This window comes from Streptomyces sp. JLYT201 (assembly GCF_059448825.1).
Map to the genome: position 1 here is coordinate 5245083 of NZ_CM182551.1, position 111399 is coordinate 5356481.

A 111399-nucleotide genomic window follows, 5' to 3' on the forward strand; every position below is an offset into this window, starting at 1 on the left:
CCCGACCTTCGCCGGGGTGCCGAGGCCCTCGGCGGCCGCGCCGCCCCCGGCCGCTCCGGCGCCGCCCGAGCCGCTGCCCGCGGCCGCGCCCGCGGCACCCGCCGCGCCCGCGCCCGCGACGCCGCCCCCGATGAGGGCGGCCACCTTGCCGTATCCGGCGGCACCGAACCAGCCGATGACGGCCACCGGCACGACGGCGGGGATGCCGCTGGCGACTTCCTTGATCTGGCCCGCGGCGAGACGGCAGTTGGCGCACTCCTCCAGGTGCTTGCGCAGGCCCCGCTCGGCGCGGGTGCGCAGGCCGCCGCGGGCGTAGGCGCCGAGCCGGTCGGCGTAGCGCGCGCACTCCTCGCTCTCGGTGAGCGTGGCGCTCACATGGGCCTGGAGATAGGCCTGCTTCAGGCCTTCGCGGGCGCGGCTCGCGAGCACGCGCGTGCCGTTGGCGTCCAGGCCGAAGAGCGTGGCGACGTCGCTCGGCGACTCGTCCTCGACCTCCGTGTGCCACAGCACGGCCTGCCAGCGCTCGGGCAGGCTGCGGAAGGCCTGCATGGCGAGCGACTGCTCGGCCTCGTGCATGGCCCGCACGTCGGCGCCCAGGTCCAACGTTTCGTCGTCGGACACCTCGGAGCCCCGGGCCGCCTGGGCGGCGAAGACCGCGAAGTCGTCGACGAGCTGCTCCCGCTTCGCCGACTTCGTCCACCCGGCGGCGACGCGCCGCACCGTGGTCAGCAGATAGGCGCGCACCGCGTGCTCGGGCCCCGAGCCGGACCGCACGGCCTGGAGCATCCGCGCGAACACCTCGGCGGTGAGGTCGTCCGCGGTGTGCGCGTCCCGGCAGCAGGTGCGGGCATAGCGGCGCACCGCGTCGGCGTGCCTGCGGTACAGCTCCTCGTACGCGGAGTCCTCGCCCGCCCGCATCCGGGCGATCAGATCGGCGTCGGGGGGTGGCGAAACGTCACCGCCACGAGCGCCGGGCGCGGCCTCCGCGGCGGACGAGCCGCTGCCGCGCTGGGGCGGCACGCTCGGGTCGGGTCCGGGCACACCGGAGTTGGCGGCGGCGCCGGACGCGGAGCCGCTCGTGCCCCCGCCGCCACCGCTGCCGCCGGGGCCGCCCTGGTTCGGCACCTGCCGGGAGGGCAGCCCGCCCGACTCGCCACCGGTGGAGCTGGGCTCGTCCCGTCCGTCAACACTCATCGCGGAAAGCCCCCGCATGCACACTCAGACCCGGACACCGGGAAAGAGTGCCACACGGTCGCGCCCCGTCGAATAGGGACGACGAGCAACCACCCGTCCGGGGCGAGTTACCGCAACCGAGCGCTACCGTTCACCCATTCGGGGAATGCTCAACTCCTGTGCCTGTCCGTGGAGTTGAGCATTCCGAGGCCGTGGAGGCCCGAACGGGTGTTTACGAAGGCCGCGACCGCAGCCCCTCAAGGAGGATGTCGAGGAGTCGGGACGAGGCCGCGGCCTGCTGCGCCGCGTCCGGCAGCGAAGGTGCCGCCGTCGCTATCACGAGCAGCACGTCGGACACGGTCACGTCCGCGCGCAGCTCACCCGCCGCCCGCGCCCGCTCCACGAGCCGCCCGACCACGTCGAGCAGCGCCGCGGCACCCGCGTCGTCGCTCTCCCTGGCCGGAGCGGACCGCTGCTCCACCAGTCGCAGCTCCGGCGAGAGCGCCGGAGGCACCTGGCGCTGCTGCGGCACCCGGACCTCGGCGGCGTCCGCCACCCTGGTCCCGTCCACCGCGTCCGCGCCGTCGGCCCCCTCGCCCTCGTCCACGCTCACGCGCAGCACCTGGGGCGGAAGGAGCCGTCCCGCGCCCGAGGCCACGGACGTCCGCAGGAAGCGCGAGAGCGCCGACCACGGTTCGTCCTCCTGCCCGAGTGCCGCGCGGGCCTGCTCGGTCAGCCGGGAGGTCTCCTCCTCGGCTATCCGTCGCACCAGTACGTCCTTGCTCGGGAAGCGGCGGTAGACCGTGCCGACTCCGACGCGGGCCCGCCGTGCCACGTCCTCCATCGGCGCGCCGTACCCCAGCTCGCCGAAGACTTCGCGCGCCGCGCGCAGGACGTGCTCGAGATTCCGCTGCGCGTCCACGCGCAGCGGCGTCGTACGCGCTACGTCCCCCACTTCCCGTCCGTTTCCGCCCGAGGCGACGGCGGGTGCCGACGCTGTCGCGGAAGTCCAGTGAGAGTCCTGAATGTGCATATGTGTTCCCCCGGTAATGACGTCTCCCCCCGGAGACACTCCCCGCCATGTGATGACCGGCGTGTGAGGAGCGAGCTGCGCACGAACCCGGCAAACCGGACTCGACGAGCGCATCCCCCGACACCCCGACGTCACACGAACATAGTTGAGCCAGAGTCAATTCAGAAGGGGTGGGTTCCGCACGGGGTGCCCCCCGATCGGAGTACGCACCGTTTCCCACCCGATTGCACCCTGCGCCACCACCCTGCCACCACCCTCTGACCTGCGCACATTCCACCCGTTCCGCCAAGCGGAGCGGCTGCTGCCAACCTAGGCTTCCAGTCATACAAATTGCTGAGCCTGTGGACAAACGCGAAGTGCGGGTGCGTCATGGGATGGTGACGGAACCTGTGCGCATTCTCGTTGTCGGCGGTGGCTACGTCGGGATGTACACCGCGCTGCACCTCCAGCGGAAACTCAAGCAGGAGCTGCGGCGGGGCGAGACGGAGATCGTCGTGATCTCGCCCGATCCGTATATGACGTACCAGCCGTTCCTGCCCGAAGCCGCGGCCGGCTCGATCTCCCCGCGCCACGTCGTCGTCCCGCTGCGCCGCGTCCTCGACCGGTGCCGCGTGGTCGTCGGCGAGGTCACCTCGGTCGACCACGCCAAGCGCACCGCGTCCTTCACGACGCTCGCCACCCGCGAGGAGGGCACGGGCCCCCTCGCCCTCACGTACGACGAGCTCGTACTCGCCCCCGGCTCCATCTCGCGCACCCTGCCCGTGCCCGGCCTCGCCGACTACGGCATCGGCTTCAAGACCGTCGAAGAGGCCATCGGACTGCGCAACCACGTCATTGAGCAGATGGACATCGCCTCCTCGACGCGCGACCCCGCCGTCCGCGACGCCGCCCTGACGTTCGTCTTCGTGGGCGGCGGCTACGCGGGCGTGGAGGCGCTCGGCGAGCTGGAGGACATGGCCCGCTACGCCGCGCGGTACTACCACAACGTCAAGGCCGAGGACATGAAGTGGATCCTCGTCGAGGCCTCCGGGCGCATCCTGCCCGAGGTCGGCGAGGAGATGGGCAAGTACACGGTCCGCGAGCTGCGCCGGCGCAACATCGACGTACGCCTGGAGACCCGGCTCGACTCCTGCGAGGACCGCGTCGCCGTCCTCAGCGACGGCGCCCGCTTCCCCACCCGTACGGTCGTGTGGACCGCGGGCGTCAAGCCGCATCCGCTGCTCGCCGCCACGGACCTGCCGCTGACCGAACGCGGCCGCCTGAAGTGCACCGCCGAGCTGTCCGTCGACGGCGCCCCGCACGCGTGGGGCGCGGGCGACGCGGCCGCCGTCCCCGACGTCACCGCCGAGCAGCCGGGCACCGAGTGCGCGCCCAACGCCCAGCACGCCGTGCGCCAGGCCAAGGTCCTCGGCGACAACATCGCCGCCGCACTGCGCCAACAGGCCCTCCAGGAGTACCGGCACAAGTACGTGGGGTCCGTGGCCTCCCTGGGACTGCACAAGGGCGTCGCCCACGTCTACGGACGCAAGCTGAAGGGCTACCCTGCCTGGTTCATGCACCGCGTCTACCACCTCAGCCGGGTGCCCACCGTCAACCGCAAGTCCCGCGTGCTCGCCGAATGGACGCTGTCCGGCCTGTTCAAACGCGAGATCGTCTCCCTGGGCTCACTGGAACACCCGCGCGCGGAATTCGAACTCGCGGCCGGGGGAGAGCGCCCGAAGGAGTCCTGATGACCTCCGGCCGGAACTGCCCGAGCAGCACCGGCGTCTGACGGATGTCAGTCCGGTCGGCCAGACTGGACGTGTGACCATGAGCGGGCCCGCAAGAGGGCATCCGAGACGCGAGGGCCCGCTCCACGCCATGCTGTGTCTTCCCGGGAGGCGGCGCCGCACGCCGCACCGCCACCGGCCGAACGCCCGGCCGTACACCCCCGCCCGATCCAGAAGCGACACCACGAGGCCTACCGCAGTGAACTTCACGCGCTGGAGCGCCCGGCTCCCCGGAACACAGCGCCGCGCCGCGGCGCGCACCGAGACCGGCGGCTCCCCGGCACAGCGAGGCGAGAGCTCCGTCCCCGCGGCCCGCGCCGAGCGCGTCGCGGAGCACCCCACCGAAGGCGTCGACGCCCCCGACGGCGTCGACGGGCTACCCGCCCGCGAGGTCCTCGACAGCATCCCGGCCCTCGTGGCCCTCGTGCACGGCCCCGACCACCGCATCGCGTACGTCAACGACGCGTACGCCACGGCGTTCGGCCCCCGCCCCACCGGCGTCCCCGCGCGCGAGGCGCTGCCCGAGCTGGAGGAGGTCGGGCTCCTGCCGCTCCTGGACCAGGTGCTGCGCAGCTCCAAGCCGCGCACGGTCAAGTCCCGCAAGGTGCCCGGAGGCCGTTCGTACACGTTCACGTGCACCCCCGTGTCGCTGCCCCTGGGCGGGCCCGCCACGGACGCCCAGGACGGCGGGGTGCTGGTCTTCGCCGCCGACGTCACCGACCACGCCGACGCCGCCGAGCGCCTGCGCGCCAGCGAGCGCAGCCAGCGCGAGACCGCCGTGACGCTGCAACGCTCGCTGCTGCCCCAGGAGTTGGAGCAGCCGGACGACCTGCGCATCGCCGCCACGTACCAGCCCGGCGGCACCGAGGCCGCGGTCGGCGGCGACTGGTACGACGTGATCACGCTCGGCGGTGGCCGCACCGCCCTGGTGATCGGCGACGTCATGGGGCGCGGCGTCCGCGCGGCGGCCGTCATGGGCCAGCTCCGCACGGCCGTGCGCGCCTACGCCCGCCTGGACCTGCCGCCGCACGAGGTCCTGCAGCTCCTCGACGGCCTCGCCGCGGAGATCGACGCCAGCCAGATCGCCACGTGCGTGTACGCCGTCCACGATCCGAACGAGGGCAGCCTGTCGTACGCGTCGGCGGGCCACCTGCCGATCCTCGTCCGCGACGAGAACGGCACGATCCACCGCGCGGACGAGCCCACGGGCCCGCCGCTCGGCACCGGCGGCTGGCTGCACGCCTCCGGCTCCGTGCCGCTCGGCCCCGGCTCCACCGCCGTGCTGTACACGGACGGACTCGTGGAGCGCCGCAGCGAGGACATCGACGAGGGCGTGGCGTCCCTGGAGCGGGCCCTGGGCGGCGCCACCGGTACGCCCCAGGTGGTCTGCGACCGCCTGATCCGGGCCCTGGGGGTCACCGCCGACCACGACGACGACGTGGCGGTCCTCGTCCTCCAGCAGCCCGCCCGCACCGGAGCCGACGCGGAGCTGTTCCGCAACGCGGCCCTGGAGCTGCTCGGCGGCGTGGAGGCGGCCCCACGCGCGCGTGCCTTCGCCACCGGCGTCCTCGCCAGCTGGCGGTTCCCGCCGGAGCTGCTCGACCTGGGCGTCCTGGCCACCAGCGAGCTCGTCGCGAACTCCCTTCAGCACGGCACCCCGCCGATGCGCCTGCGGCTGCGCCGCACCGACCGCCGGTTGATCATCGAGGTCACCGACGGCGACGACCACCTGCCCAGGCGCCGTCGCGCCGAGCCCGCGGACGAGGCGGGCCGGGGCATCGCGATCGTCGCCACGATCGCTTCGAACTGGGGCTCGCGCCGGACGCCCGGCGGCGGCAAGGCCGTGTGGTGCGAGTTCGCGCTGCCGCGCGCGTAGTCCCTGATACGACGACGCGCGCGGGGGCGATGCCCACGCGCGCGTAGCTGACGATGTGCCCGACCGGCCCCTTAGGAGTGGGCGGTCACGGCCTCCGGGGCGCTCTGGGCGACGACCCGGCTCTTCTGGGCGTACGGGTGGTTCTGCGCCGGCGTGAGGCGCTTGCCGAGCCGCAGCGCGAGCACCGTGATGCCCAGCGAGAAGAGCAGGAACGTCACGACGTACGGAGCGTGCAGCGTGGCGCCCATGGGCCCGCCCACGGCCGGGCCGACCGCCAGGGCCAGCTGCTTCACGAGGGCGAAGGCCGAGTTGTACCGGCCGACCATCGACTCCGGCGCCAGATCGGCGACCAGCGGCGCCACGGTCGGCGCGAGCATGGTCTCGCCGATCCCGAAGAGCGCGTACGTCGAGATGAAGGCGGCGGTGGCCATGGCCTGGCTGCCGTGGCCGAGGCCCGCGTAGCCGGCGGCGATCCACGCCACGGCCCAGATGAGGCCCACGGCCGCGATCACCTGCGAGCGCCTGCGGCGCTCGACGAACCGCAGGACGGCGAACTGGGCGACCACGATCGCGCCGGTGTTGGCGGCGAGCGCGATGCCGAGCGTCGACGGCGAGATCCCGGCGGCCTCCACGCCGTACGCGGACAGACCGGACTCGAACTGGCCGTAGCAGGCGAAGAACAGCACGAAGCCCAGGACGCACAGCTGGAGCATCACGGGGTTGCGGAAGACGTCCTTCATGCTGCCCCGGGCCTGCGGCGCGGCGTCCGCGATCCGGGGCGAGCGCGGCATGCGCGTGGTCAGCATGACGCCGACGAGCACCAGGAAGATGACGGTCTCGATGGCGAAGAGCAGCGTGAAGTCGCTGGGCCGCTCGTGCTTGACCAGCTGGCCGCCGATGAGGCCGCCGACGCCGAGGCCCAAATTCTGCAGGAAGAACTGAGTGGCGAACGCGCGCGTGCGGGTGTCCGGCGTGGAGCACTCGACGATCATCGTCGCGAGCGCGGGCTGCATGACGGCCTGGCCCGCGCCCAGCGCGCCCGCCGAGAGCAGTACGAGGGGGGCGTCGGCCGCCAGGCCCAGGCTCAGGGCGCCGACGGCGGCGGTGAGCAGGGCGGCGATGAGGACGGGCAGCGGCCCGCGCCGGTCGATGGCCCGGCCGGAGAACGGCAGCACGATGAGCGCGGCCACCGCGAAGGCGGCGAGCACGAGGCCCGCCGTCACGGCGCCGAGGTCCCGGACCTGCGCCACGTACACGTACAGGAAGGGGACGGTAAAGCCGAGGCCGAACGCGCTCAGTGCGTTGCCCACGTGGATCCGGCGCATCGCGGCGCCCATCGCCATGGTCACTTTCACCTGCCTTAGGAGTGAAGACTTCAAAGCTAAAGTTAGGAGCTAAACAATACACACTGAAGGACTTCGATGCCAACCACGCCCGTGCCATACTGCGCCCATGGGTGACACCCCCGGCCCCACAGAGCCGACACTCGAAGAGCAGATCGCCGCCTACCAGCGCGAGTTCCAGGACCTCGACCCCCAGGTCGAGAAGATCGTCTCGGCCCTCGGCCGCCTCAACCGGCGGATGAACGTCGCCTACGGCCGCCAGACCGCGACCCTCGGCATCAGCAACGCCGAGTGGGAGGTCCTCAAGGCACTCGTCCTCTCCGGCGCCCCCTATCGGATGGGCCCCGGCGAGCTGGCCAAGCGCCTCGGCCTCACGCCCGCCGCCATGACCCACCGCATCGACCGCATGGTGAGCGAGGGCCTGGTCACCCGGGAGCGCGACGAGTCCAACCGCGTACGGGTGATCGTGGAGCTCACCGGCGAGGGCCGGGAGAAGTGGCTGGAGGCGATGCGCCTCGCCACGGTCTTCGAGGAGGACCTCCTCCAGGACCTGTCCGCGGCCGAGCGGGGCGTCCTGGGCGAGGTGCTCACGCGCCTGCTGCGCCGGGTGGAGCACGCCCAGCCGGACGCGGGCGGGCGTCTCAACGACCTCGACTGATGTTCACGGAGCCGGGGGTTGACAGTCCCCCGCCCGGTCCGTAAGGTACTTCGAGTTGTCGCGGGGCCGTAACGGTTCTGCGACAGCGCATCTCGCCGCTGACGCGGCACCCAAACACCAGCACGACCTCCCCACGGGACTGATTTCGGCATGTCCGAATTCAATTCCAGGGTGCGATTATGAATCGCCGGGAGAATCCGCTAAAGTTTGGGACGTCGGAACGGCCCAACGGCCGGGAAGACAGCCCAAGTTGACTGGGAATCGGGCCCGAAGGGATCTGATAGAGTCGACACCGCCGGAAGGCCGAGAGGCCGGAAAGCACCGAGGAAATCGGAACGGACCGGGAAGCCGGAAAGATCTGATAGAGTCGGAAACACGAAATACCGAAGGGAAGCGCCCGGAGGAAAGCCCGAGAGGGTGAGTACAAAGGAAGCGTCCGTTCCTTGAGAACTCAACAGCGTGCCAAAAGTCAACGCCAGATATGTTGATACCCCGTCTGCCGGACATCAGTTCCGGCGGCGAGGTTCCTTTGAAAAAGTCCTCCCGCCGATGTGTGGGAGGCGCACAGCGAGGACGCTGTGAACGACCGGGATTATTCCTCCTGGTTGTTCCGCTCTCGTGGTGTTGCACCCGATTACGGGTACACATTCACGGAGAGTTTGATCCTGGCTCAGGACGAACGCTGGCGGCGTGCTTAACACATGCAAGTCGAACGATGAAGCCCTTCGGGGTGGATTAGTGGCGAACGGGTGAGTAACACGTGGGCAATCTGCCCTGCACTCTGGGACAAGCCCTGGAAACGGGGTCTAATACCGGATATGACACGGGATCGCATGATCTTCGTGTGGAAAGCTCCGGCGGTGCAGGATGAGCCCGCGGCCTATCAGCTAGTTGGTGAGGTAACGGCTCACCAAGGCGACGACGGGTAGCCGGCCTGAGAGGGCGACCGGCCACACTGGGACTGAGACACGGCCCAGACTCCTACGGGAGGCAGCAGTGGGGAATATTGCACAATGGGCGAAAGCCTGATGCAGCGACGCCGCGTGAGGGATGACGGCCTTCGGGTTGTAAACCTCTTTCAGCAGGGAAGAAGCGAAAGTGACGGTACCTGCAGAAGAAGCGCCGGCTAACTACGTGCCAGCAGCCGCGGTAATACGTAGGGCGCGAGCGTTGTCCGGAATTATTGGGCGTAAAGAGCTCGTAGGCGGCTTGTCACGTCGGTTGTGAAAGCCCGGGGCTTAACCCCGGGTCTGCAGTCGATACGGGCAGGCTAGAGTTCGGTAGGGGAGATCGGAATTCCTGGTGTAGCGGTGAAATGCGCAGATATCAGGAGGAACACCGGTGGCGAAGGCGGATCTCTGGGCCGATACTGACGCTGAGGAGCGAAAGCGTGGGGAGCGAACAGGATTAGATACCCTGGTAGTCCACGCCGTAAACGGTGGGCACTAGGTGTGGGCGACATTCCACGTCGTCCGTGCCGCAGCTAACGCATTAAGTGCCCCGCCTGGGGAGTACGGCCGCAAGGCTAAAACTCAAAGGAATTGACGGGGGCCCGCACAAGCGGCGGAGCATGTGGCTTAATTCGACGCAACGCGAAGAACCTTACCAAGGCTTGACATACACCGGAAACGGCCAGAGATGGTCGCCCCCTTGTGGTCGGTGTACAGGTGGTGCATGGCTGTCGTCAGCTCGTGTCGTGAGATGTTGGGTTAAGTCCCGCAACGAGCGCAACCCTTGTCCCGTGTTGCCAGCAGGCCCTTGTGGTGCTGGGGACTCACGGGAGACCGCCGGGGTCAACTCGGAGGAAGGTGGGGACGACGTCAAGTCATCATGCCCCTTATGTCTTGGGCTGCACACGTGCTACAATGGCCGGTACAATGAGCTGCGATACCGCGAGGTGGAGCGAATCTCAAAAAGCCGGTCTCAGTTCGGATTGGGGTCTGCAACTCGACCCCATGAAGTCGGAGTCGCTAGTAATCGCAGATCAGCATTGCTGCGGTGAATACGTTCCCGGGCCTTGTACACACCGCCCGTCACGTCACGAAAGTCGGTAACACCCGAAGCCGGTGGCCCAACCCCTTGTGGGAGGGAGCTGTCGAAGGTGGGACTGGCGATTGGGACGAAGTCGTAACAAGGTAGCCGTACCGGAAGGTGCGGCTGGATCACCTCCTTTCTAAGGAGCACTTCTTGGCTGCCAGCTCTGCTGACAGTCCAGAGGCCAGTACATCAGCGAATGTCTGATGCTGGTTGCTCATGGGTGGAACGTTGACTACTCGGCACACTTGACCTGCTTCTCTTCCCAGTACTGCTTCGGCGTGGAACGGAACGAGGAGGGGCGAGGGTGTCGGGCACGCTGTTGGGTATCTGAGGGTGCGGGCTTTGTTCCTGACCTCAGTGCCGACCCCAGTGCACTCACTGGTTCTCCAGTGGGGTGATGGGTGGTTGGTCGTTGTTTGAGAACTGCACAGTGAACGCGAGCATCTGTGGCCAAGTTTTTAAGGGCGCACGGTGGATGCCTTGGCACCAGGAACCGATGAAGGACGTGGGAGGCCACGATAGTCCCCGGGGAGTCGTCAACCAGGCTTTGATCCGGGGGTTTCCGAATGGGGAAACCCGGCAGTCGTCATGGGCTGTCACCCACCGCTGAATATATAGGCGGTGTGGAGGGAACGCGGGGAAGTGAAACATCTCAGTACCCGCAGGAAGAGAAAACAACCGTGATTCCGGGAGTAGTGGCGAGCGAAACTGGATGAGGCCAAACCTCAAGCGTGTGAGACCCGGCAGGGGTTGCGCTTGGGGGGTTGTGGGATCTCTCTTTCACAGTCTGCCGGCTGTGAGACGAGTCAGAAACCGTTGATGTAGGCGAAGGACATGCGAAAGGTCCGGCGTAGAGGGTAAGACCCCCGTAGTCGAAACGTCAGCGGCTCGTTTGAGAGACACCCAAGTAGCACGGGGCCCGAGAAATCCCGTGTGAATCTGGCGGGACCACCCGTTAAGCCTAAATATTCCCTGGTGACCGATAGCGGATAGTACCGTGAGGGAATGGTGAAAAGTACCGCGGGAGCGGAGTGAAATAGTACCTGAAACCGTGTGCCTACAAGCCGTGGGAGCGTCGGAACAAGGCTTGCCTTGTTCTCGTGACTGCGTGCCTTTTGAAGAATGAGCCTGCGAGTTTGCGGTGTGTTGCGAGGTTAACCCGTGTGGGGAAGCCGTAGCGAAAGCGAGTCCGAATAGGGCGATTGAGTAGCGCGCCCAAGACCCGAAGCGGAGTGATCTAGCCATGGGCAGGCTGAAGCGGAGGTAAGACTTCGTGGAGGGCCGAACCCACCAGGGTTGAAAACCTGGGGGATGACCTGTGGTTAGGGGTGAAAGGCCAATCAAACTCCGTGATAGCTGGTTCTCCCCGAAATGCATTTAGGTGCAGCGTCGTGTGTTTCTTGCCGGAGGTAGAGCACTGGATAGGCGATGGGCCCTACCGGGTTACTGACCTTAGCCAAACTCCGAATGCCGGTAAGTGAGAGCGCGGCAGTGAGACTGTGGGGGATAAGCTCCATGGTCGAGAGGGAAACAGCCCAGAGCATCGACTAAGGCCCCTAAGCGTACGCTAAGTGGGAAAGGATGTGGAGTCGCAGAGACAACCAGGAGGTTGGCTTAGAAGCAGCCACCCTTGAAAGAGTGCGTAATAGCTCACTGGTCTAGTGATTCCGCGCCGACAATGTAGCGGGGCTCAAGCGTACCGCCGAAGTCGTGTCATTCCAGCATGAGGGCCAACGCCCGCTGGGATGGGTAGGGGAGCGTCGTGTGCCGGGTGAAGCTGCGCCGGAAGGCAGTGGTGGACGGTTCACGAGTGAGAATGCAGGCATGAGTAGCGATACATACGTGAGAAACGTGTGCGCCGATTGACTAAGGGTTCCTGGGTCAAGCTGATCTGCCCAGGGTAAGTCGGGACCTAAGGCGAGGCCGACAGGCGTAGTCGATGGATAACCGGTTGATATTCCGGTACCCGCTTTGAAACGCCCAATATCGAGCCCATTAATGCTAAGGCCGTGAAGCCGCCCTGGAGCCTTCGGGCAAAGGGGAGTGGTGGAGCCGCCGGTCCAAGGTGGTAGTAGGTAAGCGATGGGGTGACGCAGGAAGGTAGTCCAGCCCGGGCGGTGGTTGTCCCGGGGTAAGGGTGTAGGACGTCAGGTAGGCAAATCCGCCTGACATTGAGTCTGAGACCTGATGCCGAGCCGATTGTGGTGAAGTGGATGATCCTATGCTGTCGAGAAAAGCCTCTAGCGAGTTTCATGGCGGCCCGTACCCTAAACCGACTCAGGTGGTCAGGTAGAGAATACCGAGGCGTTCGGGTGAACTATGGTTAAGGAACTCGGCAAAATGCCCCCGTAACTTCGGGAGAAGGGGGGCCACACCCGGTGACGGCACTTGCTGCCAGAGCTGGGGGTGGCCGCAGAGACCAGCGAGAAGCGACTGTTTACTAAAAACACAGGTCCGTGCGAAGCCGTAAGGCGATGTATACGGACTGACGCCTGCCCGGTGCTGGAACGTTAAGGGGACCGGTTAGTCACTCTTCGGGGTGGCGAAGCTGAGAACTTAAGCGCCAGTAAACGGCGGTGGTAACTATAACCATCCTAAGGTAGCGAAATTCCTTGTCGGGTAAGTTCCGACCTGCACGAATGGCGTAACGACTTCTCGACTGTCTCAACCATAGGCCCGGTGAAATTGCACTACGAGTAAAGATGCTCGTTTCGCGCAGCAGGACGGAAAGACCCCGGGACCTTTACTACAGTTTGATATTGGTGTTCGGTTCGGCTTGTGTAGGATAGGTGGGAGACTGTGAACCCGGTACGCCAGTATCGGGGGAGTCGCCGTTGAAATACCACTCTGGTCGTGCTGGATGTCTAACCTGGGTCCGTGATCCGGATCAGGGACAGTGTCTGATGGGTAGTTTAACTGGGGCGGTTGCCTCCCAAAGGGTAACGGAGGCGCCCAAAGGTTCCCTCAGCCTGGTTGGTAATCAGGTGTTGAGTGTAAGTGCACAAGGGAGCTTGACTGTGAGACTGACGGGTCGAGCAGGGACGAAAGTCGGGACTAGTGATCCGGCGGTGGCTTGTGGAAGCGCCGTCGCTCAACGGATAAAAGGTACCCCGGGGATAACAGGCTGATCTTCCCCAAGAGTCCATATCGACGGGATGGTTTGGCACCTCGATGTCGGCTCGTCGCATCCTGGGGCTGGAGTCGGTCCCAAGGGTTGGGCTGTTCGCCCATTAAAGCGGTACGCGAGCTGGGTTTAGAACGTCGTGAGACAGTTCGGTCCCTATCCGCTGTGCGCGTAGGAATATTGAGAAGGGCTGTCCCTAGTACGAGAGGACCGGGACGGACGAACCTCTGGTGTGCCAGTTGTTCTGCCAAGGGCATGGCTGGTTGGCTACGTTCGGGAGGGATAACCGCTGAAAGCATCTAAGCGGGAAGCCTGCTTCGAGATGAGTATTCCCACCCACTTGATGGGGTAAGGCTCCCAGTAGACGACTGGGTTGATAGGCCAGATATGGAAGCCTGGTAACGGGTGGAGTTGACTGGTACTAATAGGCCGAGGGCTTGTCCTCAGTTGCTCGCGTTCACTGTGTTGGTTCTGAAACCACGAACAACCCCATGCCCGTAGGGTGTGGTGCGGTAGTTCACAGTTTCATAGTGTTTCGGTGGTCATAGCGTGAGGGAAACGCCCGGTTACATTCCGAACCCGGAAGCTAAGCCTTACAGCGCCGATGGTACTGCAGGGGGGACCCTGTGGGAGAGTAGGACGCCGCCGAACAAATTGTGAAGGAGACCCCCGTGCCATTCGGCACGGGGGTTTTCTGCGTTCAGGGGCCGGGCTTTATCCGGCTACCTTTCAGGTCGGGCGGACCAGTCAGACCGGGCGGCCCGGTCAGGCCGGGCGGACCAATTTCGTGTCGTACGCCAGAATCACTGCCTGCACCCGGTCCCGTGCGCCCGTCTTCGCGAGGATGCGGCCCACATGCGTCTTCACCGTCGATTCGGCCAGATGCAGCCGCGCGGCGATCTCCGTGTTCGTCCAGCCCTGGCCGATGACCGTGAGGATCTGGAGTTCGCGGTCGGTCAGCGAGGTCAGGAGCGGATGCCCGGCCGGGTCGGCCGGGCCCGTGGAGGCCCCGCCGCTCGGCAGCTGGTCCACGAACGCGTCGAGGAGGCGCCGGGTCAGCCTCGGGGCGACCACCGCGTCACCCGTGGCCACCGCGCGGATGCCGGACAGGAGCTCCTCCGGCAGCGCGTCCTTGATGAGGAAGCCCGAGGCCCCCGCGCGCAGCCCCGCGTACGCGTACTCGTCCAGGTCGAACGTCGTGAGGATGAGGACGCGGGACTCCGAGCCGGACGCGACGATGCGGCGGGTGGCCTCGATGCCGTCCATGTCGGGCATGCGGACGTCCATCAGGATGACGTCCGGGCGGATCCCCGCGGCCATGCGGACCGCGTCGGCGCCGCTGCCGCCCTCACCCGCCACCGTCATGTCGTCCTGGCTCTCCAGAAGCATGCGGAAGCCGAAGCGTTGCAGGGGCTGATCGTCGACTATGAGGACGCTGGTCACTGAGCGGATTCCTTCGGGGAAGCGACAAGAGCGGAAACAACGGAGACGGAAGCGGAGCCAGAGGCGGAGACAGGGGCGGAGCCGGCGGACGACGCGGCGGCGCCGGCCGTCGTGCGCGGCAGATGGAGGCGGACCTCCCAGCCGGTGGCGGGGCGGGCGCGCGGGCCGGCCTCAAGCGTGCCCGCGTACAGGGCCGTTCGCTCCCGCATGCCGGTGAGACCGCGGCCGTCGGGGGCCGCCGGTGTGCGGGCCGCGGCGCCCGTGTCCGTGACGGTGACCGTCACCCCGTCGTCGGCGTACGCGATCCGGACGGCCGCCGTCACGCCCGGGCCGCCATGCTTGAGGGTGTTCGTCAGGGCCTCCTGCACCACGCGGTACACCGTGAGTTCCTGGCCCTGCGGCAGGGCGTCGGGGCGGCCGTGGACCGTGGTGTGCACGGGCAGGCCCGCGGACCGCACGCCGTCGATGAGCCGCGTCAGATCGGCGAGCGCGGGCTGCGGGGCCAGGGCCGCGGCCTCCGGGGCGTCGTCGCGCAGGACGTCCAGGAGGCGCCGCAGCTCGGCGAGGGCCTGACGGCTGGTGGAGCCGATGGCGTCGAGGGCCTGCGCGGCGTGCTCGGGGGACTTCGCGGCCGCGTACTTGCCGCCGTCGGCGAGGCCCGTGATCACGGACAGGTTGTGGCCGATGATGTCGTGCATCTCGCGGGCGATGCGGGTGCGTTCGGCGGCCGCGGCGAGCTGGGCCTGCTGGTCGCGTTCGACCTCGAGGCGGCGGGCGCGCTCGACGAGGGCCTGGGTGTGGTCCTGGCGCGAGCGGACGGCGATGCCGAGGAGCGCGACGATCGCGTACGCCCACACCTGCGGCACGATCTGCTGGTCCCAACTGCCCCTCGGATAGCGGACGGTCCCCACGAGCAGCGGCACCAGCATCAGCACGCCCGCCCACCCCAGCGTCCGCAGGGGCAGCCGCAGCGCGACGCCGAACAGGACGATGAGCTGGACGAGGGCGGCCTGGAGCATCGCACCGGTCCCCGCGCTGACCGCGCCGAACGCCACCATCACGACGAGGGTCCCCATCGGGTGGCGGCGCCGCCACAGCAGCGGCAGCGTCAGACCCAGGCTCATCACGAGGACGAGCGGGCCGGGGACGTCCTCGTTGGGCGCGACGTTGCGCCAGCCGCCACCGGCGAAGTCGATGACGCCGGCCGTCACGAAGAAGCCGGTGACCAGGAGGTCCCAGAGCAGCGGGCGGCGCTCGTCGACGGCGCGCACCCGCTGGACCAGGCGCTGGACGTACTGGGTGAGGGGGTGCGGGTCGTGGGCCACGAGCTCATCCTCGTACAGGAGTTCCGTGCGCGGGGGCGGTGCGGGTCAGACGTCGCGGCGCTTGAGGAGGTACGAGGCCGCGGTCAGGGCCGCGAGGGCCCACAGGACGAGGGTGCACAGGGCGGGGCCGGGGGCGATCGTGTCGTCCACGCGGGCGAGGGAGCCGAGGGAGGAGGCGGCCTGGGCGGGGAAGAAGCGCACGACGTCGTCCACGCCGCCGAACGGCAGCGTCCCGACGATCTCCGGCAGGACGAGCACGGAGCCGACGAACGCGCCGATGCCGCCGGGCACCGAGCGCAGCAGCGCCCCGAGCCCCAGGGCGATCAGGCTGAGCAGGGTGACGCCCGCCGCGTTGCCCGCGAGGGCGCCGAGGACGCCGGAGTCGGTGAGCGCCAGCTTCTTGTCGGTGTCCGCGAGCCAGATCTGGGCGGTGAGGAAGGTGATGACGTTGGTGACGAAGGACAGGGCGAACGCCACCGCCGTGAAGACCGCGGCCTTCGACCACAGGACCGGCCGACGGCGCGGGACGGCGGTCAGGGAGGCGCGGATCATGCCCGTCGAGTACTCGCCCGCGGTGACCAGGATGCCGAGGACGGCGAGGCAGATCTGGGAGAGCTGGGTGCCGAAGAGGGTGAAGACGATGGTGTCGACGTCGGAGTCGTCGCCGTCGTACGTGCTGCCCATGGTGATGCCGACCGCGAGGACCAGGGCGCTCGCCGCGAGCACGGTGATCCAGGTGGTGCGCAGCGTCCACAGCTTGTGCCACTCGGAGCGCAGGACGCGGGCCGGGGTGACCCGGTAGGAGGGGGCGGGGGTGGTCGTGGTCATGCCGCGACTCCTTCCAGGGGTGCGGCGTCCGGGGTCACGTACTCGACGGAGTCGTGGGTCAGGTCCATGAAGGCCTGCTCCAGGGAGGCGGTGTGGGGGGTGAGTTCGAAGAGGGGGATGGCGTGGGCGGCTGCGGTGCGGCCGATGTGTTCGGCGTCGGTGCCGCGGACCTCAAGGGTGCCGGGGGCGTCGGGGGCGCCGGTGGCGTCGCCGTCGATGGTGACGCCGGGGCCCGCGAGGAGCGCGGCGAGGCGGGCCGCCGCGGGGGAGACGACCTTCACGGAGCCGGTGCCGGACTCGCGGACGAACTTCTCGACGGTCGTGTCCGCGAGCAGCCGGCCCCGGCCGATGATGATCAGGTGGTCGGCGGTCACGGCCATCTCGCTCATCAGGTGCGAGGAGACGAGGACCGTGCGGCCCTCGGCGGCCTGTGCCTTGAGGAGGTTGCGGATCCACAGGACGCCGTCGGGGTCGAGGCCGTTGACCGGCTCGTCCAGGACGAGCGTCGAGGGGTCGCCGAGGAGCGCCGCCGCGATGCCGAGGCGCTGGCCCATGCCGAGGGAGAAGCCCTTCACGCGGCGGCCGGCGACGTCGGTGAGGCCGGTGGTGGCGAGGACGTGCTCGACGCGGGAGCGGGGGATGCCGTGGGTGTGGGCGAGGGCCATCAGATGGTGGTACGCGGAGCGGCCGGGGTGCAGGGAGCGGGCCTCAAGGAGCGCGCCGACCTCGGTCAGGGGCGCGCTGTGGGTGGCGTAGGCGCGGCCGCCGACGGTGCAGCGGCCGCTCGTCGGGGCGTCGAGGCCGAGGAGCATCCGCATGGTGGTGGACTTGCCCGCGCCGTTCGGGCCGAGGAAGCCGGTGACGGTGCCGGGGTGGACCTCGAAGCTGAGGTCGTCGACGGCGGTCTTGGCGCGGGCGCCGCGGCCGTAGCGTTTGGTGAGTCCCTGTGCGCGAATCATGGGTCGATGGTCGCGGCGGGGCGGGCCGCGGCGCGTCGGACCGGGGTCCTGAGCTCGGGCGGGGCGTAGTACCGGGGTACGACGGCGGGCGGAAAACCGGGCGGCCCCGGGCCGGGGTGTTGCCTAGGATCGGGACATGGAGCACCTCATACGCCCCGTGCGCGGCGACGAATGGCGACAGGTCCGGGCGCTGCGGCTGCTTGCCCTGCGGGATCCGGCGGCCCCGGTCGCCTTCCTGGAGACGTACGAGAAGGCCGTCGCCCAGCCGGACGCGTACTGGCAGGACCGGACGACGAACGCGGCGCCGGGCGGGCCTCTCCGGCAGTTCATCGCGGAGGGCCCGGACGGCGGCTGGGCGGGCTCGGTGACCGTGCTCGTCGAGGAGCCGGGCGCGCAGAGCGTGCTCGGGGGCGGTGTCGAGGTGCGCCAGGCGCATCTGGTGGGGGTGTACGTGCGGCCCGAGCACCGGGGCACGGGCCTGACCGAGGCGCTGTTCGAGGCGGCGGTGGAGTGGGCGCGGGCGGCGGACGGGGCCGGGGTCGAGCGGATCCGGCTCTTCGTGCACGAGGACAACGAGCGGGCCGAGGCGTTCTACCGGCGGTTCGGCTTCGTGCGCAGCGGCCGGTCGGCGTCGGTGCCGGGGGATCCGTCGGCGCTCGAGTACGAGATGGTGCTGGCCCCGGCCCCCGGGCGCTAGCCGATCAGTTCGTCGTGGGGCCAGCGGGCGCGGCCCTGTTCGCGGGAGCGGAGCAGGGCGAGCGTCGGCATGCCCTGGTCGGCGCCGGCGGCGAGGAGCTCCGGCAGCTGGGGGAGCGGGGCGACGGCCGCGACGTCGTCGAGTACGAGGGTCAGGGGCGGGTCGAGCCGTCCGGCGGGTGAGCGGTCGGCGAGGCGGCGGCCGCGCTCGACCATGCTGGAGGCGAGCGCCGTGAGCAGCGGCATCGCGCCCGGGTTCGCCTTGGGGTCCTCGATCGCCTCGCCGACCACGAAGAGGGTGCCGCCCTCGTCGACGAGGGACTCCAGGCTGAGGGAGTCCGCGCGGTTCGGTGTGCAGGACTCCCGTACGTTCAGCGTGAACAGGCAGGACAGGGCGCGGGACGTCAGCTCCTGGGCCATGTCGCGGCGCTCCGCGTACGCGGTGAGCGCGGACTCCAGCTCGCCCGCGGCGCCCGGGGCGGCCTTGGGGTGGGTGCGCAGGACACGGACCGCGTCCTGGACCTGGGTGCCCTGGGCCCAGCGGTGGACGTGCTTCACGGAGCGGCCGTCCACGGCGGCGGCGTGCAGGAAGCTGCGCAGCAGGAGCTCGGCGGTGTCCGCCACGGCCGTGTCCAGCTTGGCGGTGGGTCTTATGGGGGCGAGCAGGGCGCGGGCGCGGTGCGTCGCCGTGGCCTTGTCCTCGCAGCCGGTGGTGGGGGACCAGTGGAGGCGGGCCGGGGTGTCGCAGAGGTGCGCGGGGTCGTAGACGAGGACGGGGCCCAGTTTGGCGCGGGCGTCCTTCGTCTCCTCCCACAGGGTGGGGTCGGAGGTGATGACCAGGGTCGCGGACTCGGCGTCCGCGATGGCCTCCGCGGCGAGGGGGCGGCGGGTTTCGGGGGTGCCGAGGACCAGGGGGGTGCGGGGGGTGGGGACGGTGGGGGGTCGCTTGGCCAGGGCGGCGGCCGGTGCGGGCCATGGCGCGGGCTCTGCTTCGAGCGGTTGCTCCGGGGCGCCGGTGCGCGGCTCTGCGTCACGGTTGCTCGGCGCTGGGGGTTGTGCCCACCCGTCCCGCCCTGCGGGACGATTGCCCACAGCGGGGGCGGGATCGAGGGTGGTCTCGGGGGGATCGGTTCTCGGGGGCTTCGGTGGGGCGGGGGCTTCCGCGTGGCGGGCTGCTCTGCGGACCGCGCGGAAGCGGGTCAGCGTGCCCATCACGAAGATCGTGAGGACGATGAGGACCATCACCTGGCCGATGAGGAAGCCCCAGAAGAGTCCGTAGCCGGAGAGCTGGTCGCGGGGCGTTCCCGGCCAGGCGCCCGCGACGTCGTGGGGTTCCTGGACGAGGTGGCGTACGGCGGGCGGCGTGTTGTTGAACGTGACGTGGTCGGGCCACTCGCCGTGGGCCCACCAGCCGGCGATGCCGGTCGCCGACCACATGAGGAAGACCATGCCGACCACGAAGGCCAGGACGCCCACGAGCAGGGCGTCCGGGACGCCGCGCTCGCGGCCGGGCGGTTCCTGGCGGCGGTCCCGGTAGCGGTCCTGCGCCATGTCACGCCACCGTCGACCGGGAGGACCCGGCGGGGCCCTCGCCCATCTGCTGTTCCATGTACGCCGCCCTTTCCTCCGCCTCCCGTTCGGCCGCCGCGAGGACGTCGTCGGTCGCGAGCAGGTCGCTCGCGGACTCCGTCATGGCGCGGTCGGTGAAGACCAGGGGGCGCTCCGTCTCCGTGATCAGGTGTTTGACCACCTGGACATTGCCGTTGACGTCCCAGACCGCGATGCCGGGCGTCAGGGTGGGGATGATCTCAACCGCCCACCGGGGCAGGCCGATGACGCGGCCCGTGGCGCGCGCCTCGTCCGCCTTCTGGGCGTAGACCGTGCGGGTGGACGCCATCTTCAGGATGGCGGCGGCCTCCTTCGCGGCCGCGCCGTCGACGACGTCCGAGAGGTGGTGGACGACCGCGACGAAGGACAGGCCGAGGCGGCGGCCGAACTTCAGCAGGCGCTGGAACAGCTGGGCCACGAAGGGCGAGTTGATGATGTGCCAGGCCTCCTCGACGAGGAAGATGCGCTTCTTCCGGTCGGGGCGGATCCAGGTGTGCTCCAGCCACACGCCGACGATCGCCATGAGGATGGGCATGGCGATGGAGTTGCGGTCGATGTGGGAGAGGTCGAAGACGATGAGCGGCGCGTCGAGGTCGATGCCGACGGTCGTGGGGCCGTCGAACATGCCGCGCAGGTCGCCGTCCACCAGGCGGTCGAGGACCAGGGCCACGTCCAGGCCCCAGGCCCGGACGTCGTCTATGGCCACGTTCATGGCCTCGGCGGACTCCGGTTCGGGGTGGCGCAGCTGCTCGACGATGTCGGTGAGGACGGGCTGGCGGTCGAGGATGGTCTCGTTGACGTAGGCGTGGGCGACCTTGAGCGCGAAGCCGGAGCGCTCGTCGAGGCCGTGGCCCATGGCCACCTCGATGATGGTCCGCAGCAGCGCGAGCTGGCCGGTCGTGGTGATCGCCGGGTCGAGCGGGTTGAGGCGGATGCCCATGTCGAGGGCGGCCGTCGGGTCGAGCCGGATGGGGGTTATCCCCAGCTCCTGGGCGATGAGGTTCCACTCGCCGACGCCGTCCTCGCCCTGGGCGTCCAGGACGACGACCTGGCGGTCCTTGAAGCGGAGCTGGCGCAGGACGTACGTCTTCTCCAGGGCGGACTTGCCGTTGCCGGACTCGCCGAGGACCAGCCAGTGGGGGGCCGGGAGCTGCTGGCCGTACAGCTGGAACGGGTCGTAGATGTAGCCCTTGCCGGAGTACACCTCGCGCCCGATGATCACGCCGGAGTCGCCGAGGCCGGGTGCGGCCGTCGGCAGATAGACCGCCTGGGCCTGGCCCGTCGACGTGCGCACCGGGAGGCGGGTGGTCTCGACCTTCCCGAACAGGAACGATGTGAACGCGTCCGTGAGGACGGTCAGCGGATCCCGCATCGCACCTTCACACCCCTACCGTTGTGGTTCATCGCCGGATGCCGGTCGCGAACGGCAGCGTGTTCACGAAGGCCCGGTGGTGCTCGCGGTCGCACCACTCCAGTTTCAGATACGACTTTCCGGCCGACGCCCTTATCGTCCGCTTGTCGCGGGCGAGGGCTTCGGGGGAGCGCGACGAGACGGTGATGTAGCCGACGAGGTTGACGCCCGCGGCGCCGCTCGCCAGGTCCTCGCCGCGCTGGTCGAGGCGGGAGTGCGAGGCGATGTCGCGGGGGTCGACGGTGCGGTTCATCTTGGCCTGGCGGCTGGCCTCGGCCTCGTCGTTGGTCTTCTCCGTGAGCATGCGCTCGATGGCGACCTCGGTGGGCTCCAGGTCCATGGTGACGGCGACGGTGCGGATCACGTCCGGGGTGTGGACGAGCAGCGGCGCGAGGAAGTTGACGCCGACGGGCGTCATCGGCCACTCCTTGACCCAGGCCGTGGCGTGGCACCAGGGGGCGCGGGTGGACGACTCGCGGGTCTTGGCCTGGAGGTAGGTGGGCTCCATCGCGTCCAGCTCGGCGGGCCAGGCATTACGTTTCGTCATCGCCTGGATGTGGTCGATGGGGTGGTCCGGGTCGTACATGGAGTGGACGAGCGAGGCGAGGCGGCCCTGGCCGAGCGGCTGGCGCACGCGGATGTCGGCCTCCTGGAGCCGCGAGCAGATGTCGGTGAGTTCGCGGGCCATGACGACGGCGAGACCGGCGTCGCGGTCGAGCTTCCTGCCGCCGTGCGGGCGGGCGGCGCGGGCCATGGCCTGTGCCTCGGCGGCCAGGTCGCGGGAGTAGTGCATGCAGGCGACGAGGTAGGCGCGGTGCTGCTCGCTGCTGGTGGACACCATCGACTGGAGCTCGTCGTAGCTGTGCTGGAGCCAGGGCAGCGCGCGGTCGTCGCCGCGCGCGGCGACGTCCTTGGCGTGCGCGTCGGGGTCGGCGGGCAGCGTGCGGGCCAGCATCTGCAGGCGCGTCACGAAGCCGTCGCCGTTGGCGACGTGCTTGAGCAGGGTGCCGAACCGGTCGACGAGGGCCTCCTGGTCCTCGCTGTCGCGCAGGCCGACGCCGGGGCCCTCGATCTCGATGGCGGCGGTGACGGTGCGCCGGTCGGCGTGCAGCAGGACGGCGATCTCGTCGGGTCCGAAGGGCGCGGCGAGCCAGCTGATGCGGCCGATGCCGGGCGGCGGGCCGATCTCCACCTCGCGCCCGTCGAGGCGGATGCCCGCCTCGGCGGCCGAGGACCGGTAGGTGGTGCCGCGCCGCAGCGACCGCTTGTAGCTCCGGTTGATCTCGAACCACTTGTAGAACGTGCGTCCCTTGTACGGGATGTACACCGCTGCGATGGCGATCAGCGGGAAGCCCATGAGCAGCACGATGCGCAGGGCCAGGAACGGGATGAGGATGCCGCACATCATGCCGAGGAACGCGCCGGCGATGATCAGCGCGATCTCGCCGGTCTCGCGGTTGCGGCCGATGATGGCGTTCGGCCGGGCCCGGCCGATCAGATAGGTGCGGCGGGGCGTGACCGGTGGGGACACATGGGACTGGGTCGTCAACGCCCTTCACCTCCAGTGCTGTTCGTACCGCGGTTGCCCGCGTGCGGGGTGCTCGACGGGCTCGTGCGGGGTGGGGGTGCGGCGGAGGGGACAGTTCCGCCGCCGTTCTGGGCGGGGCCCGCCTGGCGGTGGGCGTGCGAGGACAGGCCGCTGCCGACGGCGTTGGCCGCGGCGGTCTGGGGCGGGGTGTCGCCACCGCCGCCCTGGCCGCCGCCCGCCTTGCCGCCGGGGCGTGCGCTGTGGGTGCGGATGCCCTGGGCGACCCAGGCGGCGGGCGAGTTGAGGGCGGTGGCGGCGCGGTTCTCGGCGCCGCGCATCAGGCGGTTGTTGCGGGTGGCCATGATGTCGTCGCCGAAGCCGGGGATGAACCGGTAGATGGAGGCGCTGGCGAAGATGGCGAGGAGGATCACCGAGAGGCCGGAGACGACGGCGGACAGCGAGTCGGGGCCGTCCTCGCCCTGGAGCGCCCCGGCGACGCCGAGCACGATCACGATGATGGGCTTCACCAGGATGATCGCGACCATCAGACCGGCCCAGCGGCGGATGCGGCCCCAGGTGTTCTTGTCGACGAGGCCCGAGTACACGACGGTGCCGAGCAGCGCGCCGACGTAGAGCATCGCGGCGCGGATCACCAGCTCCAGACAGAGGATGCCGGCGGCGGCGATCGACACGGCGGACACGACGATCAGCATGATCGGGCCGCCGCCGATGTCGGTGCCCTTGTCGAGGGCCTGCGAGAACGTGCCGAAGAACCGGTCGGTGTCGCCGCCCACCGACTTGGCGAGCACCTCGGAGACGCCGTCCGTCGCGGAGACGACGGTGGACAGGATCAGCGGGGTGAACGCGGACGCGAGCACCGTCAGCCAGAGGAAGCCGATCGCCTCCGAGAGCGCGGTGAGCAGCGGTACGCCGCGCACGGCCCGCTTGGTGACCGCGAGCAGCCACACGATCAGCGTCAGGATCGTCGACGCGGCGAACACCACGGCGTACTGCTGGAGGAACTTCTCGTTGGTGAAGTCCACGGCGGCGGTGTCGTTCACGTACTCGGTGAGCTTGTTGACGATCCAGGAGGCGGCGTCGCCGAAGCCGCGGGCGAGCGAGCTGAGCGGGTCGAGCTCGGAGAGCGCCCCGTTGTCGGGCGTCTTGCGCCCGCCTCCGCCGCCTCCGCCGCCTTCGCCTCGTTCGCAGTACTTCTTGGCCGGTCCGCGGATGAGCTCACAGGGGTCGTCGTCGGGCGCGGCGGAAGCACGCGCGGCGAGCAGCAGGAACGCGGTCTGCACCGCTGCGACGGCGGCGGTGAGCGTGACGGCACGACGTCGGGTCTTACCGGGCATAGGTGAACCCTCCGTACTCCTCCACGGCCTTGGCCATGTCGTCCGCGGTGGAAGCGCGCTGATCGCGTCCGACCGGGACGGGACCGTCCTTCTGCTTGAAGTCGGCGACCTTCCAGTCGCCGCCGGTCCAGCGCATGTCGTACGTGTTGGTGAACCAGCTCTCGGTCACGGGGTTCTTGGTGCTCTCACCGGCGAGGCCGAAGAGCGAGGAGTACCAGATCTCGACCGTCGCGGCGTTCCCCGCGAACTTGGTGACCTTGGTGCCGACGGGGATGATGCGGGAGACGAACGTCGTGCCCTTCGGGGCGCTGCCGTCGTTCTCCAGACCGATGCTGTTGAGGAATCCCTTGCCCGTGTACACCTTGTCCAGGGCGGGTCGTCGCTCGGCGGCGGCCTGCGGGGTGTAGACGGCGTCGACGATCCGGTGGCGCTCTGCCTGGTCGAACATGCCGGTGGAGCCGAGTGCCACGGCATAGTTCGCCGTGGCGCTCTGCGCGCCCTGTTCCGTCTTGGCGTAGCCCGTCGGGATGCTCCCGTTCTTGCCGGTCACCGGCTTTTCGCCGGTGGGGGCCGTGGGGGAGGTCTTGGCGTCCTTGTCGTGGGCGCCGCCGCCGTCGCCGTCGGACGACGAGTCGTCGCGGTTCGCGAAGGCGATGGCGGCGATGAGGAGGACGACCACGCCGATGACGGTGACGAGGCTGCGGGAGGAGGAGCGGCCGCCGGGGCGGCCGGATCTGCGGGCGCCGCCGTAGCCGTCCTCGCGCTCCGGGAGCCGTGTGCGCGTCTCGCCGGTACCGCCGAAGAGGTCATCGTCATCGCTCATGCCGCGTACGCCCCCTCAACCTCATCCTTGACCACCACGTCCGCCTGGTGCACCGGATATGACGGTAGCCGTGCTGGTTCCCGCGCGGGCGCGGTGTGGTGACTCGACATCAGGGAGTTGCAACCTCAGCCGGTGGGCACGACGGACGGGGGAGAGAAGGGGGACGGGGGAAGAGGGTGCGCGGGGCGGGGGTCAGACCGCCATGCCGTACACGATGGTGAAAAGCGTGCCGAGCGAGCCGATGATGAAGACACCGGTCAGGCCCGCGATGATCAGGCCCTTGCCCTGCTCCGCGCTGAACGTGTCGCGCAGCGCCGTCGCGCCGATGCGCTGTTTCGCCGCGCCCCAGATCGCGATGCCGAGGCACAGCAGGATCGCCACGGCCATCACGACCTCGATCATCACGCGTGCTTCGTTGCCCAAGCTCCCGAAGGGACCCCAGTCGGGGGCGATCCCACCGATGATGGTGGTGATGTCGCCCTTCTCGGCTGCCATAAGCATGTGTAACTCACCGCCCCTAGTGGGTTGTTCCTGTGCCTCTGCCCACCTCTGCCTACCGCAGTGCAGAGGACGGAGCTCATTCTCGCCGACAATCCGCCCGGCGTGTGCAGCCTTGGCGTCATTCGTTGGCCGACTTCAAACGTATGGTCACTCTATGTATCACGAGGGGTGACGCCGGGCAACGAAGGTCCGGCGTGGCCACTGACGTCACCTCAGAACGAGGCCGGGCCACGCCCTCGGACCGTCCGTCAGGTGAGAGGGCGAGAAGGGCGGTGCGGGGGTCACGTCCGGGGGGAGAGGCCTCCGATTCCGCCGAGGCCGCCGCTGACGACGTAGGTGCAGTCGGTGTAGCGGTAGCCGCCCTGGACCGTGGTGCCGTCGCTGTGGTCGCGGACCAGGCCGGTGCCGCCGGTGCCGCGCTTGTAGAGGAAGTGGTACTCGCCGGGCGGCAGGCGCAGGGTCTTCTGCGGATAGCTCCGGCTCGCCTTGCAGGCCTTGCTCTTGCCCTCGGCCCTGCTGGCGTACGGGGTGCAGCCCGCGCAGGCGCCGAGCTTGACGGTGCCGGTGGCCGGGCCGGTGAAGAGGACCTCGACGGCGCTCGCCCCGTCGTTCTTGACGACGAACTCCTGGCCCGAGCCGGGGCCGCGCTGGGCGGGCAGCTTGCGGCCGGCCTGCGGGCGCTCGGCGGCGACTTCGGCGGCGATGGCGATGGTGCGGGCGCGCTCGCGCTTGCCGCTGGCCCTGTACGTGTCGGCGTAGTCGCGCATCCGCTTGGCGGCCTCGGTGAACTGGCCGTCCTTGAACTCGTCCACGCCGCAGGCGTACTCGCCGGACTGGACGGCGCGCTCGGCCCGGGTGGTCAGCGAGCCGCCCTTGCCGCCGGGCAGGGAGGCGGCGACGGCGCGGACGCGGGTCAGCTTCTCGGTGGCGGAGCAGGGGTCGGGGCCCTTGAGCTCGGCGGTGCGGTCGTCGATGGCGGCGCCGAGGGCGGGGACGACCTTCCGGGCGGCGTCGGAGTCGGGGAAGGTCGTCAGGAGCTCCTGGAGGTGCGTGCCGTCGCCCCGGTCGACGGCCGCGGACCCGCACTCGTACAGGGAGGTCGCGAGCCGGTCGTCGGGCCAGGTGGCGAGGCGGCCCAGGCGGTTCTCGCCGATGCGGCCGGGCAGGGTGCGCAGATAGGTGAGGGGCGCGATGGCCTGGCAGTACCGGCCGTCGGCGTAGGGCCGGGCGACGGCCTTGTAGTACGCGTCGAGGCGGTCGGGCACGCGGTCGGCGGCGCGGGAGCCGCCGTGGTCGCGGAGGAGGTCGCGGTAGGTGTCCAGGGCGGAGCGGTAGGCGCGCTCGGAGCCGGCGAAGTCCTGTCCGTCCTGGTCCGCGACGAGCCGGTCGGCGTCGTCGAGCCGCTCCAGGAGCATGTCCTCGACGGCCTCGTCCCGGGCGGCCTCGTAGGCGAAGGCGCTCGCGGCGGGCACGGCGAGCAGGACGACGCCGAGCGCGGCGGCGAGCGGGGCGCGCAGCCGCCAGGCGAGGGCGGTGCGGCGGGCGCGGCGGGCCGCGTCGGCGGCGGCGAGCGCGAGGAGGGCGAGGTAGCCGACGAGCAGGCCGCCGGGGACGCCGTCCACGTCGGCGGGCAGGGCGACCAGGAGCAGCCCGGCGGTCGCCGCCCAGCACAGGACGGCCGGCAGCCAGGCCCGGATGGCGACGTAGCCGAGGCCGAGGCCGGTGAGGTTGAGCAGGGCGGCGGCGACGGGGCGCAGGGGCTCGGGCGGCGCGGGTGGGGGAGCGGGCGCGGCGGCCGGGGGCTCCAGGAGCTCCGGCGGACCGTAGGCGGACGGCGCGGGGCCGCCGGGGGGCGGGCCGTACGCGGGGGTGCCGTAGCCGCCGGGGGCGCCGTACGCGGGTGCCTGGGGCGGTGGGCCGTACGCGGGCCCGGGCGGCGGGGCGGGCGTGCCGAGGGGCGGTGCGGTGGGCGGGGGCCCGGCGGGCGGCGGCGGGCCGAAGCCTTCCGGGGTGCTGCCGCCGGGGGGAGGCGTGCCTGCGGGGCCGGGCCCGGCCTGGGGCGCCTCGGGCGTGCTTGCGGGGCGGGGCCCGGCTTCGGGCGCGGGCGCGTGCGGGGCGGGTCTCCCGTCGGGCGCCGGTCTGCCTTCCGGCGTGGGCGGGCCTTCGGGCGTGTGCGGGCCTCCGGGCGTCGGCGGGCCTTCGGGCGCGGGCCTGCCCTGAGCGGCCGGTCCGTACGCGGGCGCGGGCGCCTGGGGCGCAGGCCCCCCGCCAGGCACCGGCCTGTCCTCGGGCATGGCCTTGTCCTGGGGCATGGCCTTGTCCTCGGGTGTGGCCCTGTCCGGGGGTGCAGCCCTGTCCGTGGATGCGGCTCTGTCCGTGGGCGCGGGCCCACCGCGCCCCGCCGATCCGCCCTCAGGCGCGGCCCCTGCCCCTCCGGGCGCGGCCCCGGCTTCCGGCCTCGGCCCGTCTCCGGGGCGGTCCTCAGGCCCGGCCCCGGGGGCCTCGGCCCCAGCCCCTCCGGGCGCGGTCCCCGCCGCACGCCGGCCCTCGGGCGTGGGTGTGCCCCCCGTCGGCGGCCTGTCCTCCGGGACCGGCCTGTCTCTGGGGTCGTTGGCTTCCATCGTCGGCTCCCCCCAGCCGTAGAACGCGGTGCGCAGCGCGCCGGGCGCCTCCCCTGCGCCCAACCCCCCTACAGTCCGCCAAAGTTGGCGCTCCGTCAATCGTCCGTCACGGTCAGCGTTCGCAGGAAGCAGACCCGGTCGAGGCCGGGGCCGTCGTAGTCCTTGTGCACGGGGACGCCGCCCGGGCCCACGCCGTCGCCGTCCTGGAGGCGGAAGCCGAGGGCGCGGTGGAAGGCGATGGAGCGCGTGTTCGTCGGGGAGGTCACCGACCGCACCCGGGTGCGCCCCGCGGCGGCGGCGCCCCGGAAGAAGGTCTCGTACAGCTCGCGGCCCACGCCCTGTCCGCGCAGCGCCGGGTCGACGCCCACGAAGTGGATGTACGCCTCGTCGGGGTGGTCGGCGGGGTGGAAGCCGACCAGGAAGGCCCGCACGCCGTCGGCGTCCTCCCGGACGAGGCTCGTACGGGCGAAGAACTGGAGGAACAACTTCGGAAGCAGCAGGGACAGTTCCCGCATCTCGGCGGGGCTGCGGTCGGTCCACCAGGTGCGGACGGCCGCGACGATCGCTGCGTGGTCGCCGGGCTCGGCCGGGCGCAGCCGCGCCGGCAGGGGGTCGTGCGGGTGTGCCGTCATGTCAGTGCCCTTCCACGAAGTGGTCGAATTCGCCCGCGCGCACGCCCAGGACGAAGGCCTCCCACTTCGCGCGGGTCGTCGTGACGACCCGGTCCGGGGCGCCGGTCTCGCGCAGGTGCACCGCGTCGTCGGGGCCGAAGGCGTACTCGATCCAGGGGCCGGGGCCCCGGTCGTCCTCGGGGGCGGCGCGGATCCACTCCAGGTCGGCGGACGGGTCCGGACGGGCGTCGGTCACGGGGCGCGGCCTCCTTCGGGACGGGCGTGCGGATCCGAGTATCCGCCGTGGAACGGAAGATGATCCACCCGGGGCGGGGGTCCCGCATCTACACTGACCCCGGCGGACTCCCGGTGGGCGAGGGGTGGTTGACGGTGCGTAAGACATGGCTGCTCGCGTCCGTCGCGTTCAGTGGCTCGATGGGGTTCATCGGGCTGCTCGTCGTCGGGACCTTCGTCGCCGCGGGCTCGGTCGCCGGGGGCGGCGGGGCGCGGGGCAGCGTCGGTCTCGCCAAGGGCGCGGTGCCCACCACGTACCAGCCGCTCGTGCAGAAGTGGGGCAATCTGTGCAAGGCCATCAACCCGGCCCTGCTCGCCGCCCAGCTGTACCAGGAGAGCGGGTTCAACCCGAGCGCGAAGAGCCCGGCCAGGGCGCAGGGCATAGCGCAGTTCATCCCGGGGACCTGGGCCACGCACGGCATCGACGGCGACGGCGACGGGGACCGGGACGTGTGGGACCCGAAGGACGCCATCCCGTCGGCCGCGTCGTACGACTGCAAGCTCGCCAAGTACGTGAAGGACGCGCCCGGCGACCCGACGAGGAACATGCTCGCCGCGTACAACGCGGGCGCGTACGCCGTGATCAAGTACGGCGGCGTGCCGCCGTACCGCGAGACGCAGAACTACGTCAAGATCATCACGACCCTGGAGAAGAGTTTCGCCAGGCCCGTGGGGCGGGTGAATCCGTCGCGGCAGGCGGCCGGGGCCATCTACTACGCGCAGAAGAAGCTCGGCACCCTGTATCTGTGGGGCGGCAACGGAACCGCCGACCAGGGCGGCCGGTTCGACTGCTCGGGGCTCACGCTCGCCGCGTACCGCAGCGTCGGCATCCCGCTGCCGCGCGTCGCCAACGACCAGTACAACGCCGGGCCGCACCCCAAGCGGGACGAGCTGCTCCCCGGGGACCTGGTGTTCTTCTCCGACGACCTGAGCAACTCGCGGGCCATCCGGCACGTCGGTATCTATGTGGGCGGCGGCTACATGATCGACGCGCCGCGGCCCGGCGCGAAGATCCGCTTCGATCCCGTGGACACTCCTGACTACTTCGGAGCCACCCGAGTGACCGAAGATGGCGCAAAAGCAGTGCCCAGTGAGTCGCCCGAGGAGCGGGAAGAGAAGCCCGAGAAGGACCGGGAAAAGGCCGGTGAGCCGAGCGCCCCGCCCTCCCGCAGGCCCTCCGAAGAGCCCTCGGAAGAGAGTTCAACGGCGCCCTCCGTGCCGTCGGACGCACCGCAGCCGGAGGGCACGGACGTCTGACCGGCGGCCGGAGCGGAGGCGTGCGCCGGGCGCACGCGCCGCCCGAGCTGGCTGGAACGTTCCGCTGAAACACCCCCCTGAGCTGCGGCGATGAGTCTCTCTTCGATAACGTCTGAGTGATCATTCGGTGGAGAGTGGAACGTAGATAAGGGGACTGTGCGTTCCCTTGACTGGTACAGCACGCACTGGCCACGGGGGTTGATGGAGGGCGCGTCAGGCGGCGCGCCCGTGAGACAGAGGACAAGGGGCCGCAGCATCATGGCTGGACTCGACACATCCGGGTCGAACCCCGACGTCAGCCTGCTCTACGACATCAACGGCCTGGCGAAGGACTCCCCGGGCTTCGTCGCCCGCACCATGGAGTTCATCGGCGAGTACGGGCTGCTCGTCGCCCTGGTGCTGCTCGTCCTCTGGTGCTGGTGGGGCGCCCGCAAGCGCGGCACGCTCGACGACGCGGCCGGCTCCGTCGCCGCCGTCGTCTGGGCCCCGCTCGCCGCCGCCATCGCCGTCCTCGTGAACGTGCCGATACGGAACTTCGTGGAGCGCCCGCGCCCCTTCAGGGACCACCAGGGCCTGGAAGTCCTGGTCGACGGCAAGAACGACTACTCGTTCGTGAGCGACCACGCGACGCTCGCCATGGCCATCGGCGTCGGCCTCTTCGTCGCCCACCGCAAGTTCGGCATCGCCGGGATCGCCCTGGCCGCCCTGGAGGGCTTCTGCCGCGTCTTCATGGGCGTGCACTACCCCACCGACGTGATCGGCGGCTTCGCCCTCGGCACGGCCGTGACGCTGCTGCTCTCGCCCCTTGCGATGGCACTGCTCACGCCCGTCACCAAGGCGATCGGGCGCTCCGGGAGGGCCGCCCGTCTGGTGTGGGCCCCGCACCGCGGCGCCCGGCCGGTCGCCACCCTGCCGGAGCAGGAGGCCGCGGGATCCGACGAGAAGGGCCTCGCCGCGTAGAGGCGCCGGGCGCCACGAGCCGGGCGCGCCCCGCCCGCCCCCCGCGGCGGCGCAGCAGCCACACGCCGGTGCCGCCCGAGAGCGCGCCCGCCACGGCCATGCGTATCCGGGTACGTGTCATGCCCCCAGGGCAGCCGTCCCGCGTCGGCCGGGCCACCCGGGGGCGGCCCGGGCGGGGCCGAACGGGTGCAGGCCGGGGCCGTCGGAGTGGCCCGGTGCGGGCCCCGCGAGGGCCTACAGCGGCTGCGGGGCCCTACAGGGCCTGCGGGAAGCTGAAGAAGCGCGTCGGGTCGTAGGCCTTCTTGACCTTCTTCAGGCGGGGCGCCGCCTGACCGTAGTACGCCTCGCGCCAGTTGGTGAGGGTCGCGTCCGTGTAGTTCTGGTACGCCGCGCCCGAGGCGTGGCGCCGCATCGCGCCGTGGGCCCCCTTGAGCCAGCCCTGGGCGCCGGTGCCGGAGGTGCCCGCGCGCCAGGAGGCGATGTACTGGGCGAGCATCCGGGAGCGGCGGTGCACGAACGCCGTGGCCGTCGGGTCCACGCGGTTGATGGCGCCGCCGAGCGCGGTCAGGGCGATGCTGCCCGCGGTGCCGCGCTCGCCGCGCACGTGCTCGATCTGGCCGAGCAGCGCGCGGATCCCGGCGGCGGAGAGCGAGCGGTCGAAGAAGTCCGAGCGGGCCGCGTACGTCTCCCGGCCGAGCGCGCCCGTCGGGGTGCGGCCCGGAGTGGTGCCCGGCAGATGGCACTGGGCGTCCGTCGCGAACGACGAGCAGCCCGCGTACACCTCCATGGCCTCCTCGTAGCCGCGGCGCTTCAGGGAGACGCTGCGGGCCGGGGCGCCCACCTTGTCGGCGAGGCGGTCGACGGCGTTCTGCAGTCCGCCGTACGTGCCGAGCGAGAAGGCCGCGACGGAGACGGTGGGGGTCCCGCCGGGCACGGCCGCGAGGTGCAGCGACGACCAGATCTCGTCCGGCTGCGAGGGCCCCCACTCCTGCCAGGCCTTCACCACGGCGGCGGCCTTCGCCCACGGCCAGGTGAGGTACGCGGAGACCGCCTGCGGGGCCGGGTGGGTGCGGAACGTCAGCTCGGTGACGACGCCGAACTGGCCGTTGCCCGCGCCGCGCAGCGCCCAGAACAGGTCCTTGTGCTCGGACTTGTCGGCCCTGATGAGCTTCCCCGCGGCGGTGACGAGGGTCGCGGAGGTGAGGCTGTCACAGGTCAGGCCGTAGGCGCGGGAGACGACGCCGTGGCCGCCGCCGAGGGTCAGACCGCTGATGCCGACCGTCGGGCAGGAGCCCGCGGGGATGGTGACGCCCTTCGCGGCGAGGGCGCGGTAGACGTCGATGAGCTTCGCGCCGCCGCCGATGGTGGCGGTGGAGCCCGAGACGCGGGTGCGGTTGAGGCGCGACACGTCGAGGATCAGCCGGCCGGTGCCGGAGGACCAGCCCGCGTACGAATGGCCGCCGTTGCGGACCGCCACGGGGACGTCGTGGGCGCGGGCGTAGGCCAGGGTGGTGCGGATGTCGTCGGGGTGCGCGACGTACGCGACGGCGGTCGGCTTCAGGTGGTCGAAGCGGGTGTTGTACAGCTGACGGGCCGTCGCCCAGTGGGCCTCGTCCGGACGGACCAGGGAGCCGTCCAGGTCACGGGCGAGCGCGGTGAGGTTGGCGGCCGCGGACGCGGCGGCCGTCCTGATCGGCGTGGTGGCCGTGGAAGCCGTCGCGGACCCCGCCGTGCCGCTCGCCGAGGCGCTGCCGCTCGCCCCGCCCGTGCCGCCGCTCCCGCCGCTGCAGGCGGCCGTCCCGGCCGCCGCGACGGCGGCGGCCGCCGCCCCTATGAACGTACGCCGTGCCAGCCGTTCCATGAGCCCTCCCGTTGCTTTCCCGCACAACGAGACGACAGCGGGGGCCGGGGGGTTCCGGTGAAACGGCGGTACGGGACCGGGCGTTCAGAGCGTCTCGCTGTGGGCGGCGGCGTCGGCACGGGCCTTGCTGCGGGCACGACGCGCGGGGCCCCGCCAGCCACAGCTGCACCGGGCGGCGCAGAAGCGTCCGTTCTCGACGGTGGTCGTACGGTGCGGCGGTTCGGGGGAATGCGACTCGGGCACGGCCCCTACGGTACGCCGGAAGAGTGAACGCGCTCGCGCGTGACAACACCCCGTACCGGTCGTTATGGGGAACACAGGGGGCTCGACCCGGTGGCCGTCGCACGGCGACCGCCGACGCGCGGAAAGGCTTGGGGGTCGGCAGGGCGATGGGGCAGCAGCACAGGCACACGGGCACGGCGGCCGTCGCGGCCGCGGTGGGTCTCATGACGCTCGCCACGGGCTGTTCGGGCGGCGGTGCCGCGGCCAGCGACGACCCCGCCAAGGAGGTGCGGGACGCCGCCGACGCGCTGGTGCGCGCGGGCAGCTCCCGGGCGCGTACGTCCATGGAGATGGCCAGCGGCGGCACCCGGGTGACCGTGCGGGGCCAGGGGACGTACGACTACCGGCGGCGACAGGGGCGGTTCGACGTCGTGCTGCCGCAGGACCCGGCGGACCGCGGCCGGCGCAGGCCGCCCGTCACGGAGCTGATGACGGGCGGGGACCTCTACATGAAGAACCGCGGCGCCGGGGTGCCCGCCGGCAAGTGGGTGCGCGTCGACACGGCCTCCCTGTCCGACGGCAACCTCGTCACGGGCGGCGCCACCGATCCGCTCGTCGCCGCGGAACTGCTGCGCGGGGCGCGCCAGGTGACGTACGTGCGCGCGACGCGCGTCGACGGCGTCGCGGTGCGGCACTACCGGGGCGTGGCCGAGCTGGCGGGCGCGGTGGCCGGGGCGTCCGCGCCGTATCGGGAGGCGCTGCGGGCGGCGGTGGCGAAAGGGTTCAGCAAGGGCGGTGTTCCGTTCGACGCCTACCTCGACGAGCAGGGGCGGCTGCGCAAGCTGCGCCACCGGTTCCAGGTGGCCAACGCGGAGGTCGCCTCGACGGTGTCGCTGTACGGGTTCGGGGCGCCGGTGCGGGTGCGGCTGCCGCCGGAGAAGGACATCTACGCCGGGAAGATCGCCGAGCGGTAGCAGCCGGGCGCGCGCCCCGGCGGGGTGCCGGGCGGTGGCCGCATATCGATGGCCGATAGTCGCAATATGGTCCGTCCGTGCCATGCGCGGTACGTAGGCCGCTCCCTACTCTAGGAAGCCGGTACCGGCACAACCGTGGTCAGGAAGGGGTGGTGAACGTGGCTCTGGTGCGCGGCACGGCGGTTCAGGACCACGTTGCCCTCGCCGAGATCGAGCTGTGCGGCGAACTGATCATCGCGGCCTCCGCCGCACATGGTGAGCGGCTCAGTGCGGACCGGATCGACGAGGTGCTTCGAGTCTCCGACGCCCAGCAGGACGACGGGCCGTACCCGGCCCCGGGGACGTAGCTCCCCCGCTCGCACGCGCGGGGGCCCCGGGCGGGCGCTCAGGCAGGCCTCCGGGGCCCCCGCGCCGGAGGGGGAGCGTGGCCCCGGCCGGGGCCACTGTCCGGCGCGCCGCACGGCGTCAGGTGCGGAGCATGCGGGCGATCGCCTTCGTGGCCTCCTCGACCTTCGCGTCGATCTCGTCGCCGCCCTTGACGGCCGCGTCCGCGACGCAGTGCCGCAGGTGCTCCTCAAGGAGCTGCAGGGCGAAGGACTGGAGGGCCTTCGTGCCGGCCGAGACCTGGGTGAGTATGTCGATGCAGTAGACGTCCTCCTCGACCATGCGCTGCAGGCCGCGGATCTGCCCCTCGATGCGGCGCAGCCGCTTGAGGTGCTCGTCCTTCTGCTTGTGGTACCCGTGCGTCTGGTGCCCCGCGTGGTCCGCCGTCTGCGCGGAGCCGGAGGGCGCGTCGGTGGTCGTGGCCGCCGCGGCCGCCTCTGTGGTCGTCATCGCGTCCTCCTGTGCATACCCCTACTGGGTATAGGGTACTTGATTTCTCGGGTGGTGTGCTGATCACTGTGCCTGATGGGCGACACTGGGGTATGGCCGGTTAGCCGTGGCCAGATGATGCGCCTAGCATCAGCCTGACCGCATCCAAAGCACCCCGAGGACCCCACGTGCGATTTCGTCTGACCCCCAGGGAGACGAGCTTCTACGACATGTTCGCCGCATCCGCGGACAACATCGTCACGGGCTCGAAGCTCCTGATGGAACTGCTCGGGGCCGACGCCTCGGCCCGAGCCGAGATCGCAGAGCGTATGCGGGCCGCGGAACACGCGGGGGACGACGCGACGCATGCGATCTTCCACCAGCTGAACTCCTCGTTCATCACGCCGTTCGACCGCGAGGACATCTACTCCCTCGCGTCCTCGCTCGACGACATCATGGACTTCATGGAGGAGGCCGTCGACCTGGTCGTCCTGTACCAGGTCGAGGAGCTCCCCAAGGGCGTCGAGCAGCAGATCGAGGTCCTCGCCCGGGCCGCCGAGCTGACGGCCGAGGCCATGCCGCACCTGCGCACCATGGACAACCTCACCGAATACTGGATCGAGGTCAACCGCCTGGAGAACCAGGCCGACCAGATCCACCGCAAGCTGCTCGCCCACCTCTTCAACGGCAAGTACGACGCCATCGAGGTGCTGAAGCTCAAGCAGATCGTGGACGTCCTCGAAGAGGCCGCCGACGCGTTCGAGCACGTGGCGAACACTGTGGAGACCATCGCGGTCAAGGAGTCCTGAGTACCTTCATGGACACCTTCGCTCTGATCGTGACCATCGGCGTCGCGCTCGGCTTCACGTACACGAACGGCTTTCACGACTCCGCGAACGCCATCGCCACCTCCGTCTCCACCCGTGCCCTGACACCTCGCGCGGCGCTCGCCATGGCCGCGGTGATGAACCTGGCCGGTGCCTTCCTGGGCAGCGGGATCGCCAAGACGGTCAGCGAGGGCCTGATCGAGACGCCGCACGGCACCAAGGGGATGTGGATCCTCTTCGCCGGTCTGGTCGGCGCGATCGTGTGGAACCTCGTCACCTGGTACTTCGGTCTCCCCTCGTCCTCCTCGCACGCGCTCTTCGGCGGTCTCGTGGGGGCCGCGCTCGCCGGGGGCATCGGGGTCATCTGGTCCGGCGTCGTCGAGAAGATCGTCATCCCGATGTTCCTGTCGCCGATCGTCGGTCTCGTGGCGGGCTACCTCGTCATGTGCGCGATCATGTGGATGTTCCGCAAGGCCAATCCGCACAAGGCCAAGCGGGGCTTCCGGATCGCCCAGACCGTGTCGGCCGCCGGCATGGCGCTCGGGCACGGCCTTCAGGACGCGCAGAAGACCATGGGCATCGTGGTGATGGCGCTCGTCATCGCCGACGTCGAGAACCCGGGCGACCCGATCCCGGTCTGGGTGAAGATCTCCTGCGCGGTGATGCTGTCCCTCGGCACGTACGCCGGTGGCTGGCGGATCATGCGGACGCTCGGGCGGAAGATCATCGAGCTGGACCCGCCGCAGGGCTTCGCCGCGGAGACCACGGGCGCGGGGATCATGTTCACCACCGCCTTCATGTTCCACGCGCCGATCTCCACGACGCATGTGATCACCTCGGCGATCATGGGTGTGGGCGCCACGAAGCGCGTCAACGCCGTGCGCTGGGGCGTCGCCAAGAACATCATCCTCGGCTGGTTCATCACGATGCCCGCCGCCGCGATCGTCGCCGCCGTCAGCTTCTGGATCGTGAACCTGGCGTTCCTGTAGTTCCGTCCGTTCGTCCTCGCCGTGCCGCACGAGCACGCGGGCCCGCCCCCGGGAGCCAGGGGCGGGCCCTTTTGCGTTCCCCGCGGTGGCACCGCCATGCAGCACCGCGGGGAGTCGGGGCGGCCTAGCCGAAGCGGCCGGAGATGTAGTCCTCGGTGGCCTGGACGGACGGGTTGGAGAAGATCCGCTCGGTGTCGTCGATCTCGACGAGCTTGCCGGGCTGGCCGACCGCCGCGAGGTTGAAGAACGCCGTGCGGTCCGAGACACGGGCCGCCTGCTGCATGTTGTGCGTCACGATGACGATCGTGAAGCGCTCCTTCAGCTCGCCGATCAGGTCCTCGATGGCGAGGGTGGAGATCGGGTCGAGGGCCGAGCAGGGCTCGTCCATGAGCAGGACCTGCGGCTCCACCGCGATCGCCCGGGCGATGCACAGGCGCTGCTGCTGACCGCCGGAGAGGCCGGAGCCGGGCTTGTTCAGGCGGTCCTTGACCTCGTTCCAGAGGTTGGCGCCCTTGAGGGACTTCTCGACGACGTCGTTCAGCTCGGACTTCTTGTACGAGCCGTTGAGCTTCAGGCCCGCCGCCACGTTGTCGTAGATCGACATCGTGGGGAACGGGTTCGGGCGCTGGAAGACCATGCCGATGGTGCGGCGGACGTTCACGGGGTCGACGCCCGAGCCGTACAGGTCGTCGCCGTCCAGGAGGACCTTGCCCTCCACGCGGCCGCCGGGCGTGACCTCGTGCATGCGGTTCAGGGTGCGCAGGAACGTGGACTTGCCGCAGCCGGAGGGGCCGATGAAGGCCGTCACCGAGCGGGGCTCGACGGTCATGGAGATGTCTTCGATCGCCTTGTGCGAGCCGTAGAAGGCGTTGAGGCCCGAGACGTCGATTCGCTTGGCCATGGGGATCACTGCTTTCGAGAGGGGCACTGCGGGTGGTCGCTTATGGCCGCGTCAGCGACCGGTCTTCGGGGCCTTCCAGCGGGCGATGCCGCGGGCCACGAGATTGAGGATCATGATGAAGGCGATCAGGGCGAGGGCCGCCGCCCAGGCACGGTCGTAACCGGCGTTCGTGCCGGACGCGTACTGCTGGTAGATGTACAGCGGCAGCGAGCCCTGGGGGCCGTCGAACGGGTTCGTGTTGATGAAGGGGTTCGTCCACACGAGCAGCAGCACGGGGGCGGTCTCGCCCGCGATGCGGGCCACCGCCAGCATGACGCCGGTCGTGATGCCGCCGATCGCGGTCGGCAGGACCACCTTCAGGATGGTGCGCCACTTCGGTACGCCGAGGGCGAGCGACGCCTCGCGCAGCTCGTTCGGGACGAGCTTCAGCATCTCCTCGGTGGAGCGCACGACCACCGGCATCATCAGGATCGACAGCGCCATGGCGCCGGCCCAGCCGGAGAAGTCGAAGCCCAGGATCAGGATCCAGAAGCTGAGGACGAACAGGCCCGCGACGATGGACGGGATGCCCGTCATCACGTCGACGAAGAAGGTGACGGCCTTGGCGAGCTTGCCCCGCCCGTACTCGACGAGGTAGATCGCGGTGAGCAGACCGATCGGCACGGCGATCAGGCAGGCGAGCCCGACCTGCTCCAGGGTGCCGATGAGGGCGTGGTAGATGCCGCCCCCGGCCTCGTCGTCGGCGACGACGCCCATCGAGTGGGTCAGGAAGTACCCGTTGAGGACCTCGGTGCCGCGCTGGACGGTCTCGTAGATGAGCGAGGCCAGCGGCACGACGGCCAGCAGGAACATGACCCACACCACCGAGGTGGCGAGGCGGTCCTTGGCCTGGCGGGTGCCTTCCACCCGGGCCGCGAGGGCGTAGGAGACGCCGACGAACAGCAGCGCCGCGATCAGGCCCCACTGGATGCGGGAGCTCAGGTCCGCCGCGAGGCCGACGGCGCCGGCCACGGCGAGCGAGCCGGCCGCGACGACGAAGGGCGTCCAGCGGGGCAGGCGCGCGGACTTCAGGCCGGCGGGGGCGGGCGTGACGGTCGTGGTGCTCATGCGTTGGCCCCCGAGTACTCCTTGCGGCGGGCGATGATCAGCCGGGCCGCGCCGTTGACAAGGAGAGTGATGACGAAGAGGACGAGACCGGAGGCGATGAGGGCGTCGCGGCCGTACTCGCTGGCCTCGCTGAACTTGCTGGCGATGTTCTGCGCGAACGTGCCGCCGCCGTAGTCGAGTACGGACGCCTGGATCACGAAGGTCGGGGAGAGCACGGTGGCCACGGCGATCGTCTCGCCGAGCGCGCGGCCGAGGCCCAGCATCGAGGCGGAGATGATGCCGGAGCGGCCGAAGGGGAGCACCGACATGCGGATGACCTCCCAGCGCGTGGCGCCGAGGGCGAGCGCGGCCTCCTCGTGCATCTTCGGGACCTGGAGGAAGACCTCGCGGCTCACGTTGGTGATGATCGGCAGGATCATGATCGCGAGCAGGATGCCGACGGTCATGAGGGAGCGCGGGGCGCCGCCCTCGTACTCGAAGATGCCGGTCCAGCCGAAGTAGTCGTCGAGCCAGCTGTAGAGGCCGGTGAGGTTCGGGGCGACCACGAGGGCGCCCCACAGGCCGTACACGATCGACGGCACGGCGGCCAGCAGGTCGATCACGAAGGCGATGGGGGCGGCCAGCTTGCGCGGCGCGTAGTGCGAGATGAACAGCGCGATGCCGATGGCCACGGGCACGGCGATGACGAGAGCGATGATCGAGCTCACGATGGTGCCGAAGACCAGGACGGCGATGCCGAAGTAGGGCTTGCCGTCGTGCAGGGAGCCTGCGGGGTCCCACTCGAAGGTGGTGAGGAAGTTGCCCTCGTTGTCCGCGAGCGCGATGGACGCGCGGTAGGCGAGGAAGGCCGCGACGGCGGCCATGATCAGCAGCAGCGTGATCCCGGAGCCCCGCGAGAGCGCGAGGAAGATCCGGTCACCGGGGCGGGTGGCGCCGCGTGCGGCGCGCTTCTGCTCGGCGGTCGTCGGCTTGGCGTCCTCGACGTGCGAGGGCGGGGGAGGTGTGTCGGTGGGTATGTCCATGGGGTTCTCCGGTCTGCGGAGCCGGCCGTGCGGCGGGCGCGGGCGGCTCCAGGCGGCGGTGCACCGGACGGCGCGGCCCGCCGGTCAGGCGGGCCGCGCGCAGGTTCAGCTCAGGCCCTTGACGGTCTCGCGGACCTTGGTGATGATCTCGGCCGGCATCGGCGCGTAGGACTCGTCCTTGAGCACGGACTGGCCGTCCTCGCTGGCGATGTAGTTCAGGAAGGACTTCGTGGTGGCGAGGGTGTCCTTGTTGTTGTTCTTCTCGCAGACGATCTCGTACGTGACCAGGATGATCGGGTACGCGCCCTCGGCCGTGGGCTTGTAGTTCAGCTCCATGGCGAGGTCCTTGCCCTTGCCGACGACCTTGGCCTCGGAGATGGCCTTGGAGGCGTTGTCGACGGTGGCCTTGACCGGCTCCTTGGCGTCCGTCTTGATGTCGACGGTCTTGATGCCTTCCTTGGCGTACGACAGCTCCATGTAGGAGATGGCGCCCTCGGTCTGCTTCACCTGCTGGGCGACGCCGGAGGAGCCGCTCGCGGACTGGCCGCCCTTGGCCGCCCAGATCTTCGCGGGCTCGTGCGGCCAGGCGGAGGGCGCGGCGCCCTTCAGGTACTTGGTGAAGTTGTCCGTGGTGCCGGACTCGTCGGAGCGGTGGAAGGCCTGGATCTTGGTGCTGGGGAGCTTGGCGTCGGGGTTGAGCTTCTTGATCGCCTTGTCGTCCCAGGTCTTGATCTTGTCGTTGAAGATGTCGGCGACGGTCTTGGCGTCCAGGGTCAGGCTGTCGACGCCCGGGACGTTGTAGCCGATCGCGATCGGGCCGCCGACCAGCGGCAGGTCGATGGCCTGGCTGTCCTTGCAGACCTTCTTCGACTTGGCGATCTCCTCCGGCTTCAGGGCCGAGTCGGAGCCCGCGAAGGCGGTCTGACCCTGGAGGAAGGAGGTGATGCCGGCGCCGGAGCCGTCGGGCTTGTACTGCAGCTGCACGTCCTTGCAGGCCGCGCGGTACTGCTTGACCCAGGCGTCGATCGCGCCCTTCTGCGCGGACGAGCCGGAGGCCATGAGCTGGCCCTTGGCGCCCTCGCAGTCGATGTTGCTGTTGGCGGTGGTCTTCTTGCCGCCGTTGCTGCTGCCGTCGTCGTCCGAGCCGCACGCCGTGAGGGCCAGGGCGCCGGAGACGGCGAGAGCACCGAGGGTGAGGGCCCGCCGGTTCATGCGCTGAAGCTTCACTTTCGGGAGTTCCTTCCGGGAGCCGCCGGCCGTGGGGCTGGCCTGTCGTGGCGGCGTGCGAAGTGGTTCGGGTGGCCATGGTGGCCGGTGGTTCGAGCGCGCGGAGCGGAGGCGGTCTGACGATCTCGCCGCGCTTCGCGTAAGGCCGAAATTAGGCAGAACAGGTGAAGCCGCCGATGGCCGTAAGTGAACGAGCGGTGAACCTACGCGGACTTTGTGGTGAGGTCACGGGCTGATTACATCGACAGGCGCGTGAAAGATTTGTCAGGCGCGCATGTGTCGGCGCACGCGGGGTAGTGCACGCTCCCGCTGAGGGCGGAGCCGCAGGTGGCGGCGGGGTCAGGGAGCCCCGGGGGTGTGCGGGGCCGCAAGGAAGGCGTCGAGGAGCTCGCGGTCGCGGAGCTGGGTGAGACGGGCGCGGGCCTCGTGCGGCGCCAGCCAGCGGATGCGGTCGACCTCGCGGCCGGGCCGGAAATGGCCGTCAGCGGCCTCGGCGGACCAGTAGTCGACGCACTTGGGGCGGCCGCCCACGGTGTAGTGGGCCGAGGGCAGCGGCGGGCCGGGCACGCAGCGGTGGCCCGTCTCCTCCTCGACCTCGCGCAGGGCACAGGCGAGCGGGGTCTCGCCGGGCTTGAGCTTGCCCTTCGGATGGGACCAGTCGTCGTACTTGGGCCGGTGGACCAGGCAGATCTCCAGGCCCTCCGGGACGGTGCGGCGGCGCCACAGGACGCAGCCCGCCGCCCTGATCGGCTCCGGCGTCGGCAGTGCTGTCACGGGGCGCCCTCCCTCAGGTCGTCACGGTGCCGTGACCGCCTCCCGCAGCCACGCCTGCTGGAACGCGAACCTCGCCGCCTCCACCTCGTGGCGCTGGTCGGCGTGCAGGACGCCGAGCGCGTACGCCGTGGCCGGGGCGATGCGGGGGGTGCGCGCCGCCGAGGCCGCCGCGGCGGCGGCCTCGGCCGCCTCGCGGTGGCGGTTCAGGGCCGCGCCCGCCGCCGCGAGCCGGGCGTCCGGCGGGGCGGCGCCGAGGAGGACCTCCTGGGCGTAGCGGTGCAGCCGCAGCAGGGAGCGGACCTTCAGCCAGGGTGCGTCCTGGGCCTCCGGGGCCGTGTCCGCGGCCAGGCCGTGGACGAGGGCCTCGGCGTTGTACGGGTGGCCCGCGCGGAGCAGCGGCAGCGCGGCGACCGCCTCCATGAGGTGGGCCTCGGCCAGGGCGGCCAGGGGTTTCAGATCCGTGTCCGGGGCCGGGCGCAGGGGCACGTCGCTGGCCATGACGGCGACGCTGTCGGCGACCGCGTGGAAGCGGGACGAGCCGAAGGCCTGGAGCGCGGCGGAGTGGGCCCGGGTGCGGGCCAGGGTCAGCTGCCGCTCCAGGAGGGCGGCGGCCTTGGCGGCGCCCACGGCGAGCTGGCCCGCGGGCTTCCTGGTGCCCTGTCTGGCCCGCGCCTCGCCGGTGCGGGGCGCGGGGGGCTGGGCCCACCCTTCCCCGGGCTCCCGGCTTCGCTCGGGCAGGGGGTCCCCCACGCGTCCGGCGGGCACGGCCGGGGCCGGGGTCGACAGGCGGTGGAGCGCGCCCAGGAGCCGGTCCAGGCGTGCCGCGTAGGCGTGCTCGCGCGCCAGCGTGCCCGAGAGCCAGGCCAGCTCCGGCCGGAGCCCCTCCGTCCACTCCTGGTCCAGGAGGGGCCGGAACGTGTGCAGCGTGGCGCCCACGCGGCGCGCGGCGCCCCGTAGCGAGCGGGCCGCGGCGAGCGACTCCTCGGCCCCCTGCGCGTCCGTGGAGGACTCGCGGTGCAGCCGCAGCGAGCGGAGGAACTCGGTCGCCTGGTCCTGCAGGTAGACCGACAGGGCCTCGCCCGCCGTCATCTCATGGTGTTGCTGTGCCACGCCGGCGCCTCCGGGCGTCTATGAGCATCTCCTGTACGTTCCGCAGGGGCTGGCCTTCCGGGTCCGTGGCGTGCCGCGTCCAGTTGCCGTCCGCCCCCAGGTGCCACGAGGCCGTGGTGTCCGACATGCCGGTCTCGAGGAGCCGGTTGAGGGTGGCCCGGTGGGCCGGGGCCATGACCCTCACCATCGCCTCGATGCGGCGGTCGAGATTGCGGTGCATCATGTCGGCGCTGCCGAACCACACCTCCGGTTCGCCGCCGTTGCCGAAGGCGAAGACCCGGGAGTGCTCCAGGAAGCGACCGAGCACGGAGCGCACGCGTATGTTCTCGGACAGCCCCGCGACGCCCGGCCGCACCGCACAGATGCCCCGCACCCACACGTCGACGGTGACGCCCGCCTGCGAGGCGCGGTACAGCGCGTCGATGACGGCCTCGTCGACGATCGAGTTGACCTTGATGCGGACGTAGGCGGGGCGGCCCGCGCGGTGGTGCTGGACCTCCCGGTTGATGCGGGTGATCAGGCCGTCGCGCAGCGAGCGCGGGGCCACGAGCAGGCGGCGGTAGGTCTCGCGGCGCGAGTAGCCCGAGAGCCGGTTGAACAGGTCCGAGAGGTCCGCGCCGACTTCCTGGTTGGCCGTGAGCAGGCCCAGGTCCTCGTACAGGCGGGCGGTCTTGGGGTGGTAGTTGCCGGTGCCCACGTGCGAGTAGCGCACCAGCTGGTCGCCCTCCTGGCGGACGACGAGCGACAGCTTGCAGTGGGTCTTCAGGCCGACCAGGCCGTAGACGACGTGGCAGCCCGCCTCCTCCAGCTTGCGGGCCCACTTGATGTTGGCCTGCTCGTCGAAGCGGGCCTTGATCTCGACCAGGACGAGGACCTGCTTGCCGGACTCGGCGGCGTCGATGAGCGCGTCCACTATCGGCGAGTCGCCGGAGGTGCGGTACAGGGTCTGCTTGATGGCGAGCACGTTCTCGTCGGCGGCGGCCTGTTCCAGGAAGGCCTGCACGGACGTGGAGAACGAGTCGTAGGGGTGGTGCAGGAGCACGTCGTGGCCGCCGCGCAGCGCGGCGAAGATGTCGGGCGCGGACGCCGACTCGACCTCGGCGAGGTCCCGGTGGGTGCCCGCGACGAACTTGGGGTACTTCAGCTCGGGCCGGTCCAGGCCCGCGATGGCGAACAGGCCGGTGAGGTCGAGCGGGCCCGGCAGCGGGTACACCTCGGCCTCGCTGATCTTCAGCTCGCGCACGAGCAGGTCGAGGACGTCCTTGTCGATGGACTCCTCGACCTCCAGGCGCACCGGCGGCCCGAAGCGGCGCCGCATGAGTTCCTTCTCCAGGGCCTGGAGCAGGTTCTCCGCGTCGTCCTCTTCCACCTCCAGGTCCTCGTTCCGGGTGAGCCGGAACATGTGGTGCTCCCGGATGTTCATCCCCGGGAACAGCTCCTGGAGGTGCTTGGGCGCGGCGATGACGTCCTCGATGGGGACGTAGCGCTGCGGCGAGGCCTCCAGGAAGCGGGACAGGAGCGGCGGGACCTTGACGCGGGCGAAGTGCTCGTGGCCGCTGACCGGGTTCTCGATCACCACGGCGAGGTTCAGGGACAGGCCCGAGATGTACGGGAAGGGGTGCGCGGGGTCCACGGCCAGGGGAGTGAGCACCGGGAAGATGCGCTGCATGAACAGCGTGTAGAGCCGGGACTGCTCCTTGTCGGTGAGCTCGTGCCAGCGCACCACGTGGATGCCCTCGTCGGCGAGGGCGGGGGCGACCTCTTCCTGGTAGCAGGCGGCGTGCCGGGCCATGAGCTCGCGGGAGCGGTTCCAGATGAGCTCCAGGACCTCGCGGGGCTGGAGGCCGGAGGCCGAGCGGGTGGCGACGCCGGTCGCGATGCGGCGCTTGAGGCCCGCGACCCGCACCATGAAGAACTCGTCCAGGTTCGAGGCGAAGATCGCCAGGAAGTTCGCCCGTTCCAGGAGCGGCGTTGTGGGGTCCTCGGCGAGCTCCAGGACGCGTTCGTTGAAGGCGAGCCAGCTGCGCTCCCGGTCCAGGAAGCGGCCCTGCGGCAGCGCGGCGCCGCCGTGGCCCGCCTGGGCGTCCTCGTCGTACGCGTCGAGGTCGGCGTCGAGGTCCGGATCGAGGTCGGAGACGGCGGCCGCGACCGTGTGCGGCCGGTGCGCGGCGAGGGCGCCGACGGAGGGCTGGGCGTGCCGGACGCCGTCGGCGTCGGGGCTCGTGACTTCGGTCTGCGCGGTGGGCTCGCTCATGGTCTTATTCTTCCGCGCGACACCCCCGGTGGGCGCGCCGGAGAGCGCGGGCGCGGGACGGACCCGGCCGTTGTGGCGCGCGCGGTCCTGCGCCGGTTCGGGCGCGGTGGGGGGCTGCATTGCCTGAGCGTCGCAAGCCTGTCTGAATCATTGGTTACGCCGACATGACGCCTGGGAGTGCGCATGGGGACTCCCAGGCGTCCACGCGGCGCCCGCGGCCAGGGGTTCGCTGCCGCGCTGTCCGCCAAGTGACGCCGAACGCCGCGGTGTTGCGCGCGCGGCCGGGCTACGACTCCGTGCGGTACATCAGGTCCGTCTCGTGGGTGCTGAAGCCGAGGCGCTCGTAGACGTTCACCGCCGCCTTGTTGTCGGCGTCCACGTACAGCATCGCCGTGGGCAGGCCGGCGGCGGCCAGGTGGCGCAGGCCGATCGCGGTGAGGGCCTTGCCGAGGCCGCCGCCCTGGGCGCCCGGCCGCACCCCGAGGACGTAGACCTCGCCGAGCCGCTCCGCCGCGTGGGTCTTCGTCCAGTGGAAGCCGATCAGTTCGGCACCGGCGTCGGCACCGGCACCGGCGTCCGTGACGCGCTCGGCGAGGAAGAACCCGGCCGGGTCGAACCACGGCTCCGCCTTGCGGTCGTCGAGGTCCCGCTGCGTCAGGGAGCCCTGCTCCGGGTGGTGCGCGAAGGCCTCCGCGTTCACCGCGAGCCATGCCGCGTCGTCCGTACCGGGGACGAAGGTCCGCACGCGCACGCCCTCGGGCAGCGTCGGCTCGGCGAGGTCGAGGCCGTCGAGGGACCGCCGCATCTGGCGCAGCTCGCGGAACAGGGTCAGGCCGAGCACCTGCGCGAGGTGCCGGGCGGCGGAGTGCCCGCCGTGCGCCCACACCCGCAGCCGCCTGCCGGACTCCGCGAGCAGCGCGGTGCCCAGCGCCCGCCCGTGCCCGTGGCCGCGCCGCGCCGGGTGCACCACCAGCTCGGCGGCCGGGGCCTCCACCGGGTCGGTGTCCTCCAGCTGCGCGTAGCCCACGAGTTCGCCGTCGACCGTCAGGAGCAGATGGCGCACGCCCTCCCGGGCGCCCCCGCGCAGCTGGAGCCGCCCCTGCTCGGACACGGCCTGCTGTCCGTCGGTGCGCGCGGCGTCCGCGAGGAGCGCGAGCACGGCGGTGGCCTGATCGTCCGTGAGCACGTCGTACGTGTCGATCCGGCGGAGGGTGGCGGGGGTCCTTGCGGGCGTCTCGTCTGTCATGGATCCGAGGGTAAGTCGAAGGGCGGCGGCGGCACGACAGCGCCCGGGCGACGGTGAATGGCTATCAGGCTGTAACCACCGGGACTCTGTTGCGCTACGCGCGTTGACCATAGGCTTCCGCACGGCCCCAGTCGTCCACACACCCCAGGGGAACACGTGTCAGCCACATCCCAGCCACGCAGGCAAAGGCGCCGAGCCGCCCGGGTGCTCGCCCTCACGGCGGGCCTCGCCACCGTCGGCGCGCTCGCCGCCGCGCTGCCCGCCGCCGCGGGCCAGGAGCAGGGTCAGGACCGGATGGCGGCCGCGGGTCACCACGGCCAGAAGCGCACGGTCGATGTGCAGCTGCTCTCCTTCAACGACTTCCACGGCAACCTCCAGGCGCCCGCGGGCTCCTCGGGCCAGGTCACCGAGAAGCAGCCGGACGGCACGGAGAAGAAGATCGACGCGGGCGGCGCCGAGTATCTGGCGACCTCCCTGCGCACGGCCCGCGAGGGCCACCCGTACTCGATCACCGCGGCGGCCGGTGACCTCATAGGCGCGAGCCCGCTGCTCTCCGGGCTCTTCCACGACGAGCCCAGCGTCGAGGCCCTGAACAAGATGGACCTCGACGTCTCCAGCGTCGGCAACCACGAGTTCGACGAGGGCGCCGAGGAACTGTCCCGCATCCAGAACGGCGGCTGTCACCCCAAGGACGGCTGCTACGAGAAGGACGAGCGCGGCAGGGCCAAGAAGTTCAAGGGCGCCGACTTCCCCTACCTCACGGCGAACGTGACGAAGGAGAAGACCGGCAAGTCCCTCCTCAAGCCCTACTTCGTGTGGAAGCACAAGGGCGTGAAGATCGGCTTCATCGGTCTGACCCTGGAGGGCACCCCCGACATCGTCTCGGCCGACGGCATCAAGGGCCTGAAGTTCCACGACGAGGTCGAGACGATCAACAAGTACGCGAAGGTCCTCGACAAGCAGGGCGTGAAGTCGATCGTCACGCTCATCCACGAGGGCGGCTCCCCGGCCAGCCAGGCCTACAACTACGACTGCGACTCGCCGGGCGCGGGCGACGGCATCTCAGGACCGATCGCCGCGATCGCCAAGAACGCCTCGCCCAAGGTCGACGCGTTCGTCACCGGCCACACGCACCAGGCGTACGTCTGCACCATCCCCGACCCGGCGGGCAAGCCGCGCATGGTCACGTCGGCGTCCTCGTACGGCAAGCTCTACACCGACACCACGCTGACGTACGACCGCAAGACCAAGGACATCGTGCGCACCGGCGTGAAGTCCGCCAACCACGTCGTCAGCCGCACCCAGCCCAAGGCCGCCGACATGACGCGCCTGATCGACCGCTGGAACGAGCTGGCCGCGCCCATCGCCAACAAGCCCGTCGGCTACATCTCCGGCGACATCCCCGGCCGCGGCGCCGGGACGCCCGAGTCGCCGCTCGGCGACCTCATCGCCGACGCCCAGCTCGCACACGCCAAGTCCCTGGACCCGAAGGCCGCCGTGGCCCTGATGAACCCGGGCGGCATCCGCTCCGACCTCGTCCACAAGGCGAGCGGCAGCGAGGGCGACGGCGTGGTGACGTACGGCGAGGCGTTCACCGTGCAGCCCTTCGCCAACACCGTGAACCTCGTCGACCTCACCGGCGCGCAGCTCCTGACCGCCCTGCGCCAGCAGGTCAGCGGCCCGAACGAGGCCTCGCCGAAGATCCTCCAGATCTCCGAGGGGCTCACGTACACGCTGGACATGACGAAGAGGGGCGCGGACCGGATCGTCGCCGACTCCGTGAAGCTGAACGGGCAGCCGCTGGACGCGAGCGCCACCTACCGCGTCGCCCTGAACTCCTTCCTCGCGGGCGGCGGCGACGGCTTCGCCGAGCTGGGCAAGGGCACGAAGCCGCTGGTCGGCGCGGACGACCTGAAGGCGCTCAACGACTACTTCGCCGCGAACTCCTCGGCGGCCAAGCCGATCGCGCCGCCGAAGGCGGACCGGATCACGGTCGTGAAGTAGCGCCCGCGCGATAGCGGTTGTGAAGTAGCTCTCCGGAGCGAAGCTTGGGGTGGGGTGTGAACGTATGGTGAGATCGAGCGATGCGTTCCCCCCACCGCATGGTCACAACAACCGATAGCAATTCCCCCCAAACCCCCATATCCGAGGCCGCGTCCCGGCCGAATCCCTACGAAGAGCTGGCCGAACTCGCGCCGAATCCGCTGGACGACTTCCTCGCGGAAGACAGCGGACCCGCCGAGGACGAGCCCTGGTCGCCCCCCAACCACCGGCGCGGCAGCCGTCGCCGTCGCAACCGGTTCGCCGGGCTTCCGTTCCTCGCCAAGACCCTCGTCGCGCTCGCCGTCGGCGCCGCCTTCCTCGTCCTCGCCGACCGCTGGGCGCTCCTGTACGCCGAACACGAGGCCGCCGACAAGCTGAAGGACCAGCTGAACCTCAGCGCGGCGCCCGAGGTCGACATCGAGGGCTTCCCCTTCCTCACCCAGGTCCTTGACCAGCGCCTCGACCAGGTCGAGGTCACCGTCCCCGACGTCGCCGCCGACCGCGTCTCGCTCGCGAAGGTCTCCGCGACCGCGACGGACGTGACCCTCAAGGGCGACGGGCCCACCTCCCTCACCGGTGCCCTCATCGACAAGATGCACGGCGAGGTGCTGCTCTCCTTCGACGACATGAACCGTGAACTCGGCGCCTCGCAAGTCACGTTCACCGGGCACGGCCGCGACCAGGTCCTCGCGCGCGGCACCCTGCCCGTCGCCGGGCACGACGTGAAGGTGCGCGCCGACGCCCACATCGAGCGCGTCGGCCGGCGGGGCGTGGCCACGGACATCGACCGGATGCGGCTCGACATCGGCGACCTGGCGACGTACCGGCCCGGTGCGCGGCCCTCCGAAGGGCTGCATCTGAGCCGGAAGTCCGCGGCCCGGGTGGCCAGTGAGTCGGGCCGGGCCAAGGCGCTCCTCGCGGTGCCCACGATCGCCCACCGCCTCGGGCTGCCCGACGCGGTGGTGCGCGAGGCGCTGCGCAGCGACGCGAAGCTCAACGACCTCACCGGGTCGCCGCGGTTCGTCGACGACGTGATGCGCCTGAACCTCCTGGACGTGGCCATGGAGCACCCCGAGCTGCTCCGGCGGCTCGGCCTCGACCCCGCCCTCCTCAAGGGCCTCGACGGCCTCACCCGGCCCGTCCTCGTCGACCGTCTGTCGCTCGCCTTCCAGCTGCCGGAGCTGCCGGGGCAGGGGGCGGTGGGGCTGCGCGACGTGACGGTGCGCCGGGACGGGATCCGGGCGGAGGTGGAGGGCTACGGCATCGGCTTCGGCTAGCCGAGGTGCGACGGCCGTCCGGCGGCGCTTCAGCCGAGGCGCAGGACCGGGCCCGGGAAGGCCGCCCGGAGCCTTCGGTCGTGGCTGACCACGATCACCGTGCCCGCGTACGCCGCGAGGGCCGCCTCCAGCTCCTCCACCAGGGCCGGGGCCAGGTGGTTCGTCGGCTCGTCGAGCAGCAGCAGGTCGTACGGCTCGCTGACCAGGCGGGCCAGTTCGAGCCGCCGCCGCTGCCCGGTGGACAGGTCGCGCACGGGCCGGGTCAGGTCCCGCTCCGCGAAGAGGCCGAGCGCGAGCAGCTCGTCCGCGCGGCCGGCGCCGAACGCGTCGAGCACCGAGCGGGTCTCGCCGGGCCGGGCCGACGGCTCCTCGGCCTGGCGCAGCAGCCCGGCCCGCGCGGGCCTGCGCACCGTGGCGCCCGGTTCGGGCTCGAGCTCGCCCGCGAGCACGCGCAGGAGCGTGGACTTGCCCGCGCCGTTGGGTCCGGTGACCAGCAGACGCCCGCCCGCGGGCACGTGCAGGGAGTCGAGCGCGAGCCGCCCCGGCACGCGCACGTCGGCGAGCTCGACGGCACGGTCCGCGGCCCCGGCGATGGCCGCGGTGAACCGCAGGGGCTCGGCCGGGCGGGGCGCGGGGTGCGCGGCGAGCCGCGCGAGGCGCTCGCGCGCGTCGCGGATGCGGCTCATCGCGCCGTGCGCCCGCGACCGGGCGCGGAAGGCCCCCGCGCCGCTGAACGCCGCCGGTGCCTTGCGCGGAATCGCGTCGAGCCGCCCGATGTGGGAGTCGGCGAGGCGCGACTGGCGGTCCACCTCGGCGCGCCACTGGTCGTACTCCCGCTGCTTCCGGGCCCGTTCGGCGGCCTTGGCGGTCAGATGGCCCGCGTAGCCGTTGCCGTAGCGGCGCACGGAACGTGTCTCATGGTCGACCTCCAGGATGGTGTCGGTGACGCGGTCGAGGAACGTCCGGTCGTGGGTGACGGCGACGAGCGTGCCCCGGTGGGCGCGCAGCCGCTCCTCCAGCCAGGCCACGGCCTCGTCGTCGAGGTCGTTGGTGGGCTCGTCGAGCAGCAGCAGCTCGGGCGCGGCGGCGAGCGTGGCGGCCAGGGCGAGACGGGAGCGCTGCCCGCCGGAGAGCGTGCCGAGCCGCCGCGCGCGGTCCAGGGCGGTGTGCTCGCCCAGGTGCCGCAGGGCGACGTCGACGCGCCGGTCCGCGCCGTGGCCGCCGCGGGCCTCGAACTCCTCGACGAGCGCGGCGTACTCCTCGTACGAGGACGGTGCGCGCTCGTCGAGCCGGGCCCCGGCGGCCTCGATGCGCCGCTCCAGGGCGCGGAGTTCGGCCAGGGCGAGGTCGACGGCGTCGCCGACGCGGGCCGAGCCCGGCAGGTCGAGGGTCTGCGTGAGGTGCCCGACGCCGCCCGGTGCGAGAACGGTCACCGTGCCGTTGTCCGGCTGCTCCACCTGGGCGAGCAGCCGCAGGAGGGTGGACTTGCCGGAGCCGTTGTCCCCGATGACCCCGGCCTTCTCGCCCGGCCGGACGCTGAACGAGACGCGGTCGAGCACCACGTGGTCCGGATAGCGCTTGGTGACGTCGGTGAGCGTGAGCTGCGAGGCGGCGGTGCGGGCTGCGGGTGCTGCGGGTGCAGGGAGCAAATGAGGCTTCTTCCGTGGACGACAGAATCGATGAGCCGAGCAGAAGAGACGATACGTCCCGTCTCGACAACGACCTCACCGTAGCGCCCGCGCGCCGATATGGCAAGACGCTACGTCTCGTCAGCTGTCCGTGCGGGCGTCAGGCGCGGCAGGCGGCGGCATGGGCGCGCCGGGGAGCGTGATGGTCGCCACCGTGCCCGTGGTGGGCGCCGGGCCCAGGGTCACCTCGCCGCCCGACTGGCGGACCGTGCGGGCCACGATGGACAGGCCGAGGCCGGAGCCGGGCAGGCTGCGGGCGGTGGGGGAGCGCCAGAAGCGGTCGAAGACATAGGGCAGTTCGTCCGGCGGAATGCCGGGGCCGTGGTCCCGCACGGTCAGGACGCCCTGCTTCAGGGCGACCTCGATGGCCGTGCCCGCGGGGCCGAACTTCACCGCGTTGTCCAGGACGTTCACGATGGCCCGCTCCAGGGCGGGCGGCTCCGCGCGGACGTACCACGGCGTGAGGTCCGCCTCGAAGGTCAGCTCCGGGCCGCGCAGCCGGGCCCGCCGCAACGCCGTGTCCACGACCTCGTGCAGGGCGACGACCTGCACCTTGCTCTCGCCCGCCGCGTCCGGGCGCGACAGCTCCTGGAGGTCGCCGATGAGCGAGGCGAGCTCCGTCATCTGCGCCGTGACCGACGCGAGCAGCGCCTTGCGGTCGTCGGGCGGGATGGCGCGGCCGGTCTCCTCGCTGCGGGCCAGGAGCTCGATGTTCGTACGCAGCGACGTGAGCGGCGTGCGCAGCTCGTGCCCCGCGTCGGCGATCAGCTGCTGCTGGAGGTCGCGGGACGAGGCCAGGGCCGACGTCATCGCGTTGAACGACCGGGAGAGCCGGGCGATCTCGTCGTCGCTCGCCCCGTCCGTCGGGATGCGCAGACCCAGGTCCTCGGTACGGGCCACGTGCTCCACGGCGGCCGTCAGCTCGTCCACCGGGCGCAGACCGGTACGCGCGACCCACAGGCCCGCGGCACCCGCCCCGACGACACCCACGCCCGCCACCAGGGACAGCACCAGGACGAGGTTGCTCAGGGTGTCCTGGACCTCGTCGAGGGGGCGGGCGATGGAGACCGCGAGGGGCTGCCCGGGCATCGGGTACGTGTAGACCCGGTACTTCTTGCCGTCCGAGGTGGTGGCGTCGTGGAACGCCTCGTCGCGCTCGCGCAGCGCGACCTCGGTGTCCGACTTCTTGAGCTCCAGCGTGATGCTCGGCCGCCCCACGACGATGCACGCGTTGCCGTCCTGGTCGACCACCTGGATGACCTGCTGGTACAGGTCCGGCGAGTCGGGCCGCCCGATGGTCGCGCGCCCGCACCGTCCGCTGGAGTCGATCAGGTTGCGCACCTGGTCGTCGAGAGTGGCGGTGCGGCGCTCGCTCAGCGCGTCGTCCAGCGAGCTGACCAGCACGTTGCGCACCACGAACCAGCACGCCACCGCGGCCGCGGCGACCGCGAGCGCCACCGCCGCCGTCACGAGCAGCGCGAGCCGCGAGCGCAGCGGCAGCGCCTTCAGCCGGCTCGGCAGGCCCCTCACTCGCGGCCGCCGGTCCCCGCGGCGTCCGCGCGCAGTACGTACCCCACGCCCCGCACCGTGTGCACCAGGCGCGGCTCGCCGCCGCTCTCGGTCTTGCGGCGCAGGTACATGACGTACACGTCGAGGGAGTTGGACGACGGCTCGAAGTCGAAGCCCCACACCGCCTTCAGGATCTGCTCCCGGGTGAGCACCTGGCGCGGGTGCGCGAGGAACATCTCCAGGAGCGTGAACTCCGTGCGGGTCAGCTCCACGGTGCGCGTGCCGCGCGTCACCTCGCGCGTGGCGAGGTCCATCCGCAGATCGGCGAAGGCGAGCACGTCGCTCTCCGTCGCCTGCCCGGCGGCCGCCGCGTACGAGCTGCGCCGCAGCAGGGCGCGGATGCGGGCGAAGAGCTCGTCCAGCTCGAAGGGCTTGACCAGGTAGTCGTCCGCACCGGCGTCCAGGCCCGAGACGCGGTCGCCGACCGTGTCGCGGGCGGTGAGCATCAGGATCGGCGTCGTGGAGCCGGTGGCGCGGAGCCTGCGGGCGGCCGTCAGGCCGTCCATGCGGGGCATCTGGATGTCGAGCACGACGAGGTCGGGGCGGTACGCGGCCGCCTTCTCCAGGGCGTCCGCGCCGTCCACGGCGACCTCGGTGCCGTAGCCCTCGAAGGCGAGGCTGCGTTGGAGCGCCTCGCGTACGGCGGGCTCGTCGTCCACGATCAGGATCCGCTGCGGGTCGCCTTCGGCGGGGCTCATGGGTGTTCGTCTTCCTCGGGGTGTACGGGGCGGTCGGGGCCGGTATCAGCGTCGCACGGCCCTCGCGGGTGGCGCCCCACTGTGTCCATGAGCGCGCTCCGCGCGCGGGCGCCCCTTCCCGTTTCCTGGGGGCTCCGCAAGCGGCACCGTCCAGCCCGTCCGGCGTTTGAGGACGAGGCGCGAAGCGCCGACAAGGGCAGGGGCCCGGGGGCGGCAGCCCCCGGATCGGGAAGGGGCGGGCCTGGGGCGCCCCGCGAGGGCTCAGCCGTCCGCCCCGGACCTCAGCTTCGCCAGGTCCGCCTTCACCGTGTTGACGGGAATGGCGAAGCCGAGCCCGACGCTGCCGGAGTCACCGGAGCCACCGGCCCCACCGCCCCCGGAACTCGGCGCGTACATCGCGGAGTTGATCCCGACGATGTTCCCGTTCATGTCGATGAGGGCACCCCCGGAGTTCCCGGGGTTGAGCGAGGCATCGGTCTGCAGCGCCTTGTACGTCGTCTTCGACGACCCCGTGTCGCCGTTGAACTCCTGGCCGCCGAACTCGAAGGGCCAGCCCCCGCCGGGTCCCTGCTGCTCCTGGCCGCCGCCCTTGCCGGGGTCCGCGGACACGGTCACGTCCCGGTCGAGCGCGGAGATGATGCCGCTGGTGACGGTCCCGGTCAGCCCCTCGGGCGAGCCGATCGCGACGACCTCGTCGCCGACCTGCACCTTGTCGGAGTCGCCGAGGCTCGCGGCCTTCAGGCCGGAGGCGCCCTCCAGCTTGATGAGCGCGAGGTCCTTCTTGCTGTCGGTGCCCACGGTCTTGGCCCGGTACGTCTTGCCGTCGCTGGTCCGCACGGTGATCGAGGTGGCGCCGGAGATGACGTGGTTGTTGGTGATGATCTCGCCGTCGGAGGTGATGATCACGCCGGAGCCGGTGGACTTGCCCGCGTTGCCGCTGGCGTTGATCTCGACGGTGCTCGGCGTCACGGCGGCGGCGACGCCGGAGACGGTGCCCTTGCTGCCCGCGGAGACGCTCGTGCCGTTGATGTTCTTCGTGCCGGTCCCGCCGTCGTCGCCGGTGAGGGTCTGGACGGCGTAGGCGGTGCCGCCGCCGACGGCCGCGGCGGCGAGGGCGACCGCGGCGAGCAGGGCGGCGGGTCCCTTGGCGCGGCGCCGGTGCGCGGCGGCGGGCGGCCCGGCGGGCTCCGGCTCGTAGGCGGGCGGGGGCGGGTACGCGCCCTGTGTACCGCCGTAGTGCCCAGGGGAGGACTGCTCCTTGTGGTACTCGCCGCTGTGGCGGAAGCTCTCGGTCATGTACCTGAGCATCACGGCCGTAGATGAGAGCCCGCTGAGCACGCCCTGAGAAGCCCGGCAGAACCCCGTTTGCCCGACATAAAGGCCGCGCGCCCGGCGGGGGCGCGGGCCGGGCGTCACAGGTCGCGGTTGCGTTCGTCGCTCGCGAAGAAGAAGCCGAAGGCCGCGCTGGCCAGGGCCACCACGGGGGTGAAGACGAGGCTCATCTCGCGGTAGTTGTCGGCCTCGAAGTGCGTCCAGTGGCTGAAGACCAGGGCGAGGCTGGGGACCACCGCCAGGACGCAGACGAGCCAGAAGAGCCCCAGGGCGAGCACGCGCCGGGTCTCGTTCATGTGCCGCTGCTTGCTGATCTTGAGCCAGTGCTCGGTGTCGAGGCCGGCGGGGGAGGGCGGCAGGTCCTCGACGAGGGCGGGCGGCGCGGCTTCGGGGGCGGGGCCGGTGCCGGGGCCGCCGGGCTGGATGCGCTCGCGCAGGAAGCCGAGGTCGAGCCCGTCCCGCGAGGGCGGCTCGGTCTCGCTCAGGTCGTCACCGGGTCCGGTGGCCACGGCACCCTCCCCCTTCCGGCGAGCAGGGTGCCGGCGGCCCCGGCCGCCACATCGGTGCGTCCGTCAACGGTTGCTCGTCCTCCAGGGTCGGGCGCGGGCCGGGGTGGGGGCGGCACCCCCGCGCTGCCGCCCCCACCCGTGACTCGTGCCATCGGATGCGCGTTACTCGTGTGCGGGGCACCCCTGGCCCCCAGCGGCGCAGGTCTCCACCGGCAGGGGAGGGCCGATCCGGCAGATCTCGCCGTCCGGCAGGGGCAGTTCATCCTCGCGCAGCAGCACTTCGCCGCCGAGGCCGGGGTCTTCGTCGTCGGTGTCGATGAACTCCCCGAAGGGGGCGGGCAGTTCGGGCACCTCGGTGAGCTGCTGCTCGTTGTGCCATTCGCGGAAGGGCGTGAGGTGTCCGACCTTCGTCGCGCAGCAGAGCTGTACGGCCACGTGCCGGGCCTTCCCGCGCGCCCCATGCGCAGGTGTCGGCTCATTCATCCGTGGTGCCCCCTCCGGTGATCGCCCTGTGGGCGAGGGGGCCGTGCCACAGCTCAGGACCCCCAAGCTTCACCTGAGCGAGGCTAGCACATTCCATGTGATCTATTTCAACATTTGAAGCACATTCGATGTGGATCTGATGCACACTGGAAGTGTACTCAAGGCGCATCCAGTACGGATTTGCTTGACACGATGTGTGCGGGAGGGCAACATGGAAGCCACGTTCCGACGGGCACGGCTGGGAGGAGCAAGTCATGGGTCGCTTGACCGGCCGCTTACCGGCCCCATGAGATCCAGCGCGTGCGTCGGCGGGACCAGCCGGTGTCGGCACGCGCTGACCTGGCTTTCTGGCGCACGGGGTGCGCCGGCGCGGACCTGTGAGAGGTAGCGCCCATATCCGCGGCACCGGGGTCGGCCACGATGCTTGCGATCGCTCGGGGAGCGCTCAGGGGATTCCCTGGACAGAGCTGCCCGGCCGCCGTGTGTCCGGAGCTCCCACGACATCTTTGCCTACTGAGGATCTGAGGGGATCTGGCATGCCTGCTGACAACACGACCGAAACGCCGACCACCGCGGCAGACACACAAGTCACCCGCCTCAGCGTGAACATCAACGCGGAGACGGCGGCAAAGCTCCGCTGGTACAAGGAGCAGAAGGGCATCTCGATCACCGAGACCATCCGGCGAGCGGTCGCGCTCCTGGATCTCGTGGAGCGAGAGTCGGCCGGTGGCAACGAGGTCCTGCTCAAGTCGCGCGACGGCAAGTCGGTCCGCCAGCTCTGGCTGGTCTGAGCCGCGCTGTCGCCCGCGCTCCCGGCCCATCGGCCGCGCGGTCGCCCGGAGCGGGGGCTGACGGCCACCGTCCCGGCGTCAGCCCTCGCAGCCGCAGGAGCGGCGCACCACCAGGCGCGAAGGGAAGACCTTCAGCCGCTCGCGCCGCGACCCGGCGACCCGCAGGCCGTCGTCCAGGACCAGGTCGACGGCCGCGCGGGCCATCGCCGGGCGGTCGGAAGCGACGGTCGTGAGGGGCGGGTCGGTGAGCCCGGCCTCCTTCACATCGTCGAATCCGGCGACGGCCAGCTCGCCCGGCACGTCGATCCGCAGCTCGCGCGCGGCCCGCAGCACACCGATGGCCTGGTCGTCGGTGGAGCAGAAGATCGCGGTGGGGCGGTCGGGACCGCCCAGGAAGCCGAGCGCCAGCTGATACGCGTCGTAGCGGTTGTACGGCGCTTCGAAGAGGCGGCCCTCGGTCGGCCGGCCCGCCTCGCGCATCGCCCGTCGCCAGCCCTCGACGTGGTCGGAGACCGGGTCGCCGACGGTGGGCGTCGCCGCCGTGCCGCCCACGCAGGCCACGTACTCGTGTCCGTGCTCCAAGAGGTGCCGGGTGGCGAGCTGGGCACCGCCCACGTCATCCGTGACCACGGCCACGTCGTCGATGGCCTCGGGCCGCTCGTGCAGCAGCACCACGCGCGCGTCCCACGCGTCGATCTCGGCCGCCGCCTGGTCCGTCAGACCGTGGCTGACCAGGATCAGACCGGAGACCCGCATGCCGAGGAAGGCCCGCAGATAGTGGGTCTCGCGCTCTTCCACATAGTCGGAGTTGCCGACCAGGACCATCTTTCCGCGTTCGGACGCCGCCTGCTCCACCGCGTGCGTCATCTCCGCGAAGAACGGCTGGCGCGCGTCCGGCACGATCATGCCTATGAGGTCCGTGCGGCGGGACGCCATGGCCTGGGCGACCCGGTCCGGGCGGTAGCCCAGTTCCTTGATCGCGGCGAGGACACGCTCGCGCGTGGCCGGGGCGACCGGCCGGGGTCCATTGTTGATGACGTAGCTCACGACCGCGGTCGAAGTACCCGCCAGTCGCGCCACATCGTCCCGCGTCACCTTGGCCACGCGCGCAGTCTACGCGGATGGAGTCAGCCCTGAGCAGGGCGTGCGGCCGCTTCCTCGGGCGTCCGGGACACCGACGCGGAGGGCCGCCGTGACGAAGCGGACGAAGGGGGCGTCCGCTTGCTCTCGGTCTTCTCGGCCTTCTCCGCGCGCTCCGGCTTCTCCGGGACGACGAAGCGGTAGCCCACGTTGCGCACGGTGCCGATGAGCGACTCGTGTTCGACGCCGAGCTTCGCCCGCAGCCGGCGTACGTGGACGTCGACCGTGCGGGTGCCGCCGAAGTAGTCGTAGCCCCAGACCTCCTGGAGCAGCTGCGCGCGGGTGAAGACCCGGCCCGGGTGCTGCGCGAGGTACTTGATCAGCTCGAACTCCTTGAAGGTCAGGTCGAGGACCCGGCCCTTCAGCTTCGCGCTGTACGTCGCCTCGTCCACGGACAGGTCGCCGTTGCGGATCTCCATGGGGGAGTCGTCGGCGGTGATCTCCTTGCGGCCCATGGCCAGGCGCAGGCGCGCCTCGACCTCGGCCGGGCCCGCGGTGTCCAGGAGCACGTCGTCGATGCCCCAGTCGGCGGTGACGGCGGCGAGGCCGCCCTCGGTCACGACGAGGAGCAGCGGACAGCCGGGTCCGGTGGAGCGCAGGAGCTGACACAGGCTGCGGACCTGCGGCAGGTCGCGGCGCCCGTCGACGAGGATGACGTCGGCGCCGGGGGTGTCCACGAGGGCCGGGCCCTCGGCGGGGGCCACCCGCACGTTGTGCAGGAGCAGACCGAGGGCGGGGAGCACCTCCGTCGACGGCTGGAGGGCGTTGGTCAGGAGCAGCAGGGAACTCATCGCGATCCGCCCCCGAGTTCTCGGCTTCGCTCGAACAGGGGGGACCCCCCTCCTGCCTGGGGGGTCGGCCGGACCTGCCGGTCGCCGTGCACGTTTCGCTCGCCCATTACGTCGGTTCCTCCTCGGGTCCCGTGCGAGGACGTGGGGGCACTGCTTCGTACGTTGCTACACCTCCCGCGCCCGGGGAGGCGTCCGTGCTCGCCGGTCTTGAGGCTACGTTTACCGACGGCGTTCCGCGCGGCCCGTGGGACCGGCCCGGAAAGCACGAAAGGACCCGGGGGCTGCGTTGCCCGGATCCTCTGCGCAGCAGAATAGCCCACATGAGTTCCGGTCCGGCAGGTCAGACGGCGCGATCTTCTGTGCCCCCGATCACTCGCGTTCAGCGGAGCGCAACGCTGCGTACCACGCTCCGTACGGCGGACGGGGTACGTCTCGATGCCGCGTACGACCCGGGCCCCGGCCCGGTCGGCGGGCCCGCGATCGTGGTCGCGCACGGCTTCACGGGGGACCGTCAGCGGCCGCACGTGCGGCGGGCGGCGCGGGTGTTCGCCCAGCGTGCGGCCGTGGTCACGTTCTCCTTCCGGGGCCACGGGGCCTCCGCGGGGCGGTCCACGGTCGGCGACCGCGAGGTGCTCGACGTGGCGGCGGCCGTCGCCTGGGCGCGCTCGCTCGGGCACACGCGCGTGGTGACCGTCGGTTTCTCCATGGGCGGCTCCGTGGTCCTGCGCCACGCGGCGTTGCACGGGGGGCGCACGGAAGCGCGGGTTGACGCCGTCGTCGCGGTCAGTGCTCCGGCCCGCTGGTTCTACCGGGGCACGGCGCCCATGCGGCGGCTGCACTGGCTGGTCACCCGGCCCGCGGGCCGGGCCGTGAGCCGCCTCGGCCTGCGCACCCGCATCCATCCGCGCGAATGGGACCCGGTGCCCCTGTCGCCGACGGAGGCCGTGCCGCTGCTCGCGCCGACCCCGCTCCTGATCGTCCACGGCGACCGGGACCCGTACTTCCCCGTCGACCATCCCCGGATGCTGGCCGCCGCCGCGTCCGGCGCGGCCGAGCTGTGGCTGGAAGCGGGCATGGGCCACGCGGAGCACGCGGCGGACGACGCGCTCCTGGGGCGGATGGCCGACTGGGCCACGGCATCATGGACGTCGGCAACCGCCGAGTGACGAGTGGCAGGAGGGGCACCATGGCAGCCGGAACGATCCGGTACTGGGCCGCGGCGAAGGCGGCCGCGGGCCTCGCCGAGGAGCCGTACGCGGAGGCCACGCTGGCCGACGCGCTGAGCGCGGCCCGCGCGCGACACCCCGGGGAACTGGAGCGCGTCCTGCTGCGCTGCTCGTTCCTCATCGACGGCGACCCCGTGGGCACGCGCGCCCATGAGACGGTACGTCTGGCCGAGGGCGGCACGGTCGAGGTGCTCCCGCCGTTCGCAGGAGGATGACGTTGAGCGACCAGCCGCACCAGGGGTACGACCCGTACCGGGCGCAGCCGGGGCAGCAGGGGTACGACCCCTATGACCCGTACCAGCAGCAGGTGGCGCAGCCGCAGTCGCCGCACGGCGACGGCCAGTACCAGCAGCAGTGGGGGTACCAGGACCCGTACGCGGGGCAGCAGGACCACCAGGACTACACCCAGCAGTGGCAGGGGCAGACCTGGGAGACGCAGATCCAGCCCGCGCCGATGCCTGTCGCCGACGTGACCGAGACCGCCTACCTGCCGCAGCAGTCCGCCGACCAGTGGGCCCCGGCTCCCGAGGCCGCCTACGTCCAGCCCCCGTACACGGACCAGGGCGCCCACGCTGTGCCCGCCCGTTCCGGTTCCGCCCCCTGGGCGGACCAGCCGCCCACAGAGGGGGTGGGCGGGTACCAGCCGCCCACAGAGGAAGTGGCGGAGCCCCGGCCGGAGGCCGAGGTCGCGCCCGAGGCCGGGCCCTCCTACGGGCCCGCCACCACCACCGGGAACGCTCGGGTCACCGATGCCCAGCGGGCGCGGGCCGAGGGGCGGTCGCCGATCATCGAGCCGGGGATGCAGCCCGCCGCGCTCACGGCGGTGCTCGGGCTGCTCCTTGCCGGGGGCGCGGCGATGGGGCAGTACGCGCTGCTCGTACCGCTGGTGCTCCTCCAGGCCGTGACCGCCGCCGGATGGTTCCGGCTGAACGGCATGTGGCCCGCCCGGCAGGGCATCGCGCTGGCGTTCCTCGGCGGGCTCGTCGCCGACGCCGCGCTGCTCGCCACCGGCGAGGGCAACGCCCCGGCCGCGATCCTCGGCACCCTCGGCGTCTGGGTGCTGCTCGTCCTCGTGCTCCAGCTGCGCAGCCGCGCCGGTGCCGACGAGCGGATGTACGGCCTGATGGCGACTGTCGCCTCCAGCGCGCTCACGATCATCGCGGCCGGGCACCTGGCCGCCGTGCACGAGGCGGCGACCGTCGGCGGCATCGCGGTCGCGGCGGCCGTGCTCGCCCGCGCGCTGCCGCTGCCCACCCCGGCGTCCGTGGTCGTGGCGCTGCTCGCGGCGGCCGGTGCGGGCATCGCGGTCGGCGGGCCCACGGACCTCGGTTCGAAGGGCGCGCTGCTCGGCCTCGCCGCCGGTGTCTGCGCGCTCGTGGGGCACCGGGTGGCCAGCTACGACTACCCGTCGCGGTTCGTCCACTTCACCGCGGGGGTCGCGCTGCCGCTGGCCGCCGCGGCGCCCGCGGTGTACCTCCTGGGGCGGGCCATCGGCTGATCCGCGGCCTTCGCCCGGCCGTTTCGAACGGGTACGAGGCGATCGTCACAGCTGTTCGACGAGTCCCCGGCCGGGCGCTCCGGCCGGGGACCCGTCCTTTAGGCTCGCGGCAACTGACTCTGAGGCGGGGGAACGGGAATCCAGGCATGAGCAAGCGCGCGATACGCATACTCCTGATCGTCGTCGTGGTCCTCGGCGGCCTCTTCGTCGCGGCCGACCGCTTCGCGGTCTCGTACGCGGAGAGCGAGGCGGCCGACAAGATCAAGACCCAGGAGGGGCTCAGCAGCACGCCGGACGTGTCGATCAAGGGCTTCCCGTTCCTGACCCAGGTCATCGGCGGAAAGCTCGACGACGTCGAGATCACGATGAAGGACTACGACGCCAAGTCCGACGGCGACACCATCCGTGTCGCCGACCTCAGCGCCACCATGCACGGCGTCGACTTCTCCAGCGACTACAGCTCCGCCACCGCCGACCGGGCCGCGGGGGTCGCCCGGATCTCCTACGACGAGCTCCTCAAGGCCGCGAAGGCCGAGCCGGTCGAGCTGCCGCTCGGCGCGAAGGGCGAGGTCGTCGGCCTCTCCGACGGCGGCGACGGCAAGATCAAGGTCTCGGTCGAGGTCAGCAAGGGCGGCACGAAGCTGCCCGAGCCCGTGGACGTGCTCAGCACGGTCAGCGTCGAGGGCGACACCATCCGCGTGCACGCCGACAAGATCCCGGACAAGCTGAACGTGCTCGGGGTCAGCGTGCCGCTGCCCGAGGGCCTGGTCCGCGACGTCACCGACTTCCAGGAGAAGGTCTCGGACCTGCCGGGCGGCATCCAGCTCGACACGGTGCAGGCCGCGCCGGACGGGGTGGACGTGGTGGTCAAGGGCGAGAACGTGGACCTGGTGTCCTGAAACATGGACCTGGTGTCCTGAACCGCGTCCTCCGGATTCCTCCGGCGCGCCGGTTCCGCCCCGGGCGCTGTCCGTAGTACGAGACGAAGGTGTCCGCCCTTCAGATGGCGGACCCGCGCCCCTCCCGTGGGAACGGGCAGGCGCGCCCCCGCCGACGGCCGGAAAGCGATACTCCGATCACATGCTGGACGAAATCGTCTCAGCATCCGACATTGCGGTGACACGGCCGTGTCGGCGTCCCTACGATCGGACCCATGCACCGACAGGCGGATCTCACGAAGCGGCGGGCAGTGGACCTGTGCCGCGTCGCCGCCATGCTCTGTCGCGCTCTCTGAGCGGGATGCCCGACTCCCGTATTCCCCCGGCCCGTTGACCGCCGTCAGGGCCATCCCGTGCGGTGCGCCCGTGCCTCCCCGCATTCGCGTACCCGCACCTCACCGTTCAGCTTCGCCGCACCTGCTCCGGAGGAGAAACGCATGAGCCGCAGCGACGTCCTGGTAGACGCCGACTGGGTCGAGGCCCACATCGACGACCCGAAGGTCGTCCTCGTCGAGGTGGACGAGGACACCTCGGCGTACGACAAGAACCACATCAAGAACGCGATCCGGATCGACTGGACCAAGGACCTCCAGGACCCGGTCCGCCGCGACTTCATCGACCAGGAGGGCTTCGAGAAGCTCCTCTCCGGCAAGGGCATCGCGAACGACTCCACCGTCGTGCTCTACGGCGGCAACAACAACTGGTTCGCGTCCTACGCCTTCTGGTACTTCAAGCTCTACGGCCACCAGGACGTGCGCCTCCTCGACGGCGGCCGCAAGAAGTGGGAGCTGGACTCCCGCGACCTGGTCGACGGCTCCCAGGTGCCGCAGCGCGCCGAGACGTCGTACAAGGCCAAGCCCCAGGACTCCTCGATCCGCGCCTTCCGCGACGACGTCGTCGCCGCGATCGGCGCGCAGAACCTGGTCGACGTGCGCTCGCCCGACGAGTTCTCCGGCAAGCTGCTCGCCCCGGCCCACCTGCCCCAGGAGCAGTCGCAGCGCCCCGGCCACGTGCCCAGCGCCCGCAACATCCCGTGGTCGAAGAACGCCAACGACGACGGCACCTTCAAGTCGGACGACGAGCTGCGCGCCCTCTACGCCGACGAGCAGGTCGACCTGGCCAAGGACACCATCGCCTACTGCCGCATCGGTGAGCGCTCGGCCCTGACCTGGTTCGTGCTGCACGAGCTGCTCGGCGTCGAGAACGTCAAGAACTACGACGGCTCCTGGACCGAGTACGGCTCCCTCGTCGGCGTGCCGATCGAACTCGGCGCCAACAAGTAGTCCGCCGCCCCTTCCCCTTCATTCCTAGGAGTACGTCATGTGTGGAGCCAAGGCCGGCGGCCCCGACGCCTCGACGGCGAAGCCCGGTGAGACCACCATCCAGGGCCAGGTGACCCGCGACGGCGAGCCGGTGACCGGCTACGTCCGGCTGCTCGACTCGACCGGCGAGTTCACCGCCGAGGTCCCGACCTCGGCGACCGGTCAGTTCCGCTTCTACGCCGCCGAGGGCACGTGGACCGTGCGGGCCCTGGTGCCGGGCGGCAGTGCCGACCGCACCGTGGTCGCCCAGAAGGGCGGGCTCGCCGAGGTGGCCATCGCCGTCTGAGCCCTTTCCCGGCCGGGGCCGCACCCAGGGGTTGGACGCCAGGGGGTGCGGCCCTCGGCCTGTGCGCGGCTCCATCGGCGCTCCGCGCCTAGGGTCGGCGTCTGCCGTCGAGCTCGTCCCACCACTCGTCCGACTTGGGGTCCCCGGACGGGTCGTCCCACCAGCGGTCCTCGGGGCCCCGGCGGTTCGCGACCATGGCGGCGAGCGGGGGGATCACCATCGCCACCACGCACATCCCGACCGCGACCGGGACCGACCAGAGCCGCACGACGCCCCAGGCCAGGACGAACAGGGCGAGGCACGTGCCCATCATGGCGAAGTACACATGACGCCGGCGCGCGTACATACGTCCAGCGTACGGCGGACCTCGCCGAGAAGCGGCCGCGCGTCCCCACTACAGTGGAGCCTGGCTCTGTTACCGCTCACCACAGCTCACCGAGGAGCACCCCGTGCTTGAGGCCTTCTTCTCCGCACTCCTTGTCCTGGTCTGCGTCGGCGTTCTCGCCTTCACCGGTCTGGCAGTGAAGAAGCTGTACCAGGGCCAGCGCTGACCCCCATCCGGGACCCCCACGAGAGACTCCTGAGCAACCCATGATCCAGATTCCGTCCGACCTGCACCCCGACCTCGTCCCCCTCGTCTGGCTCCTCGGCACCTGGGAGGGCGCGGGCGTCACCGACTTCCCCGGCTCCGCCAAGGCGAACTTCGGCCAGGAGGTCACCTTCACGCACGACGGGCGGGACTTCCTCGAGTACCACTCGCACACGTGGGTGCTCGACGCCGAGGGCAAGAAGACCGAGCCCCTGGAGTCCGAGTCCGGCTTCTGGCGCGTCGACAAGGACCGCAAGGTCGAGGTCGTCATGGTCCGCCAGGACGGCGTCGTCGAGGTCTGGTACGGCGAGCTCGCCGACCAGAAGCCGCAGATCGACCTGGCCACCGACGCCGTCGCCCGCACCGCGGCCTCCGGCCCGTACACCGGCGGCAAGCGCCTGTACGGCTATGTGAAGAGCGACCTGATGTGGGTCGGCGAGAAGCAGACCCCCGAGGTGCCGCTGCGCCCCTACATGTCGGCCCAGCTCAAGAAGGTCGTCTCCCCCGAAGAGGTGGCCGAGATGGCCCGCAACCTGGGCGACCTGCCCGACGACGGCATCGCCTTCTTCAAGTAGTCCCTACACTCAGGGGTGTGGTGACCACCGACCCGGACGGCACGGCGACGGACTGGAAGAGCGACCTGCGGCAGCGCGGATACCGTCTGACGCCGCAGCGCCAGCTCGTCCTGGAGGCCGTCGACGCCCTTGAGCACGCGACCCCCGACGACATCCTCTGCGAGGTCCGCAGGACGGCGTCGGGGATCAACATCTCCACCGTCTACCGCACCCTGGAGCTCCTGGAGGAGCTGGGGCTCGTCTCCCACGCCCACCTCGGGCACGGCGCGCCCACCTACCACCTCGCGGACCGCCACGACCACATCCACCTGGTGTGCCGGGACTGCACGCGGGTCATCGAGGCCGAGCTCGACGTCGCCGCGGACTTCACCGAGAAGCTGCGCGCGACGTTCGGCTTCGACACGGACCTGAAGCACTTCGCGATCTTCGGCCGGTGCGGCACGTGTGCGGCGGACGGCCCCGCCGAAGCCCCCGAGGACCCCGGCGCGGCCCCGGCGCAGACCGGTGGCGAGGGCCAGGGGGAGAAATAAACACGGGGCTCCGCGAGTCGTAGTCTTTGTGAACATGAAGAGCCCTCTGCTGTCCCTGCCCGGCGCCGTCCCCGCCGAGGGCGTGGACGAAGGCGTCGCCGCCCACTACGGCGACCTGTTCCGTGAGCAGCGCGCCCTCGCCGACGGCACCGGATTCGTCGACCTCTCGCACCGCGGCGTGGTCACCGTGACCGGCGCCGACCGGCTGAGCTGGCTGCACCTGCTCCTCACCCAGCACGTCAGCGACCTGCCGGCGGGCCGGGCCACCGAGGCGCTGATCCTCTCCGCCAACGGGCACATCGAGCACGCCCTCTACCTCGTCGACGACGGCGAGACGATGTGGGCGCACGTCGAGCCCGGCACCCAGGACGCGCTCATCGCGTACCTGGAGAGCATGAAGTTCTTCTACCGCGTCGAAGTCGCCGACCGCACCGAGGACTTCGCCGTCGTGCACCTGCCCGCCGGGTCGATCGCCGCCCTGCCCGACGGCGTCGCCGTACGCGAGACCGCGCACGGCCGCGACGTCTTCCTGCCGCGCGCCGACCTGCCCGCCTTCGCCGAGACCCACGGCCCCGCCGCCGGGCTCCTCGCCCACGAGGCGCTGCGCGTCGAGCACCACCTGCCCCGGCTCGCCTTCGAGACCGACCACCGCACCATCCCGCACGAGCTGGGCTGGATCGGCACCGCCGTGCACCTCCAGAAGGGCTGCTACCGGGGGCAGGAGACCGTCGCCCGCGTGCAGAACCTGGGCAAGCCGCCGCGCCGCCTGGTCTTCCTGCACCTGGACGGCAGCGAGGTGCACCTGCCGACGCACGGCACGCCCCTCCACCTCGCCGCGGACGGCCCCGACGGCCGCAAGCTCGGGTTCATCACCACGTCCGTACGCCACCACGAGCTGGGCCCGATCGCCCTGGCCCTGGTGAAGCGGAACGTGCCCGTGGACGCGGAGCTGATGGCGGGCACCACCGCCGCGGCCCAGGAGACCGTGGTCGAGCCGTAGCCCTCGGGCTCGGGCCCTGGGCGCACCGCGAGGGGGCGGCGGCTCACATCTCCAGCAGCACCGTGAACGGCCCGTCGTTCGTCAGGCCCACGCGCATGGAGGCGCCGAAGCGTCCCGTGGCGACGGTCGCGCCAAGGGCCCGCAGCCGCGCGACGACCTCGTCGACCAGGGGCTCCGCCACGTCCCCGGGCGCGGCCGCGTTCCACGTGGGCCTGCGGCCCTTGCGCGCGTCGCCGTACAGGGTGAACTGGCTGATCACCAGGAGCGGCGCGTCGACGTCCGAGCAGGACTTCTCGTCGTGGAGCATCCGCAGCGACCACAGCTTGCGGGCCAGCTGCGCGGCCTTCTCCTCGGTGTCGTCGTGCGTGACCCCGACGAGCACGCACAGGCCCTCGCCCGTGATCTCGCCGACCGTCTCGCCGTCCACGACGACGCTCGCGCCGTCCACCCTCTGCACCACCGCTCGCATGCCGCCATCATGCCCTGCCCGTGTGCGCCGTCCGTGCGCCGGTCCGGAACCCCCCATCCGGGGCCGATTGGGGGCACTCGGTCACAGAGTGGCCACGCGGGGTGGCACCATGCTCACACGCGGTGTACCGCGCCGGCTGAGGGGACGGTAGAGCCACATGAGCACACCCAGTACGCCCAGCGCACCCAGGGCGAGGCAGGCCAGCGCCACGGGCGGGGGCTTCGGCGGGGCACCCGTGCCGCGCCCGCCCGTGCAGCGCACCGACAGCCCCGTCCTGCCCGAGGCGCCCGCCCACGACCTGGCCGCGCTGCGACTGCCGGAGCTGCGCGAGCTGCGCCGGGCCGCACAGCAGGACGAGGCCGATCTGAGCTACGTACGACGGCTGCTCCAGGGGCGCATCGACATCCTGCGCGCCGAGACCGCGCGCCGCGCGCGGACGCGCGCGGGAACGACCCAGGACGGTGTCCCCGGAGTTCCGGGCGGCGACGGGACGGCGGCCCTCGTCGTGGACCGGCTCCCGGAGATCCTCACGGACGGCCCGGCCCGCCGCCGCGCCTCGGCCCGGCACGTGACGCTCGGGACGCCGCACAGCGAGGAGTACCGGCGGCTCGCCGCCGACATGCTCGCCGAGGTCGCGCTCTCCGACCTCGCCGCCCGCACGGACGACGAGCTGCACACGGCCATGGGCCGGCTCGTGCGGTACGAGCAGCAGGTGTCCCGGCGGCGCCAGGAGATGCAGCGGACCACCGACGATTGCAGTGCGGAGATCGCCCGCAGGTACCGTGAAGGCGAAGCACAAGTAGACGACCTGCTCGCCTGACCCCTTCGGCTCCGGCGGCCCGGAGCGACCGGCGATCCCCCTGATCCCGGCCGTGTCCGCGGCCCCGGGCCCCGCCGGGCGCGGGTGGTCCGTCGCACCACCCGCACCACGGAGCCGAAGATGACCCCGACGTCCGCCGCCACCCCCGTCATACCGCCGGTCCTCGCCGAAGTCGTACGTTCCGGCTTCGTCGAGGGCCGCCATCGGGGCAGCCTCGTGCTGCTAGGGGCGGACGGCGAGGTCGAGCTGGCGCTCGGGGACGTCGCGGCGCCCGTGTTCCCGCGCTCCACGAACAAGCCGATGCAGGCCGCGGCGGTGCTGCGGGCCGGGCTCGACCTGGCGGGGGAGCGGCTCGCGCTCGCGGCCGCCAGCCACTCCGGCGAAACGTTCCACCGGGACCTGGTGCGGAAGCTGCTCGCCGAGCACGGGCTGACCGCCGCCGCGCTCCAGTGCCCGCCCGACCTGCCGCTCGACCCCGTCGAGGCCGAGACGTACCTGGCGGCGGGGGCCGTGCGGGACCGGGTCACCATGAACTGTTCCGGCAAGCACACGGCGATGCTCGCGGTGTGCGACCTGAACGGCTGGGACAAGGAGACCTACCTGGACCCCGCGCATCCGCTCCAGCGCCTCACGCACGACGTGATCGAGGAGGCGGCGGGGGAGCGGGTCGCGGCCGTCGGCACGGACGGGTGCGGGGCGCCGCTGATGGCGATCTCCCTGACGGGGCTCGCCCGCGCCTACCGGCACTTCGTCCTGGCCGCGCCCGGTACGGCCGAGCGGCGCGTGGCCGACGCGATGCGGGCGCACCCGGAGTACGTGGCCGGGACGCGGCGGCCGGACACGTGGCTCATGCGGGAGGTGCCCGGGACGCTGTCCAAGATGGGCGCCGAGGCGGTGCAGGCCGTGGCCCTCGCGGACGGGCGGGCGCTGGCCTTCAAGATCGACGACGGCGGTACGAGGGTGCTCGGGCCGGTCCTTGCGCGCGCCCTCGCCCTGGCGGGCGTCGAGGCCCCCGTCCTGGCCCGCCTGGCGGAGGCACCGCTGCACGGTGGCGGCGTACCGGTGGGCGAGATCCGGGCGGCCTTCTAGGCCTCGGCCCTGACGGGGCCTGGGCTTCCCGTGCCGGGGCTTGCCTGGGCGGGGCCTTGCCCCGGGGGTGGGGGCCTGGTGTGACGGCTGCGCGGCACCTTGCCCGGGGTGGGGCCTGGTTCAACGGTTGCGCGGCACCTCGGCGCTGTGCCCACCCGTCCCGCCCTGCGGGACGACTGCCCACAGCGAGGGGGCGGGGGCGCCCTGGGTAGGGGCCTGCCCGGCGAAGCTCTGGAGCTATGGGTGGGCGGGTGGGAGGAAGCCGCAGCGGTAGCGGCGGGGGCGGCCGCCGGGCCGCAGCGCCACGTGTCGGGGTTCTGCCCCGCAAGGCCGGGGAGAGCCGGGTGGGCGGGTGGGGAGAGACCGCCGCGGTAGCGGCGGGGCCCCGGCCAAGGCCGGGGAGCGCGGGCGGGCAGGGGCGAAGGGGCGTCAGGCCCCGTGGGGGCCGGGTTGCCGTGGGGGCGGCGGGCCCCATGTGCCGCCGTCCCCACGGCCTGGGGCACCCCCGCCCCGCTCAACGGCTGACCGAACTCCCGGCTCCCCTCCGGATGAGAGCCCGGTCAGCCCGACCTGGGAGTGGAGCCGGCAGCCAACCCTTCCACGGTTCCGACCATGTTCGCCCGAGTTGGCCACCAACTCCACTGGAGTTATCTCCGCCCTGGCGCGTCCTATAACCACCTACCGTACAACTCCCCAAAGATGGCGGGAAGTTGTACGGTTTGGTTGTGAGCACGGACCAAGCCTCCGTCAACGATCGGAAAAGGCCGGGCAGGCCGCCGCACCGCTCGCACCGGGACGTGGCGGACGAGCTGCGGTCCCGGATCAGGTCGGGCCTGCTGCGGCCGGGGCAGCGGATGCCCACCCAGGCGGAGCTCGCGTCCGAGTTCGGCGTGGAGCGCGGCGCGGTGCGCCAGGCCCTGCGCATCCTGCAGGGCGAGCAGCTGCTGGCCAATGTGTCCAAGGGCAGCCCGGCCACGGTCGCGGCCCCGGCCGCGCCGAGCCGCGACGCGGTGCGCCCGCAGCCCACGATGGTCGGGCTCGCGCCGCGCATAGCCGCCGCGTTCCAGGCGCCGCACGTGGAGATCGACGCGCTGTGTCTGACGTCCATCTCGCTGACGATGGCGATCGGCGAACCGCTCCGGCAGATCCACGCCGGACGGCTGAAACCGGCCAAGGTCGACGTCCGCGTCCTGCTGCCGAGCCGCGACATCGACCTCGCCTTCCCGGCGCCGGTCGGGGGCGGGGACTCGGGCGGCCCTGTGCACCGCCGCTGGCTCGACCAGCGCAACGCGCAGGGGCAGGTCCTGCGCCACAACCTGCTCACCCTGCGCGGCACGCACGGCATCGACGTACAAGTGGAGTTCCGGGCGCTGCCGTTCACCCCGCCGGTGAAGCTCTATCTGCTCAACGGCTCCGAGGCGCTGTTCGCGTACTACACCCTCACCAAGCGCGGTGAGGAGATCGGCCAGGAGTATCTGGAGATGTGGGACGCGCAGGGCACGCAGTCGATGCTCTTCCCCTTCCTGCAGGGGGACGGGCTGCGGGACACCACCTTCGTGGAGCAGTCCCATCTGTGGTTCAACGCCCTGTGGAACACGATCAGCAGGGACCTGAGGCTGAACCCGGGTCCCTAGCCCCGCCTACAGGGCGGGCCCGGTCACCAGCAGGGCGAGGACGAGGGCGCCCAGGGAGCTGCACGTGGTGTTCCTCGCCTTGACGCCCACGGTCAGCAGGAGCAGCCCGATGATGCCGAGGGTTCCGTACTTCCACTGCACCAGCTGCTCGGCGACGACGGCGAACACGGCTGCGAGGAGAGCTATGGCGGGCATGGTGGTTCCCCCTTCTGCCATCTCGGAAGAGTTGGCAACCAACTCATTGAAGTTGTCCCCACTTGGTAGGCATTCATAAACAACTTTGCGGCCAACTCCCCAAAGATGGTGGGTAGTTGTATCGTCTGGTCGTGACCAAGGAGAACGGTGCCGTGACCGGCAGGAGCAAGCCCTCGCCCCAGGACATCGCCGACGCCCTGCGTGACCGCATCCGCACCGGCACCCTCAAACCCGGCGACCGCCTGCCCACCCAGGCCCGGCTCGCCGAGGAGTTCGGCGTGGAACGCGGCACCGTACGCCAGGCCCTGCACGGCCTGCACCGCGACGGTCTGATCAACCACGTCACCAAGGGCAGCCCGCCCCGGGTCGCGGTCCCGGCCGAGCCGGCCGTCCCCGCCGCGCCGGAGCCGCAGCCGTCCATGGTCGGGCTCGCCCCGCGCCTGGTGGAGGCGTTCAAACAGCCGCACGTGCGCGTGGACGCGGTCTCGTTCACGGCGGAGACCCTGATGAACGCCCTCACCGAGCCGATCCGGCAGATCCACGCGGGCCTGCTGCGCCCGAGCTCCATCGACGTGCGCATCCTGCTGCCGAGCAGCGACATCGAGCTGGCCTTCCCGGTGCCGGTGCAGGCGGAGCGCGAGGGCCGGGAGCGGCTGCACCAGCGCTGGCTCGCGCAGCGCAACGCGCAGGGGCAGGTCCTGCGCCACAACCTCCTCACGCTGCGCAACGAGCCGCACGGCATCGACGTCCGCGTCGCCTTCCGGGCCCTGCCGTTCACCTCGCCGGTGAAGCTCTACGTGCTCAACGGACACGAGGCGCTCCTCGCGTACTACACGCTGGAGCGCGAGCGGGTGGAGCTGGACGTGGACGGCGGCGAGACGGTGGAGATGTGGGACGCGGGCGGCCTCAAGACGCCGCTGTTCTCCTTCACCGACGGCGCCAGCCCGCGCGACTCCGGCTTCGTGGGGGAATCTCAGAAGTGGTTCGACGCACTCTGGGAAACGATCACGTCGGACCTAACACTCTCTTAGGTGACTTCTGAAGCGACTGATCCGACCGAGGGCCTGCGGAAGCTGATCGGGCTCGCCCGTTTCGTGCTCTTCGACTTCGACGGCCCCATCTGCCGCCTGTTCGCCCGGCACTCGTCGGTCGGAGTGGCCCGCGAGCAGGTCCGCTGGCTGGAGGGGCGGGGGCTGCACGGCCTGCTCACCAACGGGGTGCGCGACGACCCCGACCCGCAGGTCGTGCTGCGCGCCGTCGACCGCCGCAGGCCCGGCAGCGACCTCGTCGTCGAGCTGGAGGAGCGGCTCACGCACGAGGAGCTGACGGCGGTCGGCTCGGCCTGGCCGACGCCGTACGCCGACGCGCTGATCCGCACCTGGTCGGCCGTCGGCGTCCGCCTCGCCATCACCACGAACAACTCGCCCCGGGCCGCCGTCCGTTACCTCGGCGGGCGCGGTCTGCTCGACTGCTTCGCGCCGCACATATACGGCCGCACCCAGGACCTGCGGCTGCTCAAACCGGACCCGCACTGCGTGCGGCGGGCCCTGAGCGCGATGGGCGCCGACCCGGCGGGCACGCTCATGATCGGCGACACCCCGTCGGACTTCCTCGCCGCCAGGGCCGCGGGGGTGCACTTCCTGGGGTACGCGCGCGACGCCCGCAAGGAGGGGCTCCTGCGCGGGGTCGGCGCCGACCGGATCGTGACCTCGCTGGAGCCGGTGCTCTCGGTGGTGCGGTCGATCGGGGCCGCCGGGTGACCAACTGTGCGGTACGGGTGGGGCAGTTGGTGTCCCGCACACACGGCCCACCGCAGGTTTGTTCGCCCTTTTCACCCCGGTATTCCCGTCCTGTTGACCTGACGCGCGGCCGTTCGCCCCGGCGCAGCGCTAAAACGTTTCAACTCTGTGGAGTTGAGGCGTCGGAGGCCGAGACTCAGGGGGTACTTTTGCTCCGCTCCTCTCATTCGTCTCCAACGGACCGGTTTTCCCGTCGGGAAGAACCGGTTTCCCAGGCTGGGAGAAACGTGCCATGCCCTCTGAGTCGACCTCCGCGGCCCGGGCCCGCGCCGCCCTGGCGAGCGGCGGCACGGCCGTGCTCGAAGGGCCGCTCCGGGGCTATCACCACGAGACGTACGTCTTCCCGCTGCCGGACGAGTCCGGGGTGACCTGGCGCTGGAAGTGCCGGGAGCCGCGCCCGGGCCTGCTGTGGTTCGACCGCCGCTGCTTCTGGTCGGAGGAGGAGCTGCTCGTCGCGCTCGCCGGGCGCGTCACGCGCGTTCCGGAGGTCATCCAGAAGGACGAGTTCCGGCTCCAGCGCTTTATCGAGGGGCGCACGCTGGGCTCCTGCGCGCGCTCGGAGGCCGAGTCCGGCGCGGAGTACGAGCCCGGCCCCGGCACGGGGCGCGGGGCCGACATCCCGGCCGCGGTGATCGACCAGATCGTCACCCTGTTCGGCGAGCTGGCGGGCGTGGGGCCCGACGACGTGGCGGCCGGGCGGCGCTGCGCCGCCGCGGACCGGCCGCGGGACGGGGACACCAACGGCTTCATCGAGCGTCTCGTCTTCTTCGCCGAGGAGCACGTCTACCTGAGGAACGAGGACCGGTTCGGCCCGCTCTTCAAGGAGTTCGGGATCGGCAGGGACTCCTTCGCCGTGCTGCGCGAGCGGGTGTCGGGGCTGACGCGCCGCCCTTTCTGTCTGCTCCACGGCGATCTGCACCGGGAGAACTTCGTCCTGGACCGCTGCGGCCAGCTCTGGACGATCGACTGGGAGCTCGCGATGGTCGGCGACCCCCTGTACGACCTGGCCACGCATCTGCACCTCATGCGGTACGCCCCGCACCAGGAGCGGCAGGTCGTGCGGCGCTGGTGCGAGGCGGTGTCGGCGGCCAGGGCCGGGAGCCGGTCCGGGTGGTGGCGGGACCTGCCGCGGCTGCTCGACTTCAAGCGGGCCCAGTCCGTCTTCACCGACGTCATCCGGGCCGCCCTGATGCTGGAGGCGGAGGAGCGGGCGGAGGGTGCCCTGGAGCGGGCGGCCGGGCGGGTGCACTCCGCGCTCGGCGCCGCCCGGCACGCCCTGGACCTCAAGTCCGTACCGTCGTACGCCGACACGATGGACGCCCTCGAACGCTGGTCCTGGGCCGAGGAGGAGCGCGGGCCGCGGTAGATCCGGGGGCCGCGGCGTCTTCCTGGGCGTCCCCCGGGGCGGGCATCATGTCGCTGGCCGCCGGTCCGGGCGGCGACCCTCCTGGGTGTGGTGGGAGACGCGCTGTGCGGCGAGGGACGTGACGTGAAGGATTCACTGCGGTCACCGGCGCGGCAGTGCGCGTCCACGGCGGCCGCGTCCGTGCTGGAGCACCGCATCGCTGCGGCCCTCGACCGGGATGCCCGGATCGACGCCGTCGCGTTCACCGGCGAGGACGTGGTGCGGGCGCTGACGGGCTGTCTGGGCGGACCCGGCCCGTCGGCGCGGCCGCACGTGACGCTGCGGGTCATCGTGCCGGACTTCACCCGGCCGGTGGCCGTGCCGGGCGCGGCCGGGGACGAGGCGGCCGCGCGGCGGGAGCTGCTGCGGCGGGTGCGCGGGCACGCCCGGGATGCCGCGGCGCTGCGGCGGTCCCTCGCGCGGGGCGAACGGGCCCGCCTCGACGAGGAGTTCCGCGCCCTGCACCTCACGCCGTTCCCCGGCTTCTGCCTGATCGGGCGGGAGCAGCTCTTCGACGGGAGCGGCTGTCTCACGTGCTGGCACGCCGACGAGGGCGCCGCCGTCCGCGAGCGGATCCGGCACCGGGGGCTGCTCTTCGACGCCCTGTGGCGGGTGGCGGGCCCGCTGCCCGGTAGCGCTCAGGCGTAGTGCGGCAGTCCCGTGGCGAGGTGGGCGAAGGCCTGCCCCGCGGCCGCGCGCGCCTGCGGCAGGAGGGCGGCCGCGCGCTCTCCCGCCGCGACCCTGCGCCAGTTCTCCAGCGCGAGCACCCGCTGCACGGCCAGGATCTGCGCCGCGGCCAGGCGGGCGTCGAGGGAGGCTTCGGCTTCGGCGGCGGGGGCGGCTTCGGCAGCGGGGGCGGCGAGGGCGCGGGCGAGGGCGCGTTCGGCCCGGTCCTGGTAGGCGTACAGGCGGCCCATCAGTGACGGGGTGCCGTAGAGCAGCCGGTGGAAGGCGAGCACGTCGGGGTGGTCGCTGAGGCCGGTCACCGGGTCGTGGCGGTCGAGCCCCGCCTGGAAGTGCTCGCGCAGCGCCGTGAGCGGGGAGCGGTCGCCGCGGGCCGCGACCACGCGGGCCGCCTCGTCCTCGTGGTCGGCGAACCGGTGCAGGACCAGGTCCTCCTTGGCCGGGAAGTACCGGAACAGCGTGGGTTTGGAGACCTCCGCCGCGGCCGCCACCTCCGCGACCGACACCTTGTCGAAGCCGCGCTCCAGGAAGAGCGCGACCGCCGTGTCGGAGATCGTCTGCTGCGTGCGCCGCTTCTTGAGCTGCCGCAGGCCGACGGGGGCCGGGGCGGTGTGCGGGGGCGTGTCCGTCGTACCGGTCATGGCTCCAGCGTAGCGCCAAGTGAGCCCCGGTAAGAAATGTAACTCGGTAATGTTTTCTTGCTACGCTCGTCGGCATGACACCACTCGACGAAGAGCTCGCACGGGAGCGCCGCTACCACGACACCTGCCGCGCCGCCCTCGCCGCGATGGTGGACGGGGCCCAGGAACAGGTCATCAGCGGCGAGAACGCCTCCGCCTCCGGCGCCGACGCCGAAGTGCTCGGCTACCAGCTGCGCAGCAAGGCCAAGGAGATGCGCGAACTCCCGCAGGGGCCGCTGTACTTCGGGCGGCTCGACTTCGACCCCGAGGCGGCGGACGCCGGCGACCACCGCGGCCAGCGCTACCACATCGGACGGCTGCGCATCACCGAGGACCCGGCCGCGCCGCCCCTGGTCGTCGACTGGCGGGCACCCGTGTCGCGCGCCTTCTACCAGGCGGGCGCCCGCGACCCGCAGGGCGTGGCCGTCCGCCGCCGCTTCGGCTGGGCACCCGGCAGCAAGGGGGAGTCCACCGACCTCACCGGCCTGGAGGACGAGCACCTGACGTCCGGCGAGGCCGCCGCGCCGAGCCGCATCGTCGCCGGGGAGATCGAGCGGCCCCGCGTCGGCCCCATGCGCGACATCGCCGCCACCATCCAGCCCGAGCAGGACGACCTCGTCCGGGCCGCGCTCACCGCCTCCGTGTGCGTCCAGGGCGCCCCCGGCACCGGCAAGACCGCCGTCGGCCTGCACCGCGCGGCCTACCTCCTCTACACCCACCCGCAGCGCGTCCGCCGCTCCGGCCTGCTGATCCTCGGCCCCAACCGCACCTTCCTGCGGTACATCGCCGAGGTCCTGCCCTCCCTCGGCGAGACCGGGGTGCGCCAGTCCACCGTCCAGGACGAGATCGCCCGGCAGCCCGTCACGGCGTACGACGACGAGCGGGCCGCGGCCGTCAAGCACGACGCCCGGATGGCGGAGGTCCTGCGCCGCGCCCTGTACGCGCGCGTGACCCCCGTCGCCGCCGACCTCGCGCTGCCCGACGGCTCGTACCGCTGGCGGGTCCCCGCCGCCGACCTGGAGCGGATCGTCGCGGACGTCCGTGCGGAGGAGCCGCCCTACGACACCGGCCGCGAGCGCGTCCGCAGCCGCGCCGTCCGCCACATCCAGGACCAGGCCGAGCGCCGCGCGGGCCCGATGAACAACACCTGGGTGCAGAAGGTCTCCCGGGCGCGGCCCGTCTCCGCCTTCGTCGACGCGGCCTGGCCGAAGGCCCGCCCCGAGGAGGTCCTGTACGAACTCCTCGGGGACGCGGCCGCGTTGGCGCGGGCCGCCGACGGCCTCCTCACGGACGCGGAGCAGCGGGCGATCGCATGGGCCAGGCCCCCGCGCTCGTACCGGTCCGCGCGGTGGTCGGCCGCCGACCTCGTCCTCCTCGACGAACTCGCGGGCCTCGTGGAACGGCCCGAGGGCTACGGCCACATCGTGGTCGACGAGGCGCAGGACCTCTCGCCGATGGAGTGCCGCGCCATCGCGCGCCGCGTCGGCTTCGGCTCCGTCACCGTCCTCGGCGACCTCGCACAGGGCACCACGCCGTGGGCCGCCCGCACCTGGCCCGAACTCCTCGCCCACCTCGGCAAGCCCGACACCCGGGTCACGCCGCTCACCACCGGCTTCCGCGTCCCGCGGGCCATCGTCACGCTCGCCAACGAGTTGCTCGCCGGGCTCGACGTCGACGTGCCGCCCGCGCGCTCCCTGCGCCGCGACGGCGACCTCGCGGTCCGGCGGGTCCCGGACGTGCTGGCCGGCGCCGTCACGGCGGTCCGTGGCGCGCTCGCCCGCGAGGGCTCCATCGGCGTCATCGCGGCCGACGCCGCCACGGACGCGCTGCGCGCCGCGCTCGCCGGGGCGGGCATCGAGGCGGCGGGCCCGGACGAGCTGGGCGCGCGCGTCACGGTCGTGCCCGCGTCGGTGGCCAAGGGCCTGGAGTACGACCACGTGGTGGCGGTCGAACCGGCCGCGATCGCGGAGGCGGAGGAGCGCGGACGGCACCGGCTGTACGTGGTCCTGACCCGGGCGGTGTCGAGTCTTGAGGTGGTGCACAGCAGGGAGCTGCCGTGGCGGGCGGCCTAGGAGGCCGGGGTGTCCCTTCCTTGTTCGGCACTGGATAGATGGTTCTATTTATTCCAGGACAAGAAGTCGCCCTGCCCGCCTTCGGCCCCGCGATGGAGGACGTACCGTCATGAACCCCCGCGCCGACACCCTGACCACGGCCCCCGGCGGGCGGCACGCGCTGCGCATGGAGCGGTGCGTCAGCCACCCGCCCGAGCGGGTCTGGGCCGCCCTCACCCGGCCCGAACTCCTGAAGCACTGGTTCCCGTCCGAGGCGGGGGCGGGCGAGCCGACCGAGGTCGAAGCACCCCGCCTGTACGCGTTCACCTGGGGCGACGACGAGCTGCGCTGGGAGATCGCGCCGGACCCGGAGACCGGGGGCTCGCTGCTCACGCTCGTGCACACCTTCGCCGACCGGTTCGGCGCCCCGAGCTTCGGCGCCGGGTGGCACCTGTGCGTCAGCGCGCTCGGCGAACTCCTGGACGGCGTCGCCGAACCGGTCCGGGCCCGCGACACGGGCGAGCTGCACGAGGCGTACCTGGAACAGTTCGACCTCGGCGGCGGCGAGATCACCGCCGACGGCACCGTCCGCTTCGAACGCCAGCTGGTGCGGCCCGCCGACGCCGTCTGGGCCGCTCTCACCGAGGGCGACGAGGTCCTCAAGGGCTCCGAGGCACCGGAGGGGCTCGTCGCCGACGGCGTCCTGGCCGGTGCGGTCACGGAGGTACGGGTGCCGGAGGTGGCGGCGTACGAGGTGGCCGGGGGCGGCGAGGTGAGCATCCGCCTCGCCCCGGGCACGGAGTACGGAGCCCGGCTCCTCCTGACGCACCGCGGATCCGGGGACCCGACGGCAGCACGTGCGGCGTGGCACGCACGGGTGGAGAGGCTGGCGGGCCGCCTGCTGGAATTCAGCCCGTCCGGCGTTTGAGGACGAGCGCGCCAGCGCGATGAGGGGCGGGTGGACGGGGGACTCAGCCGTGCGGGTTGGCCCCCCGGCCCTCCGTGCTGAGGAGCACCACCGTCGTCGTCGGCGTCACCGCCAGGGCCGCCCTGCGGTCGGCGTCCGTCAGGGCTGCCCGGGCGGCCGCGAGGGGAGCGGCGCCGCACGGGCCGGAGGGGACACCGAGCGCGGTCAGGTCGCGCAGGGCCGTCGCGGCCGCCGTGTCCGGTACGGCGGTGGCCGCGTCGAGGCCGTCGCGCAGGTACGGCCAGGCGAGGCTGGAGAGGGTGCCGCAGTTCAGGCCCGCCATGGCCGTCGTGCGGGTGGGCACGGTGACGGGCTCGCCGTGCGTGAGGCTCGCGAGGGCGGGTGCGGCCGCGGTCGGCTCGGCGGCGAGCAGCGCGGGGCCGGTTCCGGGGCCAGTTCCTGGGGCGGTTCCGGGGGTGGGGCGGCCGCGGTAGTGCGTGACGGCGGCCTGCGCCAGCGAGCCCACGCCGACGGGCACCACGACCAGGCCGGGCGCCCCGGCCCCAGCTGCCGCGAGCTGCTCGTCGACCTCCGCGAACAGCGTGGCGTACCCCTCGACGATCAGCGCGGGCACCTCCTCGTAGCCGGGCCAGGCGGTGTCCTGGACGAGCACCGCGTGCGCGGCGGCGCCCGCCGCGGCCGCGGCCTCGCGGACCGCCCGGTCGTAGTCCCCGGCGACCCGCGTGACCCGCGCCCCCTCCCGTTCGATCGCGGCGGCCGCCCCGGGGTGCACCCCCTGCGACACGAAGACGTGGGCGCCGTGGCCGAGCCGCCGTGCCTCGCGGGCCACCGCGCGGCCGTGGTTGCCGTCGGTCGCGGTCACGAACTCCACGCGCTGCCCGGCCGGACGGTCCGCGAGCAGCCGGTGCACGGCCCACGACGTGCCGAGCACCTTGAACGCGGGCAGCCCGAGCCGCGCCGACTCGTCCTTGACGAAGACCCGCCCCACGCCCAGCTCGGCGGCCAGGGAGGGGAGTTCCGTCAGGGGCGTGGGCGCGTACCCGGGCAGTGACGCGTGGAAGTCCCGGACGTCGGCCGGGGCGGGCGCGCAGGTCCAGGCGCGGGCGGCGGGGTGGGCGAACCACGGCGTCGTACGGGCGGAAGCGGAGGTCTCGGTCATGTGCCCCACCTTGCGTTCCGGCTGATCTTTCGGTCCAGCGGATCTTTCCGACCTATATTCATCAGGAAGGCCGAACGTTCGGCAGGGACCGGTCGAAGGGGGCCGCGTGTACGACCTCCGCCGGTTGCGGCTGCTGCGCGAGCTGAAGCACCGCGGCACGCTCGCCGCCGTCGCCGCCGCGCTCTCGTACAGCCCCTCCACCGTCTCGCAGCAACTCGCCCAGCTGGAGGCGGAGGCGGGCGTCCCGCTCCTCGAGCCGGTCGGGCGGCGGGTGCGGCTCACCGCGCAGGCCGAGATCCTCGTCGCTCACACGGAGGCGCTGCTGGAGCGCATGGAGCGCGCCGAGGCGGACATCGCCGCCTCGCTCACCGAACTCACCGGCACGCTGCGCGTCGCCGCCTTCCAGACCGCGGCCCTGGCGCTCGTCCCCGCCGCCCTCACCTCGCTGCGCGCGGCCCACCCCCGGCTGCGCGTGCACGTCACCCAGATGGAGCCGGAGGCGGCCCTTCCGGCGCTCCTCGCGCGGGACTTCGACCTGGTCGTCGCGGAGGAGTACCCGGGCGGCGCGGGCCCGCGCTCCGACGTGCTGGAGCGGCAGGAGCTGTGCCGGGACCCGCTGCGGCTCGCCGTGCCGGGGCCGTCCCGCGACCTGGGCCCGCGGTCCCTGTCCGGGCACCCCTGGGTCATGGAGCCGGAGGGCACGGCCGCGCGGCGCTGGGCGACGACGGTGTGCCGCGAGGCCGGGTTCGAGCCCGACGTGCGGTACGAGTCCGCCGACCTGCTGGTCCATCTGCGCCTCGCCGAGCGGGGCCACGCCGCCGCGTTCCTGCCGGACCTGGTGTGGGGCGCGGGCCCCTTCTCGGCGGAGCCCGCCGCGCCGACGGTCGCGCTGCGGGACCTGCCGCCCGGCCTGGGCGCGCGCCGGATCTTCACCGTCGTACGCCGCGGTGGTGGCGGCCGTCCGGCGGTGACGGCCGCCCGGCAGGCGCTGCGCGCGGCGGCTCAGACGTCGGGGCCGAGGGCGTCGGAGTCGAGGGCGTCGGGGCCGAGGGCGTCGGAGTCGAGGGCGTCGAGCGCCGCGAGCACGTCGGCGGGCTCGGCCCGCAGCGCGTAGTCGGTCGCCACGAACGCCCAGCGGACGACGCCCGCGGAGTCGATGACGTACGTGGCGGGCAGGGGCAGGGTGCGGCCGTGCCCGCCGTTGACGCGCTGGAGCTCGAAGCCGAGGCCGTCGTAGAGCGCGCCCAGCTCCTCGCCCAGGTCGAAGGCGATGCCGTAGCTCTTCGCGACGTCCGAGCCGAGGTCGCTGAGCACGTCGAAGGCGAGGCCCTGCTTCTCCGTCAGGGTCAGCGACTCGTCGGGGATCTGCGGCGAGACGGCGACGAGCCGGGCCCCGCGGGCGGTGACCGCGTCGTGGTGCTCCTGGAGCGCGCGCAGCGCCAGGTTGCAGAACGGACACCAGGCGCCCCGGTAGAAGGTGAGCACGACCGGCCCCTCGGCGAGCAGGGCGGCCAGCGAAACCTCCGTGCCCGTCGCCGACTTGAGGGTGAAGAGCGGGGCCCGTGCCCCGACGCCGACCGCCCGGTCCGTGATGCCGGACCCGGCGAGCGCCTCGGCGTTGCGGTCCATGGTCGCCATGGTGTCGGCGGACAGCTTGAGGTGGCGGTTGTCGTGGAGGAAGCGGAGCTCGTCGCGCAGGCTCATGCGGGGCCGTCCTTCTCGTGGGTGCCGCGTGGTCGTCGATGCCGCGTGCTCGCCGTCCCGGCGGCGCGGGCGGATGGCCGCCGCACTTATCTTGGAACGACCGTTTCAGGATGGTGGTGGCCCCGTACGGGCGTCAAGGGCTAACTTGGAACGGCCAGTTCAGGAAGCGGCAGGGGAGGGGGCGCGGTGCCCGACGTCAAGCACTTCGACCCCGACGCGGCCCTGGAGCGGGTCGAGCGCCTCTTCTGGCGGCTCGGCGCCGCCGCCGTCTCCATCCAGACCGTCACCGCCGAGACGGGGCTCAACCGCTCCAGCCTGTACGCCACCTTCGGCGGCAAGCGCCAGCTCTACCTGGCGGCGCTGCGCCGTTACGTGCGCGAGCGCGCGCGCCCGGCGTGCGAGCGCCTCGCGGGCGACGGGCGTGGCCTGCCCGCGATCCAGGAGGCCTTCGACGGCCTGATCGAGCAGCGCTGCCGCGGCGAGTACGCGGGCTGGGGCTGCATGCTCGTCAACGCCTACGCGGGCGGCGAGGCCGAGGACCCCGACGTCCGCGCCGTCCTGGACGATCACCACCGGCGGCTGCGGGACGCGATGGCCGCCGCCCTGGCCGCGGCCATCGCCGAGGGCGGGCTCGCGCCGGGCGTCGACCTCGATGCCACCGCTGAGACGCTGGTCCTGCTCGCGTACGGCGTGAACCTGCGCTCGCGCGCCGGTGCCGGTACGGAGGCGCTGCGGCGCACGGTGGCGACGACGCTGGCGGGGCTGCGGGCCCCGGCGGTCCGGGGCGACTGACGGTCCGCCGTCCCCTGGCCGCCTGCCACGCCTGACGCCTTCCCCGGGCGGCACCCGACGCCACCCTGGGCGGCTACTGGCGTACCCCCGAGCGGCACCCGGGGTGCCGTGACCGGCGCCTCCGTGGCGCACCGGCGGTGCCAAGTGCCCCTGCCACCCCTCCCGCGCTGCCCTTAAGGGCAGCGTCCCCTGCCTGGCTGGCGCCCGTGGCACACCCCGCCCCAGCACGCTCCCGTGCGAATAACCCCAGTTCAGAAGGTGTATGGCGGGAAGGGGGAACGCGCCGTGCGCCCCCCTTCACGCCCCGTGGCACCACCCTTGCGCCAAGTGGGCTTGCGTTGGCGCCATCGTGATGCCATGCTGGCGTCATGAAGTTCAGGGCTCCGGGGCCCCGCCCCGGCGGCCCGCAGGAGTGACGCACCGCAAGGACAGCTCAAGACCTCCGCCCGCCCGCCGGCGGCGCGGGACCCCACGATCGGAACAGGACGGCCATGCCTACCTTCGACACCCCCGAACCGCTCTCCGCCCTCGTCGAGTTCGACATGGGCACCGCCCGCTTCACCGCCACCAAGCGCCTCGACACCGTCGTCACGGTGGCGCCCACCGATGACACCGAGAGCGCCGACGTGAAGGCCGCCCAGCAGGTCGAGGTCTCGTGCGTCGACGGCCGCCTGGTCGTCAAGGGCCCCAAGCAGCGGTCCGTGTTCGGCAAGAGCGGCTCGGTGGAGGTCACCGTGGAGCTGCCGTCCCACTCGGACGTCCGGGGCGTGACCGCCGCCGGCTCCTTCTGGACCGAGGGCCGCCTCGGCGACTGCCGCTTCGAGTCGTCCGCCGGTGACATCTCCGTCGCGGAGACCGGCGCCGCCTTCCTCAAGACCGGCTTCGGCGCGGTCCGCCTCCAGCGAGCCACCGGCGACGTCGAGGTCGAGGCGGCGGGCCAGGTCGACCTCGGCGACATCACCGGCACCGCCACTGTCAGGAACCACAAGAACGACACCAGCATCGGCGAGATCACCGGCGACCTGCGCGCCACCACCGCCAACGGCAACATCTACGTAGGCGTGGCGCACGCCGCCGTCGACGCGAAGGCCGACAACGGCAGCATCAAGCTCGCCGACGTCGCCCGCGGCCGCGTCACCATGGAGGCCGCCATCGGCGACCTGGAGGTCGGCATCCGCGACTCCAGCGTCGCCTGGCTGGAGGCCAACTCCCAGTTCGGCGCGGTGCGCAACGCGCTCGGCTCCGCCGCGGGCCCCGCCCCGGGCGCCGAGACCGTCGAGATCTCCGCCCGCACCGGCTACGGCGACATCGTGGTCCGCTCCGCCTCCGCCTGACGCGCCCCCCGCCCGGGGCGCCCGAAGCACCGGCTCGCACCAGCCACGGAAGAAACGAAGCAAGAACGAAGCAAGGAGGCGGCACGATGACTGCCACCACCGGTTCGACCGCTCCGCCGAAGGCGATCGCCGCACAAGGGCTGCGCAAGGCGTACGGCGAGAAGGTCGTGCTCGACGGGATCGACCTGAGCGTCGCGCCCGGCACGACCTTCGCGCTGCTCGGTCCGAACGGTGCGGGCAAGACGACGACCGTGCAGATCCTCTCCACCCTGATCGCCCACGACGGCGGCACCGCCCAGATCGCGGGCCACGACCTGGTCCGCCACGCGGACGCGGTCCGCAAGTCCATCGGCGTGACCGGGCAGTTCGCCGCGGTGGACGGCCTGCTGACCGCCGAGGAGAACATGCTCCTCATCGCGGACCTGCTGCACCTGGACCGGGCCGAGGGCAAACGCCGCGCCGCCGAACTCCTGGAGCGCTTCGAGATCGCCGACGTGGCGCGCAAGCCCGCATCGACCTTCTCCGGCGGCATGCGCCGCAAACTGGACCTGGCGATGACGCTGGTCGGCCGCCCGAGCGTGATCTTCCTCGACGAGCCCACGACCGGCCTCGACCCCCGCAGCCGCCGCACCATGTGGGACCTGATCCGCGACCTGGTCGCGGGCGGCACCACCATCTTCCTGACGACGCAGTACCTGGAAGAGGCCGACCAACTGGCCGACCGCATCGCGGTGCTCGACGGCGGGAAGATCGTCGCCGAGGGCACCGCCGAAGAGCTCAAGCGCCGCATCCCCGGCGGCCACATCCGCCTGCGCTTCAACGACATCCACCACCTGAACGCCGCCACCGACCGCCTCGCCCTGTCCACCGTCACGCGCGACGACGACGAGCTCACGCTCCAGGTCCCCAGCGACGGCAGCATCCCCGTCCTGCGCGCGGTCCTGGACGTCCTGGAGGGCTCCGGCATCCAGGCGGAGGCGCTCACCGTGCACACCCCCGACCTGGACGACGTCTTCCTGTCCCTGACCGGCCAGGACCGCAGGACCGTCGCCGCGGGCACCGCCGTGAAGGAGGCTCAGCGATGAGCACCACCACCTACGCGCTGCGCGACTCGATGACGATGCTGCGCCGCAACCTCAAGCACGCCCAGCGGTATCCCTCGCTGACCCTGTCGGTCGTGGTCCTGCCGGTCCTGATGCTGCTGATGTTCGTCTACGTCTTCGGCGCCCCGCTGGGCGACGGCATCGACGTACCCGGCGTCGGAGGCGGGGGCGGCCGGGACGCGTACACCAACTACATCACCCCCGGCATCCTGCTGATGGCCATCGCCACCAGCTCCATCGCCACGGCCGTCTCGGTGTGCACCGACATGACCGAGGGCATCATCAACCGCTTCCGGACGATGTCGATCTCCCGGGCCTCGGTCCTCGTCGGACACGTCCTCGGCAACGTGGTGCAGACCGCGGTCAGCCTCCTGCTCATCGTGTGCGTCGCCCTCGCGGTCGGCTTCCGCTCCAACGCCCACGTGCTGGAGTGGGCGGCGGTCCTCGGCCTGCTGCTGTTCCTGGCGTTCGCGCTCGCCTGGCTGTCGGCGGCGATCGGTCTCGGCTCCGAGAGCGTGGAGACGGCCTCCAACGCGCCGCTGCCGCTGGCGTTCCTGCCCTTCCTGGGCTCGGCGGTGGTCCCGCCGGACTCGATGCCCGCCGGGATCCGCTGGTTCGCGGAGTACCAGCCCTTCACACCGATCACCGAGACGGTGCGCGGTCTGCTCCTGGGCACCGAGATCGGCAACGACGGCTGGATCTCCCTGGCCTGGCTGACCGCCCTGACCCTGCTCGGCTACGCGTGGGCCAAGGCCTCCTTCAACCGGGTCGCCAACCGCTGAGCCCCCGGGCACCGGATCCGGGCCCCGCCTCAGACGACCCAGCGCGGCCGGTGCGCGGCCGGCGGCAGCGGCCGGTCGTCGGCGAGCGCGGCGGCCAGCCGGCGCACGGCCTCGCGCAGCGTGTCCGGGCCGGTGGTGAACGGGATGCGCAGCCGCTGCTCGAACACGCCCGGGTCGGCGGCGAAGCAGGCACCGCCCTCGATCCGCACGCCGTAGTCCAGGGCCCGCTCGGCGAGCGCGGCGGCGACGGGCGCGCCCAGGTCCGCCCAGAGCGAGAGCCCGCCGGGCGGCTGCCGCCAGGTCCACCCCGGCAGGAGCGCGGCGAGCGCCCCGGTGAGCGCGTCCCGCTGCTCGCGCAGGCGCGCGACCCGCTCCGGCACCGAGGTGTCCGCCCGCTCCAGGAAGTGCAGGGCGAGGAACTGGTCCACGACCGGGCCGCCCAGGTCGCCCGCGACGCGCTGGGCGGCCAGCTCGGTCACGAGCCGTGCGGGCGCGCGCAGCCAGCCGACGCGCAGGCCGCCCCAGTGGCTCTTGCTCATCGAGCCGACGGTGATGACCCGCGCGGCCGCCCCGGGCGCGGCGTGCACGGCGGTGGGATGCGGGGCAGGGACGTCCAGGGCGAGGTCCGCGAGGGTCTCGTCGACGACCAGCCAGGTGCCGCAGCGGTGCGCGGCGCGCAGTACCCGCGCCCGGGTGCCGTCGGGCATGAGCAGCCCGGTCGGGTTGTGGAAGTCGGGGATGAGGTAGGCCAGTTGGGGCACGGCCTGGCGCAGCGTCGACTCGACGAGCTCTGCGTCCCAGCCGTCGTCGGCCATGGGGACGGACACCGGGCGGAGCCGGGCGCGGCGCAGCGCCTCCAGGGCGTTCGGGTACGAGGGGCTCTCGACCAGGATCCGGTCGCCCGGGCTCGACAGGAGCCCGAGGACCAGCGTGAGCGCGTGCTGGGCTCCGGAGGTCACCAGGACCTGCTCCGGCACGGTGGCGAGGCCGCGCCGGGTGAACCGCTCGGCGACGGCGGCGCGCAGCTCCGGCAGCCCGTACGGGTGGTAGCCCGGGCTCCGGGTGTGCTCGGCGATGCGGGGCGCGGCCGCGGCGAGCGCGTCGGCGACGGCGTGCTCGGGCAGCCCCGGCGCGGCCCTGGCCAGGTCGATGGCGGCGTCGGGCGGCGCGAGGGCGCGGGTGACCCCGCTGGGTGTGCGCCCCTCGGGCAGCGCGGTCCAGGTGCCGGAGCCCCTGCGGCTGTGCGCGTAGCCGCTCTCGCGCAGCAGGTCGTAGGCGGCGGTGACGGTGGGCCTGCTGACGCCGAGCGCCAGGGCCAGCTCCCGCTCCGCGGGCAGCCGCACCCGCAGCGCGACCCGCCCGTCGAGCACCAGGTCGCCGATGGCCTGGGCGAGGTGCCGGTAGGCGGGCCGGGCGTCCGCCGCGCCGGGCAGCAGGGCGGCGAGTTGCTGCCCGCCCAGGTTCCGCTCGGCCATACCACTCCCCGAAGATTGGCCATGCTTTCCTGGCCAATGACTGTACAGACTCCTGGCCAACACGGAGCGGCGGCGAGGGCCGCGCGGGCTGGGAGGAGCGGGGCGTGGGACTCAAGGCGGGGCAGCGGCGGAAGGGGCGGGGCGCGGGGCCGGGGGCGGCGCACGAAGACGGGCGGCAGCGGAGCCCGGCCCGACGGACACCGCCCCTCACCTATCTGCCGTTCGCCGAGCGCCCCCTGCGCCGGATCCCCCAACTCCTCAGCGGGCTCGCCCTGTACGGCTTCAGCATCGCGCTCACGGTCCGGGCCGCCCTGGGAGTCAACCCGTGGGCCGTCCTCAACCAGGGCCTGGAGCGCCACACCCCGCTCAGCTTCGGGGCGCTGACCACGCTGGTGGGCGCGGCCGTCCTCGCCCTGTGGATCCCGCTGCGGCAGCGGCCGACCTTCGGCACCTTCGCCAACATCGCCCTGGTGGGCGCCGTGGCGGACGCGGGCCTCTGGCTCGTCCCGGAACCCGCGGGCCTCCCGGCGCGGATCGCCCTGCTGGCGGCGGGCATCCTCCTGAACGGCTTCTCGATCGCCGTCTACGTGGGCGCCCGCTTCGGCCCCGGCCCCCGCGACGGCCTGATGACCGGCCTGACCGCCGCGACCGGCCGCTCCCTGCGCACCGTCCGCACCGCCATCGAACTCACCGTCCTCGCCGCGGGCTGGCTCCTCGGCGGCACCGTGGGCGTCGGCACGGTCCTGTACGCCGTCGCGGTGGGGCCGGTGGCCCAGTTCTGCGTACCGCGGTGGGCGTACGCGCCCCGGCGCGCGGCCATGTGACGGCCGCGGGGGAGGGCCCCGCTCAGCTCAGCCGGGCCCGCAGGAGGCAGAACTCGTTGCCCTCGGGGTCGAGCAGGACGTGCCACTGCTCCCCGCCGGTCTGGCCGATGTCGGCCGGGCGCGCCCCGAGCTTCAGGAGGCGTTCGAGCTCGGCGTCCTGGTCGCGGTCGGTGGCGTTGACGTCGAAGTGCAGCCGCAGCTGGTCCGTCTTGGGCTCGTCGGTGGGGACGAACACCAGGGTCGGCTGCAGTCCGCCGAACCCCTCGCGCGGTCCGATCTCCACCGCGCCGTCATCGGTGTCGAGCTCGACGAAGTCCAGCACCTCGCACCAGAACGCCGCGAGACGCCGCGGCTCCAGGGCGGGAACGATCAGTTCAGAGATGCGACAGGCCATGATCGGCACCCTAGGCCGCACCCGCCCCACACGGCCAGCCATTAAGGTGCCCGGCTCCGCGCCCGCGCTCCACGTGGCGTGGCGCACTATTGCAAGCAGGCGCTTGCAATAGTTAGCAAGGCGGGGCACCATCGGGAGCATGGCATCGCTCAACGTCGGCAATCTCGGTGAGTACCTGCGCGAGCAGCGGCGCAACGCGCAGCTGTCGTTGCGTCAGCTCGCCGATGCCGCCGGGGTGTCCAATCCGTATCTGAGCCAGATCGAGCGCGGGCTGCGCAAGCCGAGCGCCGAGGTGCTCCAGCAGGTCGCGAAGGCGCTGCGGATCTCCGCGGAGACGCTCTACGTCCGGGCCGGGATCCTCGACGAGAAGGAGCGGGACGAGCTGGAGACGCGCGCCGTCATCCTCGCCGACCCGTCCATCAACGAGCGACAGAAGCAGGTGCTTTTGCAGATCTACGAGTCGTTCCGCAAGGAGAACGGCTTCGTGACCGCGCCCTCGCAGACGTCGGAGCCCTCGGCCACGGACGCGTACGCGTCCTCGTACTCGAACGGTGCGGATCCCGGGAGCGCCCAGGACGGCGCCCGGGACGGCGCACCGGCCCCCACCGCTGACGGACCCCGCACGGCCGGCGGCAGTGATGCCAACCCCGAGGGCCGTCGGCCCACGGGTGAACAGCCCCCCAGCTGAAGCCAATCCGGGAGGACCATCGTCATGCCCATCACCGACGAGGTGCGCAAGGCCGTCACCAACCCGACCCCCCTCTACTTCGTCGTCGGCGGCGCCGAACTCGCGCTCCAGCAGGCGAAGAAGGTGCCCGGCGCCATCGAGCAGCTCGCCGCCGAGGCCCCCGCCCGCCTGGAGGCGGTGCGCAACACCAACCCCAAGGACGTCCAGGACCGGGCGGCCGCCCGCGCCAAGGAGGCCCGCGAGGTCATCCAGGCCAAGGTCGGCGAGCTCTTCGGCGCCCTGGACACGGACCTGAAGCGCATCGGTGAGAACGCCCAGGACTTCGCCCTGCGCGGCGTCGGCGTCGCCGTCGAGTACGCGGTCCAGGCGCGCGAGACGTACGAGAAGGTCGCCGAGCACGGCGAGCAGACCGTGCGGAACCTGCGCGGCGAGGCGGCCGACGAGCTCGTGGAGCTCGCCGACACCGTCGAGCCCGACGCGCCTGAGGCGTCGGAAGGGTCCGAGGCGAAGACGGGCGGGGACGAGGGCGCCGCTGCCTCCGCCACGGAGGACTCCGCCGCGGAAGGCTCCGACGCGGAGAAGGGCGAGGGCGCCGCGGCCCGCAAGCCCGCCGCGAAGAAGACGGCCACCAAGAAGACGGCTGCGAAGAAGACCGCGCCGCCCGCCGAGTAGGACCGCTCAGGCCGACGCTCGCCCACACGGCCGGGCACTCACGGAGTGCCCGGTCCGTTGTGCGGGTAGCGGTACCGTGACGTCGTACGGACGGCACGGGAGTCGTGCCGAATTCGCCGAGACTGGTGGTGGACGTTGTGCTGATGCAAGGGTTCGCGAACTTCATGTGGCTGCTGTCGCTGGCCCTGATCGTGTTCAGCGGATTCGCGCTCATCGACGCCGCCGTCCGGCGGGAGGACGCCTATCGGGCGGCCGACAAGAAGACCAAGCCGTTCTGGCTGATCATCCTCGGGCTCGCCTTCGTGGTGAACCTGATCTTCAACGTCCTGTCGTTCCTGCCGATCATCGGCCTCGTCGCCACGATCGTGTACATGGTCGACGTCCGGCCCGCGCTCCGTCAGGTCATGGGCGGGGGCGGCGGCCGCCGCGGCTCCAGCAGCGACGGTCCGTACGGCCCGTACAACGGCGGTCGGTGACGCCCCGCCCCGCGGCGCCTGCGGCGCCTAGCGCTCGTGGGCGGGCTCGCGGTCCAGGAGCAGTACCGCCACGTCGTCCGTCAGCTCGCCGCCGTTGAGTTCCCGCACCTCGGTCACGGCCGCCTCCAGGAGCGCGTCGCCGCGCAGGCCCGCCGCGAGCTGGCGGCGCACCATCTCCACCATCCCGTCCTGCCCGAGCCGCTGGTTGCCGTGGCCGATCCGGCCCTCGATCAGGCCGTCCGTATAGAGCATCAGGCTCCAGGTACCGCCGAGCTGCACCTGCTGGCGCGGCCAGCGGGCACGCGGCAGCAGACCGAGCGCCGGGCCGCCGTTGTCGTACGGCAGCAGCTCGGCCGGCAGGCCGGGGCGGGCGACCAGCGGCGCCGGGTGACCGGCCAGGCACAGGCCCGCCCGGCGGCCGTCCGGCGCGATGTCGACCGTGCACAGCGTCGCGAAGATCTCCTCGTTCGCCCGCTCGTGCTCCAGGACCTTCTGCAACGTGGACAGCAACTCGTCGCCGACCAGGCCCGCGAACGTCAGGGCCCGCCAGGCTATGCGCAGCTCCACGCCGAGCGCCGCCTCGTCCGGGCCGTGGCCGCAGACGTCGCCGATCATCACGTGCACCGAGCCGTCGGGGGTGCGCACCGTGTCGTAGAAGTCGCCGCCGAGCAGGGCGCGGGAGCGGCCCGGACGGTAGCGCGAGGCGAACCGCAGCGGTGACCCTTCGAGGAGCGGCGTCGGCAGCAGGCCCCGCTCCAGGCGGGCGTTCTCCTGGGCGCGCAGCCGGGACTCGGTGAGCTGCCGCTGCGCGGCGTCCGCGCGCTTGCGCTCCACCGCGTACTGGATCGCGCGGCTCAGGAGCCGCCCGTCCAGCTCGTCGCGGAACAGATAGTCCTGGGCGCCGACCCGCACCGCCCGCGCGCCCCGCTCGGCGTCGCCCGACGTGGTCAGGGCGAGGACGGCGTGCCCGGGGGCGAGGCGGAGCACGTGTCGCAGCGTGGTCAGCTCGTCGGCGTCGGCGGGCGCCCGGTCCGCCCCGCGGGCGGCGTCGTGCGCGGCGCCCGGCCCGCCGGGGCCCTGGGCGGCTGTCGCCGGGGTGCCGCCCGTGCCGGGGTTCGGCGCGGGGCCGCCGGGCAGGGCGAGGTCGAGCAGGATGCAGTGCACGTCGTCGGTGAGCAGCCGCGCGACCTCGGTGAGGTTGCGGGCGGTGCGGATGCGGATGGGCCTGCCCGTGGAGTCCACCAGCTCGGGCAGGCTCAGCGAGCCGCCCGGGTCGTCCTCGACGAGCAGCAGGGTGAGTCCGGGGCTCGTGGAGGTGCCGGGGCCGCCCGTGCCGCCGGCGCGGCCGGAGCCGTCCGGGCACGCGTCGGGCGTCGGCACCGCCGGTGCCTGAGCGCCTGCCGCGGCCGGGATCGCTCTCTGCCGCGGTATGGGTACGGGCATGCGTTGAGTTCCTTCCCTCCCCCCGAGGGCGCGGTGGGGCGACGGTCGCACGCCCCACACCAGACGGGGACCATAGCGGTAGCCGAGGGCACGGGGGAATGCGGCGCGGCACCCGGCACACGGCATATGCCGCGCCCTGGACCGCAATGGGGCACGAACCCGGTTCGACCGGGATGACGAACATCACGCCCGCGGGGTTGAGCGGGGCGGTACCTCGTGCGCTGGGTCACAGGCGTGCGCGGCACACCGTACGCGGTGTGCGGCGGGACCCCTCCCGGTTGCCGCCGAATGGCCCGGCCGGGCACCGCTGAATGGCTCAGACCCCGCTGCCGGAGGGCTCCCTCCGGCCGGGCCCCTCCGGCCGGGCCCCTCCGGCCGGGCCCCTCCGGCCGGGCCCCTCCGGCCGGGTTGCCCCCTGCGGGGCGGCGGCGGGGCGGCTCCGGGGGGCGGGCAGCCGGGCCGGGTCCCTCCCGGCCGGGGCGGCCTGTAGGGGGCGCCTCCGGCCAGGGCAACGGTCAGGCGGCTTCCGGCCGGGTCAGCTGTCCGGGCGGACGACCCCGAGGATCTCCATCGAGCCCGCTCCCGCGATCGTCACGGTCCGCCCCGGCCGGGGCGCGTGCACGATGGCTCCGTCGCCCACGTACATCCCCACGTGGCTGGCGTCCTTGTGGTAGATGATCAGGTCGCCGGGGCGCATGTTCTTCACGTCGACGTGGGGCAGGCGCTTCCACTGCTCCTGCGAGGTGCGCGGGATGCCGCGGCCCGCGGCCGCCCAGGCCTGGGACGTGAGCCCCGAGCAGTCGTACGACTTCGGGCCCTCGGCGCCCCACACGTACGGCTTGCCGATCTGGGCCGTGGCGAAGGCGACGGCCTTCCTGCCGCGCGCGGTCGCGTCGCCCTTGAGGTCCTTCAGTATCCCGGTGTCGACCCACGCCGACTGCTGCTTGAGGGCGGCCGCCTCCTCCAGCTCGCGCAGCCGCTCGCGCTCCTTCTTCGCCAGGCGCGACTCCAGCTTCTCGGCGGCGGCGATCCGCTCCTTGATCTTCCGCTTCGCCGCGGCCTTGGCCTTGCGGCCCGCCTCCAGCTTGCGCCACTGGGCGGAGGCGTCCTTGGCGTACGTCTTCAGATCGGCCTGGGTCCGGCCCATCTCCGTGAGCAGCGACTTCGTGCCGTGCTGGCCCTGGCGCAGGCGGCCCGCGCCGTCCAGGAACCGCTCGGGGCTGTCGCTCAGGAGCAGCCGGGCCTGGTCGGGGATGCCGCCGCCGCGGTACTGCGCGCGGGCGGCGGCGCCCGCCTGGGCCTTGAGCCTGTCCAGCTTCTTCCGGCCCTTGTCGATGTCGCGGGCGAGCCGGACGATCTCCTTGGACTGCCGGTCGGCCTTCTCCTCCGCCGCGTTGTACGCGTCGGTGGCCGTGCCCGCTTCGCGGTAGAGCCGGTCGATCCTCTTGCGGACCTGCTCGAGAGGCGTGTCCCCGGCGGGCGTCGGCGGGCCGGGCGGGGTGGGGTCGGCGGGGCGCGCGAACGCCGCGCCGGGGGCGCCGAGCACCACCGCCGCGCAGACCAGAGCCACGGCTGTCGCCGTCGAATACCGCGTGCCGGACACGCTCCACCCCCACAGCAGATCCATCGGTCAAAGCTGATTTACCGTCAGTAACCGCGCAGCGTCCTCGGGATGGTGCCATGTCCGCGCCCATTGCGACAGGGGCGCGCGGCAACTCCCGTTCCCCTCCTGCCTCGTGTGACGAGCGGCACGCGGTGATCGTTCCCTTGCGTCGAACGTTCACTCGCGGCGAACGGGCGGCGCCACCCGATGCGTTGGGCCGCCCTGGGGCGCGGGCCGCGCGCCGCCCGGGCGTGCGATCGCTCCGGGGCGCGGCTCGTACGCCCTGGGCGCCGTACGCCGCGCGAGTCGTGCGCCCTGGGCGAGCCTCACGCCCCGCGCGGTGCGAGCGCCTCCCAGCGCACCGTCACTTCGCCCTGCCGCCACCGCGCGGCGCGGTCCACGACCGGCCAGTCCGCCCGCAGGTCGCGCACCGACCGGATCCACCGCTGCCGCGCCCCGTACGAGGCGTACGGGGCGGCCGCCGCCCACGCCCGGTCGAAGTCGCGCAGGAAGGCGTGCACCGGCTCGCCCGGCACGTTCCGGTGGATCAGCGCCTTGGGCAGCCGCTCGGCCAGGTCGGAGGGGCGCTCCAGAGAGGCGAGCCGGGCCGCGAAGGTCACCGTGCGCGGGCCTTCGGGGCCGAGCGCGACCCAGACGTGCCGCCGCCCGATCTCGTCGCAGGTCCCCTCGACGAGCAGCCCGCCGGGGGCGAGCCGCGCGCACAGCCGCTCCCAGACGGCGGCGACCTCGCCCTCGTCGTACTGGCGCAGCACGTTCGCGGCGCGGATGAGGACCGGGCGCGCGGGCAGCGGCACCTCGAAGCCGCCGTGCCGGAAGGAGAGCCCCTCCCGTTCGTACGGGCGCGCCGCCGCCACCCGCGCCGGGTCGATCTCGATGCCCACCACGCGCGCGTGCGGAGCGGCGGTGCGCAGCCGCAGGAGCAGCTCGACGGCGGTCCAGGGGGCGGCGCCGTAGCCGAGGTCGACGGCGAGCGGGTCGGCGGCGCGGCGGAGCGCGGCGCCGTGGGCGGCGGCGATCCAGCGGTCCATGCGGCGCAGGCGGTTGGGGTTGGTCGTCCCGCGGGTCACGGTTCCCACGGGGCGAGCCGCGGAGCTGGGGGAACGGGGTGCGCGGGAGGGCATGGGGCAAGCGTATGCAAGGGCTGCGGTGGACATCCCCAAGGTAATGCTTTGGTAAAGAGGAAATGGAGGCGGAAGTTCCGGTGTTGCCGTCCTCAGAGGACCTCGTACGCCCTCCATATCGCCGTGCCCGCCGTACGAGATCCAGGACGCCGCAGCCAAGGCCAAGGAGGACCGCCACGTGAGCCACTACGTGACCAGGCTCGGGCGTCGCTTCCCAGCGGCCCCGTCGGCGCCCGCCCGACTGCGCCTTCCCGGCACGCCCCGCCGCCCCCGCCGCATCGCCATGCTCAGCGTGCACACGTCGCCGCTGCACCAGCCAGGCACCGGCGACGCGGGCGGCATGAACGTCTACATCGTGGAGCTCGCCAAGCGTCTCGCCGAGATCAACATCGAGGTCGAGATCTTCACCCGCGCCACCACGGGAGCGCTGCCGCCCGCCGTCGAGCTCGCCCCCGGCGTCCTCGTGCGCCACGTGGACGCGGGCCCCTACGAGGGCCTGGCCAAGGAGGAGCTCCCCGCCCAGCTGTGCGCCTTCACGCACGGCGTCATGCTCGCCTGGGCGGGCCACCGCCCCGGCCACTACGACCTCGTGCACTCGCACTACTGGCTCAGCGGCCACGTGGGCTGGCTCGCCGCCGAGCGCTGGGGCACCCCGCTCGTGCACGCCATGCACACCATGGCCAAGGTCAAGAACGCGGCGCTCGCCTCCGGGGACACCCCCGAGCCCGCCGCCCGCGTCATCGGCGAGACCCAGATCGTGCGCGCCGCCGACCGGCTCATCGCCAACACCTCCGAAGAGGCCGACGAACTCGTCCGGCACTACGACGCCGACCCCGGGAAGGTCGCCGTCGTCCACCCCGGCGTCAACCTCGACCGCTTCCGCCCCGCCGACGGCCGCGCCGCCGCCCGCCACCGCCTGGGCCTGCCGCAGGACGCCCTCGTGCCGCTCTTCGCGGGCCGCATCCAGCCCCTGAAGGCCCCGGACGTACTGCTTCGCGCGGTGGCCGTCCTCCTCGACGAACGCCCCGAGCTGCGCCGCCGCATCGTCGTCCCGGTCGTCGGCGGCCCGAGCGGCAGCGGCCTCGCCAAACCCGAGGGCCTGCAGAAGCTGGCGGCCCGCCTGGGCATCGCGGACGTGGTGCGCTTCCAGCCCCCCGTCGGCCAGGACCAGCTGGCGGACTGGTTCCGCGCGGCCTCCCTGCTCGTCATGCCCTCCTACAGCGAGTCGTTCGGGCTCGTCGCCATCGAGGCGCAGGCGGCGGGCACACCGGTCCTCGCCGCGGCGGTGGGCGGCCTGCCGGTCGCCGTGCGCGACGGTGTCACCGGCTTCCTGATCCCCGACCACGAACCGGCCCACTACGCGCGCGTGCTGGGCGACTTCGCCGACAACCCCCACCTGGTCGACCGCATGGGCGCGGCGGCCGCCCGGCACGCGGAGTCCTTCGGCTGGGGCACGGCGGCATCCGCCACCGCTGATGTGTACACCGCGGCGATGCACGACCACCGCCGTCGCGTACCCTCGCACCATGGGTGACGTTGGTGCTGGTGAGACCCCTGACACGGTGATCGAGCGGTTCCTGGCCGACGCCGAACTCGACTGGGAGTCCCCCGAGCCGGGCTCGTACGTGGTCACACTGCCCGGCACCCGCAAGCTCTCCACGACGCTCTCCCTGCGCGTGGGCAAGCACTCCCTCTCCCTGAACGCCTTCGTCGTCCGCCACCCCGACGAGAACCACGAGGCCGTCCACCGCTGGCTCCTGGAGCGCAACCTCCGCCTCTACGGCGTGAGCTACGCGATCGACTCCCTGGGCGACGTCTACGTCACCGGCAAGCTCCCGCTCGCCGCCGTCACCCCGGACGAGCTGGACCGCCTCCTCGGCTCCGTCCTGGAAGCGGCGGACGGCTCCTTCAACACCCTCCTGGAACTGGGCTTCGCGACGGCGATCCGCAAGGAGTACGCCTGGCGCGTCTCCCGCGGCGAATCAACCCGCAACCTGGAGGCCTTCACCCACCTCACGCGGCCCGCCACCGCGGAGTAGCCCCGCTCAGCCCCGACGCCGCACCCGTGTCCGGAACCGCTCTGCCGCTTCCGTGCATATGCCCCTACCCTACGTAGCCATGGGGAAAGCGGTGCGTCTGTACTGGGGATACATAGCGGCTGCGGCTCTCATCGTCGCGTGGAGCCAGCAGTGGTCGCTGCCGACCGTCGTCGCTCTCTCGGTGGCGGTCTCGGCCTACGCCGCCTTCCAGGTGCCGGTCTGGTGCGGAGCGGTCAACCGGGACGGGAAGACGTACTGCCGCAACAACGCCTACGGCGTTCTGATGGGGTGCCGTAACCGCCAGCACCGGTGGCAGAAGCTGAAGATGGTGGTGTTGCGCAGCAAGGCGGGGGACTTCGGCCGCGCTGTCTTCCCCACGGCGAAGGAGAAGTTCAACGCGGCCCTCGCGGTGGGGGGCCTGCTCTCCGCGATCGCAGCAGTGATCGTTCCTGCCGTCACGGGAGGGTGACACCCACCCGTCCCGGCCGAGCCGGCTGCCCCGGCTGAGCCAAAAGCCCCCCACCCACGGAAAGCCGCAGGCAGGGGGCACAAGGCGGGCGGGCCTACTTCTTCTTGCCCTGGTTCTTCACGGCCTCGATCGCGGCCTTCGCGGCCTCCGGGTCGAGGTACGTGCCGCCCGGGTTCAGGGGCTTGAAGGCGGCGTCCAGGTCGTAGGCGAGCGGGATGCCGGTGGGGATGTTCAGGCCCGCGATGTCGGCGTCGGAGATGCCGTCGAGGTGCTTGACCAGGGCGCGCAGGGAGTTGCCGTGCGCGGCCACCAGGACGGTGCGGCCGGCCAGGAGGTCGGGGACGATGCCGTCGTACCAGTACGGGAGCATGCGGACGACGACGTCCTTCAGGCACTCCGTGCGGGGGCGCAGCTCCGGCGGGATGGAGGCGTAGCGCGGATCGGCCGACTGGGAGAACTCGGTGCCGTCCTCCAGGGCGGGCGGCGGGGTGTCGTAGGAGCGGCGCCAGAGCATGAACTGCTCCTCGCCGAACTCGGCGAGGGTCTGGGCCTTGTCCTTGCCCTGGAGGGCGCCGTAGTGGCGCTCGTTCAGCCGCCAGGAGCGGTGGACCGGGATCCAGTGGCGGTCCGCGGACTCCAGCGCGAGCTGGGCCGTGCGGATGGCGCGCTTCTGGAGCGACGTGTGGACCACGTCGGGCAGCAGGCCGGCGTCCTTCAGCAGCTCACCGCCGCGGACCGCCTCCTTCTCGCCCTTCTCGTTGAGGTTGACGTCCACCCAGCCGGTGAACAGGTTCTTCGCGTTCCATTCGCTCTCGCCGTGGCGGAGGAGGATCAGCTTGTACGGTGCGTCGGCCATGCCCACGAGCGTAATGGAACTCCGGAGGGGGCCGCGTCCCGGAGCGATTGACGCTACCTGTCAAATGAGTGGTCCGCAGGTACCGCGGTTGCGTAAGTTGTGACCGCTGTTCCCGACGCTTACATGCCCGATCGCCCCGGCGGCCGGGCCCGCACCGCCCAGGGGTCCCCGCATGCCGCTCACCGCCGCAAGACGCGCCGTCAAGGAATCCGTGTCGGGGCTGCCCCCGGCGTTCTGGTGGCTGTGGACCAGCACCCTGGTGAACCGCCTCGGCGCCTTCGTGTCCACGTTCCTGGCGATCTACCTCACCCTGGAGCAGGGCTACTCGGCCACGTACGCGGGTCTCGTCGCGGCCCTGCACGGGCTCGGCGGAGTCGTCTCCTCCCTCGGCGCGGGCGTCCTGACCGACCGCCTGGGGCGGCGGCCCACGCTGCTCATCGCGCAGACGTCCACGGGCCTCTCCGTGGCGCTGCTCGGGTTCATGACCCACCCCGTGGCCATCGCGGCGGTGGCCTTCCTCGTCGGCATGGCGAGCAACGCCTCGCGGCCCGCCGTGCAGGCGATGATGGCCGACATCGTCCGCCCCGAGGACCGCGTCCGCGCCTTCTCGCTGAACTTCTGGGCCATCAACCTCGGCTTCGCCATCTCCTCGGCCGCCGCGGGCTTCATCGCCTCGTACAGCTACCTCGCGGGCTTCCTCCTGGAGGCCGCGATGACGCTCGCGTGCGCGGCCGTCATCTTCGTGAAGCTGCCGGAGTCGCGGCCCGCGCCCGGCGAGGGGGAGGCGGGCGACGAGCCGGAGCCCGGGCTCGGCACGGTGCTGCGGGACGGCCGCTTCATGGGCGTCGTCGGGCTCTCCTTCCTGGTCGCGCTGATCTTCCAGCAGGCGTACGTGGGACTGCCGGTGGCGATGGGTGAGGCGGGCTTCAAGCCGAGCGACTACGGCATCGCGATCGCCTTCAACGGCGTCATGATCGTGCTCCTCCAGATCCCGGTGACGCGGTTCATCGAACACCGGGACCCGCAGCGCCTGTTGGTGATCTCCTCGCTCGTGGCGGGGTACGGCTTCGCCCTCACGGCGTTCGCCGGGTCGGTCGGCCTCATCACCCTCACGGTGTGCCTGTGGACGCTCGCCGAGATCGTCAACGCCCCCACCCAGACGGGCCTGGTCGTCCGCCTCTCGCCGACGAACGCGCGCGGCCGCTACCAGGGCATGTACACCATGTCGTGGGCGGTCGCGGCACTCGCGGCCCCGCTGATCTCCGGCTCCGTCATCGACCGCTACGGCGCGGACTGGCTGTGGGGCTTCTGCGCGGTCGTGGGTACGGTCGCGGCCCTCGGGTACTGGGGCCTCATGCGCAACCTCCCGGACCCGGTGGCGTACGAGAGCGGGCCGCGGCCCGGTACCGGTACCGGTGCGGAGAAGGCGGCGGAGAAGGCCGACGCCGGCGGCTGAAGGCCCTCCGGCCCGGCTGCGGCTGAAGGCTCCCCGCCCGGCCGCGGCTGAAGGCCCCTGGCCCGGCTGCGGCTGAAAGCCCCCGGCCCGGCCGCTACGGTGACAGCAGCGCCGGGACCGTCCAGGGACCCCAGGGAGAGTGACCCGACCATGGCCGAACCACTGAAGACCTTCATCGGCGGCGAGGAGGTCGAGGTGCCCAACACCATCCCGGACATCCGCGCCGCCCTCCCCGAGGACCGGCGCGCGGACTTCGACCGCGCCATCAACGGGGCGGGGGTCGACGAGATCCACTCGGTGATGCGCCACTGGATGCTCCAGGCCGTGCCCGACCCCGAGGCCGAGGCGCTCCTCGACCGCCTCGCGGCCGACGAGGCCGAGAGGCGGAGCATCGCGTGAGCCGTCACCGGAGCCGGAGCTACCGGATCACGTACGCGCCGCCCGCCGACGACACCCTCGCCAAGATGGGGGACGCCGACCAGTTCCGGGCGGCGATGGAGCGCACCCTCGGCCGCGACCCGTACGGGCATGGATCGACGGCCGTGGACCAGGAGCGGGACCGCAGAGAGGCGACCGTCGGCGGCGCGATCGTCCTCTACTACGTGTCGGGTTCGGTCCTGACGGTGACCGTCGTCCGCCTGGTCCCCTTCAGTTGAGACGCTCCTCAGCGAAGGCGCAGGGCGCGCTGGGCTTCGTAGAGGTTCCGGGGACGCACGGCACCGGGTGAACCGTAGGCCTCGATGCGGGAGTCGAGCTCTCCGGAGAAGTCCGGTACGTCGATCTGGTCGAACTCCCGCACCAGGGAGATGCCGACCGTGGCGCTGTACGGGGCGATGCCGTCAATTTTGACCAGTCCGGCGCGCTGGTTGCTGACGGTGACGTTCCAGTGGGTGAACCGGGCGCCATAGAGGGGCCCGGCGCTGGCGTCGCCGCCGTGCCGTCCGTCGTTGTTGACGACGATCTCCGTGCGGACGTTCGCGAACGGCATGCCCCGGTGCGTGTCGAAGGTGCCCGTCTCCAGCTGGCCCCGCGACCAGACGTTGTACGAGGACAGGCCCTCCACGTTGATGCCGTGCAGCTGTGTCCCCGGGGGCGCGGGCACGGTCCGCCGCTCGATGCGGAAGTCCTCGATCAGGTTGTCGTGCGAGCCCTCGCGGCAGAAGTACGGGTGGTGCGCGCCGCGCCCGCCGACGGAGGTGCGGCGCAGGGTGCAGGCGGACGCGGCGACGAGCCCGAAGCCGTTGTCCACGTGACGCACGCGCACGTCGTCGGCCCAGCAGTCGTACGCGCACTGGAAGGTGACGCCGTTGAACCCCTTGTCGAGCAGGTGCGGCGACTGCGGCGTCTGAACGGCCTCCAGGGTGAGCCCTTCGACGCCGGAGCCGGTGAGGGCGGTGACGTGGGTGGTGAGCAGCGGATTCCACTCGGGCCGCACGTCGAGCGGGAGGGGCCGTTCGAGGGTGACCTCGCGCCCGCGCACCCCGGTGATCCGTACGGGCCACTCGTAGGGGACGTACGAGGTCAGCTTCGTCTTGTCGTCCCAGGAGTACGCCTCGGGGCCCGGGCCACCGCCCGCCATGTGCTCCAGGAGGGTGTGGTCGCGGTCGTCGGCGAGGCGGAGGAGGACGAGGTCGCAGGGGCGCACGCGCGCGGGGTCGGCGACGCGCACGGTCCGGTCGCCGCGGCGGGCGGGGGAGACGGCGGTGAGGCCGCGCCACTGGTCCCGTCTGTTCCCCGTCCACCCCTCGAAGGGCCACTCCTGGGCCCGGATCGCGGCGACCAGGGAGGCCCAACGCTCCTGCGGGCACAGCCAGATGAGCCCTCCGGCCCAGGACCAGCTGGACTTGTCCCCGCCGTAGCGGCTGCCGTAGGGGCCGATCAGCTCGGTGAGGTGGCGGGTGGCGACGAGCGTGGTGCGGCCGCTGCCCGCGCCGCGCAGGACGACGTTGTCGTGGGCGATCCGGATGAGGCCGTCGATGCGGTACGTGCCGGGTTCGAGCTGGACCGTGCCCCCGCCGGCCTCTCCGGCGGCGGCGAGGGCACGGTTGATCGCGGGCGCGGCGTCCGCCAGGGTGCCGGGCCCGGCACCGTAGCGGCGGACGGGAAAGACGGCGCGCGGCCGACGGAAGCGGCGCTCGCCGCCTCGGCATCCGGCGCGGCCCACGTAGGGGATCTGCGGGTGGGCGTACGGGGTTCGGGCGAACTCCCGCCAGAGCGCGGTCGGATGCGGTGCCACGGCCGCGGCGGTCCCGGTTCCGTTTCCGGTCGCGGCGGTGGCCGCGACGGCGATGGCTCCGCCCAGGACGCCGCGTCTGCTGAGGTTGGGCATGGTGCCCTCATTTCCTCGCTGTCGTCTATGTGGCTGAACGAGGTTCACGTCCACGTCGAGCGGGAGCATGGCACGGCACCGCACCGCGCGGGAAGTCCTCGGTGCGGCTCAGATCCATGAACGGGCGCTAACGGGCCCTGCCGGGCGGGCAGTTCACTTCTCGCCGCGCCACCTCCGGAGCAAGGGCAGTACGGCGAGCTCCAGAAGGATCGCCGACACGGCGACCTTGGCCAGCTCCTCACTGAGCACGAAGCGGACCAGCCAGAGCACCAGGCGCTCCCACACGAACACGAGCAGCCAGACGCAGCCGTGCCCGAAGGGGATGAGGGCGTGGTCGTAGGAGCGGGTGGCGAGCCATGTGGTGCCGTGGGCCGTTTCCGTGCCGAGGAAGGCGAAGAAGTGCCCCGTGGGAGTGAGTGCGTAGTCGTAGAAGTGGGTGACGAGCCACAGGAAGCACCGGGCCGCCCCGGTGCCGAGGAAGGCGAAGAAGTGCCCGGTGGGGGTGAGCACGTAGGCGTAGAAGTGGGTGACGAGCCAGATGAAACCGTGAACTGTTCCCGTGCCGATCCGGACGACGAAACGACCTGTGTCACGCAGCATGCCCATGATGCCTCTGGAGTGGACGCGGCTTGGCTGAGTGAGCTCTCAACGACCTGCCGCACCCCCGAGTGCCCGATGAATTCAAGCCTCCGGGAGAGGACGTGACGACACGTCATCTGCTGACCCACGGGCCTCGTAGGTCCCTGTGGACGCGGGTGCGTACGTGAATCCGTACGCAGAATGGAGGGGGCGCCGCGCGTGTGCGGAGCCTTTGGATGTCGGACCCACCGGGGGTTGCCGACGGGGCTGCGTGCGGTCCTCGTCCCGTACGTCTGCGGGGGCGTTGGCGGTGGCTTCGTGCTTGCTGTGGCTGTGGCTGTGGGGTGGCCGGGTGGGCCGTGAAGTCCCTCCGTGCCGTGTGGATTAGGCCATGGACCTGGCAAGGGTGGAGGGGGTGGCGCGGGAGGCGGCGGGCGGCGCTCGTGAGGCTGGGCGCGCGCATGTGCGCCGTTGACGCGCCCCGTTGCCCGATGCATGGAATGGAGAGCAGGCAGTACGTCTCACGCCTTCGAGGAGGAGACCATGGCTGAATCCCCTGAGCGCGACACCTGTACGAGCGGTTGCCAGTGCGGTCCGGGCTGCAGTTGCGGCTGCCAGTCGGGTGGGGCTTGCCAGTGTGGCGGCGGCTGCGGCTGACGCTCCGCTGGGCCTAGCGGTGGGGGCCGGGCCCAGAGCCCGGCCCCCCATCCCTCTGCCCCACTTCCCTCGGGGCCTGCCCCCTGGCCCCCGGGTCCCCGTGCACCGGCCTGCTCCGCTCCACCGGGGCCCTGCTCCGCCCCGGCCTCCTTGCCCGGCCTGCCTTCCCGCCCCGGGCCCCCGCCCTGGCCCCCTTGCACCGGCTCGCCCTGTTCCCCCGGGCCCTGGCCTGTTCCAGCTCCGGCCTCCCTGTACCGGCCTGGCCTGTTCCAGCTCCGCCCGCGTCGGCCTGCCCGGCTTCGCCGCTGCCTCTCCCACCCACCCACCCACCCGCACCACCCCGGCTTCCGCCTGCCCGGCCCCGACGCGCAGCGCTGCCGCTGAGTGGGCCTTCTCCCACCCACCCGGATCTCCCCGGCTTCGCCGGGTGCGGCCCCGACACTGGGCACTGCGGATGGGGGCGGGTGGCGGGACTACGCCGGGCTTTTCGGCTGGTGGTCGACGGGGCTGTGCCCTGAGGGCGCGCGGCGTGGCTCTCGGTGCGGCGTGCCTCTGGTGCGAAGGCCTTCGACAAGGGCTGCCGCGGCTGATGGCTCATGGGCCCGCGGACCGGGTGGGGGGCGGGTGGCGGGACTGCCCCGACGGTTTCGGCTGGTGGTGCGGAGGCCTGTCGCTGGTCGCTTCGGTGCAGGTTGCGCCAGGCCCCAGACGCGCGCCGCCCCCGGCTGATGCTGACCGGGGCTGTGCCCGGGCGGCGGGCCCCAGGCGGCGCCCCGGCGGCTCCCGGTGCGGAGGCCTTTGGCTCGCTTTCCGCCCAGGCTGGTGGGGGCGGGCGGCGGGACGACCCCGGTGGGGGACCACCCTGGCGGAGGTGCCACCCCGGTGGGGGCGCCCCGGCGGAGGCATCACCCCGGTGGTGGGACCGCCCCGGCGGCGGGACCACCCCAGGCTGCGGCCGCATGCTCGGCCCCGGCGGGCCAGCCCGCCGCGGAGGCCAATCGCCGGTACCCCGACGGGGGCGGGCGGGTGGGCCCGCCCCGGCCGCGCGCAGCGCGGCCACCCGTCACACCGGACAGCCCCCCCAGCGACGGGGGAGCCCCAAGGATCAGGCCCCAGAGGCCAGGCCCCCAAGGTTCAGGCCCCCGCGGGATCAGCCTCCGGGATCAGCCCCCCCGGGGGACCAGGCCCCCAGAAGCCACCCCGCCCCCTCAGAGCCCTCAGAGCCCTCAGAGCCAAGCCCCACCCGGGGCCGGCTCACCCTCAAGCGCCAAGCCCCACCACGCGCCGGCCCCCCAAGGGGTCAGCCCCCCTCCACAGCCGTGCTGCCCGGCTGCAGCTCATCCGCGTGTTCGCCCGTCACCAGGTACACCACCCGGTTCGCCACCGACACCGCGTGGTCCGCGAAGCGCTCGTAGTAGCGGCCGAGCAGCGTCACGTCGACCGCCGTCTCGATGCCGTGCTTCCAGCGGTCGTCCATCAGGTGCTGGAAGAGCGTGCGGTGCAGCAGGTCCATCTCGTCGTCGTCCTGCTCCAGCTGGAGCGCCAGGTCGACGTCCTTGGTGATGATGACCTCCGCCGCCTTGGCCATCAGCCGCTGCGCGAGCTGGCCCATCTCCAGGATGGTCGCGTGCAGGTCGCGCGGCACCGGCGACTCCGGGAAGCGCAGCCGCGCGAGCTTCGCCACGTGCTGGGCGAGGTCGCCGGACCGCTCCAGGTCGGCGCTCATCCGCAGCGAGGTCACGACGATGCGCAGGTCGGTGGCCACCGGCTGCTGGCGGGCCAGCAGCGCTATCGCGCGGGCCTCCAGGTCGTGCTGGAGGTCGTCGACCTTCTGGTCGGCGGCGATCACGGTCTCCGCGAGCTTCAGGTCCGCGTCGAGCATGGCCGTGGTGGCGCGCCCGATCGCCGACCCGACGAGACGGGCCATCTCGACCAGTCCCTCGCCGATCGAGTCAAGTTCCTCGTGGTACGCGTCACGCATCTGGCTGTCCCTCTCTCGTACGTCACAGGGGCGGGCCCCTACGGCATCAGGGGTTCTCCCCTACGCTCCCACGGTGTGGTGCGGACGCGTCCGTTACCGGCATCACAAGTGAATCGCCCCTGTCCTCCAGGTGAACGGTGGGATACGGCCCCTGTGCGGCGGAACTAACCGCTCCGCGGACCCGGCCACCCAAAATGAACCACCACTGTCCCCTCGGTGAACTCTGAGCGACGACTGTTCGAGGGGCCACTCGGATGGCTGTGGCTGGTGCTCCGACCACGCATAACCTTGAGGCATGGACGTGAACGCGGCGGTCGCCGCAGCGGCAGCGATCGCCGGGGTGTGCACCGGTGTCATCGCCATGCTGGCGTTCCGCTGGAGCGAACGCGACCAGAAACGCCCCACCAGGACTTCCCTGCACACCGACCCCGTACTGCCACCGGGCGTCGACACCGTGCTCTCCGTGCTGCGCTCCTCCGCCGTCGTGCTCGACGAGGCGGACAGCGTGGTCAAGGCCAGCTCGGCCGCGTACGCGCTCGGTCTCGTACGCGGCGGGAAGCTGGCCGTCGAGCCGATGCTCCAGATGGCCAGGGACACCCGGCGCGACGGCGAGATACGGCAGGTCGAGCTTGACCTGCCGCGCCGCGGCACCGGCAGGGGCGACGCCCTCGCGGTCTCCGCGCGCGTGGCCCCGCTGGGCTCCCGGCTCGTGCTGCTGCTCGTCGAGGACCTCACCGAAGCCCGTCGCATCGAGGCAGTGCGCCGCGACTTCGTGGCGAACGTGAGCCACGAGCTGAAGACCCCGGTCGGCGCCCTCAGCCTGCTCTCCGAGGCCGTCATGGACGCCGCCGACGACCCCGAGGCCGTCGAGCGCTTCGCGGGCCGGATGCAGAACGAGGCGACCCGCCTGACCAACCTCGTGCAGGAGCTGATCGACCTCTCCCGGGTGCAGAACGACGACCCCCTGGAGGACGCCGAGCCGGTCCGCGTGGACGAGCTCGTCGCCGAGGCCATCGACCGCTGCCGCCACCAGGCGGGCACGAAGCAGATCACGATGGCCGCGGGCGGCACCGCCGACCTGCACGTCTGGGGCAACCGCGGCCAGCTGGCCGCGGCCCTCGGCAACCTCGTGGAGAACGCCGTGAACTACTCGCCCGCCCGCACCCGCGTGGGGATAGCCGCCCGGCGGGTCAACGCCCCCGGCGGGGACCTCATCGAGGTCGCGGTCACGGACCAGGGCATCGGCATCTCGGACAAGGACAAGGAGCGCATCTTCGAGCGCTTCTACCGCGTCGACCCGGCCCGCTCCCGCGCCACCGGCGGTACGGGACTCGGCCTCGCCATCGTCAAGCACGTGGCGGCCTCGCACGCCGGGGAGGTCACCGTGTGGAGCTCGGAGGGCCAGGGCTCCACCTTCACCCTGCGCCTGCCCGAGGCGGGTGCGACCCGCGAGCGCGGAGCCGGGCACGGTTTCGGCGCCGAGGGCGCGCACCAAGGCGCCGGGCCCGACGACACAACCGCATACGAACCCATTCCTGCCGCCCCGGAGGTCCTTCCGTGACCCGAGTGCTCGTCGTCGAGGACGAGGAATCCTTCAGCGACGCCCTGTCGTACATGCTCCGCAAGGAGGGCTTCGAGGTCGCGATCGCGGCCACCGGCCCGGACGGACTCGACGAATTCGAGCGCAATGGCGCCGACCTCGTCCTGCTCGACCTGATGCTGCCGGGCCTGCCCGGCACGGAGGTCTGCCGCCAGCTGCGCAGCCGCTCCAACGTCCCGGTGATCATGGTCACCGCCAAGGACAGCGAGATCGACAAGGTCGTCGGCCTCGAAATAGGAGCCGATGACTACGTCACCAAGCCGTTCTCGTCGCGTGAACTGGTCGCCCGCATCCGCGCGGTCCTGCGCCGCAGGGGCGAGCCGGAGGAGGTCACCCCGCAGGCCCTGGAGGCGGGCCCGGTCCGCATGGACGTCGACCGGCACGTCGTCACGGTCTCCGGCTCCAAGGTCGACCTGCCCCTCAAGGAGTTCGACCTCCTGGAGATGCTGCTGCGCAACGCGGGCCGCGTCCTGACCCGCATGCAGCTCATCGACCGCGTCTGGGGCGCCGACTACGTGGGCGACACCAAGACCCTCGACGTCCACGTCAAGCGCCTGCGCGCCAAGATCGAGCCGGACCCCGGCGCCCCCCGCTACCTGGTCACGGTACGAGGCCTGGGCTACAAGTTCGAGCCGTAAACCGCCCCGGGCAAGAGCACCCCGAGCGGGAGCGCCCCGAAGGGGCGCGGGGAACTGCGCGCCCAGCCCAAGGCGGCCCGCAGGTCACCACGCACAGGGATACGCGGAAGGGCGGGAACCCCCACGGGGTTCCCGCCCTTCCGCGTACATAGGACCCGGCGTCAGTGCCCAGCGGCCTCGTGCGAGGCCCCCGCGTCCGCGTCCGCCCCGTCGGCCGGGGCCCCCGCCTCACCGGAAGGGTTGCCCGAGGGAGTCCCGGAGGCACCCTCGGAGGGCTTGCCCGAGGGCTTCCCGGAAGGCTTGCCGGAGGGCTTCCCGGAAGGGGAGCCGGACGGCTTGGCGTCCGGCGCCTTCGGGAGCTCGCTCGGCCCCCACTTCTCGAAGTAGCTCTCGGCCGGCACGACGAACGTCTTCAGCTTGACGTCGCCGGTCTTGTCGAAGCCGAAGGTGACGGGCTGCGCGTTGCCGTCCTTGACGGCCTCGCGGCTGCTCGGCAGGACGGCGGACGCGTTGTCCTTGCCGCCGATGACGACGGAGCCGTGGGCCGGGACGACCAGGCCGCCGCCCTTGCCCTTCTTGCCGGGGCGGTCGCCCTTGGCGGGGCTCAGGGCGGCCTTCTTGCCCGTGCCGTCGACCGTGATCGACTCCAGGGTCTGGGCGGTGCGGCCGTTGTTGAAGACGGTCGCGGAGATCACCGCGGGACCGGTCGACTCGCGGTCCGGCTGCGTGATGATCATGGCGTTCTGGATCTTGATGTCGCCGACGGCGGTCGCCGCGTTGTCCGGCTTGATCTCGATCGTCTGGGCGTTGTTCCCGGCACCGCAAGCGGTGAGCGAGGCGAGCGAGATCGCGAGGGCGGTGGCGGCGATGGCGCCGCGTCGAAGGCTGCGGCTCACGGCGGCGGCAACTCCTTGAACGTGGGCGATACGGGCGGGCGGTTGCCCTAAGGGTGTGTCAGCGCGCTTAGGTTACCGAGCCGTTCCCGCGCCGCGGCACCCGACCCGCCCCTACGTGCCACCCGCCTCCGGCGCCTCCACCGTCCCGTGCTTCCCATTGGCCTCAGGTTTCGGCATTCGTATAACCGCGTCAGTGGCGCCTCGGGGATTTCCGGTAAGGAATGCGGGGCGGGCCGGAAATTGATCAGCGTCCGGATCACCGTCGTATCGCCGCCGTATCGGCAAGCGCATCGGAGCGCGGTTCCGGCGCACGGGCGCCCGCGCTTCTTGATCAATTCTGGATTCGCCCCCGCGCGGCCCGCACTTCGCCGCTCACCGGCGGGCGTACACGTGTCCCCGGTCACCGAACGGAGTAGCGGAAGTTCACCTGAGGGAACCCGGCAAACCGGGACGTTCGTCCCCTTGGGGCGCTCTCGCGGGGTGTGTAACGTGGGCGTTTCACCGTCGCCGGAGAGCGGCTCCGACCTGCGAATACCCCCTTCCGCAGCCGGTCCGCAGCACGTTCCTGTTGCTGTTGTCAAGCCCCGAGATATGCCCTGACCTGCGAAAACGCCATTCAGAAGACGCCGTATCCGTGTTACCCTGGATAGCCACGGAAGGGGTACCTGTCACATGACGTTCAAGGTTGGCGACACCGTGGTCTATCCCCATCACGGGGCCGCGCTGATCGAGGCCATCGAAACTCGTCAGATCAAAGGCGTGGACAAGACCTACTTGGTGCTGAAGGTCGCCCAGGGCGACTTGACGGTACGTGTGCCAGCGGACAACGCGGAGTTCGTCGGTGTGCGTGATGTGGTCGGCCAGGACGGCCTGGACCGGGTCTTCGAAGTACTGCGCGCGCCGTACGCCGAGGAGCCCACGAACTGGTCGCGTCGCTACAAGGCAAATCTCGAGAAGCTCGCCTCCGGCGATGTCATCAAGGTCGCGGAAGTCGTCCGTGACCTGTGGCGCCGGGAGCGGGAGCGCGGACTGTCCGCCGGAGAGAAGCGCATGCTCGCCAAGGCCCGTCAGATCCTGGTGAGCGAGCTCGCGCTCGCGGAGAACACGAACGAGGACAAGGCCGAGGCCCTGCTCGACGAGGTCCTCGCGTCCTGACGACCGAAGCCGTCGCTCCGGCGCGTGCGGACACCGTGCCCCACCTGGGCACGCGTCCGGAATGACTCCGGGATGAAGGAACTGCCGCAGTGCCCGCCGACCCCACAGGGTGTCGCCGGGCACTGCGGCATGTTCATACCCAAAAGCGCTCGTGCGCATGGCGAAGCTACGCATGGCAACGCGCTCGTACGCCCATCGCGCCCGGGATACGGGGCCCGGCCACGCCCTGTCGTCCCCCGGACTTCACCGGCGGTTGGCGGGCACGGAAAGATCCCCCGGTACTTTGGCGTGCCGGGCTCGGGCAGCTGGCTCGACCAGATGTCACGGAAGGGTCCGGTCAAGGCGTCGCGCCCGGCACGGTGTGGCCATACCCATGTCGGCCGAGCGCACAAACCTGAACGGAACCGATGTCTGACGTAACCTCTCGCACCGCGGCCGTGATCCCCGCCGCGGGCCGCGGCGTGCGCCTCGGCCCCGGTGCTCCCAAGGCCCTGCGCGCCCTCAACGGCACGCCGATGCTCGTCCACGCCGTGCGCGCCCTGGCCGCCTCGCGCGCCGTCACGCTCGTCGTGGTCGTCGCCCCGCCGGACGGCGCCACCGAGGTCAAGACGCTGCTCGCCGACCACGCGCTGCCCGAGCGCACCGACGTCGTCGTCGTGCCCGGCGGCGCCACCCGCCAGGAGTCGGTCAAGCTCGGCCTCGACGCCCTCCCGCCGGACGTCGGCATCGTCCTCGTGCACGACGCGGCCCGCCCGCTCGTGCCCGTCGACACCGTCGACACCGTCATCGAGACCGTCCGCGACGGGGCGCCCGCCGTGGTGCCCGCGCTGCCCCTCGCCGACACCGTCAAGGAGGTCGACCCCGGTGCGCCGGGGGCGCCCGAGCCGGTCGTCGCCACGCCCGAGCGCGCGCGGCTGCGCGCCGTGCAGACGCCCCAGGGCTTCGATCGCGCCACCCTGGTCCGCGCCCACGAGGCCGACGTCGTCGGCGAGGGCGCCACGGACGACGCCGGGCTCGTCGAGCGGCTCGGCGAGCCGGTCGTGCTCGTCCCCGGCCACGAGGAGGCGTTCAAGGTCACCCGTCCCCTCGACCTCGTGCTCGCCGAGGCCGTACTCGCCCGCAGGAGGGCCAACGATGGCTTCTGAACCGCTGCCGTACCCGCTGCCGCAGGTCGGCGTCGGCACCGACATCCACGCCTTCGAGGACGGCCGCGAGCTGTGGTGCGCCGGGCTCAAGTGGGAGGGCGAGGGGCCGGGGCTCGCCGGGCACTCCGACGCGGACGTCGTCGCGCACGCGGCGTGCAACGCGCTGTTCTCCGCCGCCGGGCTCGGCGACCTCGGCGCCCACTTCGGCACCGGCAGGCCCGAGTGGGCCGGGGCCTCGGGGCTCACGCTGCTCACCGAGGCCGCGCGGATCGTCCGCGAGGCCGGTTTCACCATCGGCAACGTCTCCGTTCAGGTGATCGGGGACCGGCCGAAGATCGGCAAGCGCCGCGAGGAGGCCCAGAAGGTCCTCTCGGACGCGGTGGGCGCCCCGGTCTCCGTCTCCGGCGCCACCACGGACGGCCTCGGCTTCCCCGGCCGCGGCGACGGGCTCGTCGGCATCGCGACGGCGCTGGTGGTCCGTACGGGCTGAGAGAGGGCCGAAACCCGCCCCGCCCCGTGGTGCGGAACAGCGGGATCCGATAGGGGTACGACTCGTCCAGCGATCAACCAGGCCGAGGAGCGAAGCCATGTCCGCCGAACTGTCCGAAGACCTCAAGTCCCTGCTCGACACGCCCGTGTTCGTCACCGTCGCCACCATCCAGCCCGACGGCAGCCCCCAGCTCTCACCGGTCTGGGTGAAGCGCGACGGCGACGACGTCCTCATCTCCACCACGATCGGGCGGCAGAAGGAGAAGAACCTGCGCCGCGACCCGCGCGTGACGGTGCTGTTCCAGCCCTTCGACGCCCCGTACACCTACGCGGAGATCCGGGGCACCGCCGAGCTCACCACCGAGGGCGGCCAGGAGCTGATCGACGAGCTGTCGCGGAAGTACACGGGCAAGGACTACGCCGACTTCAACCCGGCGTCCAAGGACGACGCACAGCGCGTGGTCGTCCGCGTGACGCCCCGCAAGGTCGTCGGCCGCATCTGACGGGCCGGAACATCACGGTTGCGTGCCCCGTGTCCCCCAGGGGAGCGGGGCACTGCCCGGCGCCCACTACCCTGGAGTGGTGACGATTCGCCTGTACGACACCAGCGCCCGGCAGATCCGTGACTTCCAGCCCCTGACCCCGGGCTGTGTCTCGATCTACCTGTGTGGTGCCACGGTGCAGGCGGCCCCGCACATCGGGCACATCAGGTCGGGCCTCAACTTCGACATCATGCGCCGCTGGTTCGCGTACCGCGGCTACGACGTGACGTTCATCCGCAACGTCACGGACATCGACGACAAGATCATCCGGAAGTCGACGGACCAGGACCGCCCCTGGTGGTCCATCGGCTACGAGAACGAGCGCGCCTTCAACGACGGCTACGACGCCCTCGGCTGCCTCCCGCCCACCTACGAGCC

General features: G+C 72.0%; 105 protein-coding genes and 3 rRNA genes (2 of these 108 running past the window's edge). 57 read left to right on the top strand and 51 right to left on the bottom strand.

The annotated features are described in order from the left end of the window. Positions 1-1194 carry the 5' portion of a sigma-70 family RNA polymerase sigma factor gene (locus tag AC5WAM_RS21880; RefSeq protein ID WP_495518552.1) on the bottom strand. The gene continues 807 nt to the left of window position 1, outside the view, so 1194 of the gene's 2001 nt are visible here — the first part of the coding sequence; the start codon lies at positions 1192-1194; its stop codon lies off the left edge, out of view. Positions 1195-1405: 211 nt separating this feature from the next. Beyond that, the gene (locus AC5WAM_RS21885; protein ID WP_138960507.1) at positions 1406-2206 is read right to left on the bottom strand and encodes a TetR/AcrR family transcriptional regulator; all 801 of its coding nucleotides are present in this window, start codon (positions 2204-2206) and stop codon (positions 1406-1408) included. 374 nt (positions 2207-2580) lie between these two features. Between AC5WAM_RS21885 and AC5WAM_RS21890 the strand changes: the two genes are divergently transcribed. Beyond that, positions 2581-3936, top strand: coding sequence for an NAD(P)/FAD-dependent oxidoreductase (locus tag AC5WAM_RS21890; RefSeq protein ID WP_366790944.1), 1356 nt, complete (start codon positions 2581-2583; stop codon positions 3934-3936). Between the two features lie 238 nt (positions 3937-4174). Further along, positions 4175-5851: an ATP-binding SpoIIE family protein phosphatase gene (locus AC5WAM_RS21895; protein WP_366790945.1), complete on the top strand. Its 1677-nt coding sequence runs from the start codon at positions 4175-4177 to the stop codon at positions 5849-5851. Between the two features lie 71 nt (positions 5852-5922). On the opposite strand, the gene AC5WAM_RS21900 is transcribed toward AC5WAM_RS21895, so the two are convergent. Further along, complete coding sequence (locus AC5WAM_RS21900) at positions 5923-7188, bottom strand: MFS transporter (RefSeq protein WP_495523628.1); 1266 nt, start codon at positions 7186-7188, stop codon at positions 5923-5925. A 115-nt stretch (positions 7189-7303) separates the two neighbouring features. On the opposite strand from AC5WAM_RS21900, the gene AC5WAM_RS21905 reads away from it, so the two are divergent. From AC5WAM_RS21905 to rrf, 4 genes are all read left to right on the top strand, one after another. After that, the gene (locus tag AC5WAM_RS21905; RefSeq protein ID WP_366790946.1) at positions 7304-7852 is read left to right on the top strand and encodes a MarR family winged helix-turn-helix transcriptional regulator; all 549 of its coding nucleotides are present in this window, start codon (positions 7304-7306) and stop codon (positions 7850-7852) included. Between the two features lie 647 nt (positions 7853-8499). Continuing rightward, positions 8500-10025, top strand: a 16S ribosomal RNA gene (locus AC5WAM_RS21910). Between the two features lie 312 nt (positions 10026-10337). Continuing rightward, positions 10338-13458: ribosomal RNA gene (locus AC5WAM_RS21915) — 23S ribosomal RNA — on the top strand. Positions 13459-13547: 89 nt separating this feature from the next. Next, positions 13548-13664: ribosomal RNA gene (gene rrf, locus AC5WAM_RS21920) — 5S ribosomal RNA — on the top strand. Together the 16S, 23S and 5S rRNA genes form the textbook arrangement of a ribosomal RNA operon. A 114-nt stretch (positions 13665-13778) precedes the next feature. Here rrf and AC5WAM_RS21925 read toward each other — a convergent pair. From AC5WAM_RS21925 to AC5WAM_RS21940, 4 genes are read right to left on the bottom strand one after another with little or no spacing between them, the layout of a single operon-like run. Beyond that, complete coding sequence (locus tag AC5WAM_RS21925) at positions 13779-14456, bottom strand: response regulator (protein ID WP_495518553.1); 678 nt, start codon at positions 14454-14456, stop codon at positions 13779-13781. Beyond that, on the bottom strand, positions 14453-15781 hold the full coding sequence (locus AC5WAM_RS21930; RefSeq protein ID WP_495518554.1) for a sensor histidine kinase: 1329 nt from the start codon (positions 15779-15781) through the stop codon (positions 14453-14455). Before AC5WAM_RS21930 ends, AC5WAM_RS21925 begins: the two co-directional genes overlap by 4 nt. A 45-nt stretch (positions 15782-15826) precedes the next feature. Further along, positions 15827-16609, bottom strand: coding sequence for an ABC transporter permease (locus tag AC5WAM_RS21935; protein WP_495518555.1), 783 nt, complete (start codon positions 16607-16609; stop codon positions 15827-15829). Beyond that, the gene (locus AC5WAM_RS21940; protein ID WP_366791148.1) at positions 16606-17568 is read right to left on the bottom strand and encodes an ATP-binding cassette domain-containing protein; all 963 of its coding nucleotides are present in this window, start codon (positions 17566-17568) and stop codon (positions 16606-16608) included. Before AC5WAM_RS21940 ends, AC5WAM_RS21935 begins: the two co-directional genes overlap by 4 nt. A 136-nt stretch (positions 17569-17704) precedes the next feature. Between AC5WAM_RS21940 and AC5WAM_RS21945 the strand changes: the two genes are divergently transcribed. Beyond that, complete coding sequence (locus AC5WAM_RS21945) at positions 17705-18265, top strand: GNAT family N-acetyltransferase (RefSeq protein WP_366791149.1); 561 nt, start codon at positions 17705-17707, stop codon at positions 18263-18265. On the opposite strand, the gene AC5WAM_RS21950 is transcribed toward AC5WAM_RS21945, so the two are convergent. From AC5WAM_RS21950 to AC5WAM_RS21990, 9 genes are all read right to left on the bottom strand, one after another. After that, positions 18262-19815: a type IV secretory system conjugative DNA transfer family protein gene (locus AC5WAM_RS21950; RefSeq protein ID WP_495518556.1), complete on the bottom strand. Its 1554-nt coding sequence runs from the start codon at positions 19813-19815 to the stop codon at positions 18262-18264. The genes AC5WAM_RS21945 and AC5WAM_RS21950 overlap by 4 nt on opposite strands. Position 19816: 1 nt before the next feature. Next, entirely contained in the window at positions 19817-21244 is a 1428-nt protein-coding gene (locus tag AC5WAM_RS21955; RefSeq protein ID WP_138960498.1) for an ATP-binding protein, read from the bottom strand. Positions 21245-21272: 28 nt separating this feature from the next. Further along, on the bottom strand, positions 21273-22832 hold the full coding sequence (locus AC5WAM_RS21960) for an SCO6880 family protein (RefSeq protein WP_495518557.1): 1560 nt from the start codon (positions 22830-22832) through the stop codon (positions 21273-21275). Continuing rightward, the gene (locus AC5WAM_RS21965) at positions 22829-24166 is read right to left on the bottom strand and encodes a hypothetical protein (protein WP_366791152.1); all 1338 of its coding nucleotides are present in this window, start codon (positions 24164-24166) and stop codon (positions 22829-22831) included. The genes AC5WAM_RS21960 and AC5WAM_RS21965 overlap by 4 nt, the downstream gene beginning before the upstream one ends. Beyond that, the gene (locus AC5WAM_RS21970) at positions 24156-24989 is read right to left on the bottom strand and encodes a DUF8175 domain-containg protein (RefSeq protein WP_495518558.1); all 834 of its coding nucleotides are present in this window, start codon (positions 24987-24989) and stop codon (positions 24156-24158) included. The genes AC5WAM_RS21965 and AC5WAM_RS21970 overlap by 11 nt, the downstream gene beginning before the upstream one ends. A gap of 192 nt (positions 24990-25181) precedes the next feature. After that, positions 25182-25490, bottom strand: a complete 309-nt coding sequence (locus tag AC5WAM_RS21975; RefSeq protein WP_030689133.1) for a DUF8827 family protein — start codon at positions 25488-25490, stop codon at positions 25182-25184. Positions 25491-25771: 281 nt separating this feature from the next. Further along, positions 25772-27802, bottom strand: coding sequence for a hypothetical protein (locus AC5WAM_RS21980; RefSeq protein WP_495518559.1), 2031 nt, complete (start codon positions 27800-27802; stop codon positions 25772-25774). A gap of 404 nt (positions 27803-28206) precedes the next feature. Beyond that, positions 28207-28743, bottom strand: a complete 537-nt coding sequence (locus AC5WAM_RS21985; protein ID WP_366791155.1) for a GNAT family N-acetyltransferase — start codon at positions 28741-28743, stop codon at positions 28207-28209. 1 nt (position 28744) lies between these two features. After that, positions 28745-28978 (bottom strand): DUF397 domain-containing protein, encoded by a 234-nt coding sequence (locus tag AC5WAM_RS21990; protein WP_366791156.1) that lies wholly within the window; start codon positions 28976-28978, stop codon positions 28745-28747. A 179-nt stretch (positions 28979-29157) separates the two neighbouring features. On the opposite strand from AC5WAM_RS21990, the gene AC5WAM_RS21995 reads away from it, so the two are divergent. Then, positions 29158-30273, top strand: coding sequence for a C40 family peptidase (locus AC5WAM_RS21995; RefSeq protein ID WP_495523629.1), 1116 nt, complete (start codon positions 29158-29160; stop codon positions 30271-30273). Between the two features lie 258 nt (positions 30274-30531). Next, entirely contained in the window at positions 30532-31233 is a 702-nt protein-coding gene (locus tag AC5WAM_RS22000; protein WP_366791158.1) for a phosphatase PAP2 family protein, read from the top strand. Positions 31234-31486: 253 nt separating this feature from the next. Here AC5WAM_RS22000 and AC5WAM_RS22005 read toward each other — a convergent pair whose 3' ends face one another. Together AC5WAM_RS22005 and AC5WAM_RS22010 are read right to left on the bottom strand one after the other, a co-directional pair. Continuing rightward, the gene (locus AC5WAM_RS22005; RefSeq protein ID WP_495523630.1) at positions 31487-33085 is read right to left on the bottom strand and encodes an FAD-binding oxidoreductase; all 1599 of its coding nucleotides are present in this window, start codon (positions 33083-33085) and stop codon (positions 31487-31489) included. A gap of 93 nt (positions 33086-33178) precedes the next feature. Further along, entirely contained in the window at positions 33179-33337 is a 159-nt protein-coding gene (locus tag AC5WAM_RS22010) for a hypothetical protein (RefSeq protein ID WP_172386853.1), read from the bottom strand. 146 nt (positions 33338-33483) lie between these two features. On the opposite strand from AC5WAM_RS22010, the gene AC5WAM_RS22015 reads away from it, so the two are divergent. Beyond that, positions 33484-34290, top strand: coding sequence for an SCO4651 family lipoprotein (locus tag AC5WAM_RS22015; protein WP_495518560.1), 807 nt, complete (start codon positions 33484-33486; stop codon positions 34288-34290). Positions 34291-34448: 158 nt separating this feature from the next. After that, entirely contained in the window at positions 34449-34637 is a 189-nt protein-coding gene (locus AC5WAM_RS22020) for a hypothetical protein (protein WP_366791310.1), read from the top strand. 118 nt (positions 34638-34755) lie between these two features. Here the strand turns inward: AC5WAM_RS22020 and AC5WAM_RS22025 are convergent, their stop codons facing one another. Then, the gene (locus AC5WAM_RS22025) at positions 34756-35124 is read right to left on the bottom strand and encodes a metal-sensitive transcriptional regulator (protein WP_138960491.1); all 369 of its coding nucleotides are present in this window, start codon (positions 35122-35124) and stop codon (positions 34756-34758) included. Between the two features lie 167 nt (positions 35125-35291). On the opposite strand from AC5WAM_RS22025, the gene AC5WAM_RS22030 reads away from it, so the two are divergent. Continuing rightward, positions 35292-35912: a DUF47 domain-containing protein gene (locus tag AC5WAM_RS22030; protein ID WP_016644813.1), complete on the top strand. Its 621-nt coding sequence runs from the start codon at positions 35292-35294 to the stop codon at positions 35910-35912. A gap of 8 nt (positions 35913-35920) precedes the next feature. After that, positions 35921-36919, top strand: a complete 999-nt coding sequence (locus tag AC5WAM_RS22035) for an inorganic phosphate transporter (protein ID WP_138960490.1) — start codon at positions 35921-35923, stop codon at positions 36917-36919. A gap of 124 nt (positions 36920-37043) precedes the next feature. On the opposite strand, the gene pstB is transcribed toward AC5WAM_RS22035, so the two are convergent. From pstB to mshD, 8 genes are all read right to left on the bottom strand, one after another. After that, on the bottom strand, positions 37044-37820 hold the full coding sequence (pstB, locus tag AC5WAM_RS22040) for a phosphate ABC transporter ATP-binding protein PstB (RefSeq protein ID WP_138960489.1): 777 nt from the start codon (positions 37818-37820) through the stop codon (positions 37044-37046). 51 nt (positions 37821-37871) lie between these two features. Next, entirely contained in the window at positions 37872-38927 is a 1056-nt protein-coding gene (gene pstA / locus AC5WAM_RS22045; protein WP_366791160.1) for a phosphate ABC transporter permease PstA, read from the bottom strand. After that, positions 38924-39949: a phosphate ABC transporter permease subunit PstC gene (pstC, locus tag AC5WAM_RS22050; protein WP_366791161.1), complete on the bottom strand. Its 1026-nt coding sequence runs from the start codon at positions 39947-39949 to the stop codon at positions 38924-38926. The genes pstA and pstC overlap by 4 nt, the downstream gene beginning before the upstream one ends. A 105-nt stretch (positions 39950-40054) precedes the next feature. Beyond that, on the bottom strand, positions 40055-41176 hold the full coding sequence (gene pstS, locus AC5WAM_RS22055; RefSeq protein ID WP_366791162.1) for a phosphate ABC transporter substrate-binding protein PstS: 1122 nt from the start codon (positions 41174-41176) through the stop codon (positions 40055-40057). A 339-nt stretch (positions 41177-41515) separates the two neighbouring features. Then, the gene (locus tag AC5WAM_RS22060; RefSeq protein WP_495518561.1) at positions 41516-41950 is read right to left on the bottom strand and encodes an NUDIX hydrolase; all 435 of its coding nucleotides are present in this window, start codon (positions 41948-41950) and stop codon (positions 41516-41518) included. Positions 41951-41971: 21 nt separating this feature from the next. Continuing rightward, on the bottom strand, positions 41972-43060 hold the full coding sequence (locus tag AC5WAM_RS22065) for a CHAD domain-containing protein (protein ID WP_495518562.1): 1089 nt from the start codon (positions 43058-43060) through the stop codon (positions 41972-41974). Next, positions 43041-45314: an RNA degradosome polyphosphate kinase gene (locus AC5WAM_RS22070; protein WP_138960486.1), complete on the bottom strand. Its 2274-nt coding sequence runs from the start codon at positions 45312-45314 to the stop codon at positions 43041-43043. Before AC5WAM_RS22070 ends, AC5WAM_RS22065 begins: the two co-directional genes overlap by 20 nt. 286 nt (positions 45315-45600) lie before the next feature. After that, a complete protein-coding gene (gene mshD / locus AC5WAM_RS22075) occupies positions 45601-46560 on the bottom strand; it encodes a mycothiol synthase (RefSeq protein ID WP_366791163.1) in 960 nt (319 codons plus the stop codon). A gap of 156 nt (positions 46561-46716) precedes the next feature. On the opposite strand from mshD, the gene AC5WAM_RS22080 reads away from it, so the two are divergent. After that, the gene (locus tag AC5WAM_RS22080; protein ID WP_495518563.1) at positions 46717-48564 is read left to right on the top strand and encodes a bifunctional metallophosphatase/5'-nucleotidase; all 1848 of its coding nucleotides are present in this window, start codon (positions 46717-46719) and stop codon (positions 48562-48564) included. A gap of 80 nt (positions 48565-48644) precedes the next feature. Further along, positions 48645-49880: an LmeA family phospholipid-binding protein gene (locus tag AC5WAM_RS22085; protein ID WP_495518564.1), complete on the top strand. Its 1236-nt coding sequence runs from the start codon at positions 48645-48647 to the stop codon at positions 49878-49880. Between the two features lie 29 nt (positions 49881-49909). Here AC5WAM_RS22085 and abc-f read toward each other — a convergent pair whose 3' ends face one another. The 6 genes from abc-f to AC5WAM_RS22115 all read right to left on the bottom strand — a co-directional run bounded on the left by abc-f (position 49910) and on the right by AC5WAM_RS22115 (position 56111). Beyond that, complete coding sequence (abc-f, locus tag AC5WAM_RS22090; RefSeq protein ID WP_495518565.1) at positions 49910-51529, bottom strand: ribosomal protection-like ABC-F family protein; 1620 nt, start codon at positions 51527-51529, stop codon at positions 49910-49912. A 120-nt stretch (positions 51530-51649) separates the two neighbouring features. Then, entirely contained in the window at positions 51650-53098 is a 1449-nt protein-coding gene (locus AC5WAM_RS22095; protein WP_495518566.1) for an ATP-binding protein, read from the bottom strand. Continuing rightward, a complete protein-coding gene (locus AC5WAM_RS22100) occupies positions 53095-53835 on the bottom strand; it encodes a response regulator transcription factor (protein WP_366791168.1) in 741 nt (246 codons plus the stop codon). Before AC5WAM_RS22100 ends, AC5WAM_RS22095 begins: the two co-directional genes overlap by 4 nt. Before the next feature lie 261 nt (positions 53836-54096). After that, on the bottom strand, positions 54097-55131 hold the full coding sequence (locus AC5WAM_RS22105; RefSeq protein ID WP_495518567.1) for a S1C family serine protease: 1035 nt from the start codon (positions 55129-55131) through the stop codon (positions 54097-54099). A gap of 116 nt (positions 55132-55247) precedes the next feature. After that, on the bottom strand, positions 55248-55676 hold the full coding sequence (locus AC5WAM_RS22110; RefSeq protein WP_366791170.1) for a hypothetical protein: 429 nt from the start codon (positions 55674-55676) through the stop codon (positions 55248-55250). Positions 55677-55838: 162 nt separating this feature from the next. Beyond that, the gene (locus AC5WAM_RS22115) at positions 55839-56111 is read right to left on the bottom strand and encodes a hypothetical protein (protein WP_495518568.1); all 273 of its coding nucleotides are present in this window, start codon (positions 56109-56111) and stop codon (positions 55839-55841) included. A 584-nt stretch (positions 56112-56695) separates the two neighbouring features. On the opposite strand from AC5WAM_RS22115, the gene AC5WAM_RS22120 reads away from it, so the two are divergent. Beyond that, a complete protein-coding gene (locus tag AC5WAM_RS22120; RefSeq protein ID WP_037826732.1) occupies positions 56696-56950 on the top strand; it encodes a ribbon-helix-helix domain-containing protein in 255 nt (84 codons plus the stop codon). Between the two features lie 78 nt (positions 56951-57028). Here the strand turns inward: AC5WAM_RS22120 and AC5WAM_RS22125 are convergent, their stop codons facing one another. Both AC5WAM_RS22125 and AC5WAM_RS22130 read right to left on the bottom strand, forming a co-directional pair. After that, positions 57029-58054: a LacI family DNA-binding transcriptional regulator gene (locus AC5WAM_RS22125; RefSeq protein WP_366791172.1), complete on the bottom strand. Its 1026-nt coding sequence runs from the start codon at positions 58052-58054 to the stop codon at positions 57029-57031. A gap of 23 nt (positions 58055-58077) precedes the next feature. Further along, the gene (locus tag AC5WAM_RS22130) at positions 58078-58881 is read right to left on the bottom strand and encodes a response regulator transcription factor (RefSeq protein ID WP_366791173.1); all 804 of its coding nucleotides are present in this window, start codon (positions 58879-58881) and stop codon (positions 58078-58080) included. A 320-nt stretch (positions 58882-59201) separates the two neighbouring features. Between AC5WAM_RS22130 and AC5WAM_RS22135 the strand changes: the two genes are divergently transcribed. From AC5WAM_RS22135 to AC5WAM_RS22165, 7 genes are all read left to right on the top strand, one after another. After that, positions 59202-60047 (top strand): alpha/beta hydrolase, encoded by an 846-nt coding sequence (locus tag AC5WAM_RS22135; protein WP_495518569.1) that lies wholly within the window; start codon positions 59202-59204, stop codon positions 60045-60047. A gap of 20 nt (positions 60048-60067) precedes the next feature. Continuing rightward, positions 60068-60322: a MoaD/ThiS family protein gene (locus AC5WAM_RS22140; protein ID WP_138960471.1), complete on the top strand. Its 255-nt coding sequence runs from the start codon at positions 60068-60070 to the stop codon at positions 60320-60322. 2 nt (positions 60323-60324) lie between these two features. Further along, entirely contained in the window at positions 60325-61605 is a 1281-nt protein-coding gene (locus tag AC5WAM_RS22145) for a hypothetical protein (RefSeq protein WP_366791175.1), read from the top strand. A gap of 146 nt (positions 61606-61751) precedes the next feature. Next, positions 61752-62504 carry an LmeA family phospholipid-binding protein gene (locus AC5WAM_RS22150; protein WP_495518570.1) on the top strand — a complete coding sequence of 251 codons (753 nt, stop codon included), beginning with the start codon at positions 61752-61754 and terminating at the stop codon, positions 62502-62504. 254 nt (positions 62505-62758) lie between these two features. After that, positions 62759-62839, top strand: coding sequence for a putative leader peptide (locus tag AC5WAM_RS22155; protein ID WP_361843195.1), 81 nt, complete (start codon positions 62759-62761; stop codon positions 62837-62839). A gap of 141 nt (positions 62840-62980) precedes the next feature. Beyond that, entirely contained in the window at positions 62981-63826 is an 846-nt protein-coding gene (locus AC5WAM_RS22160; RefSeq protein WP_366791177.1) for a sulfurtransferase, read from the top strand. Positions 63827-63863: 37 nt separating this feature from the next. After that, entirely contained in the window at positions 63864-64151 is a 288-nt protein-coding gene (locus AC5WAM_RS22165) for a DUF1416 domain-containing protein (protein ID WP_030686692.1), read from the top strand. Positions 64152-64239: 88 nt separating this feature from the next. On the opposite strand, the gene AC5WAM_RS22170 is transcribed toward AC5WAM_RS22165, so the two are convergent. After that, a complete protein-coding gene (locus AC5WAM_RS22170) occupies positions 64240-64497 on the bottom strand; it encodes a DUF3099 domain-containing protein (RefSeq protein ID WP_366791178.1) in 258 nt (85 codons plus the stop codon). 245 nt (positions 64498-64742) lie between these two features. Here AC5WAM_RS22170 and AC5WAM_RS22175 point away from each other — a divergent pair, with 245 nt between their 5' ends. The 3 genes from AC5WAM_RS22175 to ygfZ are packed head-to-tail and all read left to right on the top strand — an operon-like array spanning position 64743 to position 66845. Continuing rightward, on the top strand, positions 64743-65315 hold the full coding sequence (locus tag AC5WAM_RS22175; RefSeq protein WP_366791179.1) for a heme-binding beta-barrel domain-containing protein: 573 nt from the start codon (positions 64743-64745) through the stop codon (positions 65313-65315). Between the two features lie 17 nt (positions 65316-65332). Next, entirely contained in the window at positions 65333-65845 is a 513-nt protein-coding gene (locus AC5WAM_RS22180; RefSeq protein WP_366791180.1) for a Fur family transcriptional regulator, read from the top strand. Between the two features lie 34 nt (positions 65846-65879). Further along, positions 65880-66845 (top strand): CAF17-like 4Fe-4S cluster assembly/insertion protein YgfZ, encoded by a 966-nt coding sequence (gene ygfZ / locus AC5WAM_RS22185; protein WP_366791181.1) that lies wholly within the window; start codon positions 65880-65882, stop codon positions 66843-66845. Between the two features lie 43 nt (positions 66846-66888). On the opposite strand, the gene dtd is transcribed toward ygfZ, so the two are convergent. Continuing rightward, on the bottom strand, positions 66889-67314 hold the full coding sequence (gene dtd / locus AC5WAM_RS22190) for a D-aminoacyl-tRNA deacylase (protein WP_366791182.1): 426 nt from the start codon (positions 67312-67314) through the stop codon (positions 66889-66891). Between the two features lie 157 nt (positions 67315-67471). On the opposite strand from dtd, the gene AC5WAM_RS22195 reads away from it, so the two are divergent. From AC5WAM_RS22195 to AC5WAM_RS22205, 3 genes are all read left to right on the top strand, one after another. After that, positions 67472-68134: an RsiG family protein gene (locus tag AC5WAM_RS22195; RefSeq protein ID WP_495518571.1), complete on the top strand. Its 663-nt coding sequence runs from the start codon at positions 67472-67474 to the stop codon at positions 68132-68134. 120 nt (positions 68135-68254) lie between these two features. After that, entirely contained in the window at positions 68255-69223 is a 969-nt protein-coding gene (locus AC5WAM_RS22200; RefSeq protein WP_495518572.1) for an asparaginase, read from the top strand. 719 nt (positions 69224-69942) lie between these two features. After that, on the top strand, positions 69943-70857 hold the full coding sequence (locus AC5WAM_RS22205; RefSeq protein WP_366791186.1) for a winged helix-turn-helix domain-containing protein: 915 nt from the start codon (positions 69943-69945) through the stop codon (positions 70855-70857). A 6-nt stretch (positions 70858-70863) separates the two neighbouring features. On the opposite strand, the gene AC5WAM_RS22210 is transcribed toward AC5WAM_RS22205, so the two are convergent. Then, the gene (locus tag AC5WAM_RS22210) at positions 70864-71052 is read right to left on the bottom strand and encodes a hypothetical protein (RefSeq protein ID WP_366791187.1); all 189 of its coding nucleotides are present in this window, start codon (positions 71050-71052) and stop codon (positions 70864-70866) included. A gap of 125 nt (positions 71053-71177) precedes the next feature. Between AC5WAM_RS22210 and AC5WAM_RS22215 the strand changes: the two genes are divergently transcribed. The 4 genes from AC5WAM_RS22215 (at position 71178) to AC5WAM_RS22230 (ending at position 74904) form a co-directional block, all read left to right on the top strand. Further along, complete coding sequence (locus AC5WAM_RS22215; protein WP_366791314.1) at positions 71178-72083, top strand: winged helix-turn-helix domain-containing protein; 906 nt, start codon at positions 71178-71180, stop codon at positions 72081-72083. Continuing rightward, a complete protein-coding gene (locus AC5WAM_RS22220; RefSeq protein ID WP_366791188.1) occupies positions 72084-72812 on the top strand; it encodes an HAD family hydrolase in 729 nt (242 codons plus the stop codon). Positions 72813-73083: 271 nt separating this feature from the next. After that, the gene (locus tag AC5WAM_RS22225; RefSeq protein WP_366791189.1) at positions 73084-74217 is read left to right on the top strand and encodes a phosphotransferase; all 1134 of its coding nucleotides are present in this window, start codon (positions 73084-73086) and stop codon (positions 74215-74217) included. 123 nt (positions 74218-74340) lie between these two features. Further along, positions 74341-74904, top strand: a complete 564-nt coding sequence (locus AC5WAM_RS22230; protein WP_495518573.1) for a hypothetical protein — start codon at positions 74341-74343, stop codon at positions 74902-74904. Here AC5WAM_RS22230 and AC5WAM_RS22235 read toward each other — a convergent pair. Next, positions 74895-75581, bottom strand: a complete 687-nt coding sequence (locus AC5WAM_RS22235; RefSeq protein ID WP_495518574.1) for a TetR/AcrR family transcriptional regulator — start codon at positions 75579-75581, stop codon at positions 74895-74897. The two genes, AC5WAM_RS22230 and AC5WAM_RS22235, sit on opposite strands and share 10 nt — an antisense overlap. A gap of 74 nt (positions 75582-75655) precedes the next feature. Between AC5WAM_RS22235 and AC5WAM_RS22240 the strand changes: the two genes are divergently transcribed. Further along, entirely contained in the window at positions 75656-77692 is a 2037-nt protein-coding gene (locus AC5WAM_RS22240; RefSeq protein ID WP_366791192.1) for a HelD family protein, read from the top strand. A 109-nt stretch (positions 77693-77801) separates the two neighbouring features. Then, complete coding sequence (locus AC5WAM_RS22245; RefSeq protein WP_495518575.1) at positions 77802-78599, top strand: SRPBCC family protein; 798 nt, start codon at positions 77802-77804, stop codon at positions 78597-78599. Positions 78600-78642: 43 nt separating this feature from the next. Here the strand turns inward: AC5WAM_RS22245 and AC5WAM_RS22250 are convergent, their stop codons facing one another. Further along, on the bottom strand, positions 78643-79758 hold the full coding sequence (locus AC5WAM_RS22250) for a pyridoxal-phosphate dependent enzyme (protein ID WP_495518576.1): 1116 nt from the start codon (positions 79756-79758) through the stop codon (positions 78643-78645). Between the two features lie 106 nt (positions 79759-79864). Here AC5WAM_RS22250 and AC5WAM_RS22255 point away from each other — a divergent pair, with 106 nt between their 5' ends. Further along, positions 79865-80872 carry a LysR family transcriptional regulator gene (locus AC5WAM_RS22255; protein WP_495518577.1) on the top strand — a complete coding sequence of 336 codons (1008 nt, stop codon included), beginning with the start codon at positions 79865-79867 and terminating at the stop codon, positions 80870-80872. Here the strand turns inward: AC5WAM_RS22255 and AC5WAM_RS22260 are convergent. After that, positions 80761-81462, bottom strand: a complete 702-nt coding sequence (locus tag AC5WAM_RS22260) for a peroxiredoxin-like family protein (RefSeq protein ID WP_495518578.1) — start codon at positions 81460-81462, stop codon at positions 80761-80763. The genes AC5WAM_RS22255 and AC5WAM_RS22260 overlap by 112 nt on opposite strands. A gap of 186 nt (positions 81463-81648) precedes the next feature. On the opposite strand from AC5WAM_RS22260, the gene AC5WAM_RS22265 reads away from it, so the two are divergent. The 4 genes from AC5WAM_RS22265 (at position 81649) to AC5WAM_RS22280 (ending at position 85473) form a co-directional block, all read left to right on the top strand. Beyond that, positions 81649-82254, top strand: a complete 606-nt coding sequence (locus AC5WAM_RS22265; RefSeq protein WP_495518579.1) for a TetR/AcrR family transcriptional regulator — start codon at positions 81649-81651, stop codon at positions 82252-82254. Between the two features lie 491 nt (positions 82255-82745). Then, the gene (locus tag AC5WAM_RS22270) at positions 82746-83588 is read left to right on the top strand and encodes a DUF4097 family beta strand repeat-containing protein (protein ID WP_366791198.1); all 843 of its coding nucleotides are present in this window, start codon (positions 82746-82748) and stop codon (positions 83586-83588) included. Between the two features lie 86 nt (positions 83589-83674). Continuing rightward, positions 83675-84673, top strand: a complete 999-nt coding sequence (locus AC5WAM_RS22275; RefSeq protein ID WP_495518580.1) for an ATP-binding cassette domain-containing protein — start codon at positions 83675-83677, stop codon at positions 84671-84673. Next, entirely contained in the window at positions 84670-85473 is an 804-nt protein-coding gene (locus tag AC5WAM_RS22280; RefSeq protein ID WP_366791200.1) for an ABC transporter permease, read from the top strand. The genes AC5WAM_RS22275 and AC5WAM_RS22280 overlap by 4 nt, the downstream gene beginning before the upstream one ends. A 29-nt stretch (positions 85474-85502) precedes the next feature. Here the strand turns inward: AC5WAM_RS22280 and yczR are convergent, their stop codons facing one another. Then, positions 85503-86948: a MocR-like transcription factor YczR gene (gene yczR, locus AC5WAM_RS22285; RefSeq protein ID WP_495518581.1), complete on the bottom strand. Its 1446-nt coding sequence runs from the start codon at positions 86946-86948 to the stop codon at positions 85503-85505. Positions 86949-87052: 104 nt separating this feature from the next. Here yczR and yczE point away from each other — a divergent pair, with 104 nt between their 5' ends. Next, positions 87053-87772 (top strand): membrane protein YczE, encoded by a 720-nt coding sequence (gene yczE, locus AC5WAM_RS22290; protein WP_495518582.1) that lies wholly within the window; start codon positions 87053-87055, stop codon positions 87770-87772. A 22-nt stretch (positions 87773-87794) separates the two neighbouring features. Here yczE and AC5WAM_RS22295 read toward each other — a convergent pair whose 3' ends face one another. Then, a complete protein-coding gene (locus AC5WAM_RS22295) occupies positions 87795-88166 on the bottom strand; it encodes a VOC family protein (protein ID WP_366791202.1) in 372 nt (123 codons plus the stop codon). 139 nt (positions 88167-88305) lie between these two features. Between AC5WAM_RS22295 and AC5WAM_RS22300 the strand changes: the two genes are divergently transcribed. The 3 genes from AC5WAM_RS22300 (at position 88306) to AC5WAM_RS22310 (ending at position 90002) form a co-directional block, all read left to right on the top strand. Next, complete coding sequence (locus tag AC5WAM_RS22300) at positions 88306-88854, top strand: helix-turn-helix domain-containing protein (protein WP_366791203.1); 549 nt, start codon at positions 88306-88308, stop codon at positions 88852-88854. Between the two features lie 24 nt (positions 88855-88878). Beyond that, positions 88879-89526 carry a hypothetical protein gene (locus AC5WAM_RS22305; RefSeq protein WP_495518583.1) on the top strand — a complete coding sequence of 216 codons (648 nt, stop codon included), beginning with the start codon at positions 88879-88881 and terminating at the stop codon, positions 89524-89526. A 143-nt stretch (positions 89527-89669) separates the two neighbouring features. Beyond that, positions 89670-90002: a DUF2516 family protein gene (locus AC5WAM_RS22310; RefSeq protein WP_171075786.1), complete on the top strand. Its 333-nt coding sequence runs from the start codon at positions 89670-89672 to the stop codon at positions 90000-90002. Positions 90003-90029: 27 nt separating this feature from the next. Here AC5WAM_RS22310 and AC5WAM_RS22315 read toward each other — a convergent pair whose 3' ends face one another. The 3 genes from AC5WAM_RS22315 to AC5WAM_RS22325 form a co-directional block, all read right to left on the bottom strand. Further along, positions 90030-91445, bottom strand: coding sequence for a PP2C family protein-serine/threonine phosphatase (locus AC5WAM_RS22315; RefSeq protein WP_366791207.1), 1416 nt, complete (start codon positions 91443-91445; stop codon positions 90030-90032). Between the two features lie 535 nt (positions 91446-91980). Continuing rightward, a complete protein-coding gene (locus AC5WAM_RS22320) occupies positions 91981-93072 on the bottom strand; it encodes a C40 family peptidase (protein ID WP_495518584.1) in 1092 nt (363 codons plus the stop codon). Between the two features lie 302 nt (positions 93073-93374). Beyond that, complete coding sequence (locus AC5WAM_RS22325; RefSeq protein WP_495518585.1) at positions 93375-94190, bottom strand: class I SAM-dependent methyltransferase; 816 nt, start codon at positions 94188-94190, stop codon at positions 93375-93377. Positions 94191-94368: 178 nt separating this feature from the next. Between AC5WAM_RS22325 and mshA the strand changes: the two genes are divergently transcribed. The 3 genes from mshA to AC5WAM_RS22340 all read left to right on the top strand — a co-directional run bounded on the left by mshA (position 94369) and on the right by AC5WAM_RS22340 (position 96698). Beyond that, positions 94369-95724 (top strand): D-inositol-3-phosphate glycosyltransferase, encoded by a 1356-nt coding sequence (gene mshA / locus AC5WAM_RS22330; RefSeq protein ID WP_366791210.1) that lies wholly within the window; start codon positions 94369-94371, stop codon positions 95722-95724. After that, entirely contained in the window at positions 95717-96229 is a 513-nt protein-coding gene (locus AC5WAM_RS22335; RefSeq protein ID WP_366791211.1) for a type III secretion system chaperone family protein, read from the top strand. The genes mshA and AC5WAM_RS22335 overlap by 8 nt, the downstream gene beginning before the upstream one ends. A 79-nt stretch (positions 96230-96308) precedes the next feature. After that, entirely contained in the window at positions 96309-96698 is a 390-nt protein-coding gene (locus AC5WAM_RS22340) for a hypothetical protein (RefSeq protein ID WP_495518586.1), read from the top strand. A gap of 94 nt (positions 96699-96792) precedes the next feature. Here AC5WAM_RS22340 and AC5WAM_RS22345 read toward each other — a convergent pair whose 3' ends face one another. Beyond that, a complete protein-coding gene (locus AC5WAM_RS22345; RefSeq protein WP_366791213.1) occupies positions 96793-97554 on the bottom strand; it encodes a phosphoglyceromutase in 762 nt (253 codons plus the stop codon). Positions 97555-97726: 172 nt separating this feature from the next. On the opposite strand from AC5WAM_RS22345, the gene AC5WAM_RS22350 reads away from it, so the two are divergent. The 3 genes from AC5WAM_RS22350 (at position 97727) to AC5WAM_RS22360 (ending at position 99666) form a co-directional block, all read left to right on the top strand. Further along, a complete protein-coding gene (locus AC5WAM_RS22350; RefSeq protein ID WP_366791214.1) occupies positions 97727-99010 on the top strand; it encodes an MDR family MFS transporter in 1284 nt (427 codons plus the stop codon). A 150-nt stretch (positions 99011-99160) separates the two neighbouring features. Continuing rightward, on the top strand, positions 99161-99409 hold the full coding sequence (locus AC5WAM_RS22355) for a hypothetical protein (protein ID WP_138960437.1): 249 nt from the start codon (positions 99161-99163) through the stop codon (positions 99407-99409). 65 nt (positions 99410-99474) lie between these two features. Continuing rightward, positions 99475-99666, top strand: coding sequence for a hypothetical protein (locus tag AC5WAM_RS22360; RefSeq protein ID WP_399615832.1), 192 nt, complete (start codon positions 99475-99477; stop codon positions 99664-99666). Positions 99667-99674: 8 nt separating this feature from the next. Here AC5WAM_RS22360 and AC5WAM_RS22365 read toward each other — a convergent pair whose 3' ends face one another. From AC5WAM_RS22365 to phoU, 3 genes are all read right to left on the bottom strand, one after another. Next, complete coding sequence (locus tag AC5WAM_RS22365; RefSeq protein WP_495518587.1) at positions 99675-101339, bottom strand: glycosyl hydrolase family 28-related protein; 1665 nt, start codon at positions 101337-101339, stop codon at positions 99675-99677. A gap of 153 nt (positions 101340-101492) precedes the next feature. After that, positions 101493-101939 (bottom strand): hypothetical protein, encoded by a 447-nt coding sequence (locus AC5WAM_RS22370; protein WP_495518588.1) that lies wholly within the window; start codon positions 101937-101939, stop codon positions 101493-101495. A 1936-nt stretch (positions 101940-103875) separates the two neighbouring features. Continuing rightward, positions 103876-104556, bottom strand: a complete 681-nt coding sequence (gene phoU / locus AC5WAM_RS22375) for a phosphate signaling complex protein PhoU (RefSeq protein ID WP_138960434.1) — start codon at positions 104554-104556, stop codon at positions 103876-103878. A 295-nt stretch (positions 104557-104851) separates the two neighbouring features. On the opposite strand from phoU, the gene phoR reads away from it, so the two are divergent. Beyond that, entirely contained in the window at positions 104852-106117 is a 1266-nt protein-coding gene (gene phoR / locus AC5WAM_RS22380) for a two-component system sensor histidine kinase PhoR (RefSeq protein ID WP_366791217.1), read from the top strand. Beyond that, positions 106114-106794 (top strand): two-component system response regulator PhoP, encoded by a 681-nt coding sequence (gene phoP / locus AC5WAM_RS22385; protein WP_030682312.1) that lies wholly within the window; start codon positions 106114-106116, stop codon positions 106792-106794. Before phoR ends, phoP begins: the two co-directional genes overlap by 4 nt. A 161-nt stretch (positions 106795-106955) precedes the next feature. Here phoP and AC5WAM_RS22390 read toward each other — a convergent pair whose 3' ends face one another. Further along, positions 106956-107690: a copper chaperone PCu(A)C domain-containing protein gene (locus AC5WAM_RS22390; RefSeq protein ID WP_366791218.1), complete on the bottom strand. Its 735-nt coding sequence runs from the start codon at positions 107688-107690 to the stop codon at positions 106956-106958. 672 nt (positions 107691-108362) lie between these two features. On the opposite strand from AC5WAM_RS22390, the gene AC5WAM_RS22395 reads away from it, so the two are divergent. From AC5WAM_RS22395 to cysS, 5 genes are all read left to right on the top strand, one after another. Then, on the top strand, positions 108363-108845 hold the full coding sequence (locus AC5WAM_RS22395; RefSeq protein WP_003953493.1) for a CarD family transcriptional regulator: 483 nt from the start codon (positions 108363-108365) through the stop codon (positions 108843-108845). A gap of 407 nt (positions 108846-109252) precedes the next feature. Continuing rightward, on the top strand, positions 109253-109990 hold the full coding sequence (gene ispD / locus AC5WAM_RS22400; RefSeq protein WP_366791219.1) for a 2-C-methyl-D-erythritol 4-phosphate cytidylyltransferase: 738 nt from the start codon (positions 109253-109255) through the stop codon (positions 109988-109990). Continuing rightward, a complete protein-coding gene (gene ispF / locus AC5WAM_RS22405; protein WP_030682302.1) occupies positions 109980-110480 on the top strand; it encodes a 2-C-methyl-D-erythritol 2,4-cyclodiphosphate synthase in 501 nt (166 codons plus the stop codon). The genes ispD and ispF overlap by 11 nt, the downstream gene beginning before the upstream one ends. Before the next feature lie 97 nt (positions 110481-110577). After that, positions 110578-110982 carry a PPOX class F420-dependent oxidoreductase gene (locus AC5WAM_RS22410; RefSeq protein ID WP_366791221.1) on the top strand — a complete coding sequence of 135 codons (405 nt, stop codon included), beginning with the start codon at positions 110578-110580 and terminating at the stop codon, positions 110980-110982. Between the two features lie 79 nt (positions 110983-111061). After that, a protein-coding gene (cysS, locus tag AC5WAM_RS22415; RefSeq protein WP_495518589.1) for a cysteine--tRNA ligase crosses the window boundary here: on the top strand, positions 111062-111399 show its 5' portion. It continues 1069 nt past the right edge of the window; 338 of the gene's 1407 nt are visible here — the first part of the coding sequence; the start codon lies at positions 111062-111064; its stop codon lies off the right edge, out of view.

What these genes read in the sequence shown, in the direction of transcription:
- ygfZ (WP_366791181.1), top strand. Translation starts at nt 65,880, where the DNA reads ATGAAGAGCCCTCTGCTGTCCCTGCCCGGCGCCGTCCCCGCCGAGGGC.
- AC5WAM_RS21970 (WP_495518558.1), bottom strand. Translation starts at nt 24,989, where the DNA reads ATGAGCGATGACGATGACCTCTTCGGCGGTACCGGCGAGACGCGCACA.
- AC5WAM_RS21980 (WP_495518559.1), bottom strand. Translation starts at nt 27,802, where the DNA reads ATGCCCCAGGACAAGGCCATGCCCGAGGACAGGCCGGTGCCTGGCGGG.
- pstB (WP_138960489.1), bottom strand. Translation starts at nt 37,820, where the DNA reads ATGGCCAAGCGAATCGACGTCTCGGGCCTCAACGCCTTCTACGGCTCG.
- mshD (WP_366791163.1), bottom strand. Translation starts at nt 46,560, where the DNA reads ATGACAGACGAGACGCCCGCAAGGACCCCCGCCACCCTCCGCCGGATC.
- AC5WAM_RS22070 (WP_138960486.1), bottom strand. Translation starts at nt 45,314, where the DNA reads ATGAGCGAGCCCACCGCGCAGACCGAAGTCACGAGCCCCGACGCCGAC.
- AC5WAM_RS22365 (WP_495518587.1), bottom strand. Translation starts at nt 101,339, where the DNA reads ATGCCCAACCTCAGCAGACGCGGCGTCCTGGGCGGAGCCATCGCCGTC.
- AC5WAM_RS21900 (WP_495523628.1), bottom strand. Translation starts at nt 7,188, where the DNA reads ATGGGCGCCGCGATGCGCCGGATCCACGTGGGCAACGCACTGAGCGCG.
- yczR (WP_495518581.1), bottom strand. Translation starts at nt 86,948, where the DNA reads ATGGCCGAGCGGAACCTGGGCGGGCAGCAACTCGCCGCCCTGCTGCCC.
- AC5WAM_RS22130 (WP_366791173.1), bottom strand. Translation starts at nt 58,881, where the DNA reads ATGAGTTCCCTGCTGCTCCTGACCAACGCCCTCCAGCCGTCGACGGAG.
- AC5WAM_RS21950 (WP_495518556.1), bottom strand. Translation starts at nt 19,815, where the DNA reads ATGGCGCAGGACCGCTACCGGGACCGCCGCCAGGAACCGCCCGGCCGC.
- AC5WAM_RS22160 (WP_366791177.1), top strand. Translation starts at nt 62,981, where the DNA reads ATGAGCCGCAGCGACGTCCTGGTAGACGCCGACTGGGTCGAGGCCCAC.
- AC5WAM_RS22225 (WP_366791189.1), top strand. Translation starts at nt 73,084, where the DNA reads ATGCCCTCTGAGTCGACCTCCGCGGCCCGGGCCCGCGCCGCCCTGGCG.
- AC5WAM_RS22105 (WP_495518567.1), bottom strand. Translation starts at nt 55,131, where the DNA reads ATGACCGAGAGCTTCCGCCACAGCGGCGAGTACCACAAGGAGCAGTCC.
- AC5WAM_RS22355 (WP_138960437.1), top strand. Translation starts at nt 99,161, where the DNA reads ATGGCCGAACCACTGAAGACCTTCATCGGCGGCGAGGAGGTCGAGGTG.
- ispD (WP_366791219.1), top strand. Translation starts at nt 109,253, where the DNA reads ATGTCTGACGTAACCTCTCGCACCGCGGCCGTGATCCCCGCCGCGGGC.
- AC5WAM_RS21935 (WP_495518555.1), bottom strand. Translation starts at nt 16,609, where the DNA reads ATGACCACGACCACCCCCGCCCCCTCCTACCGGGTCACCCCGGCCCGC.
- AC5WAM_RS22410 (WP_366791221.1), top strand. Translation starts at nt 110,578, where the DNA reads ATGTCCGCCGAACTGTCCGAAGACCTCAAGTCCCTGCTCGACACGCCC.
- AC5WAM_RS22260 (WP_495518578.1), bottom strand. Translation starts at nt 81,462, where the DNA reads ATGAGCCTGCGCGACGAGCTCCGCTTCCTCCACGACAACCGCCACCTC.
- AC5WAM_RS22165 (WP_030686692.1), top strand. Translation starts at nt 63,864, where the DNA reads ATGTGTGGAGCCAAGGCCGGCGGCCCCGACGCCTCGACGGCGAAGCCC.
- AC5WAM_RS22235 (WP_495518574.1), bottom strand. Translation starts at nt 75,581, where the DNA reads ATGACCGGTACGACGGACACGCCCCCGCACACCGCCCCGGCCCCCGTC.
- AC5WAM_RS22335 (WP_366791211.1), top strand. Translation starts at nt 95,717, where the DNA reads ATGGGTGACGTTGGTGCTGGTGAGACCCCTGACACGGTGATCGAGCGG.
- AC5WAM_RS21905 (WP_366790946.1), top strand. Translation starts at nt 7,304, where the DNA reads ATGGGTGACACCCCCGGCCCCACAGAGCCGACACTCGAAGAGCAGATC.
- AC5WAM_RS22155 (WP_361843195.1), top strand. Translation starts at nt 62,759, where the DNA reads ATGCACCGACAGGCGGATCTCACGAAGCGGCGGGCAGTGGACCTGTGC.
- phoU (WP_138960434.1), bottom strand. Translation starts at nt 104,556, where the DNA reads ATGCGTGACGCGTACCACGAGGAACTTGACTCGATCGGCGAGGGACTG.
- AC5WAM_RS21985 (WP_366791155.1), bottom strand. Translation starts at nt 28,743, where the DNA reads ATGACGGCACACCCGCACGACCCCCTGCCGGCGCGGCTGCGCCCGGCC.
- AC5WAM_RS22140 (WP_138960471.1), top strand. Translation starts at nt 60,068, where the DNA reads ATGGCAGCCGGAACGATCCGGTACTGGGCCGCGGCGAAGGCGGCCGCG.
- AC5WAM_RS21885 (WP_138960507.1), bottom strand. Translation starts at nt 2,206, where the DNA reads ATGCACATTCAGGACTCTCACTGGACTTCCGCGACAGCGTCGGCACCC.
- AC5WAM_RS22370 (WP_495518588.1), bottom strand. Translation starts at nt 101,939, where the DNA reads ATGCTGCGTGACACAGGTCGTTTCGTCGTCCGGATCGGCACGGGAACA.
- AC5WAM_RS21945 (WP_366791149.1), top strand. Translation starts at nt 17,705, where the DNA reads ATGGAGCACCTCATACGCCCCGTGCGCGGCGACGAATGGCGACAGGTC.
- phoR (WP_366791217.1), top strand. Translation starts at nt 104,852, where the DNA reads ATGGACGTGAACGCGGCGGTCGCCGCAGCGGCAGCGATCGCCGGGGTG.
- AC5WAM_RS22175 (WP_366791179.1), top strand. Translation starts at nt 64,743, where the DNA reads ATGATCCAGATTCCGTCCGACCTGCACCCCGACCTCGTCCCCCTCGTC.
- AC5WAM_RS21975 (WP_030689133.1), bottom strand. Translation starts at nt 25,490, where the DNA reads ATGCTTATGGCAGCCGAGAAGGGCGACATCACCACCATCATCGGTGGG.
- AC5WAM_RS22315 (WP_366791207.1), bottom strand. Translation starts at nt 91,445, where the DNA reads ATGCCCGTACCCATACCGCGGCAGAGAGCGATCCCGGCCGCGGCAGGC.
- AC5WAM_RS22000 (WP_366791158.1), top strand. Translation starts at nt 30,532, where the DNA reads ATGGCTGGACTCGACACATCCGGGTCGAACCCCGACGTCAGCCTGCTC.
- AC5WAM_RS22195 (WP_495518571.1), top strand. Translation starts at nt 67,472, where the DNA reads ATGAGCACACCCAGTACGCCCAGCGCACCCAGGGCGAGGCAGGCCAGC.
- AC5WAM_RS22120 (WP_037826732.1), top strand. Translation starts at nt 56,696, where the DNA reads ATGCCTGCTGACAACACGACCGAAACGCCGACCACCGCGGCAGACACA.
- ispF (WP_030682302.1), top strand. Translation starts at nt 109,980, where the DNA reads ATGGCTTCTGAACCGCTGCCGTACCCGCTGCCGCAGGTCGGCGTCGGC.
- AC5WAM_RS22395 (WP_003953493.1), top strand. Translation starts at nt 108,363, where the DNA reads ATGACGTTCAAGGTTGGCGACACCGTGGTCTATCCCCATCACGGGGCC.
- AC5WAM_RS22340 (WP_495518586.1), top strand. Translation starts at nt 96,309, where the DNA reads ATGGGGAAAGCGGTGCGTCTGTACTGGGGATACATAGCGGCTGCGGCT.
- AC5WAM_RS22245 (WP_495518575.1), top strand. Translation starts at nt 77,802, where the DNA reads ATGAACCCCCGCGCCGACACCCTGACCACGGCCCCCGGCGGGCGGCAC.
- AC5WAM_RS21995 (WP_495523629.1), top strand. Translation starts at nt 29,158, where the DNA reads ATGGGGTTCATCGGGCTGCTCGTCGTCGGGACCTTCGTCGCCGCGGGC.
- AC5WAM_RS22360 (WP_399615832.1), top strand. Translation starts at nt 99,475, where the DNA reads ATGGGGGACGCCGACCAGTTCCGGGCGGCGATGGAGCGCACCCTCGGC.
- AC5WAM_RS22135 (WP_495518569.1), top strand. Translation starts at nt 59,202, where the DNA reads ATGAGTTCCGGTCCGGCAGGTCAGACGGCGCGATCTTCTGTGCCCCCG.
- AC5WAM_RS21955 (WP_138960498.1), bottom strand. Translation starts at nt 21,244, where the DNA reads ATGCGGGATCCGCTGACCGTCCTCACGGACGCGTTCACATCGTTCCTG.
- AC5WAM_RS22085 (WP_495518564.1), top strand. Translation starts at nt 48,645, where the DNA reads ATGCGTTCCCCCCACCGCATGGTCACAACAACCGATAGCAATTCCCCC.
- AC5WAM_RS22210 (WP_366791187.1), bottom strand. Translation starts at nt 71,052, where the DNA reads ATGCCCGCCATAGCTCTCCTCGCAGCCGTGTTCGCCGTCGTCGCCGAG.
- AC5WAM_RS22275 (WP_495518580.1), top strand. Translation starts at nt 83,675, where the DNA reads ATGACTGCCACCACCGGTTCGACCGCTCCGCCGAAGGCGATCGCCGCA.
- AC5WAM_RS22250 (WP_495518576.1), bottom strand. Translation starts at nt 79,758, where the DNA reads ATGACCGAGACCTCCGCTTCCGCCCGTACGACGCCGTGGTTCGCCCAC.
- AC5WAM_RS22035 (WP_138960490.1), top strand. Translation starts at nt 35,921, where the DNA reads ATGGACACCTTCGCTCTGATCGTGACCATCGGCGTCGCGCTCGGCTTC.
- AC5WAM_RS22170 (WP_366791178.1), bottom strand. Translation starts at nt 64,497, where the DNA reads ATGTACGCGCGCCGGCGTCATGTGTACTTCGCCATGATGGGCACGTGC.
- AC5WAM_RS21890 (WP_366790944.1), top strand. Translation starts at nt 2,581, where the DNA reads ATGGTGACGGAACCTGTGCGCATTCTCGTTGTCGGCGGTGGCTACGTC.
- AC5WAM_RS22015 (WP_495518560.1), top strand. Translation starts at nt 33,484, where the DNA reads ATGGGGCAGCAGCACAGGCACACGGGCACGGCGGCCGTCGCGGCCGCG.
- AC5WAM_RS21940 (WP_366791148.1), bottom strand. Translation starts at nt 17,568, where the DNA reads ATGATTCGCGCACAGGGACTCACCAAACGCTACGGCCGCGGCGCCCGC.
- AC5WAM_RS22240 (WP_366791192.1), top strand. Translation starts at nt 75,656, where the DNA reads ATGACACCACTCGACGAAGAGCTCGCACGGGAGCGCCGCTACCACGAC.
- AC5WAM_RS22280 (WP_366791200.1), top strand. Translation starts at nt 84,670, where the DNA reads ATGAGCACCACCACCTACGCGCTGCGCGACTCGATGACGATGCTGCGC.
- AC5WAM_RS22305 (WP_495518583.1), top strand. Translation starts at nt 88,879, where the DNA reads ATGCCCATCACCGACGAGGTGCGCAAGGCCGTCACCAACCCGACCCCC.
- AC5WAM_RS22310 (WP_171075786.1), top strand. Translation starts at nt 89,670, where the DNA reads ATGCAAGGGTTCGCGAACTTCATGTGGCTGCTGTCGCTGGCCCTGATC.
- AC5WAM_RS22100 (WP_366791168.1), bottom strand. Translation starts at nt 53,835, where the DNA reads ATGAGCCCCGCCGAAGGCGACCCGCAGCGGATCCTGATCGTGGACGAC.
- AC5WAM_RS22350 (WP_366791214.1), top strand. Translation starts at nt 97,727, where the DNA reads ATGCCGCTCACCGCCGCAAGACGCGCCGTCAAGGAATCCGTGTCGGGG.
- AC5WAM_RS22325 (WP_495518585.1), bottom strand. Translation starts at nt 94,190, where the DNA reads ATGCCCTCCCGCGCACCCCGTTCCCCCAGCTCCGCGGCTCGCCCCGTG.
- AC5WAM_RS22320 (WP_495518584.1), bottom strand. Translation starts at nt 93,072, where the DNA reads ATGGATCTGCTGTGGGGGTGGAGCGTGTCCGGCACGCGGTATTCGACG.
- dtd (WP_366791182.1), bottom strand. Translation starts at nt 67,314, where the DNA reads ATGCGAGCGGTGGTGCAGAGGGTGGACGGCGCGAGCGTCGTCGTGGAC.
- pstA (WP_366791160.1), bottom strand. Translation starts at nt 38,927, where the DNA reads ATGAGCACCACGACCGTCACGCCCGCCCCCGCCGGCCTGAAGTCCGCG.
- AC5WAM_RS22025 (WP_138960491.1), bottom strand. Translation starts at nt 35,124, where the DNA reads ATGACGACCACAGAGGCGGCCGCGGCGGCCACGACCACCGACGCGCCC.
- AC5WAM_RS22270 (WP_366791198.1), top strand. Translation starts at nt 82,746, where the DNA reads ATGCCTACCTTCGACACCCCCGAACCGCTCTCCGCCCTCGTCGAGTTC.
- pstC (WP_366791161.1), bottom strand. Translation starts at nt 39,949, where the DNA reads ATGGACATACCCACCGACACACCTCCCCCGCCCTCGCACGTCGAGGAC.
- AC5WAM_RS22300 (WP_366791203.1), top strand. Translation starts at nt 88,306, where the DNA reads ATGGCATCGCTCAACGTCGGCAATCTCGGTGAGTACCTGCGCGAGCAG.
- AC5WAM_RS22295 (WP_366791202.1), bottom strand. Translation starts at nt 88,166, where the DNA reads ATGGCCTGTCGCATCTCTGAACTGATCGTTCCCGCCCTGGAGCCGCGG.
- AC5WAM_RS21965 (WP_366791152.1), bottom strand. Translation starts at nt 24,166, where the DNA reads ATGCCCGGTAAGACCCGACGTCGTGCCGTCACGCTCACCGCCGCCGTC.
- AC5WAM_RS22150 (WP_495518570.1), top strand. Translation starts at nt 61,752, where the DNA reads ATGAGCAAGCGCGCGATACGCATACTCCTGATCGTCGTCGTGGTCCTC.
- AC5WAM_RS22200 (WP_495518572.1), top strand. Translation starts at nt 68,255, where the DNA reads ATGACCCCGACGTCCGCCGCCACCCCCGTCATACCGCCGGTCCTCGCC.
- AC5WAM_RS22345 (WP_366791213.1), bottom strand. Translation starts at nt 97,554, where the DNA reads ATGGCCGACGCACCGTACAAGCTGATCCTCCTCCGCCACGGCGAGAGC.